Source organism: Halostagnicola alkaliphila (assembly GCF_055379965.1).
On record NZ_AP043826.1, the window covers coordinates 1,563,484 to 1,675,626 of the forward strand.

Consider the following 112,143-nt stretch of genomic DNA (forward strand, 5'->3'; position numbering starts at 1 on the left):
GCCGCGCCGAGTTTGTCCTCGACTTCGGCACCCTCGAACTCCTCGCGGTTCTCGAGATCGCGTTTGAGGTCGTCGACGAGTTCCATCGGTTCCTCGGTCATCTGAAAGCCCAGCCCGGCGTTGATCTCGGTGTCGGTTCGCGGGAAGTACCACAGGTAGCCCGCCGCGCGTTCGGTCGGCTTGAAGACCAGCGCGTCGTCCCACTCGACCGGCTCTTCGACGTGGACGATCTCCCGGTAGGCCGAACAGAACTGCGAGTAGTTGACGTTGGTGTCGAACGTGGACCCCGAGAAGTCGACGTGATCTTGCAGCACGGAAAGCGAGCCCGCGCCGTCGATGACGATGTCGGCCTCGTAGGTTCGGGGCTGGCCCTTGCACATCGCCTTCACGCCGGTCACTCGACCGTCGTCCCCGCCCTGCAAGACGTCCTGAACGACGGTATCGTAGTGAAAGTCCGCACCCGCGTCTTCGGCTCCTTCGATGACTCGTCGGCCGTACTCCCAGCGGTCGATGACGGCCAGTTCGCCCGGAACGGGAATCTCGAGGACGGTGTCCTCCTGTGGAATCTCGAACCGCCCGTGGTCGACGCCGGTGTTCGTAAACGCCGGCTCGAGCTGGGATTTGGGGATGGCGTCGGGGAACGCGTCGGCTCCCTTCAACGCGTCGCCACACGCGATGTGGCCCGCCTCTTCTTCGGTTTTCCGCTCGAGGACGGCGACCTCGTAGCCCTCCTGTGCGACCGTCGCGGCCGCGTAACAACCTGCGGTTCCCGCACCGACGACGACCACGTCGGGCGAGTGCGTCTCGGACGTCGCGGTGGATGCCGACTGTTCCTGCGTACTCATACCTATGAGTGGTTACCCGGGTAAGAAAACGTTTTTCGTGTGATTCGTTGGTTCGAGAGGGTCAGAACCGGACCACAGCGAGGGGGAGGCCTGTTCGGTCGTCTTGAGTAACTGACTCCATTCAGTGACTCCAACACTGTGTCTGAAACCGGTGCGAACAGTTAGGTCGCTTCCGTCAAAATATTGAATAGATGACTGGAACGCTTTGTCATCGGTTCGGTCCCGGGAGACTCCCCTACGCCGACCGGCACGATTTCGGTGGTGGCATTGCGATGGCGGCGACCGGTCTGCTCGCGGTCACGCTCTGGTTCGGGGCGTCGCTGGCGGTTTTGTACAGCGGGGCGTTGACCGCAGTTGCCGGCCAGGATCTCGTCGGATTCGCCATCATCGCGGGGACGTTTTTCGTCCCACTCGCGATCCCAACAGCGCTCGTGGTCGGGACGGTACTCTGGCGGCAAATCGATTCCGAGTCGCCGGATCCGTTACTCGGCGCGATTCTGGGCACCTGCACGTCGATGGTGAGCATGCTCGCCGGCGGGCTAAGCGTCGGGCTCGTGATCGGAGCATACAACGTACTCGGCGGCACCGCAGCGGTCGGCGAATCGATCGTCTTCGCACTCGCACTCACGGTTCCGGCGTTTCAGTTCGCGCTCGTGTTCGCCGGCTGGGTGATCGTTCCGCTGGGCGCGTTCGGCGGGTGGTACCACGAGCGTTCGAAACGCTCCTCCCCCTGACTCATCGACCGACTCCTTCCGTTCTGACATCGAATTAGTTCCCCCGTTCTGAGGCTGAGCGTTCCGAACCCGTTTCGGCGGGATACCTTCGACCGGAAGACGCTATTTCGTCGATAAAACACCGGCCGGCGAGGGGTTATGTCGCCGCGTTTCCAACAGATCCGTAATAAAGAGTTTTAATGTGGTCTTTCGTATCGAGCGATATGACAGAGTACACCGTCGAGTTCGTCGGCACAAACGAGACGATCACCTGCTCGGACAAGGAGACGATCCTCAGCCGCTGTCTCGAGGAGGGCATCGCCCAAGAGTACTCCTGCCGCGTCGGCATGTGTCTGGCCTGCTCTGCGGAAATCGTCGAGGGTGAAGTTACTCAGCCCGCGGCCCGCGGTCTCACCGAAGCCGAAGCCGAGGAGTACGCGCTCACCTGTATGGCGCGTCCGAAATCGGATCTCAAACTCGAGCGCGGGAAGTATCCACCGAGCATCGAAGCCGAGATGGACGCGGACGGGGGAAACGAACCGGCGACCGCTGACGACTAACCGCTCGGGGCGACGATCGATTTTCGACTTCGCTTCGACACCCCTCTCTTGTCGCTGTTCTCCGTCGAAACATCTTCTTTGGAAGCGCGATTTCGTCGTCTTCAGCTCCCTTCAGCTTCGGGAGCGCTCCGAAAGGCGTTACCTCTTCGCCCGCTAACGACGGCCAATGACCATCGTCGGACTCGACGATACGGACTCTCGGGAGCGCGGGATGTGTACCACCTACGTCGCTTCCGAGATTGCGGACAGGCTCCGCGACGAGGGTGACGTCGCGCGGCTCCTATTGGTCCGGCTCAATCCTGCAGTCGAGCACAAGACGCGCGGAAACGCGACGCTCGCGATCCACACCGACTGTGACTCCGAGAGAGCGTTCGATGTCGCTCGCGACTCCCTCGAGTCGCTCGCCGAAACGGCGGACGAGCGCACGAACCCGGGACTCGTCGTCGCCGACCACGGACCGGAGTCGATCCCCGAACCCGTCGGCGCGTTCGCACTCGATGCGATCCGCGATCACCTCGAGATTTCCGAAGCCGAGGCGCTGATCGACGAACGAGGGTATCGATCCTGGGGTGCGGGAAACGGCCGCGGACGGATCGGCGCGCTGGCGGCGATCGGGAGCTGGCACGCGCTCGAAGAATGGACTCACGAACACATTAGCTATCGCGAGCCCGAGCGGTGGGGAACGACCCGCGAAGTCGACCACGAGAGCGTCTTCGCCGCCGCCGAGCGGGGGTATCCCAACGTCTGGGACACCGTCGACCGCGGTGAAAACGAGACGGTTTGCGTTCCGCACACTCCCGGTCCAATTCTCCACGGAATCCGGGGCGACGATTCCGAAACGGTCCGGCGGGTCGCAGATCGGATCGACGCCGAGCCAGTGGCCTCGAGCCAACTGTTCGTCACGAATCAGGGAACCGACTCCCACCTTCGCGATGGGACGATCTCGGCGGCTCGCGACGGCTGGGCATATCGACTCGACGGGGAGGTAGCGACCGCTCCCGAAACGAAACGCGGCGGACACGTCTTCGTCACGCTCGAGGATTCGAACGAGAACCGGCTCGAATGCGCCGCGTTCGAGCCGACCAAACGGTTCCGCGACCGCGTACGTTCGCTTCGCGTCGGCGACCGAATCACGGTCTGTGGCGAGGTCTCGCGCGGAACGCTCAAACTCGAGAAGCTCGCGGTTCGGAATCTCGTCGAAACCGAACGCGTGACGCCGACGTGTCCGGACTGCGGTCGGACAATGAAAAGCGCCGGACGGAATCAGGGGTATCGCTGCCGGGATTGTGGGACCAGTACGGACGAGAAGCCGCTGATTCCGATCGAGCGCGAGCTCGAGGAGGGGTGGTACGAGGTGCCGCCGTGTGCGCGTCGACACATCGCGAAACCGCTGGTTCGGGGCGGATTCGACGCGCCGACGCATCCTGAGCGGTAGCACAACGGTTCGTCTCGTGATGTCGTTGGTGGCGCACTCGTTCGAGCCATCGATTCACTGCTCGCTCGAGGAGACCGTCTCGATGCCGTCCCATCCTCGCTCGTCTACCCCCCGGAGAAGTCTCGAGACCACGGCCAGCAACGGCAACTCGAGGAGCGGGCCGATCACCAACGCCAGCGCGATGAGCGGCTCGTTCGGAAAGGCGACGACGGCGATCGCCAGCGCGGTCGGTGAGTTCCGCGAGAGGATCGTACAGTTGAAACAGGCGAGCTCCCCGTAGGAAAAGTCGAGAACCCGTCCGATCGCGAGCCCGAGGAGGAAGTTGACCGCGTAAAAGACGAGGACGGGGACGGCGAGCACCGCCAGAACGTCGGGCCGCTCGAGGAGCACGTCCCCCTGGGAGGCGAACATCGCCGCGATCGCGAGCGAGAGGAAGACGACTTGCGTCGGGCCGAGGAGTGGTTCAAATCGACTCTCGAGCCACGTATTTTCATTTCGCGCCGCGATGATTCGGCGGACGACCACCGCGAGGATCAGTGGGACGAGCAACACGAGGAGGACGCTCTCGAGAAGGAATCGAAGCTGAAGGTCGACGAGCGTGCCGGCGAAGGCGTACAGATAGACCGGGAGCAAGATCAGCTGAAGCACGAGGTTGTACGGTAGTAACGAGGTTGCGAGCGGGACGTTTCCGTTTGCAAGATCGGTGAAAATCAGATACCAGTCGGTACAGGGAGTCACGAGCAACATGAGCAGCCCGACCCAGAGGGCGGGATGGTCGACCAGAAAGACCGCTCCGAGCGCGACCGCAAGCAGCGGATTCCACAGAAAATTCACGCCGAGGCTCGCGCCGAGCACGCGGCGGTTCCCGAAAGCCCGGCGGAGCTTCGACAGCGGAATCCCGGCGAACGCGGCGAAGAGCATCACGATGAGAAAAGGGAGAAGAAGCGACTCGGCTACCGACGGAACGCCGGATAGCTGACCGGCACCGAGTCCGATCACGATTCCGGCCAGCACCAACCCGGTCTGGTACCGCTCGAAGACGTTCACGGGAGACGCTAACGGATTCGGTTCGTGAAGGGGCTTCGGTTGTGTTCCTCAAGGCGACGAATACATCGTCTCGAGGTGATGGATACATTGCAATTGTACAAGATCCTTCTTCGGAGCCTCTCGGACGAAGTCTCGAGCGTCCAACAGCGCTCGTCGGCTTCATCAACGAATTTGGCCACCGTGCGACGTTGAACAGATCAGGCTACGGTCACACCACGTCGTACCAAAAACTCGCTCGCCCCTTTGATTTCCACCGGACTGCCGATGATCCGACAGTAGTCGTCGCTCTCGGAAAAAACGGTGACGGTGAACTCGTCGATTAACTGCGTCTCGTACTGTCGGAGCACCTCGCGGTGGACGACGATCTGGGTGCTATCACGCAGTTGCGACGGGTTTGACATTCTCGTAGCTTGACAGTGCTTACGACCCGTTTTATGTGTGTCGGAATTCGAACGGTGTGAGTAATGAAACAAGCCGTTTCACTGTCGATAAAACGAACGTACTCCTCATTGGCAGTTTCCGGTCGTTAGCCTAACGTGAGGCGTGATCTATAGGCGGAGCAGGCCGAGTTCCTCGGGGCTTGACCCCGAGGCAGTTCACAGATAAACAAGGCGAGTGCCTAGGGTCGTTCGGAAGAACGAACCTCTCTCGAATCACTTGACCCCGAGGCGGCTCACCGGTAGGGTATCTCATTGCTCTCGAATGCCGCGGAGAGCAACTTGATATCGTTCGTCGCGTCGCATGGAAAGGGTTTTTCGGGACGAACGGTTGCGTTTAGGCAAATGGGGCTCGAGGAGGAGATCGACGAAATCGAAGAAGAGATCGCCAGCACGCCCTACAACAAGTCGACGGAGGCGCACATCGGCCGGTTGAAGTCGAAGCTCGCAGAGAAAAAAGAGAAGCTTCAGAATCAGTCCTCGGCGGGCGGGGGCACCGGCTACGATGTCGAAAAGACGGGCGACGCAACCGTCGCGCTGGTCGGCTTTCCGAGCGTCGGCAAGTCCTCGCTGTTGAACTCGCTGACCAACGCTGACAGCGAGACCGGGTCCTACGAGTTCACGACGCTGGACGTCAATCCCGGGATGTGCAAACATCGCGGGGCGAACATGCAACTGCTCGACGTCCCCGGGTTGATTCAGGGTGCGGCGACGGGCAAGGGCGACGGCAAGCAGGTTCTTTCGGTCGTGCGAAACGCCGATCTTATCCTCTTCGTCCTCTCCGTGTTCGAGATCGAACAGTACGATCGACTCCAGGAGGAACTCTACGACATCAACATCCGCGTCGACCAAACACCGCCCCGGGTGACGGTTCGGCCGAAGATCAAAGACGGGATCAAGATCACCTCGAGTGCGGACCAGGATTTAGACGAGGGAACGATTTCGGACGTCCTCCGCGAACACGGCTACGTCAACGCAGACGTGAACCTCGGCGAGAAGGTCGACATCGATCGACTGATCGACGGCCTGATGGAAAATCGCGAGTACATCCCCTCGATCACCTGCGTGAACAAGGTCGATCTGATCGAACCCGACTACAAGGAGACCGTCGACGAGGAACTTCGCGACCGCGGGCTCGACCCCGAGGAGGAAGTCACGTTCATCAGCGCCGAGGAGGAGAAAGGTCTCGAGGCGCTCAAGGATAGCCTCTGGGAGAACCTGGATCTTATCCGGGTCTACATGGACAAACCGGGCCGGGGCGTCGACTACGAGGAACCGCTCATGCTCGAACGAGGGTCGACCATCGAGGATGCGGTCGACAAACTCGGCGGCGAGATGAAAGAGCGATTCCGGTTCGCCCGCGTGTCGGGTCCGAGCGCGACCCACGACGAACAGCAGGTCGGCGATCAGCACGTGCTCGAGGACGAGGACGTGCTCAAGCTGATTCTTCGGCGGTAATAGTTGGAACCCGCCAATTAGTCTCTGTAGCAGTTTCTCGACCCGATGACGTTCTCAGTGATCGTACCGATCCGAGAGTTATTTCCGCCGATGGTCCGTTCTCCGAGCATGTCTGAGTTCGGAGCCATTTCGCTGTTGCCACCGCTCCTAGCGATACTGTTGGCAATAATAACACGTCGACCGATGCTCTCGTTGTTTCTGGGTATCTGGTCGGGCGCGATAATCTACACAGAGAGTCTCGGCATTGCCCAAACGTTCGACTGGATCGTCGGCGCGATAATCGCCGACGACGGCTTTCACGTCCAGATACTACTCTTTACGCTCTTACTCGGTTCGGGCGTCGCGCTCATCTGGCGACTCGGCGGCGCGACGGCCGTCAGGCAGTGGGCAACCGCACGCCTCGAGACGCAGCGAAACGTCGGCCTGGCGACGTGGGGACTGGGGATGCTCATGTTCTTCGACGACTACGCGAACACGGCCATCGTCGGGAGCACGATGCGTGAGATTTCGGATCAGCTCCGAATCTCGCGCGAGAAACTCTCCTACATCGTCGACTCGACTGCCGCTCCCGTGGCAACGATTGGCCTCTCGAGCTGGGTGGCGTTTCAACTCTCGCTGATCGCGACGGCGTACGAGGACATCGGCGTCGAGGGCGACGCACCGTCGGCGTTCGAGACGTTCGTCGGATCCATCCCGTACAACACCTACGCGCTGTTCGCGATCGTGATGGTCGGAATCATCGTTTACACGGGTCGAGACTACGGTGAGATGCTCACCGCCGAACGCCGTTCGCGGTCGACCGGGAAGGTCAGCCGTGAGGATGCCCAGCCGTTACAGGAGGTCGAGAAGGATCTCGGCGAACCGATCGACGAGAAGCCGATGCTTCGGACGTTCTTCGCGCCGGTCGTCGTCCTCATCGCCGTCACGTTGGCCGGTGCGTTCCAGACCGGTTACGAGGAATGGGTCGCCGAACAGGCAGCAGAAGACGCTCCGACGACGCTTTCGGGGGCTGCGAACGAAACGGGCCTGATACAGGTGCTCGTCGACATCGTCGGTCTTGGCGATTTCGCTGGCGCGCTGGTCTGGGGTTCGTTCGCTATGGTTGCGACGGCGATCGCGATCGGTATCGGGTACGATCTCTTCGACCTCGGAGACAGCGTCGAGACGGTACTCGACGGATTCAGTCTGATGCTCACGGCGGTGACGATCCTCGTCCTCGCCTGGGGGATCAGCGACGTCGCCGAGGCGCTGGGGACCGGTGAGTTCGTCGCTCTCGCCGTCGGAGACTTCCTTCCGATCGAAATCCTCCCGCTCGTGATCCTGTTCGTCGCCGCGTTCGTCGCGTTTACGATGGGGTCGTCGTGGGCGACGATGGGGATCATCACTCCAATAGCCATCTCCGTCGCCTACGAGCTCACCGGAACGTTCGAGCTCATGCCCGTCGTCGTTGGTGCCGTCTTCTCGGGAGCGATCTTCGGCGATCACACCTCGCCGATCTCCGACACGTCGGTGCTCTCCTCGACGTTTACCGGGGCGGACCTGATCGACCACGTTCGGACGCAGTTCTACTATGCGGGAACCGTTATGGCCGTCGTGGTGGTCTGTTATCTCCTGTACGGATTCGGGAGCGTCCCGCCGATCGTCTTCCTTCCGCTCGGGGCCATCCTCCTCGTTGCGCTCGTCTACGGGCTCTCTGAGCTCGACGCGCGCCGGCGGGGGGTCGATCCCGTCACCTCGAGCACACCGGCGGTCGACGACGAATCCGAGTGACTGTTCGACGATCAGATCGGCAAACCGCTCTCAGACGAGTCAACTCGTCGAATAGCCCGCCGCCTTCGCCACGCTTTTAGATTTATCTAACGTACTCCCAGACATGGACGGAACGCTCGATCACGTCATGGCCCGCGTCGCAGACTTAGACGACTCCCTCGAGTGGTACCAGACCCACCTGAACTACGAGGAGAAAGACCGCCACGAGGGCGACGGCTTCACCATCGTCTACCTCGGGCCCGAAGAGATGCACGACGAGGGGGCGATGCTCGAGTTGACCCATAACGAAGGCGAGGACGACCTCGAGGTCGGCGACGCCTGGGGCCACATTGCGGTTCGCGTTCCCGAAGACGAACTCGAATCGTCCTACCAGCAGCTCATGGACGAAGGCGTCGAGGACTACCGCGATCCAGAATCCTGCGACGGGAATTACGCGTTCGTCAAGGATCCCGACGGCCACGAAATCGAGATCGTCAAGCGCGATCACGGTGCGAAGTGGTCGCTCGATCACACCATGATCCGCGTCGAGGACGCCGACGAGGCGATCGGCTTCTGGACCCGAAAATTCGAGTACGAACACGTCGGTCGCTGGGAGTCGGACACCTTCGCGAACTACTTCATGAAACCCGAAGGGGCCGCAGAGGAGGCGATGACCGTCGAACTCACCTACAACTACGACGGCCGGAGCTACGAGATGGGCGACGCGTGGGGCCACCTTTGTGTCGAAGTCGACGACCTCGAGGAAGACTGGGAGCAGTTACAAACTCGAGAGGCCGATGACTATCGAGATCCGGAGAGCAACGACAACATGTACGCGTTCACGAAAGATCAGGACGGTCACGAAATCGAGCTAGTAGAGCGCGACCCGAACGCGGATTCGCTGTTCCCGTTCTAGTTCGCTGTTCCCGTTCTAGAATCGATTATACGCGAACGGGCACAATACCACGCCGCTCACGTTCTGTTGACTTCTTACCGATCCCGTTCGATGACTTCGCCTGGCTTGGTCGTCGTCTCCGGCGACAGCTTGATACCCGGATACAGACTGGTGTTGATCCCGGTTTTGACGCCGTCAGCGAGGACGACGCCGAACTTCCGTCGCTCCGTCGAGACGCGCTTTCCTTTGACGGTGAACTCGACCGGTTCGTCGTCGTGACGGAGGTTCGCGACGGTCGTTCCGGCTCCGAAGTTGACGTTCCGACCGAGGACGCTGTCGCCGACGTACGAAAGGTGTCCGACCGTGGCGCCGGCCATGAGAACGCTGTTTTTCACTTCAACCGAGTGTCCGACGGACGCGCCTTCGTCGATCAGCGTCGCACCGCGAACGTAGGCGTTCGGGCCGACTGACGCACCGGTTCGGATCATCGCGGGTCCCTCGATCACGACCCCCGACTCGACCGTCGCACCTTCCTCGACGACGACGTTTCCGGTGATCTTCGCGTCGTCGCTTATGTCACCCTCGAGTCGCCGGTCCTGTTCGCCGATCTTCCACTCGTTCGCTTCGAGCAGTTCCCACGGCCGGCCGACGTCCATCCAGTGATCCATGACGACCGGCGTCACGTCGTGTTCGTCGATCGTCTTCGCGAGCACGTCCGTAATCTCGTGTTCGCCGCGTTCGCTTTCGGGGACCTCGAGCCATCCCGCGGCCTCCTCGGGGAAGACGTAGGCTCCGGCGTTGGCAAGCGTCGTCGGCGGCTTCGCCGGCTTTTCGACGATGCTTTCGACGGTCTCGCCCGCGGTCTCGAGAACGCCGTAGTTGGACGGATTATCCACGTCGATCGCGCCGATCGACGGCCCCGACTCGAGGAGGTGATCGATCGCGTCGGGATCGTACAGATTGTCTCCGTTGAGGACGGCGAAGGGACCGTCGAGGTGTTCTCGAGCGGTCGAGACGGCGTGGGCCGTCCCGGCGCGCTCTCTTTGAACCGCGTAGTTGATCGGGACGCCCCGTCGGCTATCGCCGAAGTAGTCGACGACCGCGTCGGATTCGTAGCCGACGACGAGCACGAATTCGTCGACGCCGGCGTCGATCGCAGCGTCGACGGTGTGTGCAACGAGCGGGCGATCGGCGACCGGGAGCATCGGCTTTGGGGCGGTCGCGGTGAGCGGACGCATTCGCGTTCCCTCTCCGGCAGCGAGAACCACAGCTTTCATCGAACGATGCTACTACCGGCCGCGAGTTAATGGTGTGGTTCGATCCTCACTGACTGGACCACCGTCGTCGCTGTGGAATACGTTGGTTCGTGAGCGGAGTACCCCGAAAACCGGTTTCCTCAGGAATCGTTCGTCTCTTCGAGTGACCGAGCGGTCCCCTCAGATGTCGATGACTGTGGTGTCTCCTCCGAAGTCGACGACCGAGATCGACTCGTTTCGTTCGCACGGGACGGCGGTTCCGGCGGCTCGAACGCGGAAACGAGCACTTTTGCGATTCGGGTTTCGAGTACCTCCTCGAGCGACCGCGTCGATCGCAACGCGAGAAATGAAAGGACGAGGAGGAGCCCTAGTCCCGCGGTCAATCCAGTCGAGAGCGCGCCGGTTACGACGGCGGCGAGTAGCCACACGGTCACGACGGCAATCCCGACGATACCGAGCATCCGAATCGGTCGCGCACGAACTGCTTCGGACGCGCTCGTACCGAGGGACTCCGTCCTCGAGCCGCTGTAGGCCGTCTCGAGCATGTTCAGTACCCGATCGAGCGCGCGGATAAACGGCCCCACGGTATAGGTCTCGCGGAGATCGATCACGATAACCTCTGGCTCGGGTTCGGCCGTGAGCCACCGGTAGATGTACGACGCTCTCACGTATCGAGCGAGTCGACCGCCAGCGCGCTTTACCGGCTCCAGGAGCGTCCGGAGCACGGATCGACACCACCGGATGAGCCCGACGACGTGCGACTCCTCGAATGCGTTGTTAGTCATGGGTAGGCGAACGGACGGCAACGGCTTCGAGAGCGGTCGTTCCGACGGCGAAGGTGGACAGCCGGGCTCTCGAGAACCCAACCGTTTCGCGACTACCGGCCATCTCGCCGTCGACTATCGACATGACTCCCCCGCGACGATCATACGGGATCAAACCAGACACGTTTACAAAGAGGTTCCCCTCCGCGGGTTCGGTCGAACTGTCGATCGCGAACCAGTGCCGGACAGCGACGAAGCTCCAACGGGCCCAACTCGGCGAAGAGAGTCGCTCGAGGGCTCTTCAGGGAGAGTTCTCAGTAGTGTCGATAAAGTAACGATCGATCACCCAGACACTCAGCGCGATCGAACCGGCGACCGCAAGGACATCGGGATCCGACGAGACGTACAGATTCGGCGTCGGATGCCGATACCACGTTATCGGATAGAGCCAGGCGGCGGCGCTCCCGTCGGCGTACAGCTTGAGGGCATCGACCAAGAGATGCGAAAGCGCACCGGCTGCGAGGAGGCCGTACGCCAGTGCCTGTTGTTTGTCGAAGGCGAGTGCACCGATGCCGGAGAGGATGAGGACGCCTCCGAGCGTGTGAATCGCACCGAATGAAAACGGAGCGCCGAGGATCGCCTCGAGGGTCGACTCCCCGAGGAGGAGCCCGATTCGATTGAGATCCGGGAGGACGGCACCCACCACCGCGACCGCGACCCATCGCTTCGAGAGCCACTCGAGTCGCCAGCTCGCGACCGTAAACAACGCGTAGGCAAAGAGGACGTGCGACAGGAGTTCAGCCACCCGTGTTCACCTCCGAATCTCGTTCGCCAGCCGTGTCTGTCTTCGCGCCGTCCGAGTCCGAGTTCGAGTGCGTTTTCGACCCGCTCGAACTCGGTTCTGGGGCCTTGTCTTCAGTCGGTTCGCCGCTCTTATCCGGTCTGCTCGAGCCGGACGACCGTTCGCCCCTGGGATCGAACCGGAGCTGACGGTAATCGACTCGCCAGTAGCGCAAGAAAAGCCCGGCGGCGAGCAGTCCCCCGAGAGCCGAGACGGCGTACTTGTACAGGGTCGCATCAGGGCTCGGGTCGACGACGACGAACTCTTCGGCGGCCATGGTTCCGTCGTGAGACGCCGTCGGTTCCGTTTCGAGGATGCCGTAGACCTGTACGACGCCGCCCTCCTCTATGTCCTCGTTCGTGTCGACGTTCCGGATCTCGAGTTCGGCGGCGACGTCACCGTCGCCGTCGGTCACGTGGATGGTAATGGCGTCGCCGTCGACCGTTTGCACGTCGCCGAAGAGGAGGACGCGCTCGCCGACGTACTCGCCTTTATTCTCGGCGAGTTGGTCGCCGGTCGGGTGCGGCCACGATTCGTCGTAAGTCGCCCCGTAGTGAACACAAAGTCCGAGGAGTGCGAGCGAAAGGACGAGGCCGAGTGCGAGTCTCCGTCGGCGATCCATTCGTCCGGGAGGAGACGGGGTCGATACTTGGTGGTGTCGGTCGAGCACCTTCGACAGCATCTCAAAAAGCCGCTCGCTCAATTATCTCTCGAACTCAGCCATCCTTCGAACTCACCTATCCCTCGAACTCAGCCCGAACGTGCCTTCTCGTGTTTTCGTCGGTGAAGGACGCGATAGCCGCGTCGAATCCCGCAATCGATTCGAGTCGCCGCGATCCTGGGTTCGACGCGCCCCTCCCGGATCGCCTCGACGACCGACTCGGGGGTGAGTCGGTCCGCGTCGATCATCGTGTACGCCCGACCGGCCTCGATCGGGAGGTGTGCGTCGCTTCCCGCGACTATCGGAACGGCGTGATCCGCCGCCAGATCCTCCACGACCGGGCGCGTCCGGGGGTGCTTACCGTTGATCTCGATGGCATCGAACGCCAGCCCCTCGAGGTCGGCGACCGTGCTGTTTCGGGAGGGATGGCAGACGATGGCTACACAGCCGCGGTCGTGAGCCATCTCGACGACCTCCCACGGAGTGTGCTCGAGCGGGACCGTCTCCGTCGGCGGATTCGGTCCGATGACCAGCATGTGGCCGTGCGTCGTCGAAACTTCGATCCCAGGAATGGTCGTAATCGTCGAATCCGAAAACGCTCTCGAGTAGTCGTGGTTCGTCGTCGCGACCCCGTCGAGACCGCGGCGGTCGACGGCTCGAGCGAGCAACGCGAACCCGTAGGGATCGAACCGATCGCCGAGTCGGCGGCGGCCGTGGAAGAATCGGGTGTGTGCGTGGAGGTCGACGGCGAACATAGTATCGGTTTGGTTCGCAAGTGGTATTGGTCTTAATATTGCCGTCCCGTGCGAGACGGACGGCTATGCGATTATCGGCGGGAGCTCGCCCGGAGTCGGTACTGGTTTTACGAGCCGTTTCGATTGTGCTGGTATGAACGCGGACGACGATATGCACGAAAACGCCGGACAGGACGTAATCGCCGTCGATTCCGACGACACCGAACAGGGTCTGGTCAACCGCCTCGAGGCTCACACGGGCGAGGGAATCCGCCACCGGGCGTTCACCTCGCTCGTCTTCGACCGGGACGATAACGTTCTCCTCGCTCAGCGTGCACCCGACAAACGGCTGTGGGGTACCCACTGGGACGGAACCGTCGCTTCCCACCCCGTCGAGGGCCAGAGCCAGGAGGAAGCGACGAGAGAGCGACTCGAGGCGGAACTCGGAATCAGTCCCGAGCAGTACGACGACCTCCGGGTCACCGACCGGTTCGAATACAAACGGTACTTCGAGAATCAGGGCGTCGAACACGAAGTCTGTGCGGTGCTGAAACTGACGTTAGCGGACAAAACGCTCGACCCGGATGTCGACGAAGTAGCTGGCCTGATGTGGGTTCCGTACGACCGGCTTCACGCGAATCCGGAGTGGTACCGACAACTTCGCCTCTGTCCGTGGTTCGAAATCGCCATGCGCCGAGACACCAATTAGTGGGACAGTTGGTTCGAAGCGGTTTTTCCGGCGAATAGGGCCATCGCGCTGAAGTGCAGTGTTCTCCGTTCAGAACGCTCCGTTGCGGTAGCGTGTCGTTCTCTCCGCGTGATTTTGCCAGCTAGCGCCTTGTTCTAGTAGTGGCGTATCCGTGGTCTAACGCTTCGTAACGCGAACCGTTCATCAGAAAGTCGGCATGAAATGACGCGCTCCTCCCATATGTCATACGTTACCAAATTTTATAACACCCCCGTCCGTATCGTCGTCTGTGGGCCGACGAAATCGGTCCCTGTACCGAAATGAGTTCCTCGCCACCAACAACCGAGACGTTCGAAGTCGATCTCTCCCGAGACGAACAGTGGGTCGTTCACGACGTGGTGGCACGACGTGTCGACGACGCCATCGACGATGACGAGATTCCGCCGACCTGGGCGCTCGAGGTCGTCGAAACGATCGAATCCGATGGGAGAACGTTTACTCGCGAGCAAGCGAACCGCGTTCACGAGATTCTAGCGGACTATATCGAAGCGCCGGAGACACCCCCTTCTGACATTGATCACGGCAGAATCGTCCTCGGGCGTCTCGAGGCCGCCCTTCCGCAACTCGGCGATCGATAGAATCGGTTCAACCGGTCGTTTTTTCACCTGTAAAAAGACGAACCTCCCTACGTCCGTGTCGTCGCCCAGACGGCAGTCACCGCGAGGAGGACGGCCGGCACGAGCGGTAAAATCAACAGCGCGAACCGATAAGCGACGTCCATGGGCCAGAACATGATCGCGAGCGGCGAGATAACAAACGCGTAGACAATCACGCCGACGAGTACCCAGCCCCGTTTCCCGAACTCCCGATCCGCTGCTTCGGGATGGACGGGATCCTCGAGCCACTCTTCGTCCGCCGATTCCTTGCCCGATCCAGCCGGTTCGTCGTCAAAATCGGCGGGATCGTGAACGTATCCGCTGTCGTCGCTCGAGGTCACACCTGCGTGTTTAGAGCGTGCCATCAAAGGGCTCACGGTTCCGGATCCTTCGGGTCTATCTGACCGCTGGCGAGGGGGTTCGACAACCATCGCAAGTACCCCGCAACTCCGTCCTTCTTCGGCGCTCTCACGATCCCATTTCGTGAGTCGATAACTTTGCAGCACAAACTAACTTTGTACTAGAAAGTATTTTGTGCTATGCGGGTGTCGGGTACTGACGAAAGAGAATGGCAACACAGACGACAGCCGACGAACACGAACCGGAGTTTACGGACGCTTCGCGCTCGAGACGGTGGCTCACGCAGGTAAGGGCGTTCGCCGAGCGAAGCCTTCGCGAGGTATCGAACAGCTGGATACTGCTCGGAACGGTCGTAGCGCTCGCCCCCGGTATGCAGTTGCTCTTTAGCATGCAAGGCGGCGATATTCCGGACGCGATGCTCGCGAGTTGGGCGGTTGGTACCGGCGTCTTCGGCGCGGTGTACATCTGCCTGTACGTGTTCGGGTATCAACTGGCGACGGACCTCGAGGATCGGCGGTACGAGGCGTACCGATCCATGCCGATCTCCCCGTCGGCGGATCTCGGCGGACGAATGCTCGCCGGCTTCTGTCTCGCCGCCGTCGCGTTCGGATTGACACTCGTTGCGGGAGTGGTTACGGGTGCCTCTTTCGAACTCCGCGGACCCGAATCGATACCCATTATTCTCGTCGCGTTCGCGCTCACCTGCGTGTTCTGGATGATCGTCGCGCTCCCGTTCATCGCCGCCGCGAAGAACGAACGCGTCGCCGAGTACGCGGTTCCCATGATCGCCGTCGCCGGATACGTCCTGACGGGTCTCAACGGCGTCAACACGGAGATGTCACCGATCGACGGCGAACTGATGAACTACCTCCCGAACACGCTTCCGACGCGATTGTTGGTCTATCACCTCGTCCCCGGCGAGGAGTGGACCGAGATCGGCGCGGCTCCGCCGGCGCTGCCCGCGGGACCCGAATATCTCCTCGTACTTTCCGCCTACGCCGTGATCGCACTCGTCGTCGGAACGGTTCTGCTGAATAAGGTCCTCTACAAACGGGGGTGGTGGCCGTGAGTCAGCCGTCCGTTCTCGCAAGGGGCCTCGAGAAGTCATTCGGCGACGAACGCGTTCTCGAGGGCGTCGACCTCGCCGTCGAGTCGGGCGAACTACTCGCGGTGTTGGGGCCGAACGGCGTCGGCAAGTCCGTGCTGTTTTCCTGTCTCGCGGGGAGTCATGTGCCGTCCGCGGGGACGGTCGAGGTCCTCGGCGAGGATCCGGTAACGCGCTCCGATACGACGAGTTTCCTGTTACAGGATGCACTTTGTGTCGACCGACTCACCGGCCGAGAGAACCTTCGGTTCTACGAGCAACTCCATCCGAAGTTCACCGACGACTGGCGCGAGTACGTCGACGTCCTCGAAATCGAAACCGACCTCGAGAAACCCGTCGAAGACTACTCGGGCGGCATGGTGCGAAAACTCGAGTTGGCCATCGCCTTAAGCATCGACGTCCCGCTGTACCTCCTCGACGAGCCGACGGCGGCGCTCGACCTGTCAATGATCCAGGTCGTCCACGGCCTGATTCGTGAGAAACAGGCCGACGGAAAGACGGTTATCGTCTCGAGTCACCGCCCGATGGACGCCGATATCGCGGACCGAATCGCGTTCGTCGCGGACGGCCGAGTGATGACGACGGGATCGCCCGACGCGCTGTTCGAATCCGTTCCGCGGGTCGTCGAGACGACGCTCTCGAACTCGGAGCAACTCGCCGCCGTCGTCGCCGGGGGCGAGGTGTTTCAGGGGAACGGGACGATTCGCGGTTTTCTCCCGGCCGACGAGCCATCCGACGACCAGCAACCGAAGTCAGAGACGAACGCCGCTCTCGAGACGTACCAGGCACTCGAGGTCGTCGATCCGACGTACACCGACCTCTTTAACTATTACACGAACAGTGCCTCGAGTAACGACGATATCGAATGAGTGACCAAGACGTCGATCCCGAAGCCCTACAGGAGGAGCTCGGACAGATCAAGGAGGCGATGGGCCTGCGAACCGAGTACCCCTACTGGTGGCGCTTTTGGCTCGTCGAGGGGATCGGCGTCGGACTGCTCTTTCCGCTCTTGCAACTCGGACTCAACGACGGCTTCGCGTGGTGGCTCATCGCAACGATAGCCGTTGTCTTCCTCGGTCATCAGATCGTTCTCTGGAACATCCAATCGAACTACGAGCGGCCGACGAGCGGCGTTCCGAGCTGGGACTTCTGGCATTACATCATCTTCGCGGGACTGATTGCGGCGGTAATCGGAACTCGACCGTTTCTCAGCGAGTTCGAGGGCGAGACCCTCACCCTGGGATTAGTTATTGTAGGATCGTTGATGGGTATGGCCTACCTCTACATGGGTCAGCTGCTCGAGGCCCACAACATCAGACGAATCGACCGGTACGCGTTCTACGGCGGCGGCGTGTGGATCCTCGCTCTCGTCGCGACGATTCCGTACGTCTCCCTCGTCGAGAACTGGGAGTTCGCCGTCTTCGGGGTCGGATACGCCCTCTACTGTATCGTCGCGTACGTCACCATCTCACGACGCTATTAGATAATGGAATTCGACAAACTCGTCCACCAGCCGACGCGGCTCCAGATATTCGCGTATCTCTATGCGAACGGAGAGACGAGTTTCACCGACCTGAAAGACGACCTGGAGATCACGGAGGGGAACCTCGCGAGTCACATCGAACGAATGGAAGACGAGGAATGCGTTGCCGTCGAAAAACAGTTCGTCGACCGAAAGCCCCAGACGACCTATCGGCTCACTGAACACGGAACCGAACTGTTCGAAGCACACGTCGAAACGCTCGAGAGTTTGATCAACAGTCTCGAGACGTGAGGTGTCGGTGAGACGCCAGCCTGACGGAGAAGCGATACCCGTGCACCGATCGGGGCCTCCTCGCGATGGGACAGCGTTTTCCCCTCTCGCGGCCGAACACATTTCCATGACTGCAGGAAGCGACGAGCGATCCCAGAGCGACGAATCCGATTCGAGCACCGAACTCGGTATCGCCGTCGTGACGATCACCTCGAACGGGACGATAGAGGAAGACGAAGCTGGCGGTGCAATCGTCGACGCCTTCGAAGCCGACGGGCACCAAATCGCCACGCGGGAACTCATCGCGAACGGCCACGACAACGTCCAGTCGAAAATCTCCCGACTCCTCGACCGGGACGACGTCGACATCATCGTCACCATCGGCGGCACCGGCATCGAACCCGACGACGTGACCGTCGAGGCCGTCGATCCGTTGCTCGAGAAGGAGTTACCGGCCTTCGCCGATCTGTTCCACCTCGTTTCCTACGACGAAATCGGGACGAGCGTGGTCGCCAGCCGGACTCTCGCCGGCGTCAGCGAGCAGATACCTGTATTTTGCTTGCCAAACAATCCAGACGCAACACGGATCGCGACCGAATCGATCATCGTCCCCGAAGCGGATCGACTCACAACGCTGGCGAACGGAAAGGGACGGGAAAAATAGCTTACGGTCCGTTCAGCTATCTTCTCGATCGAGACCGGTGGACGACCGTAACTACCCGTATCTGAATACAAATCCTCAACACAATTGACGGACAGTTTCAAGATATGAGTCCGCCGTCCAAACAGGAAATACGCGACCGCATCTGGGACGATCTCGAGGAGAGCGGTGAAGCCAGATTTCCGTTCCCGCCACACGGGCGTATACCCAACTTCGCCGACGCGAAATTGGCAGCTGAACGGTTAGCTGAACAACCCGAATGGCAACGGGCCGAGACGATCAAGGCCAACCCCGACGCGCCGCAGTTGCCGGTCCGTCGGCGGGCCCTTCGGGAGGGGAAAACCGTCTATATGGCCGTCCCTCGACTCCGCGACGAGAAGTGTTTTCTTCGACTCGATCCCGACGAACTCGAGGATTACGACGACGCGACGACGGTCTCGGGATCGTCGAAACACGGCGACCAGGTCGGCCCCGAAGCCGTCGTGGAGATCGATCTGATCGTTTCCGGAAGCGTTGCGGTCGGAACCGGCGAGCAAAATTCGAGCGCCGGTGTACGAATCGGGAAAGGCGAAGGATACAGCGACCTCGAGTACGCGATACTCCACGAACTCGATCTCGTCGACAGTGAAACGCCGGTCGTCACGACGGTCCACGAACGACAGTGTGTCGACGACGAGATTCCGACCGACGAACACGACGTGCCGATGAACGTGATCGTCACGCCTGACCGGGTGTATCGGCCAGCCGACTCCTTCGACGATCAGGGACCAACCGGTATCGACTGGGAGCTCCTTTCGGACGAGCGTCTCGAGGAGATTCCAGTGTTGAAGCGAATTCGAGACTGAACGGACCGAAGAGTAGGGGGGATTTGAGAAGAACGCCCGGCCAAGTATGATGCAGTCAGGTGGGGTGCATAGACTGCGTTGGGCCGGGCGCTCGCAAACACAGACAACTGCAGGATCCAATGGGTGATCCGTTGAGGATCCACGTCGGGACGTAGTGTCCCGACAGCCATCCGAAGAGCGACGCGGGTCGGTGCAGTGAGCCCGCGTCGGCAAAACGGTGTGGCAATGGTGGGGGAAGGGTGCTGTGGTGGGGTTGCTGGAAGTCACGGGTTCAAGGCGGTGGGTGCCTTTGTGTGGGTGTGCCCGTCGACCTCCACTTCTGGATATTGCCGTATCCTACTTGAACGATGGCGATGGTATTCGCCTCTTATGCCGAATTACCACGCAATTAACCACAGTTCAAAACGCCAATTTCACCGAATAGATCGTTTATAACGGAGATATGCGGATTATACGGGCTGGTTGAGACGTGGCGGTTCAATCGACGAGTTCTTCCGCGATCATTGCCGGATCCATCAGCTCCGGATCCAGCGCGAGGTCGAGTTGTCCACGAATGAATTCCGGAATCGAATCCCGTGCGTAGACGACCGTCCTGAGGTCGTCGTTGAGATCGATCGCGATCGGGACCGTCGTCGACTGACCGACGTCGGTCAGCACGTACAGATCCGTCTCGACGATCCCTGCCTCTTCGAGCTGCGGACGGGTGAGGGGCCCTTCGAGGCGGGTTACGGTGACGCCTTCTTCTTCGAGCGCCTCGGCGAGTCGGTCTTCGTCCGGCCCGGAAACGATTGCATCCATACTACTCGTACTCAATGGTCGCCGGCGGTTTGTGTGTAACGTCGTAAACGACCCGCGAGACGGTTTCGTTTTCGCCGGTAATCCGCGATTGAATCCGCTGAAGGGTTTCCCAATCGATCTCTTGGGCGCGAGCCGTCATCCCGTCGCGGGACTCGACCGATCGAACGGAGACGACCCAACCGTGGACTCGATTGTCGCCTTTGACCCCGGTGGCTTTTCCGATTACTGCCGCCAGAGCCTGCCACGGCTCGTACTCCTCGAGTTCCTCTTCGACGACGTGACAGGATTCGCGAGCGACCTCGAGCTTTTCGTCGGTGACCTCACCGATGACCCGAACGGCGAGTCCGGGACCGGGGAACGGCATCCGTTCGGCGACGAGTTCGTCGAGGTCGAGCGCTCGAGCAACCTCGCGAACTTCGTCCTTGTAGAGGTCCCGAACCGGCTCGACGATGCCGTCGAAATCGACGACATCCGGCAGTCCGCCGACGTTGTGATGGGACTTGATCCCGCCTTCGGATTCGATCCGGTCGGGGTAGATCGTCCCCTGGACGAGGTAGTCCGCGTCGGCCTCGGTTGCCTCGCGTTCGAACTCTCGGATGAACTGCTCGCCGATCACCGACCGCTTTTCCTCGGGGTCGGTGACGCCAGAAAGCGCCTCGAGGAATCGGTCTTTGGCGTCGACGATGCGGAGACTGTCCATGTAGGAGAACGTCTCGCGAATCTGGTCCGTCTCGCCTTTACGCATCAGGCCGGTGTCGACGTAGACGGGCGTCAGCTGGTCGCCGATCGACTCGTAAGCGAGGGCTGCGGCGACCGACGAATCGACGCCGCCCGAGAGGGCGATAACCGCGTTCGCGTCGCCGATTTCGCTTTCGATCTCTTCGACTGCTTCGGGGACGAACGTGTCCGTATCTACCATTAGTAAGTTACCTCTTGTCCGTTCTGCGTGTCCGAATCCGCTTTTGTGTCCGCCTCTGGCTCTTCGTCCGCGTTTCCGTCCGCCGTTTCCGCGAGAATCGATTCGACGAGGCCGAGGAACGGCGGGCTCGTCTCACCGGGACGGGAACTGTACTCCGGATGGAACTGCGTTCCGAAGAAGTAAGGGTGGTCCTCAAGTTCGAGGATCTCCATCCGATTGCCCGCCGTTCCCGAGAACGACAGCGGCTCGTCGGCGAAATCCTCGAAGTACTCGGGATTGACCTCGTAGCGGTGGCGGTGTCGTTCCGTACAGGACGTGCCGCCGTAGATTTCCTCGGCGAGCGTTCCCGGTTCGATCTGTGTTTCGTGCGAACCGAGACGCATCGTGCCGCCCATATCCTCGACCTCGTACTGTTCGGGGAGGATGTCGATGACGGGATGTGGGGTCTCCTCGTCCATTTCCGCCGAATGCGCACCCTCGAAGCCGAGCACGTTACGGGCGTACTCGACGACGGCCATCTGGAAGCCGAGACAGAGACCGAGGAACGGCACGTCGTTCTCGCGAGCGTACCGGACCGCGTTGATCTTGCCCTCGGTGCCCCGCATTCCGAAGCCGCCGGGGACAATGATCCCGTCGACGTCCGCGAACTGTCCGTCGTGACCCTCTGCCATCTCGTCGGCCGCGACCCAGTGGACGTTGACGTCGACGCCGACCTCGAAGCCGGCGTGTTTCAGCGATTCGTGGATCGACATGTAGGCGTCCTCGAGATCGTACTTGCCGACGAGCGCGATGTCGATTTCGCCCGACTTCTCCGTCGTGACGACCTCGCGCCACTCCTTCGTTCGTTCGCCGGAGGGGAGCGCCTCGTCCTCGAGGTCGAACTTCTCGAGGACGAAGTCGTCGAGCCCTTCCTCCTCGACGACGAGTGGGACGTGATAGACGTCCTCGACGTCGGGGTTCGAGAACACGGCGTCGGTCGGAATGTCACAGAACAGCGCGATCTTCTCTTTGGTTTCGGGGTCGAGCTTGTCGTCGCACCGACCGACGATAACGTCGGGTTGGAGTCCGATCGAACGGACTTCCTTGACGCTGTGTTGGGTCGGCTTGGTCTTTTGCTCGCCGTTTTTCGAGTAGGGAACGAGCGTGACGTGGGCGAAGAGGATGTCCTCTTCGTCTTCCTCGTGGGAAAACTGGCGCAGAGCCTCGAGGTAGGGCATCCCCTCGATGTCGCCGACGGTTCCACCGACTTCGACGAGACAGACGTCGCTTCCCTCCGCAGCCTCTCGAATGCGGCGTTTGATATCGTTGGTGATGTGTGGGATTATCTGGACCGTCTTGCCCAGGTAGTCGCCCGCCCGTTCTTTCTCGATGACGTGCTGGTAGGTCTTCCCCGTCGTAATGTTGTGATCGAACGTCATGTCGATGTCGAGGAACCGCTCGTAGTTCCCCAGGTCGAGGTCGACTTCTCCCCCGTCTTTGAGCACGTAGACTTCCCCGTGCTGATAGGGATTCATCGTCCCCGCGTCGACGTTTAGGTATGGATCGATCTTCACCGCGGTGACGTCGAAGCCGGCATTCTTCAGGAGACGGCCGGTGCTGGCGGCCGTGATCCCTTTGCCGAGTCCCGACATCACCCCGCCGGTGACGAAGATGAACTTGTTCCCCAGTGTGGGGTCATAATTAGTGTCCGAGTCCGTCGGCATACCGAGTGTGCGCGCGAGCGGTTGAAAACCATTTCGGGATGGTAGCCGCTCCGCGAATCAGTGTCACTCTCTCGCCGGCGAGTTCGACTGTTAGGATGATGCCTTTGCCCCGGTTGTTCACCCACAATCATGAGATCGTCGCCCACCAACCATGAAGAACTACGTACCCGCCGTTCGACCGTGTCGCTATGACCGATCTTCGAGTCAGTGTCGGCGACCGCGAACTCGAGGCGACCTGGAACGAAGCCGCCCCGAAAACCCGAGAAGCGCTCGAGAGCGAACTACCGATAGAGGGCGAGGCCGTCCGCTGGGGCGACGAACTGTACTTCGACGTTCCGCTCGACGTGCCGCCCGAAAACCAGTCCGAAGCGGTTCCCGTTGGCTCGATCGCCTACTGGCCGACGGGGAGCAAGCTCTGTCTGTTTTGGGGGCCGACGCCCGCGAGCACCGACGGCGAACCGCGGGCGGCCGCGCCCGTCAACGTCGTGGGCCAACTCGAGGACGTGTCGCCACTTTCCGATCTCGAGGGCGGTGCGCGAATCCGGTTCGACCGCCTCGACGGCAAAAACTGAGCCGTGTAGTCAAATCGCCGCTATTTGCCCCAGAACGGGTCCCGCTTGCGCTGATTCTCGAGGTACATGTTCAACGCCTCGAGTTCGTCGCCCGGGATTTCGTCTTTCAACTCCTGTTCTAAGATCTTGGCGTGCTTTTCGGGGACCTCCATCCAGAGTTCGTCGCCTTCCTTGATCTGTCGGCCGACGGTCGGGCCGTCGATGGCGACGGAGACGCGGTTACCCGCGCGGGCTTCGTCGACGTCCTCGCCCTGCTCTTGAATCCCTTTGACCTGTCCGACCCGTTCGGTTTCGTTGCCGTCCCACTTGACCACGAAATTGTTGTTCTGGATCGTACCGGCGTTGACTTCGACGCCGACGACCGCCGGATCGTTCTGTCGGAACGTGTGGTCCGGCAGAATCCGGAACCGCGCCGGTCGAGAGATGTTCTCGAGGATCGTATCCTGTTGGGCTCGCTCGAGTTCCGCGATGTGGTCGTCGTACTCATCGACGAGCTGGTAGATGACCTCGTCAGTGAACAGCTTCACGTCGTCCTGCTCGGCTCGCGTTTTCGCGTCCGCGAGCACGTCGACGTTGAATCCGAGGATCGCCCGCTGTTTCGGATCCTCTGCCGTCGAGGCGATGGAGATGTCCCGCGGTGCGACATCGCCGACCTCCGCGCGGACGATCGGGATCTCGGCCTCGCCGAGCGCGTCGGCCATCGCCTCGAGACTGCCGAGGGTGTCGGCTTTGACGACGACGCCCTGCTCTTCGGTGTCGACGGCGATATCGGCGAGTTCGGCGCGCACCTCGTGGACGACATCGTCGAGATTCCGATCTCGAACGACGCGAACCGGCGCGCCGGCCATCGCGTTCTCGAGTTCCGGAGCTGCGATTTTGATACCCGAAGCGGCCTTGACTTCGTCGACTTTTTCGAACCGACTTTCGGTGCGGATCTCCGCGAGCGGTCGTGGCTGGAGTAACGCGCGGACTTCGGTGACGATCGGCTCGTTCTTTCCGCCGACGACGATCGTATCGTCGGCTCGAATCGTGCCGTCGTACAGCACCATGTCGATGGTCGTCCCGAACCCTTTCTCCTCTTTGACCTCGAGGACGGTCCCGACGCCGGGTCCGGCTACGTCGATTTCCATCTCCTCTTTCATGTACCGCTGGGAGAGCCCCATCATCACGGCCAGCAGGTCGGGGACGCCCTCGCCCGTCATCGCGGAGACGGGGACGACGCCGACGTTTCGCTGGAAGTTCTGGACCCGCCAGTAGAGGTCCGCCGAGAACCCTTCGTCGCTCAACTCGCCGATTATCTCGTAGAGGCTCTCGTCGAGTCTCGAGGCCGCGCGATCCGATTGGGCGTCGTAGGTGTCGTTGATCGGCATGTCCTCGTTCGGGTTCCAGCCCGGAACGGTGTCGATCTTGTTCGCCGCGACGATGAAGGGCGTCTCCGAGCGTTTGAGGATATCGAGCGCCTCGATCGTCTGCGGCTGGAAGCCGTCGTTGACGTCGACGACCAGGATCGCGATATCGGCGAGGGCACCACCGCGCGAGCGAAGCGTGGTAAAGGAGTGGTGTCCCGGCGTATCGATAAAGAGCAATCCGGGCAGATCGAAGTCGTCCGGGTCGACGAGGTCGCCCGCGATCGTCGAGATGATATCGAGGGGCACGGCAGTAGCACCGATGTGCTGCGTGATCGCGCCTGCTTCACCCTCGATAACGGCCGAGCCGCGGATCTTATCGAGGAGGCTTGTCTTTCCGTGATCGACGTGTCCGAGAACGGCGACGATCGGCGTTCTGAGAGATGTGGGGTCGTGTGTGTCCGTGTCCGACATGGTGAACCACCAGAGAAGGTCTTGGGTAAACGGTCCGTAGGACGGTAGTTAAACCCATCGTCACAACTCCGATAGTATGGGTGAGAACGTACCGAACGGAGCGGGATCGGTTGAACGAGACGGACAGTCGTGTATCGAACAATTACAATGCTTTCCAGGACGATTGGAGCGATCGATCCACACCGAGAACGTGGATTAGTCTCACCCCACAATAGTTGCTGAGAGAACAAGTGTTACCAGGAACTGATACAGAGCCTCCATGGTATTTATTATCGACTAGTCTGAACGGTAGGGTATGAGCGATATACTCGCCGAAAACCTCTCGGGCAAGTCCGTCATGGGTTCCGACGGAGTTGAACTGGGAATGCTCTACAACGTCACGATGGATATCAAATCAGGCAAACTTCACGACCTCGTTATCGACCCAGACGAGGAGTTACCGAGCCACGCGGTCGATTTCGACCGCGATGACACCGGCCGGTTTCGCGTGCCCGTCAGCCGCGTCCAGGCTGTGAAAGACTACATTGTCGTCAAGCGCTAACGGTATGTACATTCTCGATTCCTCGGCTTTTATCCACGACTTTCATACGACAGAACAGTCTGCAACTATCCCGCTCGTCCGCGAAGAACTCGAGGACGAGAGCGCCTATCGCTACGACGCGATGGAAGGCTCCGGAATGCACATCCACATTCCGAACGAGGACACCACCGAAAAAGTCGAACGCGCCGCTCGAGAATCGGGCGACTTCGAGACGCTCTCGAGGACTGACATTCGACTCGTCGCGGCGAGTTTCGAACTCGACGGCGTGCTCGTCACCGACGACTACGCCATGCAAAACGTCGCGGAGAAGTTACACGTCGACGTCGAAGTGATCGCTCGAGAGGGGATCGAAGAACAGCGCGATTGGCTCTTCCAGTGTCAGGGCTGCGGTCGGGAGTTCGACGACGAGAAAGACCGCTGTCCGATCTGTGGATCCGGACTCGCGCGGAAAAATCCGAGCTAAGCAACGAGACTGATCTGACAACGCTACTTGTTCTGAACCAGAGCAGGAACGAACGTTCGACGCGGTGGATCGTTCGCGAGTACGAGAAGTATCCTCGACGAGCGACTGGTGCTTGCAACCCAAACCACGCCAGCACAGTCGGCACTCGACGGCCGATCGAACGCTTTCCAGTGAGCAAAAACGGTGCGACGGCAAGAACGGGACGAACAGCAACTCGTTACACAAGAACGACTCGTTACAGCAAAAACGGGACGAACAGCAACGCGTTGTAGCTGCCGTGGACGAGCGCGGGGACGACCAGGTTATCCGTGCGCTCGTATATCGTCCCGAGGACCAACGAGAGCGCGAACACGCCGGCCAGACTCGCGAGCACTTCGCCCGCGCCCGCGGTCGCGTAAGCGCCGATGTGGACGGACGTAAAGACGACACTCGCGACGATAACGGCGCCGTACCGGGAGAACGTGTCGTACAACCGTTTCTGGATGACGTTTCGGTACAGCAGCTCCTCGAGCGGGCCGACGATCAGTACCATCGCCGGGATGATAACCAGGGCGAGTTCGACGTTTTGCTCGACGGCCGCGGAAGTGCTGTGTTCCGCGGAGTCGACGCCAGCGCCGGACATCAGAATCGAAACCGCGATGTTCGCGCCGAAGATGAGTATCAGTCCGAGGATCGTCCACCCGACGGTCCTGAGCGTCGGCATCTTGACGTCGATGTACGACAGGTCGTACCCCCGGAGTACGAGATAGCCGACAGCGACCGTTCCGAGTCCGAGTCCGAACGAAGTGTAGCTGATCGCCTGCCACTGTAGTTCGGTCAGTTCGCCGACCACCGCGAGCACCGGCAGTGCGACGAACAGTATCACGACCTCGATTGCGAGAAGGCCGACGAATCCGAGGGCCCCCATCTCGAGAAAGCGGGCCGTCCGCTGGCTCAACCCCACCGCGGAGATGCCGGCGTAGTCCGCGATTGCGACGGCGAGGGCAGTGGCTCCCGCGAGGAACGAGCCGAAGACGAGCGAAATCGACCAGCCCAGTTCCGGGAGGATCACCGATCCCGGCGTCCCGATCATGATCGCACCGGCCGAGCAAACGACGACGAGAGCGCTGGATCCGACCGCGACGGGGCCACCGATGCGACGCTCGAGGATATCGTGGCGTCTCGCGAGAAACCCGCCGACGGCGAGGACGGCGAAGACGGCACCCGCCCAGATCGCCGGCTCGTCGACTCCCTGACGGATCGGGATCAGCAGACACACCATCGCGAGGGTGGCGACGATCGTTCCGACGGCGGGAACGCCGTCGGCTTCGGCCGTACTCCCGTCGCCATCAGCCTGCGCTGTCCGGCTCATACTTGGATTATTTGGCGGATCTACATAGGGACACCGCATCCGGATGTGGTGTCGTCACCATGGCAGGGCACATTTGTGTCCTCGATCATCGCTCGACGCGGAGCGTCGTCTTCTCGGCGACGGCGTCGGCTTCTTCGAACTCGCCGCCACCGAGCAGGCCGCGAGTCGCGTTCTTCGCCCACTCGACGGCCGGCTGATTGAACGCGTTTACGTCGTACAGTTCGCCGGCGAGCACGCAGGCGGCTTCCATCCCGTACAGCAACCCGCCGAGTTCGCGTTCGTCGACCGTCTCGAGTTCGATTCGGACGTTCGGACGACCGGCAGCGGCCAGGCTAGCCTCGGTCGCCTCGAACTCCGCCTCGAGCAGTTCGCCGAGGGTCGAGTCGCCGAGGTAGGCGAGTTCGTCGACCGCGGTCGAGGGGATCTGACGATCGGACCGCTCTCGAGGCGTGACGAACGTGACGAGCTTGTCTCGCGGCCCGGCTCGATACAATTGGAGCTGAGAGTGCTGGTCGGTGACGCCGAGCGCTCGCACGGGCGTCTGGCCGAGGTCGTCCTTGCCCAGGCTCTCGGCCCACAGTTGGGCGAACCACTCGGCGTAGGTCTCGAGCGACTCCGCGTAGGGCACCATCGCGTTGATTCCGGCACCGCGAACGTCGAGCGCGTAGGATGTCGCCCCGTAGGCGTAGGCGGGACACTCGAACAACGACCCAGAGAGCGTTTCGGATTCGGCTCGAGCACCCTCGAGAAGCGCCTCGAGGTCGTGGCCACAGACTGCAGCGGCGACCATGCCGACGGGCGAGAGCGCGGAGAATCGACCGGGGACGCCGTCGGGTACCTTCAGCTTCGGCAGATCGTGTCGCTCGGCGAGATCGGAGAGGGGGCCGGAATCGCCGGTCGTCACGATCGTCCGTTCGGTCCAGTCGACGCCGGCGTCCTCGAAGGCCTCCCGAACGACGAGGAAGTTCGCCAGCGTCTCCGCCGTGGTTCCGGATTTCGAGACGACGTTGATCGCCGTTTCGGAGAGTGGCAGATCCGCAAGTTGACTCGTCACCCACGCCGGATCGACGTTATCGAGAAAGACCGTCTCGGTGTCGGACTCGAGCGCATCGGCGATCGTCGCCGCGCCGAGCGCACTGCCGCCGATGCCGATCGTTATCAGCGCCTCGGCGTCGGAGACGGGGTCGACTGCCCGCCGAATCTCGTCCGGGTCGGTTCGTCTCGGGAGGTTCAACGCCGCGTAGCCGTGCTCGTGGTTTTCCCTGCCCGTTTCGATTCGCTCGTGGGCTTGCCCGACGCGATCGTCGAGTCGCTCGAGACCACCTCGAGAGATTCCCGGCGAAGCGACCGATGCGAGCGCGTTGCCGATGTCGACGTCCATGCGCGAGAGCGCGAGGGCCGCGCGTAAAGTCGTTCCGTCATCCGATCATTCGAGAGTACACGAACTCGACATCGCTATCCGGACTACCCACGCGAATCAGCAACCCAAGCCATCCACCGACGGGCGGGACTGAAAGGGGCTTTCACCTTCTCACTGGCTAGACCACATTCGTCTCCCAACACGTCGACTACCAGGGAACGAAACCGGGAAACCCCTCGAACTCGAGACCTCGAGTATGAGCGAAAAGACGGCTACGTTCGTCGTCACGCACGCGGAGTCCGAGTCGGCGGTCGTCAGCGATGTCGAGACGGCGCAGGTCCACACCCTGGCGTCGAACCCCGGCCTCGAGGTCGACGACGTCCTCGAGGCGACCGTTGCCCCGGAACCGCCCCTCGAGGTGGCCTGGGAGGTCATCGACGTCGAGGACCGGCGAACCATCGACCTCGTCGATAGCGATCTTAGCCCGACGACACACGAGCGAGAGTTGGCGGCCGACGCCCAACCGGGCGAGGTCGTCCGCGAGGAACGGGCGGGAACCGGCGAGATTCACGTGCTCTCGCTTCCCGGCGAGGACCTCGAGGAAGCGGCCGAAGACGTGCTCGAGGACGACGAAACGGTGGCTCGAGCAGCCCGGCTCGAGGCCGTTCGCGTCGAAGTCCGGCGTGACGAGGACGACGGCGTGTTGAGCGTTCGATACTTACCGAACTGAGTGATCTGCGCCGGAGGGGAATAACCCGTCTGGCGCGAAAGGATCTGCGCCGAAACGAGTTATTCCTGCGGCGACCTACGCTCGACGAGGTCCTTCCTTGCTCTGGACGCGCCAACTTCCCTCGATTCCGCAGGCCTCGCGGACCTCGTATTCGATTTCGGTTTCCTCGTCGATCCTGTCGCCGCCGTCGGTCCGTTCGACGCGGAGGGGGACGTCGAGCGTGTTTCCACAGCAACCGACGCCCACGAACTCCTCCCAGGTGTCGCCTTCTCGAGCCGTTTCCCGCGTCTTTCGCAGAAACGCTCGAAACGACGGCTTTTCGACCTGAAATCGCCCCCAGTCGGAGAGGTCCTCGGGGTAGGAAACGACGACTCGAGTCGCCGATCGCTGTGCGTTCGATTGCGATTCGTTCGCCATATACTGTCGTCGACCGGCCAGTTGGAAAACAGTGCCGCCTGGCCAACTATGGTCCGTATAATGCGGCCAGACGGAGCACAGATAATCGCGCGAACTCGAGCGTGAGCGGAGGAATATCGGACGATTTCGTCACGGAAAACTGGACTTCACGAATTGCGAAGGCTTACTTTCGGCGACGCCCACGTGGCTGGTATATGGGGTATTTCGACGTACCGGAGATCGAGTACACCCGGTACAGTAACCGCCAACTCGCGGCGGTTCCGCTCGCCCTCCTCGCAGTCGCGTTGTTGATCTTGACTGGCGGATACGCGGTGTACGGAACACCCGTCGAACTCGGGATGGACTTCGCCGGAGGGACGGAACTGACCGTCGAGACGAGTGATTCAGAATCGGCGGTCGAGGCGGCGTTCGAGGAGGAACCGGAATCGGTCCAGACGACAGGGGCGACGGACCAGTACATCGTCCAGTTTGCGTCCGAAGATCAGCAAGCGCTCACCGACCAGGCCGAGGAGAACCTGGCACCCGCGGATGGCAACTCCGAAGTCGTCCAGGAGGTCTCCTCGACGTCGGCGAGCTTCGGCGAAGAGGCCCAACAAACCGCGTTAATCGGGGTCGTAGCGGCGTTTGTCGGCATGAGCGTGATCGCGTTCTTGCTCTTTCGGACGTTCGTTCCCTCGATCGCGATCGTCCTCTCTGCGTTCTCGGATCTCGTGATCCCGCTCGCGTTCATGAACCTGGCAAACATCCCGCTCACGCTCGGAACCGTCGCCGGGTTGTTGATGCTGATCGGCTACTCGGTGGACTCCGATATTTTGTTGAACAACCATATCCTCCGGCGCGGCGGTGACTTCTACGAAAGCACTCACCGCGCGATCAGGACCGGCGTGACGATGACGGTAACCTCGATGATGGCCATGCTCGTGATGGCCGTCGCGGCGACGATCATGGGCGTCGAACTGCTCGCGTCCATCGGGATTATCCTGTTCATCGGCCTCGCGGCCGACCTGATGAACACGTACATGTTGAATCTCAGCCTGCTTCGCTGGTACAAATTCAAGGGGGTAAACCGATGAAGCCGGTCAGCTTCTTCAAAGAACACTGGCGAGTGATCATGCTCGTCGTCTTCGTCCTCGGTGCGCTGATCGCACTGTTCGTCCCCGGCGGCGTCATGGACGACGACGGCTACGGTGGCGAAGCCGAGGACGACGAATCGTGGACCGACGATCCGGTGAACATCGAGTACGGACTCGGGCTCGAGGGAGGGACCCGAATTAGCGCTCCCGTCGTCGGCATGACCGCCGAGAACATCGACGCTGGTATCGTCGACGACGAGACCGGCGAGGTCGATGACGAGCGGATCGGCGAAATAGAAGAAGCGCTCTACGGCGACGAGGACCTGGACATCGAGATCGGCGACGCGAACGTTCAGATCCACGACGACGGGACCGTCAGCGCCGAACTGTTCGTCGACGACGTAACCGAAGCGGAATTCGTTCGGGCGCTCGAGAACGCGGGCGTCGATGTCGACGAGGACGACGTCCGCGAGGGCGTCACGCAGGAGACTCGCGACGACATCATCACGACGATCGATCTGCGCATCAACGAAGCCGGACTTTCGGGCGGACAGGTCACCGAGGCGGCGATGGGTGACCAGCACTACGTCGTCACCGAAGTCCCCGAGATGGGTGAAAACGAACTTCGGGAGATCCTCGAGGACCGAGGTATCGTCGAAGTCGTCGCGTACCACCCTGGCGAAGACGGCACGCAGACCAACGAGACGGTGCTCACTGGCGACGATATCTCGGATGTCGACCCACCAACGCAGGACGAGGGGACGGGCTACGAGGTTCCGGTCCAGGTCGAGAGCAACAGCGCACCGGGGTTCCAGGAGGACATGAACGACATGGGCTACGGTGAACCGAACGGGTGGGGTAACTGTCAGGTTTCCGACCCACAGACCGGCCAGATGCACTTCGACGACGACGTCGAGCAACACTGCCTGCTCACGGTCGTCGACGGCGAGCCGGTCGCCGCCCACTCGATGAGCGATACGTTGGGCTCCCAGATGGGAAGCGGCGACTGGGAGACGAGCCCGACGTTCCAAATGGGAGCACAGGAGTACTCGGAAGCGCAGGCACTCTCCGTCAACCTGCAGGCCGGTGAACTTCGCGCGCCGCTCGATCTGGACGAGGGCGACGTCTACTCGCTCCAGCCGGCGCTGGCCGACCAGTTCAAGACCTACTCGCTACTGATCGGACTGCTCGCGATCGTCACCGTCAGCGGCATGGTCTACGTCCGCTACCGCGACCCTCGAGTCGCAGCGCCGATGGTCCTCACCGCGCTCGCGGAGGTCTTCATCCTGCTCGGCTTCGCGGCGCTGATACGAATGCCGCTAGATCTCTCCCACGTCGCCGGCTTCATCGCGGTCGTCGGAACGGGGGTGGACGACCTGATAATCATCGCCGACGAGGTGATGTCCGAAGGCGACGTCAACTCTCAACGGGTCTTCGAGTCGCGATTCCGCAAGGCGTTCTGGATCATCGGGGCCGCCGCCGCGACGACGATCGTCGCGATGTCGCCGCTGGCGGTGCTCAGCCTGGGCGACCTGCGCGGATTCGCGATCATCACGATCCTCGGCGTGCTGATCGGCGTGCTCATCACCCGCCCCGCCTACGGTGACATCCTGCGGCGGCTCCTCACCGACAAGTAACGGCGGAAAACCGATTTATTTGGATTCTCGACACTCGCGTTTTCGGCAGTTGAACCCGCTTAAAACCCGTCGAGACTCGTCTGACTCGCCTCAGCGAGAACGTCCGTACACGTCGACCACGACTCGCGGGCGAACGGTGGCAATTCGCCGGTCTCTTCGACGTAGGACTCGAGGAAGGCTCGAGTCGTGGAGTCGCCCGGATAGCCGCTACCGATCTCGCCGAACTCCGTAGCGAGTTCGGCCACGTGCGCGTCGCGTTCAACCTTCGCGATGATGCTCGCCGCGCCGACGAGGTCGGAGTCGTCGTCCGCGCCGTGTCTGGCGTCGATGGTCGCCTCGAGACTGCAGGCCTCCCCGACGCGTCGAGCGAAGCGATCCGCGTCGGTGTCGCAGGCGTCACAGAGCCCGGTGACGGTCGCGCCTCCGGAGTTGTCTCGGTTCCCGTCCTCGAGTTCGTCACTGCCGAGTTCCCCGAACGCGTCTTCGATCGCGTTCGCGTGTGCGGCGACGGCGAGGCCGTTCATGTTCGTGTCGGGGTCGTCGATCCGCGCCGTCGAAATTTCCGCGACGCCGACGTGGATTCCGTCGGTCTCGCGGAGGGTCGCGGCGAGTTCCTCGCGTCGCCGAACGGAGAGCCGTTTGGAGTCGGCGATTCCGTCGGGTAACCGCCCGGTATTCTCGACACAGACGGTGGCGGCGAACATCGAACCGAACACCGGCCCCTTGCCGGCTTCGTCGACGCCGAACTGGTACATGCACGCCAGTGGACTCGCGACGATCAAAGTCGTTGCTTTCCACGGCTCCGTTGGCTACGTGGTCGGTCGAACCGGGCTGACTTCTCGAGCCAGTCCGCGGGGAAGACGAGTGCAGTCGTCGATGTTCGAGACGCTCCGCGAGGGGGTTGCGGACCCCGAACGTCGATCGAGCGGCGTGATCGAGGAACCCGGCGGAGAGAAAGACTATGAGAGGTGTGACAACCTATTCGGAGCGGTCGTCGCGGAAGAACTCCTCGAGTTCGAACGGCTCGTCCTCGCCCTCGACGCCGGTCACGTCGAGCGCGGTAACCTCGGCGTCGAGCTCGAGCAAACCTGCAAGACTCGGCTCCGTGCGGCCGTCGTCGCTGCTGATGAGTTCCTTGACGTAGAGTCCGCCTTCACCGTGGAGTCGAACCTCGGCCCGCGTCGGCTCTACGAGTTCGCCGTCGATCTCGTAGACGGTTCGCGTTCGGGTGATGTTCGCCCGTCGGTGGTCGACCCGCTGTGGCGTGTACTGCTCGAGGGTCGTCCCGTCGAGTTCCCCGAGTGCGGCTTCGAACGTTGCTTCGTCGACGGGCTCGTCGAACTCGACGTCGGCGCGATACCGTTTGCTCGCGTCGTGTTCTTTGACCCGTTCGACCATCTCGTAGCTCGCGAGGCGGAGGCCGTCGACCTCGACGGCACCCTCGGCCGCTTCGTTGATCTCGCGCTCGAGCGTTTCGGGATCCGGATCGCGGACCCGGGGCTCTTTGACCTCGAGGACGAACGGACGGCCGCCCTCGAGCATGCGGGCGTCGACGTCCTCGCGGCCCGCGCCGTGGAAGGTGCCCTCGTCGCCGTCCATCGCCTCGACGACGTGGGGGCGAACGACCTGCTCGACGCTCGTGTCGTACAGGTAGCCGGAGCCGCCACAATAGTCGCAGGGCTCCTCGCCGTCGTCGCCCAGCTGAATTCCGCTCCCACCACACTCCCGGCAGGGCCACTCGGTCTGGGGGATGTCCCGCTCGAGCTTTCGGTAGCGGCCGTAGACGAACGCGGGGTTGACCTGCAGGTCGACGGCGTGGCTCGTCACCGATTGGGTTCGTGCCGCCGCGTCCACCGCATCTCCATCGTCCCCTCCCCCGAGTAGTTCGAACGGGTCGAAGGCACTCAGGTCGACGATCGCGAGGATATCGGGGCGCTCGAAGCCGACCTCCGCGCCGGTGGTCGCACCGACGCGTCGACCCACTTCGCGGTTGATCTCTCGCTTGAGCGACTCACCGACGTCGGGCTCAAGGCCGGCGTCCTCGCGGAAGAGTTCCTCGTTTTCTTCGATCAGCGGCGGCACGCGGCTTCCGACTTGATAGGTGGCGAAATCGATTCCCTCGAGCGCGTCGACGATCGTTTCGGCGATCGCGTCGAACGAACCGCAGTACCCTTCACAGACCCAGCACTCGAGCGGGTCGACCGTCTCGAAATCGTCGTCGTCGGCGAGCGCGATCGTCGTTCGGAGCGCCCGTCCTCGCTCGGCGTTGGTCAGGCCGAAACTGCGTTCGGCGAACGGACGCCCGAGACAGGAGTCACAGACCGGCCCCGTTGCCAGCAACCTGCGGGCGTCTTCCGTGGGTGTCATATCTGTGGCTCGGGTCGCCGGCGATAACACGCTTTCCCTTCCGTTCGGTCGGTTCGTCGCACGGGCTGCCGGTCCGAAAGACGGCCTCGGGATCGTGTTACTGGGTTTGATATGCGCCCCATCCCATTCCGGGATATGGACGACACTGGAGTCGGGCGACGGAACGTTCTCGCTGTCGCGGGCACTGGCCTCGCCGGCGTCCTCGCGGGGTGTGCTGCACCTCGAGCGGAGCGGACGATGGAGGGGAGCTCCTCCAGCGAGTTCGAATTCGATGGCGATATCGCGGACGAGTCGATCTACACCCAGGTTTACGACGCGATTATCGACTCCGTGGCGCAGATTCGCGCCTTCGGCGTCGAGAGCTCGATCGATGGTGTCGAAGGGCAAGGACAGGGATCCGGCTTTCTCGTCGATCTCGAGCGCAGTGGCGCGTATCTCGTTACCAACGAACACGTCGTCGCCGGCGCGGACGCGATCGAGATACAGTATATCAACGGCGACTGGACGGGCGCCAGAGTCGTCGGTACCGACTACTACAGCGATCTGGCCGTCCTCGAGGTTTCTCACGTTCCAGCGGATGCAGTCCCGCTTTCCCTGAGCGCGCAACTCCCCGTGGTCGGACAGGAGGTACTCGCCCTCGGGGCACCGTTCGGCCTCGAGGGGTCGCTCTCCCAGGGAATCGTCAGCGGCGTCAACCGATCGGTTGATGCCCCCGGCCGCGAGTTTTCGTTCTCGAACGTGGTCCAGACTGATGCGGCCCTCAATCCGGGCAACAGCGGCGGCCCGCTCGTCGATCTCGCCGGCGAAATCGTCGGCGTCGTCAACGCCGGCGGCGGGGAGAATATCGGCTTCGCGATTTCTGCGGCGCTGAGTCGCCGCGTCGTTCCGGCGCTGGCCGAGGACGGCTCGTACGACCACTCGTATCTCGGCATCGGATACGCTCCGGTGACCAGAACGGTCGCCGAAGAGAGCGGCCTCGACGAGGTGGCGGGCGTTATCGTTTCGAGTGTCTCGCCGAATAGCCCGTCCAGCGGCGTTCTCGAGCGTGGCGATGTCATCTCCGAAATCGACGGCGAACCGATTCCCGATCGCCACGCACTGGGGACCTATCTTGCGCTCGAAACCAGTCCCGGTGACGAGATACCGATCGAACTTTGGCGGAACGGGCGAGAGACGACGGAGACGATTACACTCGGATCCCGATAGGATTTCGGAGCCAATTGAACGAGTTACGTTCCCCATGGACAAACCGAAATACGAACTTACTTCGAGTGATCCGGGGTGTGACGGCTCGAGAATCGAGTAATTTGCTCGTACACGTTCGCGATCGGGACAGTAACTTTGGCGGGGAACCGGTCCACAGTCGATCGCTGTTGGGCCCTACTGTTCGAACGGTACCTAGTAGCTCACAGATAACAATAGCCGAATCGCGCTCATATTTACGTAAGGCGTGTACCCCTGTCGCCTGTTACCTATGATCAATGCTATCGATACCCGTCAGTTACAGATGACTGAAGAGTTGACACCGATATTCGAACACGGTACCGTCGAGAACGACGCCGCTCCCGACGGGTGTGCGATAGTTCCGACGGGTGCGACCGACACCGAACTGGCGACGAACTGGATCGCCGCTTACGATGACGAGTTCATCGCCCTCGAGACGATGCGCTAAGGCCATGAGTCTCGGAAGTTCCATTACGGCCATTGGTTTCTGGGTCGGGGCATTGCTACCGCTTTTCTACATCCCGGTGTTTATCGCCGGAGTGGATTCGGTGGGACGATTGCTTCTTCTCGTGGCTTTCATCGCGATCAACGTTCTGGCGCTCTGGGTCGGACACGATTATGGGGGCTCTGGGGAGGACTGAGAATTCGCTTGACGGTCTCCCGCTAACGGTTTTCGATGATCCCGGTCTGGCTCGAGCGTTCTCACGGTCGGAGAGCTCTCCTCTTAATCGAAGATTTAACCAAATCCAGTTACTATTTTACAAAATGTGGCCGAATCCGATTACTTATGAGCGAGCCGACGAGAAACAGCGTGTACAATGCTTTCGGATGTCGTTTCCCGATCCGCTCTGCAGGCCCAAAAACGGGCGATCGTGAAGACGCTGTGCTATCGACTGTTCATGATCCTCATCACGATTACCGTCGCTTGGGCGGTCGTCGGTGACGTTGGTGACGCGGTGAACATCGGCCTTGTGACAAATCTTCTCAAGACGGGTACCTACTACCTCTACGAACGGTTTTGGGACCACATTACGTGGGGAATTACGGCTCCAGCGTGACCGTTAGGTGGATCTCTCGGTGACCTTCGTCTCGCGAACGAGCGAACTCACGAGTTGCTGTCTGTCGCTGGAAGGGTAAACGAAACCGTCGACCCGCCGACCGAGTTGGACTCGGCCCAGATTTCACCGCCGTGGCGTTCGACGATGCGTTTACACAGAGCGAGCCCGATACCGGTTCCGGCGTGTTCCTCGTAGCTGTGGAGTCGGTTGAACACCTCGAAAATCCGTTCGTGATCGTCCGGGTCGATACCGATCCCCTCGTCCCGAATCGAAATCGTCCAGTTCGATCCGTTCCGATCTGCACCCACACGAATGCGCGGTGGTTCCTCACCGCTGTATTCGATCGCGTTCTCGAGTACGTTTTGAAAGACCTGGCGCAGTTGGCTGGTATCCCCCCGAACGCGCGGAAGCGACTCGACGGTGATTTCCGCGTCGGATTCCTCGACTTTCACCCCCAGATCAGCCACCGTCTCTTCGAAGATGTCGTCGAGGTGGACCGGTTCGAGAGGCTCTCCCTTGGTTTCAACCCGGGAATACTCGAGGAGGCCATCGATCATCTCTTTCATGCGTTCGGCCCCGTCGACTGCAAACTCGATGAACGCTTGGCCGTCGTCGTCGAGTTCGTCTTCGTACCGGCGTTCGATCAGCTGGAGATACTTCGAGACCATCCGCAACGGCTCCTGAAGATCGTGGCTCGCCGCGTAGGCGAACTGCTCGAGTCGTTCGTTCGACGCCTCGAGTTTGCGCTCGTACTCTTTGCGCTCGGTGATATCCTGCACGACGACCATTCCCTCGACGACTTCGTCGTCGTCGCGAATCGGGAGCGTTCGGGCGTACAAACACCGACCGTTTGAACTCTCTTCGAACGAGCGTGACTCGTTGTCGAGTGTCGCCCGAAAGTGGGGTTCGATTTCTCCCTCCAGATCGTCCGGATACATCTGACCGACGCTGGTACCGATACTGTCCTCGGGAGAGACGCCGAGCTCGTCGAGCAGTTGCCCGCCGAGTGCAGTGTAGTTCAAGTCGTCGTCGAAGAGTCCGACCGCCCCCTGCGGGAAGTTCTTGACGAGTGTTTTATACCGGCGCTCGGACTCCTCGAGTTCGTTCTCGAGACGTTTTCGCTCCGTAATGTCGGAAATAATGCCCTCGATTTTGCGTTCGTTATCGTTCTCGTCGAAGACGGTGCGTCCGTAATCGCGGACCCAACGTCGTTCACCGGCGGCAGTCTCGATGCGATACGTTTCGGAGAACGTACCCTGTCTCTCTGCGGCGGCCTGGACGCTGTTCCAGAGTTTCTCGCGATCGGCCTCAACCATCACGTCTTCGCCCCACGTGACTGTCCCGTCCTCGAGTGTGCTCGGTTCGTATCCCGAGAGTTCCCGACAGGCGTCGCTGACGAACTTCATCGGCCACTCTCGTTCGTTTCGGCAGCGATAGACCATCCCGGGGACGTTCGCCATCAGCGTCGAGAGTTGCCGCTCGCGTTCGCGGAGTTTTTGTTGTGCTTCTTTGCGCTCCGTAATATCCTGGAGGTACACCGACAACCCAGTTTCGGAGGGATGGACGTGTTCCTCGTACCAGGAATCGTGCGGCGGATAGTACGCTTCGAACGAAACGGGCTCTTGCGTCGACAACGCCTCCCGGTAGTGTTCTTCGAACGCGGTTCCTTTCTTTTCCGGAAAGGTCTCCCAAACGTCCGTCTCGAGTAACTCGTCTTCTTCGAGCCCGAGGATCTCTTCGGCGCGCTCGTTGACGTACGTAAACTCCCATCCTCGATCGAGCGCGAGGAAGCCGTCGGTGATTCGGCCGTAGATCTCCGATAGCTCTGCAGCGAGTTCGTTCGTGCGCTGCTCGAGTTGGCGTTCGCGTTCTTTGAGGTCGGTGACGTCTTCGCCCGTCGTGACGACGCGATCGACACACCCCTCGTCGGTCAGCAGTGGTGACGTACTAACCGACAACCACCGATGATCGCCCTCTTGCTGTTCGACGCGGAGTAGCTGATCGGAAACCGGCTCGCCGGATCTGATAGTTTCGATAGAAGGTTGTTCGTCGATGGAGAGGCGTGTCCCATCCTCCGCGTAGGTCGCTCGGTCCGTCGGCGAAAACGAGTCTACGTCGTCGACTTCGAGCAGTTCCTGTCCTCGGTCGTTCATCCTCGTTATCTCCGCGCTTTCGTCGACGACCATGATGCCGACGGGACTCGTCTCGAGGATTCGGTCGGTGAGATCGCGTTCGCGCTCGAGTTGCTGTTCGCGTTTTCGAAGCCGCCGTTCGGTCCGCTTTCGCTCGGTGATGTCTCGGACGACCCCGACAGTTCCGGTAAACGATTCGTCGTCGAACAGGAGACTCAGTTGGACCTCACAGACGAACGTCTCGCCGGTTGCCGTCCGAGCCGTACACTCGAACATCTCGTTGCATTGGCGACCGGTCGCGAGTCGCTCGCGAATTTCGCGTTCGATCCGTTCGATGTCTTCAGACTCGAGGAGGAGCGATGCGGACGACTCGAGGAGCGTCCCACGTTCGTAGCCGGTCATCTCGCAAATGACGTCGTTGGCGGCGACGAAATTGCCTTCGGGATCCACCTGATAAATTCCGTCTTCGACCGTGTTTACGAGCGTCTGATAGCGCTCGAGTGCTTCGGACTCAGGCATGCTTGACCAGAACGACGTTTCTTTCGCTCCACTCTGTCCACTCATGGGGCGAAACAGGATTGGGAGTTGCATAAATCGTGCCCTGACAGTTGGTTTCGTAGACAGTTATGGGTTCTAACAGGAAACAGCGAGAGTTTCACGGGTCAGGTGACCCGTGGGTAAAGAGACTTCCAACGCATTGCGTCCGCTCGCCTCGTGTTCAGTCTCCTCTATGTATTTCGAACAGGAGTTTCCTCGATGTGCCGTCGAACGAGAACTCGAGATAAGAGCCTTCACGCCAAGCGGGTGATCAAGCGTCGAGAAGCTGGTCGCCGATCGTGTTTCGGAGCACTTCGCTCGTCCCTTCGTAAATCTCGTTAAGTTTCGCGTCCCGATAGAACCGCTCCGCGGGAAAGTCCTTGGTATAGCCGTAGCCGCCGTGGATCTGTATCCCCTCGTTTGCGACCTCGCGGGAGATTTCCGATGCGTAGAGCTTCGCCTGTGCCGAGTGCTTGATGAAATCTTCACCGCGAATCTTTCGGTCGGCGGCCCGGTGCATGAGCAGCTTTGCGGCCTGAATCTTCGTATCCATGTCGGCGAGTTTGTGTTTGATCGACTGGAACTCGCCGATCGGCTGTCCGAACTGCTCGCGCTCGCTCGCGTAGTCGGCGGCTTCCTCCAGCGCCGCTCGAGCGATGCCGACGCCTCGAGCCGCGATCGTAATCCGACCGCCGTTAAGCGTTTTTAGGGCGTGAACGAAGCCGTCGCCCTCCTCGCCGAGGAGGCGATCTTCCGGGATTCGCAGGTCGTCGAATCGAAGCTCTGCAGTCGGACACCCTTTGTCGCCGAGTTTTTCTTCGGTGCCCTCGACATAGAATCCCTCGTCCGCTTCCGGGCGGACGATAAACGACGAGATTCCCTTGTTACCAGCCTCGGGGTCCGTCTTCGCGAAGAGCGTTACCGTATCCGCGACCGACCCGTTCGAAATCCAGAGCTTGCCGCCGTCGATGACGTACTCGTCGCCCTCCTTGTGCGCTGTCGTCTCCATCGACGGAACGTCGCTTCCCGCACCGGCTTCCGACAGCGCGAACGCGCCGATATCGCTTCCCTCGGCCAGTGGCGTGAGATACTCGTTCTTCTGGCGTTCGGATCCGAACTCGTAGATCATGTTGCCGGCGAGCGAAATGTGTGCGGCGACGATCGTTCCTAACCCGCCGGAACCGCGAGCGATCTCCTCGAGACCGATCGCGTAGGAGTGATAGTCGAGTCCTGCGCCACCGTACTCCTCGGGGAAGGGCATTCCCATCAGTCCGAGGTCAGCCATGTCCTCGACCAGTTCGCGCGGGAACTCGTCCTCGTGATCGATCTCGCTCGCGACGGGGACGACCTCCTCGTCGACGAACTCCGAGACCATGTCGCGAATCTGTTGTTGTTCGGCCGAGAGCGCAAAGTCCATGTTCGAACTATTGACCGGTCGCTCCTTTACAGTTATTGTAACTTGAGTTCCGTTTACTCGAGTGGCTAATACTATCAGACAGAACTACGTGAAGATCGGTCGTTCCGTTGGGGCCGTCGCCGGTGGAGACGGCCGCGAATTCGTGACCGACTTCGTATTTACTTCTGTCCGACAGTATAATCGACGACCGAACGCGGACGAGAAACCAGTTCGAAAAGTGATATGGAGGGCGACTCGGTCTCGTTCGCGGCAAAAAACGGCGTCTTCAACCAATTCGTTTCCGGTTTTTTCGGAGCCATTGCAGAGAAATTGACCCTCTTCAGAGGACACATCTGGGACCGCGGTGTTTTTCCGGAAAGCGCTCGAATAGGGTGATAAGTAGATGACCACGGGCCAGCACGAACTTACTACTGATGCCGATCTCGAGTGGTGCTTTGAGGCCGTACATGGGGTCTCACGGACGTTCTCGATCACTATTGATCGACTCGAGGAACCCATGGCAGGACACATCTGTGTCGGCTACCTTCTGTGTCGAATTGCCGACACGATAGAGGACGCAGGGCACATTCCCGCCGAGACACAGACCGAATTGCTCGACTCCTACGATCGCCTGCTCGACCCGGACGACGACCTCGCGGTCGAACGTTTTATGGACGACATCGAGCCGTGGGTTCCCGCGGAGACCGACGACGACTGGGAGGTCGTCGCCGAAACGCCGCGAGTGCTTCGAACGTTCGAATCGCTCGAGGACGAACCGCGCGAGATCATGCGCGAACCGGTCCGGGAACTCGTCAGCGGGATGGCGATGTTTACGAGCCGGTACGCCGACGAGGGCGGTCTCCGCTTGCAGACCGTCGAGGAACTCGAGGAGTACTGCTGGTACGCCGCCGGAACGGTCGGCACCCTCATTACCGGGCTCGTCGCCCGCGGTGCCTCTAAGGACCGCGCCGAAGAGATGCGGTCGAACGCTCGGTCGTTCGCGTTGCTCTTGCAACTCGTCAACATCGCGAAAGACGTCGAAACCGACTACCGCGAGGAGAACAACGTCTACCTTCCAGCCGAGTGGCTCGAGGAAGAGAACGTCCCCGTCGAGGACGTAACCGACGAGGACAACCACGGCGGCGTGACGAACGTTATCCGGCGCGTCACCGGACGCGCTGAAACGTATCTCGACGACGCCCAGCGCTATCTCGAAATCGTTCCCGAACAGCACGGAAACAAGCTCTCGGCGTGGGCGATCCCGTACCTGCTCGCTGTCGGAACCATGCGAGAACTCCGCGAGCGACCCGAGGATGTCGTTCGCGAGGGCGACGTCAAGGTTTCGCGCGCAGAAGTGTACGAACTCTTGCAGACGTTCGAAGAAGACGTCTCCCGGACTGGCGTCGACAGCCTTCGAAGCGAGATGACTGAGAAACCGCTGCATCAGTAGCCAACGCGACGGTTCGACTGTACTAGCTGACTGCTGGAGTGTATCGAGTCCGCTCGTTCGCCGGAATGGTTTCTTTTGAGTGTCGGATACCGTCTGAAACTTCCCGGACACTCCGGACGACGGTTCGATTCGGTTTGTTTCAGTCTTGGAAATAACTCCGCGCTCCCGAGCGACTACTCCGTCTCTCTCGGCGAGACGGAGCTCTCGAGTGAGCCGTCCTCGGCGACGGTAATCGTGACATGTGCGGTATCGGGGCCCCAGCCGCTTTCTTCGAGGCGTTCGGTGATCTCCTCGGCAGTCAACTCGAGTTCGTCGCCGTCGGTCGCAGCCTCGACGGTCCACAAAGTAGCCCGTTTGATCCAGTGTCCCGCAAGACTTCGCTGATCGTCTCCGTCGTCTCCGGCCGGTTCGAGTTCCGGCGTTCGCTCCGTGGCGTCCCCGTTCGCGGCCTCGTCCCTAACGGTCACCACGAGTTCGACCCGCTCGTCGGACTCGTTTCGGACCTCGAGCGGCCGAAACTGCAGTTCGTAGCGCCTCGAGTACTGGTTCCAGGTGTAGCCGCCAGCAAGGAAGATACCGAGGCCGCCGAGGCCAGCGCCGAAGAGTTGGCGTCGGCTGTAATCTGCGGGCATACGCAACGAGTTGCGAAGAATGACAAAAAAGCTACCGATGGACTACTCGTACTCGTAGAAACCGACGCCCGTTTTCTTGCCCAGATCGCCCGCTTCGACCTTCCGCGTGAGGAGATACGCCGGTTTGTACCGGTCGCCGAGTTCCTCGTGGAGCGTCTCGGTCGCGTGCAGGCAGACGTCGAGTCCGATGTGGTCGGCGAGCGTCAGCGGTCCCATCGGCACGTTCGTGCCGAGTTCCATCCCCGCGTCGATGTCCTCCTTCGAGGCGACGCCTTCGTCGAACGCGCGAATCCCTTCGTTGATCCAGGGCATCAGGATTCGATTCGTGACGAACCCCGGTTTGTCGTCGGACTCCCAGGTCGTCTTTCCCAGATCGGCGGCGATGTCGTGTGCCAGGTCGGTCGTCGACTCGTCGGTTTTCTCGCCGACGACGACCTCGACGCCCTCCATGATCGGGACCGGGTTCATGAAGTGCAGGCCGATCACTCGCTCCGGGTGCTCGAGATCCGAAGCGATGGACGTGATCGAGAGCGTGCTCGTGTTCGTTGCGAGCGCGACATCTCCGTCGCAAGCATCCTCGAGATCCGCGAAGATATCCTGCTTGACGGAGAGTTCCTCGAGCGCGGCTTCGACGACGAGATCGCAATCGGCCAGTTCCGCGAGCGCCGTCGTCCCCTCGATACGTCCGCGAATCGTCTCCGGGCGCTCCTCGAGATCGTCTCTCGCGTCGAGGCGCTCGAGGCTGTCGTCGATCGACTCGAACCCGCTTTCGACGAACTCGGATTCGATATCCCGCATGACGACGTCGTAGCCGTGGGTTGCGCCGATCTGTGCGATACCGCTTCCCATGGTTCCCGCGCCGACGACACCGATTCGGTCGATTGTCTCACGGACCATACTCGAACGTCACGAGAAATCGGGGTAAGCCTACCGGTGGTAGCCACTCGCCGGATAGATCGGGAAACGGGGACAACTTTCAAGATGGAACGCTGAGAGGTACGGATAGACCTGGTGTCCCGCGTGAGCAACGACTCCGTCGTCGAGAAAACGACCGATTCACGGATCGAGGAGCGACTGCGCGAGTCGCTCGAGGCCGCCGACATCGATCCCGATCGCGTTTCGGCCAAGGAGTACTCTTACCGGATGTTACTCGACGCCGGACTCGAGGAATCGGTCGCCGAAGAACTCCGACGCCGGTTTTCGTTGGCGTGGTCGTTCGAAACCGACGGCGATCTCGACAAGCGATCGACGGAGGTTCGCGGCCTCGGCGAGGCGGAGCGCGAGTGGGTCGTCGCGAGCACCGACGAGGATTGGCAGACGTTCGAAACCGTCTCACCGCCGTCGGCGTCGGACGAACAAACGGACGATTCAAAACGGCCCTGGCCGCGCCCGACACCGGTAGACCGCGTCACAGGGGTCGGTCCCGAGGACGCAGACCAGTTGGCGACCGCCGGAATCACTTCCGCGGAGTGTCTGGCAACGATCAACGCCACCGCCGTCGCGAACGCGCTCGAGCTAAACGTCTTGTACGTCAGGATGTGGCGACACAACGCTCGAGAACTTCTCGACTAACTGACGGACTCGAGGGTCGAATCGACCTGCGAAATCGAAATGGAGTTCAAGCCGACTCGGATCCGTCTCGCGGGTCAGGGTATGACTGTTTTCCGCCGCTCGAGTTCCGCCCGACCAGCGTCGCGACCGCCAGTCGGTCGCCGTCGTCGTCCAGCCGAATTTCCTCCTCGTAGAACAGTATCGTCAGATCGAGACACGCCCGAAGGAGGTCGTTCGACCGGTGTCGGTACCGGTCGCTCGAGGGGCCGATATCGATCGGATCCGTGCTCCGAAGGTGGTGCTCGTAGATCAGGACGCCGCCGGGAGCGAGCGCGTCTTTCAGGGCCGGCAGCAACTCCAGCGCGGCGAAGAAACTCACCGTGATGACGTCGTAGCGCTCGGGTTCGACGTCGAACTCGGAGAGATCCGCACGAATCCAGTTGACGTCGACCCCGCCAGCGTCGGCGCGTTCTTCGGCGATCTCGAGCGCCCTATCGGAGACGTCGACCGCGTCGACCTCGTAGCCGTTTGCTGCGAGGAAACAGGCGTTTCGTCCGGTTCCGGTGGCGACGTCGAGTGCGCGACCGCCGGGAAGCTCCTCGAGACGCGCGGCGAGCTGGGGAATCGGGTCGTCGGGGAGTTCGAAATCGTCGTCACCGTACTTCTCGTTCCATCGGGTGCGATCGTCCGTCACGAGGGGGCGTTCGAGGCCGCAGCCCTTTGATCCCTCGGAATCGTCCGTCTTCGATACCCGGTTTTGCCGGTCACCTCGAGTCGCGTACTTGCCTGCCCGGCCGTTCGAGGATCGAACCACTAAATCCTTTTGTACACAGCACCTAGCGTCGTATATGAACGGCCGGACCCGTCGTAAATCGCTCGAGTGTGCGGAAGCCATCGAGGTGAGACCATGAGACGCCGCGAGGCGATCGCCGGGGTCGCCAGCGTCGGAACGCTGGTCGGTAGCGTCGGGCTGTTGCGAAACGGACCGCCGACGTTCGGGGAAGGGGGTGAGTCGGAAGCGAACGCCGGTGACGATCCAAACGATGGACCAGTTGAGGTCCAGACGATCGACGCCGGACCGAGCGAGGCCGGCACGCAGGAGCTTCCCGCCGAAGAGCAGGTCTCGGTGATCAATTTCTTCGTCACGTACTGTGGATACTGCAAGCGCCAGATGGAGCCGCTTGCCGAAGCCCGAGAGCAAATCGACGACGACGTGCAGTTTCTTTCGGTGACGACCCAATCGCTGGACAACGCGCTCGACGAGGACGAGCTTCGAGAGTGGTGGGACGAACACGACGGAACCTGGGACGTCGGCTACGGGTCGACGAGAGACTTCCGTCGAGAACACAACGTTCTCGGATTTCCCGTAACGCTCGTCATCGACGAGAACGGCGAGGCGGTATTGAACGAAGGTGCGAGTGTCGTCACGGCGAGTACGATCGTCGGAGCGGTCGAATCGGCTGGCGGAAGCGACTCCGAGTGAATTTGGCCGACCCGCTCCCAACCTCGCCGGCCGACCCGTTCAGTTCCCGCGTTCAGGAGTCTCCGTCACGTTTCGAAGATCTGAGCCACGGTGACGATCGCACCGAACTCCGGTGGCAGCCCGGTCATTCGAACGATCCCTTCGTCTGATTCGTACTCGATAAAGTCGGCATCTCCGGCTTTCGGAAGATGATTGTGCTCGAGCGACACTTCGATCCGATCGCCCCACCCACCGTTCAGAGGGCCTGAACTCTGCTCGGCCTCCATCTTCGCGACCGCATCGGCGAGCTCGTCGACCGGCACCGGCTCGTCCTGTTCGTCGAGGTAGTACAACGCGTACCGTCGACGCGACTCGTTCATAAGCTCGAGAATGGTGTCGGTAGATCCCATATAGTCTCTATGTACTCACACCTCTGTACACACACCTCTATACGCACACGGCCAGGGGATGCAGGTATCTCCGAAGTGACTTTCAGTCGTAGTGATGCCTGAGAACAGGTGACCGATGAGGGGCAATACCCTTCCAGCGCCTCGATCACTGGGAAACGGGTCCAACCGACCGCCCTAGAAAACGGTCGAGATCATGTAGAGATTGCTGACGACCGCGACGAGCCAGGGCAGTGCGAGTCCCGCCGGAACGATCGGTCGATACTCGGCCGTCAGCAGCGGCCGACAGACCACGCCGATACCGATCGCGAACGCCTTCAACGCGATCATGCCGGCCAGACCGTACCCCTCTATCGCGCCGCGAGCGATCGGATTCGATTCGGCGAGTCCGAGGTGTAATCCGACGAACGTCGTCGCGATGTCCCCGACGAGCGAGATGCCGACGAGGACCCACAACAGTCGCTCGAGGTCCGCCGGCGGCATGTTCAGGTGAGGTACTCGAGGATACCCGGCGTCGGAACTCATAGACTCCCGACCGGAGTCGAACCGGTTCGCGTCGGCGTGCGACGACCACGAGGAGCGTGGGGGTGTCCGCACGCGCCAGTTCCACCGAATGGGGTATTGTTATGTGAACCGTAGGAAGACGCCGCGTTCGGAGGGGGAGGTCTTACTCACACTCCACGAACCGGAAACCAGGGCTTACCATCGAATACAAGCGGTTACTGACGAAAATGATATGCTTCCTGAACCGGGCTCCGAGACGCACCCTTGCCTCAGCTTGTTCGGGCACACTTCGCTACCGGGCGCCCGACGTCTCGAGAACGACCCCGTCCAGAGGCACATCACTTCCGGAGACGCCCCCACCGATTGGCGTGTGGCATGATACTGTGTAACCAGCCCACAGAGGCCATCACTCGCCGGAATTGTAAGGATAATTCATCGCGGACAGCGTTTTCACCGTGGAGTTCTCAGTTCACTTACTATGAGTCATCGCTCTCCACAGCCGACCGAGGATCCGCCGAAGAAAGGGATCCTGTTTTGCCCCGAGTGTGGCCACGAAAGCACGATAATGGGGGATTGGATCGTTCACGAAAAGCCCGCCCGGGAAATCTACGAGTGTCCGGACTGTTCGACGACCATCCTGAACCGCCGCCGGTTCGTTCCGGTTCACTGCTGATCGCCCGCAGTCGGTCCCCGCTCAGAGAACCGTGCCGTGTTTCTTGCTCGGAAGGGATTTTTCGACGTCGGCGTAAAATTCGAACCTGTTCTCGAGTTCCTCGCGGAGCGTACTCGGCGGAACGATTTCGTCGATGACGACCTCGCTGGCCATTCGGTGGATGTCGATATCTTCTCGGTACGCTTCCCGAAGCTCCCGTTCGAGGTCCTCGCGCTCATCGGGGTCGTCGACTTCCGAGAGCTTCCGGGCGTAAACCGCGTTGATCGCCGCTTCGGGGCCCATAATCGCGATTTCGCCGGAGGGGAGCCCGATGACGCTTTCGGGATCGTAGGCTGGTCCGCCCATCGCGTAGATCCCCGCGCCGTAGGCTTTCCGGACGACGACCGTCTGTTGTGGAACCGTCGCCGAGGAGGTCGCGTAAATCATCTTCTTGCCCTTCTCGAGGATCGCGTCCTTCTCGACTTGTGAGCCCGCCATGAACCCCGGCGTGTCACAGAGGTACAGCAGTGGAACGTTGAACGCGTCCGCCTTCCAGATAAACTCCGCCGCCTTCTCCGCGGCGTCCGGGAAGATCGCTCCCGCGCGGTGGGCCGGTTGGTTGGCGACGATGCCGATCGGCCGCCCGTCGATTCGAGCGAACGCCGTGAGGATCTCCTCGCCGTAATCGGGGCGCAACTCGAAGAACGAACCCGCGTCGACGAGGCGCTCGATCAGATTAGTCATGTCGTAGCCCTTGTTCGGATGCTGGGGAACGACCGCGTCGATTCCTGCAGGCGAGGACGCCGGCGACTGTCCCTCGACTTGCGGAGGATCCTCGTCGGCGTTGTCCGGCAGATACGTGATCAACTGCGCGACGAGCTCTCGAGCGTGTTCCTCGTCTCGAGCGACCAGGTCGGCCGAGCCAGATTCTCGGGCGTGTACGTTCGGGCCGCCCAGTTCCTGCATGTCGATCTCCTCGCCGGTGACCATCTGTACCATCCGCGGCGAAGCGATGGCCATCGCGGACATGCCCTCGACCATGACGGTGAAATCGGCGAAGACGGGCGTGTACGCCGCGCCGGCGATACACGGACCGTAGAGGACGCATATCTGCGGGACTCGTCCCGAGAGCATCGAGTGATTGTAGTAGTACTTTCCGATCCCCTCGCGGTTCGCGAAGAACCCGGTCTGCTGGTCGATCCGCCCGCCCGAGGAATCCATCAGGTACAACACCGGTTGACCGGTCTTCAGCGCCCGCTGTTGCATCCGGAGAAACTTTTCGACGCCCTTCGCGGCCATGCTCCCCCGTTTGACGGTGTAATCGTTGGCCATGAAATGGACGTCCCGATTTTCGAACGTCGCCGCACCCGTGATGAGCCCGTCCGCGGGCAACCGATCGTTCGATTCCGTTGACCCGTCGGCGTCCGTATCGCCGCCGTCCGCGTCGTCGACCGCCGCTCCGTCGGGGTGCCACTCGTCGAACGCCGCGAACGTGCCGTCTTCGAACAGGAACTCGTTTCCATCCCCGGAAAACCAGAGGTCGAGTCGGTCCCGAACGAACAGTTTGCCCTCCTCGGAAAGCGTTTCCCTGTACTTTTCGGGGCCTCCCTCGAGGATGTCCTCGATTTCTGTCCAGAGCTGCCGTTCGCGTTCGGTCGGCTCGAGGTCGTCCGAGCCTCCGTCGTTTGCCGTGGTAGTCGATCTGGAGTCACCCGCGTGTGGACTGCGTTTTGAACCCGCGTCTTCGTGCCGATTCGACTCCGATTTCGGGGTCGAATCGACCTCCCGAACCGCGGTCGGATCCGTTTCGTCACCGACGTACACCTCGATATCGGCACCGATGTGTTCGGCCAGTGCCGTGGCGATAGCCGACGCTTCCTCGCTACTTGCCCCGTCGGCGATACGAACGTTCATGGCAAATTCTGCGAGAGATAACTAAAAACCGTTTTCCCTTTTCACGAATCGGTTCGGTGTGAAATATAGTGCGACCCCCAAATCAGCGGATGTGTGGTCGAGTCGAGAACCGGTCGAAAGTCGCTCCAAAGATTGACGCTTCGAAGACCGATGACTACAGCGGGCACACCACGAGCGGGGACGACCTGTCGCGGGACGACCCGCGGTTACGAATCGACCCGGAAACGTCGTTCAATGAACAGGGCTCCCGAAGTGAGGGGGAAGACGGCGTGTCGGGAGCGTCGGGAGGGACTTGTCCCCATGGTCACCAACGTGGAGACATGTATCGCGAACGGTAAACCAACAGTATTCTTTCCGTTAAACTATCCAAGTTTTATAACCAGTAAGGACAGGAGCCGATTTTCGAGCGGCACCGCTAGCCGGCTTAGCTCTTGAAACAGGCGGCACGTGCAGGCAAAATCGGTATCCATCTCTTCGTGGTTGGTACGTACACGTATCGCCGCCGTAGCTATCCGTATTCGCCGGAAGACCGCAATCCGTTAGGCCACATGTCGGACAAAAACACAGAGAATGTCGCCCACCGTCTTTCGACGGTTCGCGAGCGCTTGCACGCCGGAATGGACCGCCGGGAATTCATTCGAACACTCGCAAGCGCTGGCTACGCCGTCGGAATGGCACAGCTCCTCGGCGTCGAGGACTTCCTTACGACTGACGACGGCGACGTGCCGATCGTCACTGCGCTGGTCCGAGCAGATCCCGACGACCCCTACTCGCTCGAGGAGCGCACGAGAACGGTTCCGGCCGAGTGGTACGCCGCCGTAGAAAAAGCCTTCGAGGTAAACGACAGTCTCGCCCAGTCGAGACTGATGGGGTATCTCGGCAGTGCGGTCGTTCCCGGCGACTATCGGAGCGCGACGGCGTCGGTTTCGATCGGCGTTACTGGCGATTCCAGTCTGGTCAGGGACGTCCTCGCAACGGTTGCGGACGGGATCGGTCTCGATATCGAGCGGTTCGATGACGACGAAACAATCGATGGCATCGACGATATCGAGGACAGATCAGAGGCCAGGCAAGGCCAACCTCGCCTCGCCAGCGACGTCACCGGCGGAACTGCTCCCGGCGGCGTCGCCTGCGAAACCGCCTCGAGCATGGCGACGCTCGGCCCTGCACTGTACGATCCCGACTCGGAATCCGCGTTCTTCGTCACGGCAGAACACGCGTTCGAAGTCGACGGGGACGTCACCGGAGAACGACTTCGACTCCCGACAGAAACGGAGGAGTCGTTCGATCTAGGGACGGTGCGCTACGATCACCCGGTCGAGGATCTCGTCGCCGTCGAACCGGTCGGCCAACTCGAGCCGATCAATCAGCTCGACACGTCGCCGCCGTTCTCCGTCCGCGGCCAGTACACTCGCTGGGGGCTCGCCGACTTACTCGCCCGGGGAGAGCCCCTCGAGAAGGTTGGGGCCATGACGGGACACACGACCGGCAAAATTCAAGGGATCGATGCGGTGACGTGTTTCACGGACGATTTCTGTCGCCGCGGCCAGATTCGGTGGGGCGGCGAGATGGACCTAATCGACGGCGACAGCGGTTCGGTAAGCTATCATCCCGACCCGCAGGATCCCGAGGAAAGCGTCCTCATTGCCGGCTTCAACAACGCTCGGACGTGGTGGCCCGGACAGAGCTACGTCTGGGGCGTCTCGGCGTACCAGATGACGAACACGCTCGGGTATCACTTCTGACATGAACAGCTACCACGAACGATCGCTTTCCGCACACTCAACACAAATGACCGAATCACGATCCAACCCGCGGTCCGAGGACCGACCCGCTCCGCGACCCGACGATTCCCCTGACTCGCGATCCGAGGACAGTTCTGACTCTGAAAGCGGTTTTCGCGGGCTCCTCACCGTCGGTGCACGCGTTCTCGGGGATGTCATTATCATCACGCTCTGGGTTCTGTTTCTCACCCTCCTCTTTCTCTCGACTGGCTGGCCGAGCTGGGCGTTCTACGCCATCCTCTTGCTCGGCGTCGCCGTCTACGTCTCCGTAACCGCAGCGTGGCTCGGCTCGACCGGGTCGTAACTCGGGTTCGTTGTCGAGTCGATCGGCCGGACGGGAACTCGAACGCGAAAACGAGTCGAAAACTCCCTCGAGAACGTGTTCGAAACGTAGACGGGCGATCCGAGCTGGCCCTGTCGTCGAGATCTGGACGGGTAATATGGTCTACTGTAACGATTTCCCGGCGGTGAGTCGAACCGTGTGAGACGAGTCTCGGTGGAGGAGCGAAGCGAGTCAACCGTTGCAACCGCATGGACGAATCGCGGCCGTACCGACATTGAATTACAGCGGTCCGTATTACTCGAGAGCGGACTCGAGTCGATTGATCAGGTCGTCGTTGCCCACGTGAACCGGCGTTCTGTCGTGGAGAGCGTCCGGTTCGACATCGAGAATGGATCGGTCGCCGGTCGAGGAACTGCCACCCGCCTGTTCGACGATGTAGCCGATAGGGTTTCCTTCGAACTGCAGCCTGAGTTTTCCTTCCGAACGGGACTCCAGACCAGGGTAGGCGAAGACGCCGCCGTAGGTCAGTACCTGATTGACATCGGCGATCATCGCGCCGCCGTAGCGGAGTTTAAGTTCGGTTTCGATCGATCTGGCGTACTCGTGGAAGTCCGCCGGCCAGTCGGGAACGCGGCCGCCGAACCCGTAAACGACCGGTTCGTCCGGAAGCGTCACGTTTTCGCGAACGACCGTGCGTTCCCCACCCGTGAGTTCGTAGTCGGTGACGCCGGTCTCGTCGGCGACGATCATTGTCGTGATGGGACCGTAGAGCACGTAGCCCGCGGCGACGAGATCGCGGCCGGCAGCCGGAAGCGAAGCCTCGTAGACGCCGAAGACGGTCCCCATTGCGTTGTTCGACGAGAGGTTCGACGACCCGTCGAGCGGATCGACGGCGACAGCGACCGCTTGGCTGGACTGGCCGCTATCGTCGGAGGTACTGTCGGATCCGGGTGTCGGACCGCAGTCGAGACACTCCTGTCGTTCCTCGCTCGCGTACTCGCCGACACCTTCGATCGACGCGAGTCGATCGGCGAGCAACTCGTCAGCGTAAACGTCGGCTTCGGCCTGGCTCTCGCCGCTTGGATTTTCTCCCTCGGCTTTCTCGCGTCGACCGACGAGGCCCTGCCGAATTTCGGCCGACGTTCGAGCGATCGTCGAAACGACCTCGTCGACGACGGGCTCGAGCCCGGAGGCGGAGGTGCCGGAATCGGGGTTCATACCGGAATCGGAGATTTCGTCGGTCATTCCTCGAGTGCGGCGTCTGCAGTTGCCTCTTCGTAGATGACCTTCTCGAGGGCATCGAGCAGCTTCGTCGGGTCCTCGCGTTGCCAGACGTTTCGGCCGACCGCCAATCCGGTACAGCCGGCGTTGACGGCGGCTTCGACCGTCGAGAGGAACTCGTAATCGGACGTTTTCGAACCGCCGCTCATGACGACGTTCATGTCGCCCGCGGCTTTGCAGGCGTGTGCCATGGCTTCGGGACTACCGGGATACTTCACCTTCGCGATGTCCGCGCCGACTTCGAGGGCGATACGGGTCGCATAGGATATCGTGCCGGGTTTGGTGTCGTTTTTGAGCCCCTGTCCGCGCGGGTACGACCACATGACGACGGGGAGGTCGTGTTCGCGGGCGCTTTCCTGCGCGTCTCGGAACTCTTCGAACATCTCGACTTCGTGGTTCGAACCGCTGTAGACCGTGAACCCGACCGCGTCGGCACCGAGTTCGGCGGCGTAGTCGACCGAGCAGTTGACCGGCGAGTCGGGTTCGCCCATCCAGAGGTTCGAGGTGCCGTTTAACTTCAACAGGAGATTAACGTCGTCCTCGTAGCTCGGGTAGTACCCCTCTGCGATACCCTTCTGGACCGCCATCGCGGTCACGGCGTCGTGTGTCGCGGTCTCGAAAACGGTGGCGGGGTCGAGCTTCTCCGGTACATCCTCGAAGTCGACCGGACCGTGTTCGAGCCCGTGGTCCATCGCCAGGATCAGTGACTTGCCATCGCGGACGATCGGAGAATCGTCGATCGGTATCATCTAATTGGTGGTCCAACAGGCCGCTATAAATCTCTGATGGTCCTCCCGTTCGAAATTATTCTATTTTGTAGTAAATATGCTCTCAAAGTGCTGATTTTCGCGTTTGAGTGTGGCAGGCAATACGCCGAGTAGCCGCTCTTTCGATACGCGAATATGCGGCAAAAATACACCGTAAATGATATATTAGAGTTCGTGACTTTCGTGGTAGTAAGACAATAACAATCTCTGTCATACCAGTGGTTCCGCGTATGCACAAACCAGTTGTGCGGGGGAAGGGAGCATGAAACGCGTAATCAAATCGGTCCTGTTTCAGCGGTCGAGGCCCACAGTTATCGACGAGTGTCGACGATGCGGAACCACAGTGAGTTCGACCGTTACGGACTGTCCGGAGTGTGATTGCGGTGAAATCGTGAGTTACGAAATTCGGTGAGCTCCGGGCCGACGAGTCCGACAACAGGCTTACTCGAGACAGGTTTGAACCCACCGATAGTGATCCTCGAGTCGCTTCTCTCCCGCGTCGGTCAACGCGTACACGTCGTAGAGCCCCTCCGTACGCGTTTCGAGCAGTCCCGCGTCGACCAGCGCCGACAGCGTCCCGTAGAACGATTTCGGCTCGAGCCGGTCGTCGTAGTGGGTTTCGAGTTCGGATTTGAGCTGCTGGCTGCGAAGCTCTTCGTTGGCAGCGAGCAGGTAGCAGATGTCTCGACGCCGCCCGCTTTGAAGCCACTTCGTCATGGGGTCAGTCGTCGACGGGGGTGCTCGAACGTTACGGTTTCGGGACACCGGACGGATGCGTTTGCTCGGCGGCGGCCTCCTGAGCGGTCAACCGGACAGCAGTCGGCGGCAACCGATTACGATCGACCAGCAGAGCCCGCCGAGGAGCGAAATCGATACCAGCGGACGAGTACCGACCTCGAGGAGTACCATCTCACTGGCGCGGACGACCTCGTGGCTGAAGAGGAACCAGCGACCGTCGGGATCGCCGATGACCACGGTCCCGGTACCGACGGCCAGCGAGAGTAGTACTACACCGCCGATCCCGGCGACGAGGACGACGAACGTCGCGACCGTTCCGGCGAAAAACGTCGACAACAGTTTTGAACCGAATTTCCGACGAGGTAGGGTTTCGCTCGCGCCGTATATGCCGATTCCCTGCCCATCTGGCGAGCGGTCCGGCATCGGACCGACGTGAACGGTCGACGGAAACTGAACGAGGACGGCGGCCATCCAGAGATCTCCGATCGAGCCCGCGGCGTTGGCCGCCAGAACGACGACGAGTATCGTCGACGGATAGACGGTCATCGTCAGGACGCCGAGGACGGAGATAGCCACGAACGGCGCGAGCAAGATCGCGAGCATCTGATTTCGAGTGTAGCCGCCGGCCGAATTCGTGTAGGCGTACGGGACGACAAAGTACGAGACGCCGACGCCGTAGGCGGGGTCCCCGCCGTAGTGGGCCATCACCAGTCCGTGGATCGTCTCGTGGAGTGCGATGACGAGCGCGACCAGAACCCCGAAGACGACGAGCCAGCCGAGCGTCGCGGGTTGGGACGCGATCGGAAGGACGATCGGCTCGAGTGACTCCCCCCGAATCCGCGCGAGAACCTCGGCGAAGAGGTACGCGAACGCGAAAAAGCCGACGCTCGAGACGGCGACCCACTGAACCGCCACAGTTCGTGTGACTCGAAACGTCTCGAGCGGGCGCAGGTGCTCGGCTGAATCGTCGGCGCTCACTGCGAGGTCACGACGGGCACTCCCGAGTGAAGTGACAAAGCGATGTCGATCCAGCGGAAGGAAGTCGATCGCGTCATTTCGGCCGCTGGTCGAGCGATCGCGGTCCGCCTCGGCAGCTCACGCTCCCGCCGATCGCTCGACGAAACCGATAGCCTTCCGTTCGTCGACCGCAGAGACAGCGTATGACCGACGACGAGCGAACGGAAACGAGCGACGCGATCACTGCGACCTACCGCGAAACCGAGACGGAGCGTCTCCTCGAGTTCGCCACCGAGAAACCCAGCGGTGGTCAGACAACGGCGGCAATCGCCCAGAATCGGGAGGGGTACGCCATGTTGAAAGTCCGCCCGACCGCCGACGGCGACGAACTCGAGCGCTACTACGGCTTCGATATGGCGCTTGACCACGTCGGAGAACTGCTCGAGGTCCCGCCACACGAGTTACCGGTTCCGGATGCGGCGGCCGATATGGGGATGTAACTGGTCGGCGGTATCGAATCAGTGAGACGACCACGTCCTCGACAGAACATGTTCGCCCGGAAGAGCGGTTCGTCGCCTCCGAATGCCGGAAAGCGGGACGCATAAGTACACAGAGTCGAATTTCGAGATAACGATACCGTGGCATCTGAGTCCTATCCCTGGCCAATCGGCACGCAACGACGGTTCTCGGCACTGTTAGCAGGGACTGCACTCGGCGTGTACCTACTCTTGATTATCGGTGCCACGACTTCAATTACGAACGCGACGACGGCGTGTTCGACGTGGCCGCTGTGTAGTCCCCCCGTCGATCCGGTGAGCCAGACCGAACTCGCAATCGTCTGGGGCCACCGGCTCGCAGCCGTCGTCGTCGGCGGGCTGGCCGCACTGACCGTCTTCGCTGCCGTGTTCGGATCGGCCTCGAGCCGCGTTACGGCTGCGCTCATCGTCTCGCTGGTTCTGTACGCGATCCAGGTCGGCGTGGGTGCCGTCACGGCGACCGTCGGTCCCGCCGCCCTCGCTCCGGGACTCCACCTCGGACTCGGGATCGCCATCTTCTCGATCGTCATCCTCGCGCTCGCATGGGACCTCGAGTTCACCACGGGAAGCGAGAACGACGAGATCGAATCGCCGCCGGAACCGGACCCGATCGAGACCGAGCCGGCTCCACAACGACCGCTTCCGACCGGCGGACTCGCACGGGCCCGTCTCACCGCCTTCGCGTACTTCAAAATGATGAAGCCGCGGCTGATGTGGCTGCTCTGTCTCGTCGCCGCGGCGGGGATGGCACTCGCCGCCGGCCCGAACCTCGAGACCCCGACGATCGTTGCGACCCTCGGCGGCGGCGTGCTCGCGATCGGTGCGTCCGGGACGTTCAACCACGTCTTAGAGCGCGACATCGATCAAAAGATGTCTCGAACGGCGGATCGCCCGCTCGCCACCGATCTGATTCCGGTCTGGAAAGCGCTGGTCTTCGGTGCGTTCTTGACCGCGGCGTCGTTGGGCGTCTTCCTCACGATCAACGCGCTCGCGGCGGCGCTCGGACTCGCTGCCATCCTCTTTTACAGCGTCGTCTACACGCTGCTTTTGAAACCCAACACGGTCCAGAACACCGTTTGGGGCGGGTTAGCCGGCGCGCTCCCGGCGCTCATCGGCTGGGCCGCCGTCACGAACGAAATCGGGATGCCGGCACTCGCACTGGCCGGCGTCATCTTCCTCTGGACGCCTGCACACTTCTACAACCTCGCGCTCGCCTACCGCGACGACTACGCTCGAGGCGGCTTTCCCATGATGCCCGTGGTCCGGGGCGAGACGGTGACTCGAAAACACATTCTCTACTACATCGCCGCGACCCTCGTCGGAACGGTCGGTCTCGCCTGGATTACAGACCTCGGCGCGTTGTACGCAGCGACCGTCGCGATCTTCGGCGGGATCTTCCTCTGGACCGCGGTCAGGCTCCACTTCGAGCAGACCGAGGCCGCCGCGTTTCGCTCGTTCCACGCGTCGAACGCCTTCCTCGGTGCGGTGCTCGTCGCCGTCCTCGTCGACGCGCTCGTCATCTGAGCCTGTCGGGCCGACTCGGCCCGGTTCGACGTCACGTACGTCGGCGACGAACGATACTCCAATTTGGGTCGCCTCTGTTGAGTCGGCTACGCCGGGTGAAAGTCGGTGAAACTGAAACGCTCATATCGATTCGGTGCTAATGCGTGATACCTGGCCCTCGGCCAGTCGTCTCGCATGAAGATCCTCACCTGTAACGCCGGCTACCTGCTCGGATACCAGAACGTCCTCGGGGGGTACGTCCCTCCGCCGATGACTTCGATGCTCGGCGACAGCGAGGTCGAACGACAGAAACTCGAGCAGCTCGCGTCGGTCATCGACAAGGAGCGTCCGGACGTGGTCTCGCTGCTCGAGGTCGACCAGGGGTCTCACCGGACGGCCACTGACGGCCAGTTTCGGACGCTCGTCGAGTCGCTCCGGGAGCGGGACCTGACCTACACGGGTGCCGCCGCGAACAAGTACGGAGATGGAACGCTCGTCGAGTCGTTGCCGTTCTACAGCCACCTCGGCAACGCGGTGCTCTCACGGTTCGACTCGTCGGTGACGTCACACTACCTCACCGCAGGCCGGAAACGACTCGTCATCGAAGTCGACCTCGGCGAAACGGTGCTGTTTGCGGTCCACCTCTCGTTGGGTGCACGAAGCAGATCGCGCCAGCTCAGCCAACTCGCGGAGCTGGTCGATCGACGGGTAAACGGTCGGAACGTCGTCGTCACCGGCGATTTCAACACGTTCGCCGAGAACGGGGCGCTGGCCGATTTCATCGACCGAACCGGACTCGAGCTTCGAATCCCCGGTGAGACTGTTCCATCGCGGCCGTTCGACGACCTGTTCGTCGACTCGCGCAGTCTCGATCTGTTCTGTTGTTCGCCGACGCTCGACGTACGTCGGTGCGATGTCCTCGACGTCCAACTGTCCGATCATCGACCGATAGTGCTCGAAACCGGCCGCTGAGATCCCTCACTCGAGGCATGGGGGAACACTCTCGAGATGTCCTGCTACTCGAGGGTGCGAGAACGATACCGATAATTCAATACCACTGACGGGAGAGCTATCGAGAGTGACCACGATCGAAGCCGAACCGACCGTCGGACTGCTGGACACGGACTCGTCCGACCGCCGGTTTCAGGAAGCCCTCTCCGACCTGTTCACCGGCGACGGAACGATCTACCTCGTCAGCGGCTACTTTACCTATCAGGGGTATCGCTCGATTCGAGACGAGATCGTTTCGTTTCTCGAGCGCTCTCGGGACAACGAACTGATCGCGATCGTCGGTCCCGCGTCCGATCAGTTCTCGGCGCGGATCGCCCACGACCTCTGGTCGCTCGATGACCGCGATCAAGTACGGCTCTACAAGCAACCGCACGGACTCCACGCGAAGATCTACTTCCGCGACGGCCCGGATCCGCAGTGCATCGTCGGCTCCGGGAACATCACGCAAGTCGCGTTCGAGTACAATATCGAACTCAACGTCGAACTGGCACGACCGAGTACCGACCACCCCGATCTGAAGCCCTTCCTCGAGTGGGTCGAGCGACTCGAGTCGCGGTCGAAGCCGCTGCGCCGGCGCGATCTCTTTAGCCCGGTCCAGATCGGCAGCTCGTTCGTCAACTGGTCGAACAAGGCGCGGTTGCTCCCGATGCGCAACGTCGCGCTCCGGGTCGTTCCGGTACTGATACTCGTCGTGATGCTCGCGGCCGCGTTTCGCTTCGTCTAAATCGCGTCGCTCTCGTCATCCCGTAGACCGAGCAAACGACGTGCGATGGCCGGACGCGGAGCCTGTCGATCGAACAGCGAGACGCGACTCGGAGCCGTGCGAGGTCTTCGGTCACGAACTGATCCGTAAGCGGTGTGGAAATTCATGCCACCAACGATAACAGCAGGCTTTCATCCCGTCAGTGGCTTTTAGGGCTACTATAGAAGAACGACGAGTGCGCGACTCTCCTTTAGCTGAATTGAGACAGCGAGGAACCATCGAGCGCAGAGGGCCTCACTCGTTCGAAGTACGCGCCTCGTCGATCCGATCGAACTGTTCGTCACTCAGTTCGACCTCGACCGCGCCGACGTTCTCCTCGAGTTGGTCCGGCGAGCGCGCGCCGACGATCGGAACGCAGTCGAACGCTGATTGATCCATGAGCCATCGCAGGGAGACCTGCGCCGGCGTGGCGTCGACCTCGTCGGCGACGCTCTCGACGGCCTCGAGCACGTCCCACGCCTGCTCGGTGGCGTAGTAGTCGTCGAACATGTCGTCGAGACTGCCCCGCGATCCGTCGGGGGCGATGACGGATCCGTCCTCAGCTCTGTCGTACTTGCCGGTGAGGAAGCCGCCGCCGAGCGGGGAGTACGGACAGACCGCGAGGTCCTGATCTGCACAGACCTCGAGGTAGTCCGAGACGGTGTCGTACTGAGCCGCGTTGACCATCGGCTGAGTGACGTCAAACCGTCCGAGTCCCTCGACGTCGCTGGTCCACAGCGCCTTCGTGAGCTGCCAGGCGGCCATGCTTGAGGCCCCGAGATAGTTCACCTTCCCCTCGCGCACGAGGTCCGTCAGCGTCTCGAGGGTCTCTCGGATCGGCGTGTCCTCGTCCCAGCGGTGGATGTAGTAGAGGTCGAGATAGTCGGTCCCCAGGCGGTCGAGCGTCCCCTCGATCTGCGCCCGAATGTGTTTGCGTCCGAGGCCGGAATCGTTCGGTCCGGGCTCGCCCCAGCCGTCGAACGGGAAGTAGACCTTCGAGGCGACGACGTAGTCCTCCCGGGAGTGGTTCTCGAGCCACTCGCCGATCCACTCCTCGCTCGTGCCGTTTGGGTCGCCGTAGACGTTCGCCGTGTCGATGAAGTTGATGCCGTTGTCCCTGCAGGCGTCGAGGAGGTCGTGTGCTTCCGAGCGGTCGGTTTCGGTCACGCCGCCGGTTTCCCGTCCGAATCGCCAGGTTCCGTAACACAGTTTCGAGACTGTCGTTCCCGTATTCCCGAGCGTCGTGTACTCCATGGCTCCCGGTATGGCGGCGAGCGCTAAAACGGATTGGGGAGCGGTAATGTGCGGGGACGACCGATTGTCGTTCCGGCCGGCTGGGCGCTGTCGGTAGTTCGCGCTACCGAAACGAGTTTACACGCCGTGGTAGATCACCAACAGCTACCGGAACGACGGCAACACTTCCTCCTCGTAGAACTCGAGGGCTTTCTCCTGTTCGGGCCCGATCTGGTGGACGTAGACGTGGTCGTAACCGGCGTCGATCGCCTGCTCGATGCTGTCGATGTGGGTTTGGGGGTCCGAGTCGGTGACGGTCGATCCTTCGGCGACGTCTTCGCGGTCGACCATCGTCGCCGCCTGCTGGAAGTGCGCCGGCGTTGGCAGTTCTTGCCCGAGTTCGCCGGGGATGAACCCGTTCGGCCAAAGTTCGTGGACGGTGTCGATCGCCTCGTCTTCGCTCTCGGCGTAACAGCAGTGAAGTTGCGTGTACTTCGGCCCCTCGCCGCCGGCGTCTTCGTAGGCCTCGACGACCTCCCCTTTCGGGCCCGAACACCAGAGGCCGTCACCCTCCTCGCCGGCCATTTTCGCAGTCTGCGGGCCGAACGCGGAGACGACGATCTCCGGAATTTCCTCGGGTATCGTGTAGAGTCGAGCGTTCTCCGCCGTGTAGTACTCGCCGTGGTGGCTCGTGTTCTCCCCGTCCCAGAGGTCGCGCATCAGTTCCATCGACTCGGAGAGCATCTCGAGGCGAACGTCGTGTTCGGGCCACTTCTCGCCCGTCACGTGCTCGTTTAAGTTCTCGCCCGTTCCGACGCCGAAGGTGAACCGGCCGTCGGCCATGACGTCCGTCGTCGCGACGGCGTGGGCGACGTTGACCGGGTGAATTCGAATCGTCGGACAGGTGACGCCGACGCCGATCCCGATCTCGTCGGTCTGACTGGCGAGACCGGCGAGAACCGACCAGACGAACGGCGACTCGCCCTGTGCGGAGACCCACGGGTGGAAGTGATCCGAGACGGAGAGGAAGTCGAAACCGACTTCCTCCGCGCGGACGCCGTAGTCGACGAGTTCGTTCGGCCCGTGTTCCTCGCTCGAGAGCGTGAATCCGAGTTCGACCATACCCCAAGGCTATCACGAACGCGCTTCTGATGGTTGGCCCTGCAACGGAAAGGGCGATCCGACGAAATAGGAGTCGGTCGAGCGGTCTCTCGCGGGCAATACTTATATATGAAATCCGACCAGTATGTCTATTATCAAGCGGAATGTCTTGTACAAATCTGGATTCCGATGAGGCTCGCTCCGATCTTTATGAAGCTATGAAAGCGGACCGCTCGTTCGAAGAGAAAGCCCGACGAGCACTCGCTATCGGAGAAGAATACCTGAACGTCGATAATGGTCATCTGGCCAAAATCGACCCGCAGAGCAACTATTGGAAGGCCATCGCGAGCACGGATCCGCCGGATGGGCCCTTTCCCGCGGGACTCGTTGTCGATCTTCAAACGACGTACTGTCGGCGTACGACGACTCAGGAAGACCCTATCGCGTTGCACGACGCCCCGAATCAGGGGTGGAGTGACGACCCCGCATTTGAAACCCACGAACTGCACTGCTATCACGGTACCACGATCAGCATCGACGACGAAACCTACGGGACGGTCTGTTTCGTCTCGGAAACACCCCGCGAAGAGCCGTTCTCGGCCGAAGAAACCACGTTCGCCGAACTCATCTCACGGCTGCTCGAGCACGAACTGAAACACAAGCGAACGGCGGACAAACTCGCACACGTCGAACAGTTCGCAGGCGTTCTCTCGCACGATCTTCGCAACCCTCTCAACGTGGCACAGGGGCGGGTCGAACTCGAACGCGAAACCCGAGATAGTGAACACCTATCAATCGCCTCGGACGGACTCAACCGGATGGACGACCTCATCTCGGACGTACTCACGATGGTACGCCAGGGGAGAGCGATCGAGAAAACGGAGGAGCTGACACTGCAACAGCTAACTACCACGTGTTGGAAGTCGGTCGAAACGCCAGACGCGGAACTCGTCGTCAAGGACGAACTCACCTTTCGCGGGGACACCACTCGCGTCAAGCGGCTATTCGAGAATCTCTTTCGAAACGCGGTCGAACACGGGAGCAGCGATGTCACCGTTCGTGTTGGCCCCCTCGAGGACGGAACGGGATTCTACGTGGAGGACGATGGACCGGGGATTCCACGAGACGCCCGAGAATCGGTGTTCGAAACCGGGTATTCGACTGGTACGGATGGCATCGGACTCGGACTATCGATCGTCTCCGGCGTTGTGATGGCCCACGAATGGCGTATTTCGATATCGGAGGAGAGTGACGGCGGTGCCCGGTTCGATATCGGCGATGTGATCGTAACCGACCAATTGCTCGACTGATTCGAGCGGTTCTGGTCGGAGAGTCGCCGTCGCAGGGCTCGAGCACCGGCGGTCACGAGCAGTCGAATCGAACACCTTACCCGGAGCCGCTTGATATTCCCTCATATGAATGCCGTAGTCGAGGCTGCGGAGCTCCACAAGACGTACGGCGAGACCGTCGCCCTAGCGGAGGTTTCCTTGACGGTCGATGACGGCGAGGTATTCGCTCTCATCGGACCGAACGGGGCCGGGAAGACGACGCTCGTTCGCGCGCTCACCGGAACGACGGTTCCGGACTCGGGAACCGCTACACTGTTAGACGAATCGCCGACGGCCGTCGACCGGAACCGACTCGGCGTCCTTCCCCAGGAGTTCTCGCCGCCGGCGCGACTCACCGCTCGAGAACTGCTCGAGTACTACGCCGGACTCTACGACGAGTCGCACGATCCGGAGACCGTCCTCGCCGACGTAGGGCTGGTCGAGGCCGGTGACACGTGGTACGAGAACCTCTCGGGCGGACAGAAGCGTCGCGTTTGCGTCGGCAGTGCGCTGGTCAACGACCCCGACGTTCTCTTTCTGGACGAACCGACGACCGGAATCGACCCGGCCGGGCGACGGACAGTCTGGCGATTGATCGAAGACCTCGCGGCGGGCGGCACGACGGTCCTCCTGACCACCCACGATATGGCCGAAGCCGAACGGCTCGCCGACAGGGTCGGTCTGCTCGCGGAGGGCTCGCTTATCGCGTCCGGAACGCCGACCGCGCTCGTCGACGAACACGGCGGCTCGAGTCGTCTCACCGTCGAGCCGACCGTAGAAACGGATCTCGAGGAGGTCGCCCAAAGCGGTACGCTCGCCGATCTCGAGTACCCAGTCGAGACTCGAGACGGTTCCCTCGTTTTCGAGGATGTCTCGCCGGCGAATATCGGCTCTCTCGTCGACGTTCTCGAGGACGAAGGGGTCGAGTACACGAGCATCTCGTGGGCCGAACCCGATCTGGAGACGGTCTATCTCGAACTCGCCGAGGACGGGGAACGCGCGCGAACAGGGCGGACGGGTTCGCTCGAGGGAGATGGATCAGTACTCGACGAGCAAGAACCGATACAGGAAGCGAACGCGGAGGGGAGTCGATGAGCCGACTCGGCCGAATCCGCGCACAGACGAGCGCGGGCTGGCGGTCGTTCGTTAGACGCCGAACCGCCGTTTTCTTCACGTTTTTCTTCCCGGTGATCCTGATCGCCATCTTCGGCGCGCTGATCCAGACCGACCCCACCGGCGGCGGACTGTTCGCGGAACCCGCGGCGTACTACGTTCCGGGTTATCTCGCCGTCGTCGTTCTCTTTACGCCGTTCTCGCGGCTCGGGAGCGAAGTCGCTCGCCACCGCGAGGGCAACCGCTTCGAAAAGCTCGCGACGACGCCGGTCACTCGAGGGGAGTGGCTGCTCGGCCAGACGGTCGTCAACGCCGCTATCATCGCGCTTGCCAGCCTGTTGATCCTCGTGCTCGTCGTCGCCCTGACGGGTGCGGAGATCGTGTTCTCCCCGCTGGTCGTGGCCTACATCCTCGTCGGGGTCGTCTGTTTCTGCGGAATCGGGGCCATGCTCGGCAGTTACACCGATTCCCAGGACGGGGCGGTCGCCGCGAGCAACGCTATCGGGCTTCCGCTCCTTTTCCTTTCGGAGACCTTCATCGCACTCGAGCAACTTCCCGGCTGGTTCGAGCCGCTCGTAAACCTCTCGCCGCTGACGTACTTCTCCCGCGGAATCCGTGCGGCGACGTATCCCGACGCGGGAACGCCGGCGGTGTTCGGCGTGGATCCGGCGTTCGCCAATCTCGGAGTTCTCGCGGTGCTCGCCGTCGTCACCTTCGCGCTCGGTGCCAGATCGATCCCGCGAACGGATTGAACGAACCCGCCCAGACTGCGTCCGAGGACTCGAGTCGATCGGTGTGTCTCCTGTTTTGCGTTGCTCCGTCGTTACCGCGCATCGAGAGCCACACCGATCGCCAGCCCGACTCCGATCCACAGCGCGAGATTGTCCGTCATGACGCCGATCGAGACGCCGAGTGCTATCCCGATAGCGATACCCGACCCGGTCGTGTTTCGGATTTTGCTTCCGGTTTTCTCTTCGACCATGTTCGATCTGTACTCCCTCTCACTGAATAAGTGTCTCTCCTTCCGAGAGGTGTCTCCCGTTTTACAACCCGCATCTCGCGCCGAGAAAAGGAAGCGGATAGTCCAAGCTCAGGTCGGTCCTCGAGCGTTAGAAAACGCCCGGAACGAGCATCGACGGGAACTCGTAGTCGTAGATGTGGTTGAGCATGAGGTACGTGACGATCCCGAGTACGAGACTGAGGATCCACGATCCCGCGGCGATGCGCCCGACTCGAGCGTGGGCCGTCTGTCGGAGCTCCGACGGCGTGTGAGTCAGGCCGAGGATCAACGCGTAGAGGACGACCGGAACGGCGACGATCGAGAGGACGATGTGAATCGCGAGCATGAGCAGATAGGCGTTGCGAACCATCGCTCCCCCGACGAACTCTTTCGTTCCGCCGCCGCCGACCCGGATGAGGTAGACGACCAAAAAGAGGAGAATCGTCGCGAATGCGCCGATCATCGCACGGCGGTGTTTCTCGACCGCTCCCGCTCGAATCCAGTACCAGCCGAGAACGAGCAACACCGTCGTTACCGCATTGATAGCCGCGATAGCATGGGTGAAGACGTTAACCTGCGCGTTAGTCAAATCGGGGTAGATCGGCAACTCGAGGACGAAGGTTCCGATAACCAGTGCGTAGCCGATTATTGAGAGGAAGATCGTTATTCCGAGGGGACGCTCTCGGAGCCGTTGTCTTGGATCCGCGATAGCCATAGCTGGTTCTTGGGATAGGTCGGGTATCTGTCTTGCTTTTTCGGAAGCGAAACGAGTCGACTGCCCGAAAGCAACGATACACCGATCAATCGAAAGGAGTGAACGCCAGTCGGAGGCATCGAAAACGAACTGGGAGCGAGACACAGAGGTTCGTCTCAGCTAAGGTGGACGGTTCTGTCGCTTTCGATCGTGATATCGTAGCCGCAGTAGGTAAACGTAACCGTTCCCCCCGGTCGTGGACCACCGTTACTTCGCGGGGCGAAAAGTGCATCGAGCGCCTCGGGATCGATAACAGCGTGTAACGGCTCGTACTCCGGCGGGCACAACTCCGCGGGAGGAACTTCCTCTGCGTTCGCGACCGCCTCGACGACCGCTTGGCTCATTCCTGTTCGAATCGACGTATCGACCGTGTCTCCGCCATTCGCCATCCTGTCAGACATTCCCCAATCCGATGAAATAAAACTGTCCTTCTGTCTTAATTGTTCTCTATAACTGATTTGTTCAATAAACGAAAAACCCGCGAAAACATAAAAATGACCAGCTAATACGGAGGCTAAATCACTTCGAACCCCATTTATATATGATATATGAAATTTTTGTGGGCGGTATGCAGATCAATATATTTATTATTTTATATGTATTGCCGGCTTTCCGGGCTTTGCCTTCTCGGCGAGCTCGCTCGTTTCAGTCGCCTGCGTTACCGTTACGTCTGCCCCGAATTCGTCCTCGAGTAACCACCTCGAGCGCTCGAGAAGGGTGCGTTCGTGCGCGCCGTCGGTTATCGGATCCATCTCTCCTCGCCGTTGCGTGAGGTCGGAGACGAACGTCGAGATTGCATCCTCCTCTCCCTCGATCGCATCGTCGGCCAGCAGGCGTTCGACCACGTCCTCGTTGCGACCCTCGACCGGTGTCGCGGCGACGATTTCACCAGCCCGGTACTTCCAGGGCTCCGCGACGACCAGTTCGATCCGTTCGGGTGCCTCGATCTCCGCGACATCGACGATATCGCGGACGTCCTCGAGCGTGGTTTCGACGAGCCGACGCTCGCGTTGGGCGTCGCTGACGTCGCTTTCGGGTTCCGGCCAGTCGGCTTCGACGACGAGTCCGTCGCCGCGGAGCTTGTTCCACAGTTCCTCACCGAGGTGGGGGGCCATCGGAGCGATCAGCGCCGCGAGCGTCAACAATCCGCGTCGATAGATGTCCTCCTGTGGCGTGTCGTACCCTCGGTATCGACGGAGTAACCGAGCGAGACCCTGAATCTCCGTCACCGCTCGGTGGAACCGGAACCGTTCGTACTCGTCTGTTACCGCGGCGATCGTTCGATCGATTTCCCGATCGACGTACTCGTCGTGAGTCGTCCGTTCGACCCGAGTGGTCGTCTCGTCGATGAACGCCGCGGCCATCCCGTACAGCGACTGCTGGAGGTCGTAGACCCCCCGCACGTCGTTTGCCGTCCACTCGAAGTCCTGTTCGGGGTGGGCCGCCGCGAGCACGAACAGGCGCGTCGTCTCCGCGCCGTACTCCTGCGGAGCGACGACGTTGCCCTTGGAACTCGACATCTTTTCTCCGTCGTAGAGCACCGTTCCCTGGCTAATGAGCCGTTCGACGGGTTCCTGGATCTCGAGCATGTCCATGTCGGCGAGCGCTCGCGTGAAAAACCGGATGTACAGGAGGTGCAAAATGGCGTGTTCGTCGCCGCCGACGTAGAAATCGATCGGCATCCACTGGTCGGCGAGTTCGGCGTCGAACGGCGCGTCGTCGACGTCGGGCGAGAGAAAGCGCAGGAAGTACCACGAGGAGTCGACGAACGTGTCCATCGTGTCCGTTTCCCGTCGCGCGGGTCCACCGCAGTCCGGACACGTCGTCTCGAGGAACGACTCCTGTGCCTCGAGCGGGTTGCCGGTCGTTCGGACGAACTCCGGCAGTTCGACCGGCAACTCGTCGTCCGGAACGAGAACGTGTCCGCAGTCCTCACAGTGGACGACCGGAATCGGCGTCCCCCAGTAGCGCTGGCGTGAAATCAGCCAGTCTCGAAGGCGGTAGGTCACGTCCTCCTCGAATACGTCGTGGTCGTCCGGCAGTCGTTCTCGAACGAGTTCCGTCTCGAGGCCCTCGTACTCGCCGCCGTGGGTGATCGTTCCTTCACCAGTGTAGAGCGTCGATTCGGTGTCGCCTCCCTCGTCGTCCGTTTCCTTGTCGCCGGGGGCGATTACGCTCTCGAGAGCAACGTCTTGTTCCCGTGCGAACTCGTGATCGCGTTCGTTGTGCCCGGGGACGCCCATGATGGCCCCCGTACCGACGTCTTTCAGGACGTAGCTGGCGACGTAGACCGGCAACTTCTCGTCCGTGAGCGGATGGACGGCGGTCAGGTCGGTTTGTACGCCGTCGTATCCGACATCACCGGGTTCGCGTTCGCGAGCGTCCTCGACGTACGCCGCGACCGCGTCGTCGGTCTCTGCGATCGCTCGAGCGAGCTCGTGACCGGGTGAGAGCGCCAGGTACGTCGCTCCGTAGACGGTTTCCGGGCGCGTACTGAATACGTCGACGCTGTCGAACCGATGCTTGCGCTCGGCGTCTCCGTCTCCGCTGTGAGTCCTGTCGGCGATTTCGAACGAGATTCGCTGTCCTTCTTGTCGTCCGATCCAGTTTCGCTGAATCTGTCTGACGCCCTCGGGCCACCCCTCGAGGTCATCCAACCCGTCGTGGAGTTCCTCGGCGTAGTCGGTGATCGTGAAAAACCACTGATCGAGTTCGCGACGGCCGACCGGCGTTTCACACCGCCAGCAGACGCGCGTCGGGTCGTCATGGCCCTCGTGTTCGTCGTCAGGTCCGTACTCGTCGCCTCGAACTTCGACCTGTGCGTCGGCGAGAACGGTCTCGCAGTCGGGACACCAGTTGACCGACGCGGCTTCGTACTCGACGAGTCCTTCCTCGTAGAGGCGCTTGAACAACCACTGGTTCCAGCGGTAGTATTCGGGCTCGCAGGTCGTAATCTCTCGAGACCAGTCGTAACCAAAGCCCATCGACTCGAGTTCCTCGCGCATGCGGCGAATACAGGCTTGCGTCCAGGATTCCGGGTCGCTCGCGCGTTCGTGTGCGGCGTTTTCGGCCGGAAGACCGAACGCGTCCCACCCCATCGGGTGCAACACGTCGTCGCCGTTCATCCGTCGATATCTCGCGTACGCGTCCGTAATGGCGTAATTTCGGACGTGACCCATGTGAAGGGTCCCGGACGTGTACGGAAACATGCCGAGAACGTAGGTCGGATCCGTCGCGTTCTCGGGAAGTTCGTACACGTCGTCGCGCTCCCAGACGTACTGCCAGAACTCCTGTACCTGCGCGTGATCGTAGTGGCTGGTCATTATCGAAGGGTCCGTTGTTTCCACGTGGGCGTGCCTGCTATATCATTGTTCGCCACTCGACGACGCCGTCTTCCCGTTTGGCGTTTCACTCGTCGCCGTCTTCCTTTAGCCCCCTTTCTGGCTCACCGAACGACCGTGACAGGAACGGGAGACCGGCGAACGATCTTCTCTGCAACGTTTCCGACGAACAGCCGCTCCGAGAGCGTCCCGCTGTGGGAGCCGATGACGATCGTATCGAACGCTTCGGCGTCCTCGAGAATCGCACGCACCGGATGGCCAAGTTCGACGTCGGTCCTAATTTCCGCGTCGTGTTCGGCGGCAATCTCTCGAGCGCCGTCTAACACGTTTTCGGCGTGTTCGTTTGCTACCTCCTCGATATCGTCCGAAAGGGCAATTCCCGTCGCCTCTCCCCACATCGCCGACGGAACGCCGACGACGTGTCGAACGGTGATCTCCGCGTTAGGGTGGACCTCGAGGGCGTATTCGAGCGCGTGCGCCGCCATTTCGGAGTCGTCCATCGGCACCAGAACTCGAGAACTCATGCGTCGAACCACGCCCTCGAGGAACGTAAGTCCCTGTTAAGCGACTCCCGGAACCAGCGAGAAAAACGCGTAAGCCAGAATCGTCGACAGCGACGGGCCGATGATCCACATCGAGACGTACTTGATGACGGCTCGAGGATTGAACAGATCGCCGGCGGCGAGGACGTCTTCTGACTCTTCCTCACCGATCGCTGTCGTTTCCTCGTGGTCGTCCTCGACGGTCAGCGCACCCATCGATATCTCGGTGTCCTCCGTCTCGCCTGCGATCGCGTCGCGGGCCGTGATCGGACGGGTGGCTCGCCCCCATCCGATTCCGACTATCGTCATCACGGTCGCCATCACGAGGCTGATCGGGATACCGATGTACGAGAGGGTGGTCGTGATCGACGACGCCGTCAGCATGACGAGCAACGCCGCGAGCAGCGGGATTTCGCTCAGTTCGCCGCCGACGGACTCCATCGTCCGACGGGCGATAGTGAATCCACCGAGGCCGATCGCGAGCGTGGCGATGACGATCGCGATATCCGCATCGAGTCCGCCAGCTCCCCCGACCAGCGGCGCGGCGGCGTTGGGAACGTTACTCGCTCCGGCGCTAAAGGCCATGTAACAGCCGACGATGAGCACGAAGGTCGTGCTGATTACTTCTCGCCGAGTCGTGTTCGGTCCGAACTTCGGTTTCGGAACCGTCTGATCGCGATCGAGGGCGAGCAACGGCCCCTCGGTCTTCTCTATCTGAATCCGCTGATTGAGCTCGGAGTAGACGTACCGCCCGATCACCGCACCGATCCAGAACCCGATGATTGGGGTAACGATCCACCACGTGAGAATCCCCGCGATCGTTTCGTAGTTCAGGGTCCCGGTTGCCAGCCCTAATCCGGCGATCGCACCGACTGTCGTCATCGACGTCGGGACCGGGACGCCGAAGATGTTAGCCACGAGGATTCCCAGCCCGATGAAAAAGAGGACGGCGACGCCCGCCGATAGCGTGAGTTCCGTCGTGATTATTCCTTCGCTGAGCGTGTCCATGACGTTTTGACCGACGGTCCACCCACCGAGGAAGACGAAGAACGTCATGGCCGCCGCAGCGGTTGTCTTCTTGACGATCCCCGCGCCGACGGCCGGCCCCCACGTAATTCCCGTCGACGAGCCACCGATGTTGAACCCCACGAAAATCGAGGCGACGATACCGACTAGCAAAATCCCTTCGACCATACGACAGGCCAGTACGGCCGCCGCTAAAATACGTGTGTAAAACTCCGAGAGTGTTTACTTTCCGTACCGTACGGACTGCTGTAATTCATTTTCGGCACAACCGCGACCAGTCCTGCGGTTGCAACGGTTGACTCGCTTCGCTCCTCCACCGAGACTCGTCTCACACGGTTCGACTCACCGCCGGTAAATCGTTACAGCAGACCGTGTCAGTCGTCGGTATCGCTTTCAGCGCCAGCCGTATCCGGTTCGGCGTTCGGCCCGTCGACCGAGTCTTTCCCTTCTTTGATCGCCTGTGCTTGCTGTTCCATCGCTTCGACGTCCATCTCGGCTTGTTCGTCGATCTCGCCGAGTATCTCCGAGATGTCGTCGAGGCCGATCAGTTCGCGAGTCTCCTCGTCGAAATCGAGGCTCTCGAGTTCCGTGCCGTCTCCTTCGACGTCGCTTCCCGAGAGGTGCTTCCCGTAGCGGCCGACCATCGAGGTCAGTTCCTGTGGCAGAACGAACGTCGTGGACTCGTTCTGCCCGATGTCGGTGAGGGTGTCCATTCCCTTGTCGATGACGGCGCGTTCACCCATCGATTCGGCCGAGCGGGCGCGAAGGACCGTCGAAATCGAGTCACCCTGGGCCTCGAGAATTTGACTCTGTTTTTCACCCTGTGCGCGGATGATGTTCGACTGCTTGTCACCCTCCGCTTTCTCGACCTCGCTGCGGCGTTTCCCCTGGGCCTCGAGGATCATAGCCCGACGTTTCCGCTCTGCGGAGGTCTGTTGCTCCATTGCTCCCTTGACGTCTCGAGAGGGCGTGACCTCGCGGACCTCGACGCTCTCGACTCTGATCCCCCACTCGTCGGTGGGTTCGTCGAGTTCGGTTCGGATCCGCTCGTTGATCCGCTCGCGTTTGCTGAGCGTGTCGTCGAGTTCCATGTCACCCAACACGGCACGAAGCGTCGTTTGGGCGAGGTTCGAAACGGCGTGCTTGTAGTTATCGACCTCGAGGAACGCCCGTTTGGCGTCCATCACTCGGATGTAGACGACGGCGTCTGCGGTCACCGGCGAGTTGTCCCGCGTGATTGCTTCCTGTGTCGGCACGTCGAGCGTCTGCGTTCGCATATCGAACGTATACACCCTGGAGACGAACGGCGGAACGATGTTGAGACCCGGCTCGAGGAGTTTCCGATACTCGCCGAAGACGGTGAGTGCACCCCTGTTGTACGCGTCGACGATTTCGACCATCTGCCAGACGGTGATAATCGCGAGCAACAGGACCAGTCCACCGACGAGGGCGACCCCCGAAACGTCCTCGAGTTGGAGTGGAATAGGCTGGCCGAGCACGAACTGAACGAGTTCGGGAGCGTTCATAGGCTAGTACAGGAGTGGCGAACCAATAACACTTGGCCTGTAATTCCATACCAGAACGGGCAGTGATCCCGATTCATGGGCGGTCGAGGCGGATGCCCTGATCGTCGCCCCTTAGTCTCGAGACGTTGTTTGCGGTCACCCTAGTCGGCGTCTCGGTATTCTTCTCGCCACCACTCTCTCCCTGTCTCCTTCGACGAGATTCTTATCGCTGCTCTGAGCCTTCGGACACGCGCTCATATGGTATGTCCGCTTTCGCACACGCGCTCTCCGCTCGTCGACTGTACCGGGGACTCGATCCGCTCGCCGAGCTGGCGACTCGAGCGCTGATGGGTGCGTTTGCCGGTCGATCGAGTTCAACGAGAAGACTGCTAGCCGATAGGGGCCGCTCGACTGAGGCGGGATCAACCCACGAACGATCGAAGCGAACCGAGTCGAACAACGGGACAGACCGAGCGATGCCAGTAAATACGGTCAAATCGGACCGGCCCAAAAAGTGATCCTCGAGACTCCCCAACGGCGCGTCGCTATTCGTCCGGGGACGCCGACGGCGGTTGGTTGTAGCCCGGCTCGAGGTCGTCGGGATCGATCCCCAGGAGATAGGTGTCAGCCTCGAATACCCCTTCGAGCAGCCAACCGATCGCTTCGTAAAACGGTTCGTCTGCCAGCTGTCGGATATCCGTCGCCAGATCCGGGATCCACCAGCCGTGGACCTTCAGGAACGCTTCCCGGTAGGTATCGGTCTCCTCTCGGGTCAGAATCTCGAGTGCGGCTAACTCGACTGCGGCGTGGTCTGGCTCTTCGCGAAGCTCCGATGACGGATGGATGTCGAGGTCGCGATAGGAGCGTTTGACCGCCGCGAGAGGCTCGCCGAGGTAGTCGTCGGCGTACCAAGATTCGTGGGCTTGCATCTTCGGCCGAGGGCCAACGAACATCCTCGTGTGAATTTTCTTTAGTTCGTGGGCGGCTTCGCCCGGATCCTCGACGTCCGATAGCCACTGCCTGAGAAGGCCAAACCCGTTCTCGATGGCCTGTGGTCTCGCCTCGGCGGGAAATTCTTCCTCGCGAAGCCGTTCGATGGCAGCTTCGTCCGGCGGATCGGCTATCACGCCGGAGATGAAGGCGTACAGATTTGCAAGCTCGTCGGTCGTTTCATCGGTCTGTGTCATGTTGTATACTATCTGTGACTACGCTCGTTCGAAGTAAATCAGTTCGGTTAGATCGAAAACGGGACTAGACGGGAAGCGGCAGCGGCGTGAACTCGGCCGCGAGCAGGTAGCTCATCGACAACGCGATCTTGCCGACGACCACGAGGAGACCAGCGAGGGCGTAGGAGGCCGTCGCTGCGTTCGGCGAGAGCGCATCTCGACGTTGGCCGAGTACCGTGCCGATCGAAAGCAAGACCGGCACGACAATGCCAGTGACGACGGCCAGACCGACGAACAGCCAGGCGTAGGTTCCCAGCAGGTTGGCGACGTCGGGCTCTGCGGCGGGCACCTGCTCGGGTAGCAGGAAGACCGTCGCCGCGAGCGCGGCGAGCGCAGCCACCAGAAGTCCCGAGGAAACCAGCGAGTAGTTCTGAACCGCTCGAGTGATCTCGTTTTCGGTGATCGCTGCGAGACCGACCGACGCGGCCAGACCCGCACCGAGCCCGCTGAAGATCATCACGGGTACGAGGAACGTTTTGTCCCAGAGTGCGACACGCTCGAACGAACCTGATCCGAACGCCATCGCCGAATAGATGAGGACACCAGCCGCGAAGATTGCAAAGACGCCGCCGATCGCGAGCCGAACCGGCTCCGTCGGGCGGGTGTAATCTGCGATCGCATCGAGTTGTCTGAGCACGCCGTTTCGCTCGTCGGCGGTGCCGACGCCGTCGGAGGTGTCCCCGCCCGTTGCGGCTTTGGCGGGGCCACCTTCTGATGAGCCGCCGTCGGTTGCGACGTCAGTGCCGCCGTCAGCGCCAACGCCTCCGGAGTCGCTCTCATCGACGGTTCGTCGGTGCGGTCGCGTTCTGCCGAAAGCGGTCCAGGCGAACATCAGGAACGCTCCCAGCCCCATCCCACCGAGCATATACGCGCCGATGGTCATCCACGAGTCGAAATTCGTCATCGTGAGCGGGATCATCATCGCCCGGAACGGGGTCGCGAGGTGACTCAGCAGGATTGGGCCGCCGAGACCGATGCCGACCAGACCAATGAGGTACCCGAATTTGGCGATCGGGCCGTGCTCGCGGGCATCACGTTGCCACGAAAGGAGGTCAGCGACGTAGCCAGTGAGGTACGCACCGGCGGCCAGCCCGATTAGGGCCGTGTAGACGCCGACTTGCCAGTTCCACTGGGAGTACGGAACGTCGAATGTGATTTCTAGTACCATCGGTGATCACCCGGACATGATTTCGTCGGCGTCGTCGCCGAAGACGACCTTCGCCGCTTCGTCGTCGAACGGCTTCGAGACGCCGTCTTCGCTGAGTTTCTCGGAGAGTTCATCCGGCGTGCCAAACAGCAAGGCGTCGGTCGGACACTCGGAGGAACAAGCCGGTTCCAGTTCTTCTTCTTGACGAGGCTCGCAGGTCGTACATTTGTCCATCAGGCCGTTTCCGCGAGCGCCCAGCGGGCTCGCTTCGTCGGCCTCTGGAACCCCCGCGTCGGGATACTGCGGCGCGCCGAACGGACAGCCGACGCCGCAGTAATGACACCCGATACACATGTCACCGCTGACGCGAACGGAGCCGTTGTCGCGAATGCGGAGCGCGTCGGTCGGACAGACTTCGACGCAGGGCGCTTCGGAGCAGTTGTAACACTGCATCGGTTTGTTCGTCTCGTCTTCGGTCCCGTGGTCGAGTGCGAGAACCTGAATGCGGTCGGTCTCAGGTGGGAGATCCCACGTTCGCTGACACGCGACTTCGCAGGCTCCACAGTCGATACAGGACTCCCAGTTCGGGATAACTCGTGCCGGTCCGTCGTTGGATTCTTGTGTACTCATTTTCGATCACCTATCGCTTGTGTCGGCTCATCCGCTGTTCTTGCCACTTGATCTGTTGATCGGACAGTTCGGGAACTTCATCGTCGTCTGCGACCCGGACACTGCAAAGCGTCGTTTTCGTCTCTTGCATCTGGGTCTCTCTGTCGTAGGCCGGGGCGGTCCCGGCGTTGATCGATTCGCCGATCACCAGTGGCTCCATCCCATCTGGGACGCTGTCCATCATGTTCTCGCCCTCGAGAATACCGCTCCAGTGATATGGCGCGAATGCGTGGTCCTGGGCGACTCGCTCGGTGACTCTCGCCTGCACTACCATCTCGGCGTAGGGCGTCTCGGTGACGATCCATTCGCCCGTTTCGACGCCGAGGTCGTCGGCGACTTCGGGGTGGATCTCGAGGTACATCATCGGCGCACGCGAGGCCGTTCCCTGCGTACTTCGAGTCACTGCACCGGCCCCCTTGTGTTCGACCTGTCGACCCGAGGTGAGTACCAGGTTGTAATCGTCGACGGCGTCGATGTTGTCCTGTTGGACTTTCGCGTTGTCTAGTTCGACGCGCCAGTGGTCTTCGGTTCGGTCGTTACACGGATAGTCCTCGACGAGATCCGGTCGTGGGGTGAGCGCTGGCTCTCGGTGGACCGGTATTTCGTCGGTGAGGTTCCACGCTTTCATCCGAGCACGGCCTCGGCCCCACGGTGCGTCGGGCTGTGGGTTGTCGAACTCCTCGAACGTCTCGAGGTCGACATCGTAGCCGGCTTCGTCCAGTGCGACGGCAGTGTCGTAGACCGACATCTCCTCGTCGAACGCCGCTTCAACCGGGATCGTCGCTTCGCTTGGGTTCTCCGAATCGGGGAGGACTGTGTTGAAAAGCGGATACTGTGGGACGCCTTCGATTTCGTCGTCCCACCAATCGGGTTCGAACGAGTCGCGGAGTTGATCCTCGGGATCGACGTCGGGATCCTCTTCGCCCCACCAGCGGGCCCGGAAGTCCATCCCGCCTTCGGAGGGATGAAGCGAGTCATCGTAGAGAATCGGTGTTCCTGGATGATCATCGTGCCAACACGGCCACGGGAGGCCGTAGTAATCGCCGTCGAGTTCGTCGTACAGTTCGTGATCTTCGTCCAGATCCGCCTGGAGATCTTCAGCGCTGAAGAGCTCCGAGTTCTCTTGGTGGAGCTTCAACCGCTCCGGCGTCTGGCCGACGTATCCGACGGACCGAACGCCCAAGTTGATCTCTCGGAGAACGTCTTCGACCTCGTCGTAGTCGAAGTGCTCGCCGAACCCGAGGTGCTCTGCGAACTCACACAGCAATTTCCAGTCGGCTTTCGAATCGTGACGGGGCTCGATCGCTTTGGATCGCCACTGAAGCTGGCGACCCGTGTTGACGACGCTCCCTGATTCCTCGACATTGGTCGAGGCCGGAAGCATGTAGACATCGGTGTCATCGTCTGCGAGCTCTGCGACCTGATTCGGGAAGACATCGACGTTGACGATGAAGTCGAGTTCGTTGACTGCCTCGCGAACTTTCTTGTACTCGGTGAGCGAGGCGAACCCGTGACCCCAGAAGACGGCTGCTTGCAGGGGATCGGGTTGGTAAATCTCCCACTCGTCATCGAGAACACCTTCGTACCAGCGGGCGACGGTGAATCCTCGCTTCTCCATGAGGTCAGTCGAGTGGAACCGGTCGACCAGTTCGTCATAGGTGATCTCGCCCGGGGTACTGTCGGTTTCGGTCCAGACGTTCGTCCAGTGTTCCCAGGCACTCGGACCGAGTCCGTAATACCCCGGCGTGTTGCCGGCGTCGACACCGAGGTCAGTTGCACCCTGGACGTTGTCGTGGCCCCGGAAAATCGGCGTGCCGCCACCGGATTGGGCGGCGTGCCCGAGCGTGAGGTTCAACATCGCGTACGCGCGGACGTTCCCGGTCGCGTTGTTGTGCTGGGTGCCACCCATCGCCCACTCGACACAGCTTACGTCGGCGTCGGCGAGCTCTTCGGCGAGTGCTTCGATCTCGGATTCGTCGATCCCGCAGATGTCCGAGACGGTCTCGAGGTCGTACTCCGGTAAGAAGTCGTCACGGAACTCCTCCCAGGTCGGCACCATCACGCGGCTCTCGATGAACTCCTCGTCGTGGGCCTCGAGGTTGAAGACGATGTGATAGATGAGCCCGTAGATGAACGCCACGTCGGTTCCCGAGCGGAACTGGTAGAAATCGTCCGCCGCGGCCGCGGTCTTCGTGTATCGCGGTTCGGCGACGATGTGTTTGCCGCCCCGTTCTTGAGCTTCCTGGAAGTATTGCCACGCGACGGGGTGGCTTTCGAGCGGATTGTGACCGATGATCAGGTTGACGTCGACGTTCGCCATGTCGTTCGAGTTGTTCGTCATGGCGCCGACGCCCCAGGTGTTCGCGATCCCTTCGACCGTCGTCGAGTGACAGATTCGCGCCTGGTGGTCGATGTTGTTCGTGCCGTAGAGCGCGGAGAGCTTTCGAATGAGGTATGCAGCCTCGTTGCTGTGTTTCGCCGAGCCGACCCACATCGTTCCGTGTGGCCCGACGTCGTCGCGGATTTCGTTGAGGCGGCCGGTGATCTCCTCGAGAATGGCGTCCCACTCCATCTCGATCCATTCGCCGTCCTCTTGCTTTAGCGGTTTCTTCAGCCGTTGTTCGGAGTTAACCGACTGGGTGAGCGACGCACCTTTCGAACAGAGGCCACCCTGATTGACTGGATTGTCATCCCAGGTTTCCTGCCCAACGACGGCGTCTTCTTCGACGGACATTTTCAGTCCGCAGCCCACCGAGCAGTGCGTACAGACGGTTTTCACCTGTTCGTCCCCCGGATTTGGATCGAGGGCTTCTTCGTCCGCCCCTCCTCGTTGAAGAAGTGTTCTTCCACCTACTGCCGCCGCGAGCGTTCCTCCTGCCCCTGCTTTGAGGAATCCCCGGCGATCTAGATCGATTATAGACCGTGACATACAGTGACAATACCGGCACTATCTATTAAAAGTATTGTATGTCGTTCGGTTTCGGTAGGTGTTAGCGTTCCAACGAACGGCGAATTGTAAATTTACTGTTTTGATGTGCGATATTTAAACCAGATTTTCGTGTGTGGGACCGTGGCATTTAATTCCGCTACCCGTCCAAGTACGACTCGATGAAAACTCGGGACAGGATGCTCCACGTCGATCTTTCTGCGGGGACCGTTCGGGGTCATGAGATCCCCGACCGATGGCTCGAGGACTATATCGGCGGCAAGGGGATCGGAGCCCGATATCTCTACGAAGAACTCGACGCCGGAACGGACCCGCATTCGGCTGCGAACGTCCTGTTGTTCATGCTCGGACCGCTGACCGGCTATACTCCCGGCGAACAACGGTACGCGGCGATTACGAAATCACCACTGACAGGCGCCTTTCTCGACTCCTACGGCGGGGGATCGTTCCCAGGGCGATTGGCCAACTCGCTCGAGGAGTACCTCGGTATCCTCGTCACCGGCGAAGCGGACGAACCCGTCGTCCTCACGGTTGCCGACGGCGAGGCGACGTTAGAACCTCGAGCGGACCTGTGGGGCTTGGATGCCGAATCGACCTGCGATACGTTCCCGGAGTCGGCGGTCGCTTGTATCGGCCCCGCAGGAGAGAACGGAATTCGATACGCGACGATTGCATCCGATGGGGGAGAACACCACGCCGGCCGCGGCGGGGCGGGCACCGTCATGGGAACGAAGAACCTGAAAGCTATCGTCGCACGAAACCCGGAACCCGAGGGGTTAGACGACCTCCAGGACGAGTACAGCGAAGCGTTCGCCGAGACTGATACCGGCCGGTGGCTCGCAGCCAGCGACACGCTCGAGACGGTCGATTTCGCCAACGAGGTCGGCGTCCTTCCGACACGCGGCTGGCAGGAAGGGCAGTTCGAGGGCGCCGAAGAGATCGGTATCGAGCGCGCCCGCGAACAGGCCCACTCTCGAGAGCGACCCGACGATTCGGTCCCTGGCGGGTTCCGCGTCGACAGCGACGAGGGTGAAACCGTTCCGCGCGGAGCGACGCCGATCGTTCTCGGCGCGGGACTCGGTATCGACGACTTCGACGCCATCGCAACACTCGGTGCGATCTGCGACCGGTTCGCGATGGACGTAATAACGGCCGGAAACGCGGTCGCATGGGCGGTGCGAGCGAGCCAGGAGGGGCTGATCGACCGTGACCTCTCGTTCGGCGACGAGGAGACGGCTCGAACGCTTATCGAAGAGATCGCCCACCGATCGACGCCGCTCGGCGATGCCCTCGCGAACGGCGTCGACGGCGCTGTCGATCGCTTCGGCGGCGAGGATCTGATTCCGACCGTGAAAGGAATGGAGCTATCCTCCTACGATCCGCGCAATGCGGAGACGATGGCCCTGGCCTACGCCACGAGCGACAGGGGTGGCTGTCACCGCCGGGCCCGTCCGGTCGAACTCGAGTCGGTTACGAGCGAAAACTGGAGCGTCGAACAGCAGGCGGCCGCCGTCGTCGACGAACAGAATCGTCGGGCGGTCCTCTGGTGTCTGATCGCGGACGATTTCTTGGAGGAGGTATTTCAGGCGAACCTCGGAACCGAATGGCTGTCGGCGGTCGGCTACGATCACGATCTCGAGGATCTCGAACGAGTCGGCGAACGCGTCTGGACGCTCGTTAGACTATTCAACGTCCGAGAGGGGTTTACGCGCGACGACGACGAGTTACCGACGCCGTTGACGAAACCGCTCGAGGACGCCTCGACGGATGGAACTGCTCTCGAGCAGGAGTCGTTCGAAACGTTGCTGGACGAATACTACGCGTTACGCGACTGGGATCAGCTGGGGCGACCGACCAGCGAACTACTCCACCGAGTAGATTTAGAATCGATCGCGACAGACGGCGGCCCGGTTCCACGGACGGACGACTACGACCCGAAAACGGAGGTAATCGAAGATGACTGATAGCATCGACCTTGACGACATCGAAGTCGACGACCCCGAGGAGGACAGCGAGAACGACAGCAATTACGGCGACTGGCTGTGGCGCGGCGAGGGAGATCCGGACGACGAACCGGAACCATCCTGGGTGGGTTCGCCGGAACCCTCCTCGAGCGAGACGACAGCGGGTAAAGACGTTACTGCCAGTGGGGCGAACGGCCCGGAAGCTGCGGTCGACGATGGCCCAGCGGACGCCGACCCAGCGGACGCGAGCGAATCCGGTTCCGGCGACGGGCCGTTGAATACGGGCGACGGCACGGAGACGGTCGGAGATATACTCACGCATACGACTCCGGACAACCAAAGCGACGGAGACGAGGAGACGGAAGAACGTAGCGAGTCGGGGGCGGACGGCGAGTCTGCGGTCGAACCGGATTCGGCGGACGAACCGGAGTCGGGCGGCGAGTCGGCGACCGAACCGGAGTCGGCAGCCGAATCGGAGTCGGCGGACCGACAACCGATACCGGGTGTCCCGAAAACGTCAGAAGGACCGGTTGGCGTCCCCGAATCCCAAGGCGGGGCTGGCGGCGGTTCCTCGGCCCAGACGGATTCGGACCAGAAGCAATCGGGCGGTTCCCAGCGAACCACGAATCACGGTGAGGCGACCGACCCGGACGACATGACGTTAGCGTTGACCTACGAGGCGATCAATCGACTCGAGGATCCGCAGTTCGTCGTCTCGAGCGCCCGTAGCTGGAGCGACTGGCTCGGTATTGTGGGAAAAGTGTCGACGCCGGCTATTCGGAAGTTCCAGCGCGACGAAGGGATCGACCTCGACTTCTTCGGCGGCTCGGAGACCGGTCCGGGCGAGCGACTCGCCGATATCACGCCGGATTCGATGTTCTATGCGGAGCGAATGGTTCTCGTCGGTGCCCCGGGCGATGAACGGATCGCGGAAGCCGCAGATTGGGAGTTTATTCCCCTACAGACTGCGGCGGAGAAGGCGGACTGGGAGATCGAACACGAAAACTGAGTCGACTCTCGTTTCTTCGGTGTGTGAACCGGTCGAACAATGCAATCTGCCGGTCGCTCATCCACTGTGGAGCATTCTCGCTCGGCAATCCGAACAGTAGTCGAAGATACTTTCCTCGGCGTTCGGTGCCATTCCCGAAACGGTGTCCCCGATTCGGTCTTCGATCGCGTCGGCGGTCGCCTCGCTCGTAAACTCCTTTCCGCAACCGGCACACGCGAGCATCGACCCTTCGTACAGTTCGGTCCAAGACGGCTCCTCGCCCGTTCTGTTTTCGGGAAGCAAAGAGAGATCGAGTCCATCGGAGACGCTCATGACATCCTCGACGCAAACATCCTCGCAGAGCCCGCAGTTGACACACCGTTCGTGGTTGAACTCGAGGCCCATATCCGTCCGACGGAGCGCGTCCGTCGGGCAGTAACTCGAGCACGTCGGCGTCAGCGTACAGCCGTCTTCGACCTCGACGACGCCGAAGTCTTTCAACCCACGGATCACTTCCCGCTCGGGGTCGACGTGTTCGGTGATCGCGCGCACGCTCTCGAGCGTCCATCCGTGGCTATCGAACGGCGGATTCTCCCGCTCGGGATCGTCGATCTCACCGGTCGCCTCGTGCTCGCCCGCTGGAATCGGCGACTCCTCGAGGGTGTCCGTCGCGAACTCCGAGAGATCATTGATGAAGGCGGTCGGCTGTCCCGGTTCGGGAGCGAAGAATCCGACCCGTTCGCCGAGACCGAGGTCGCTGGTCGCCTGGTTGAGTCGTTCGACGAGTTCCGCCTTCGGATCGGGTCCGGAGTGCAGACAGCTTCCGCCACAGCCGACGACGGCGACGCCGTCTGCCCCGGCCGCAAGCGCGTGAAGAACGTGCGCTTCGCCGACGGTATCCGCGCAGTTGACTTCGACGGGAAGTATCGGCGGGTATTCGACGGCCGCTCGTCCCGAGGCCGCCATCCGGCCGTACTCGCGAAGCGCTTCCTGTGCTTGTTCCGAGCAGACGAAGGCGACGATCGGAGTGTCGATACCCGGATCCGAGCCGCCGAGAAGGCTACTGACGAAGCCGCCGTCGTCCGAGGAGTAAAGCAACGCCTCGACCTCCCGAGCGATCCGTTCGTTGCCCGGTTCGTCCAGTTTCGTTGCGCCGGTCGGGCAGGCGCTGGTACAGGCCCCGCAGTTCTGACAGCTTCCGAGATCGAAGGAGACTTCGTCCATCGCCGGTCGGTCAACCGCGCCGTGCGGACAGGCGTCGACGCACTCGTCACACCCCTGTTCGCCGGCGTGACCCGACGCGCAGACGTCCATATCCAGATCGAGAAAGTCGAGTCCCTCGAAGCCGCCGAGCAGCCGCTCGATGGCGTTGACCGTCGCCGCGTCGACCTCGCCGGTGTGGAAGCCGCGCTGGCCGCCGACAGTGCCGTCGTCGCCCGCAGGGTAGACGATCTGGTCGAACTCGAGCGTTCGCTCGACGCCTTCCATCTCGATCGCATCGGTCGGACAGACGGTGATCCACTCGCCAATCGGCGCTTCGGGATCGATGTCGACGGGCGTGCTGGTGACCATGCCATCGGGTCCCTCGTGGACGCACTTCATGCACGAAATACAGTCGTCCGTCACCCGCGCCTCGAGCGTCACCTCGAACTCGCTGTAGGAGCCATCGACGTCGGTCACAACTCCGCGCTCGACGGCGACGTTCTCGAGGTCCCCATCCGATGTCTCGAGTTCGTTTCCGTTCGCGATCAGCGTGATGTCTGCGGATTCGGCGAGCGTCTCGGCAACGGCCGCGTCGCCGACGACGGCGATGTCGTGGCCCGCCCGGTGGATACTCGTCTGGGGGAGCTTGTCTCGCTCTCGACGGGCATTTGCGGCGTTGACGAGCCTCGCGGTTTTATCGGTTGCAGCCTCGCGCTCGTGGACCCAGCCGGCGCTCTCTCGTTGGTCGACGAACTCGATATCGGCCGAATGTACCCCATTCTCTTCGGCGACCTGCGTGATTTTCTCCTGCGCTTTTGCTTCCGGACACGTCACGACCATCTCGTCCAAGTCGTACTCCTCGATCACCTGTTCGACCGCGCCGATTTTCTCCCCACAGAGCAGACTCGAACTCGCCGAGACATCGACGTCGTCGATGTTCTCTCGAGCCTCCTCAAGGTCGATGTCGCACGTCCCCGCGCACGAACAAACGAACGCTCCCGTGTTCATTGATTTCACGTTGCGAAAGCGGAGACGTAAACCTGTCGTGATTGATAGTCGCAGAATGTAATTTATTTTGGCACGACCCTGTTCGAAACCCTCTGGTAATACACATCGAGCGTGATCCGTCACGCTTGAGAAAGCGGCCGTGCGAAAGTCGACCGGCTCTGTGAGGTATATCGTCGAATCGATTCCGCCCCGAGTGTGATCTCGAGAGGTAAAGGGTTCTCGGAGGTCTTCTTGTATAGATTTGTCTGGGAGATGACTCGCTCAGAGAACAGCAACTATCTCGCCACGTCGCGATTCGACGAAATTTCACGTCTCGTTGGAATCATTGGGGGTCAAGCGACGGGCGGCAATTGCGCCCCCAACCGTAGCTGTAGCGCCTGCGATAACGCCGAAACCAGGTGTTGTGTCGGCAGAGCTTTCGTTGTCGCGCTTGTCAGCATCTCCTCCATCCGACTCGCCCTCTGTCGAACTCTCGTTGTCGGTATCTGTTTCGTCGTCAACTGGCGAATCCGGCGTGTACTCATCTGACGAGTCGTTGTCATCGGACACTTCGTCATCCACCGGTGGATCCGGCATTTTAGCGACCCCCAACGCGTCGAGTGCCTCCTGTGCTGTGACGATTTCAAGGTCGTGGTCTAATGCGTTTTGAATGGCGAACTCGACTCGTTCGGCGGGGAGCGTATCATACTGGCTGTGCCCGCCGACAATCCCGAGAACGTCCCGATTGGCCACCGTCTCCATGAATTCAGCAACCTCTTCGTCGCTTGCCATGTCTGTCTCAATGTACCGACGAATCATCTCTGTCGGCACCAGTTCGTCAATTGGGTTGTATCCACCGCGTCCAGTTCGATGGTTCGGGACCGACTCGTAATATTCGGGAACGATCCGCTCGACAAGGCCATCGTATCGCCCTATGGGATAAACAAAGCCGGTCGCTGGAATCCCCCATTCGTTGATTCGGGATTTGCTTTCCGAGAGTATCTTGCGGGTGAAATCCTCGGTGTAACGGATGACCGCATCGTCTGATTTGATTTTTTTGCCGACCTTCGATTCGAGATCGATGTAGTCGCCTTTTTCGTTTGTCCCGCTACCGCTGACTGTCCCGGTAGCTATCTCCTCACCGCTGGTGACAAGCGCGATGGGATCACCCGCGTATTGGCCGTGCCTGTTGACGTCGACATAAATTCGGCTATCGGTCGGATCACAGTCCTTTTTCAATGGGATATGCCCGAGCGCTCTGTGCTTGAGCGTGTGCGACATAACCTCCCAGCCGGCATCGTACATCTCCGTAACGTGATCTGGATCCATGAACTCTGTCGATCTGTCCATCAATCCAGGGCAGACGGCTATACACCCTGGCACACCGTATTCTTGATGAACTGGGAACGTCTCTGTATAGTCTTCGAGCGGACTGTCATCGTACGTGAATACGACCATCCCCGAAGTTTCACCCGCAGCTGCCGTAAATGGAAGCGAGGTCCCTGCTACTGTAACCGACCCAGTTGTAAGAACCTCCCTTCGTGTCATCATATGAAACGTATTTATTTCTAATATCATAAACGTCTTCATATATCCTTTAGAATCCATTAGGTATTATCATAGAATATTAGTATAGGCTATTAGGAAGAGCCATTCCTTAGTTATTCCAATTCGGTTTATGGTCCGATCCAAGAGCACCAATAACGAACTTTCCAACCATGTGCGAGAGATCGCATCGAATCGTCTGCTCGAGCACGACGTGGCCGCCTGAAGACACGATTGACCCCTCGAATATCCGGCGCGCCGGCGATGCAAAATAGCTGACAGCGTTTGAAAGTAAGCTATCGAATTTGCAGTAGCAGACGTTCAGACCCGCCTCTCCTGTGGTCTGTACGGTCTAAGCAGGTGTAAGTTCGCTCGGTGAAACCGAGAGACGTGAGCAAGATTTCAACAAAGCCGGTGTGAGATGCCCAAGCGATTAACTGAACGACAGATCGTGCCGATTGCCCCCTGGATATCCTCCCGTCAGGTTATCATCTCCGCGCCCGACGCGGAGAGTTCGACGGTAACGTCTTGGCGCGTCTGCTCGCTGATCTGATCGAGATTCCGGGTGAGCACCTCGAGAATGTCGGCCGGTTCCGGATAGACGAGCGTCGTCCCGTCATTGTCCTCGATCACGAGTTGGGTGTCTCGAAGCGTCACGGTGTCGTTTTCGATACCCGCGACGATCACCGACAGCGCCTCTGCACCGCCGGGGTCCCCTTCGTCGACCTTCGTAATGTACACCGAATCGAGCGAAATGATGTCCTTGAACTCCCGGATTTGCTCGGCGCAGTTGACCATATCTTTCGTAATCGCCGTCTTCTGGTCGTTCCCGTGGGCCCCCGTATGACACTGCTTGCACACCCGTAGTTCCATCTGCATACGGATTCGTTGTGGGCCGACCGCCATGACAATTACGACTCGGTGAACGAATTCGTCGATTACTCGAGGAGCGGTGGTCGACAAGTAGTTTCTACTGAACGAAATGTGCTCGAGCCCCGCCGAAATCGGTACCGGCCGTGAAATCGTCACGGTGGCGCGGTTCGTTCGGTTGGGGCTGTCTCGAGGTGAAGTACTCCCAGAAAATCACTGACGGTAATTATAGTCCCGGGCAGATTCGAACTGCCGTCATAGGCTCTCTTCCGTGACGGAACGAACCGGACACGACCAAAGGCCCATATGATTGGCCACTACACCACGGGACTTCATCAGACGATAGGAAACCCTCGCACAATAGTGTTACTTTTCTCCTTGACGTGAGACCGATATCGTTCCCGCCTCTGCCAATCTGTGGCAACTACGACAGAGGGTAATTACGTTCTCGAGCGTGTGCGCATCTGCTGTGTCCTCGAACTCGCGTACAGGGATACTGTGATGCACGTCAGGGTTTTGCCCAAGCTGATCCGCACAGTCGCCGCAGTGCTGACATTCGTAGCCGTCTCGCTCGAGTGCTAACCGCCGAACGTTCCACCACGATTGCCCATAGGTGATTGGCCCACCGCTCCACTGATGATGATCAGAACCGACGACGTTCTCAGAGAGCCACGTCCCATAGCAATCGAGGGAGCAAAAAAAGCCGTACTCTTGGCTCTCGATCTCTGCTGGTCGCCGCTCTAATCTGCCGTCGCAATTTTTGCAGTGGACCGTTATTCGCTCTCCTTTCGTCGAGTAGTTTTCCGGAAGCAATCCATCTGCATCGGCTACACAATCGGGACAGTACAGCCCGTCTTTGTCGGAAGGGTAGTACGAAAACGTCGCCTCACAAGTTTTACAGGTCCCGGTTCGTTTTGCATCTCGCCAATTCCCATTGTGCTCTCCTGCGTTCGGATTACAATCGTCGCAGTACGACCGACGCGCTTTCGGGTCGTAGAACTCGAGAGAACACCCTTTGCACGTTCGGTTTGGAAGCGGCTCCTCGTGGACTTTCGTATGGTGTTGGCGCATGCCCCGTTCGCTCCCGAGGACCTTCCCGCAGGTCGGACACTCCATATTGGGGTTCGCCTCCTTTTGTAATATAAACAGTCGGCCGCGATCGAGCGGCCGGCTCGAGAAATACAACGCGCCGACAGAAGACGGCTGAAACTGACCGATGTCGAGCGCTACAGGTAGCCTTCTTCAACCAGTCGATCGATTCCTTCGCGGAGGCGCTCCTCGCTCGCGGCGTAGGAGATCCGCGCGTAGCCGGGCGTGCCGAACGCGCTACCGGGAACCGTCGCGACGTGGGCGTCTTCGATCGCCCCTTCACACCACGCTTGATCGTCGTCGTCCACCGGGAGCATCATGTAGAACGCGCCCTCGGGAACCGCCACGTCGACGCCTTCGTCCTCGAGCAATTCCACGACGAGATCCCGTCGTTCTTCGAACGCCTCGGTCATCTCCGCGACAGCTTCGTCGGTGTTCTCGAGCGCCTCGAGGCCGGCGTGCTGGACGAAGTTCACGGCCGAGGAGACCGAATGGCTGTGGAGCTTCCCGGCCTGGTCGATCAGTTCTTCGGGGCCGGCGAAGTAGCCCAGGCGCCAGCCGGTCATCGAGTAGGCCTTCGAGAAGCCGTTTACCGTGATCGTGCGGTCGGCCATTCCCTCGAGCGTGCCCAGGCTGGTCGGCTCGACGCCGTAGGTGATCTCCTTGTAGATTTCGTCGGAGATGACGGTGATGTTGTGCTCGACGGCCAGGTCGCGGACGCCCTCGAGCGCGGCGTCGGAGTAGACGGCACCCGTGGGGTTCGACGGCGAGTTGACGATCAGCAGTTCGGTGTCGTCCGAGACGGCCTCGCCCAGATCGTCGAGCGCGGGCTCGAGTTGGAAGTCGTGTTCGGAGAGGTCGACGCGGGCGAGGTCGCCGCCGGCCATCTTGACCATCGCCTCGTAGGAAACCCAGGCGGGGTCGAGCAGGGCGACCTCGTCACCCTCCTGAATGAGTGCCTGAACGATTTCGTACAGCGCCTGCTTCGCGCCGGGGGTGACGATGATGTTTTCGGGACCGTGATCGAGGCCGTCGTCGGCCAGCTTGTCGGCGATCGATTCTCGAAGCTCGAGGATCCCCGCGGAGGTCGTGTAGCCGGTGTGACCGGCGTCCATCGCATCCTGACCCGCCTGAATGATGTTCTCGGGGGTCGGGAAGTCGGGCTCGCCGACGGAGAGGTCGACGACGTCTGCGCCGTCGGCCTCGAGTTCGGTTGCGAGTGCGGAAATCGCGAGCGTTGCGGACGGTTCAACTCGGCTGACACGGTCGGTGAATTCCAAGGTCATTGTTACTCTGAATCGGTAGCTGAACGCGAATCGGCATCCGACTGCGGATCGGCGTCGGGAAGTTCGGCGACGAGATCGAGCGCGCCGTCGACGGCTTTCGCGGCGTTTTCAATTCGTTCGCGCGCTTCGGCGGCGGACATACCGGGGCCCGTTACGCCGAGTGTAACGGGTGTATCACGCTCGAGGCTGACATCAGACAGTCGCTGGGCGGTCGCGTCGGTGATCACTTGATCGTGGTCGGTGTCGCCGGTGATGACGGCTCCGATGACAACGACGGCGTCGACCGCTTCACGGCGTGCGAGCCGATCGGCCGCCAACGGCGCGTCGTACACTCCCGGAACCTGCACCGTCCGGGCCACCTCCGCGCCTGCGGCGCGTGCGGCCTCCAGCGCCTCTCGTTCCATCTGCTCGGTGATCGGGCGGTTGAACTCCGCGACCACCACTCCGAGCGTGGTCATACGCGAGCGGTAGAGAGGGCGGGTAAAAGAGGTAACGTTCTTCGCGAACGATCGCACGGAACGAAGTCGGCCGAGACCGTCGCGTCGGCTTTCGTCGCCGACCGGTATCGGACTGCCGTCTCGCTGACTCACTCGAAGAGGAGAACACACGGGAGCGTCTCCGGTTCTGCGACCCGCAACATCGTGTAGGAGACTCCCGCCAACCCGCCCAGAAACGACGGGTCGTCGATCTGTGTCTGCTCGTCGGACGTCCGATAGGACCCGATCGCGGCTTTTCGGGCAAGACACTCGTCCAGTGTCGTCGTCGGCGACGGTACGCTGCGCTCGGTGCGTCTCGTGGCTGCGTTGAGAAATTCGATGCGACCGCAGTTCCCATCACTGAGGTCGTCTACCGGTAACAACTCGTCGACGGCCAGCCCGTCGAGAGCCCGCAAAACGTCGCGTTCGAAGAGTTCGTGATCGGCCGACGACTGCATCCCGAGTCGCGAGAGACCGATTCCGCTCCGTCCGTAACTCCACCGATCGGAGAACTCATCGTCGGCCCAGGGTCTTCGATCCTCCCAACCCGAGGCAGTTTCGGAGTAGTGCTGTGTCTCGAACTCGACGGCTTCTATCGCCGCGGACAGATAGGCGTCGTCGCCGGTCACCTCGTACAACCGGACGAGCGAGTACGCGATTCCGCCGGCACCGTGTAAAAATCCGGTCAGCGGCGGACAGTCGTCGATGGTGTTCCACACGCGGAACCCACCTGTCGATTCGGACCGACTGTCGAGCAGATGATCGCCACACTCCGTCGCGATCGAAACGAGTTCGTCAGATTCGTACCGTTCGTCAAGTGCGAGGAGACCGAGGATGGTCCCCGCCGCTCCCCCGGAGACGTCGTACTGACGATCGGGGCCGAAGGCGTCCGTCCGTATCGACTCGGCGGCCCGAACGCCCGTCCGAAGCATCGCTTCGTCCTCGAGCAACGCACCGACGGTCGCGAGTCCGTAGATCACGGATCCGATCCCGGTCACTCCACCGTGTTTCGACATCGACGGGGTGACCCGCGCGGACTGGACCGATCGAAGGGTCGGTGCGATTACGTCGCGCGCGACGGCTGCGTACCGGTTTTCACCGGAGAGTCGGTACAGACTCGCGGCCAGAAGTGCGACCCCGCCGGACCCGACGTGTAGCGTCTCGTCGAACGGGTGGATCGTCAGCCGATCGGTCGTGTCGATCGACTCTACCCACGTCCAATTCAGTTCCTCGCTTCCCCGCGTTGACCCGAGTCGGTGAATCCGATCGAATATCTCCGCTGCTTCGGATCGGAACGAGGCTCCGTCGGTCGACGGATCACCGGAGCGAACCGTTCCTTCGAGAGAAGTTGACGGATCCGGTTTCTCCCCGAGTGTGCCCCGTATCAACTCGAGTTGCGTGTTCATATCCGTAATCGAAGCCGAATCGATCCGATCTCGACTTCGGCTGATACCGGAGACTCCGGCGTCGACGCCCGTCGCGTCACCGTCGAATTCGATCTCTGTTCGGTCGGTTTCGGACGTGAATCGGGGCGGGTCCAGCCGCCGCAGCTCCACGCGCTCGGAATCGTAGAGTTCCCACGGAACGTCGCCCGAAACGGTCCCGTCGCAAAACGGGACCGCCAACTCCTCCATCGCCACGCCGAACCGGAACCCGTCACTGAGCGAAGCCCGCGAACACATCTTTCGCAGAAGGGTCGCGTACACCTGTGTCGGTCGGTACACCAGTCTGTTTTCGACCGCCGAGAATCGATCGAATAGTTCGATCTCGTCGTACAGCGCCCCGGAATCTCGCAATTCGAGCACCGATCTGTACGTCTCTTCGAATCCGGTGGCGACCGCTGTCGCGTGCTCGTCCGGCGGCCGCGCGTGACCGTCTACCCTCGGTACGTTGTCGCTACGGTCGACGACCGGGTGCTCGCGTTCGACAGTCATCACGTCAGTGTTGACGGCTTCGAGTCGGGGCGAACTGACGTGGGTTAGCGTCGCGTCGTCGTCGGAGACACCGATTCCGGCCATCAGTTCGGACGTCTCTCCGCCACCGAGTTCCGCCGCCGAACCGCCGATCTTGTAGGGCAACAACAGACTCAACAGAACGTTGTTCTGCACGAACTGTTGAACGCCGGTCGGCATCGGGGAGCGATCGGGACCGACGTACGGATGGAAGATCGTTTCGGCGTCGACGAGGACGGGGGTAGAGCCCGCGCTGATCAAATTCTCGAGGTGACAGTCGGTGAACTCGAGAAAGTACGCAAGGCAACTAAGAGCGCCGGCACGGCGGTAGTATCGTTCGACATCGCGTTCGGTTCGACAGTCCCGTCGTTCGACCCACCCCATCCACCCGTAGTCGTCGCGACACACGTATGTCGGTTCGACGCCCATCGTGACCGGCAAATATTCGTCGAGGTCGGCGAGGATGTCGTAGAACGTCGCACCGGCCTCGACGCTTCGAGGTTTATACGCGACGGTTACGCCCGACTCGAACTCGACGCGCATTATCGCACGCCCGTCGCCGTGCGTGTCGTCCGCGAGGGAATAAATTTCGACGACGTCGCCGAGATCGCCGTCCTCGGTAAAGCGCTCTGCGAGTAGTTCGCGGTCGGACCGCAGGCGGCGGCTGAACTCCTCGAGGTGTTCGTACCACTGTCTGATCTGGGTCGTGAGCAGTCGAGCGAAGACCGGATACTCCAGACACAGAGACGAGAACGCGCCAGAAAAGAGCGCCTCGAGAAACTGATCGTAGTACGCCGTCGGTCGCTCCGTGAACGCGGAGGGATCCGCGTGAGCCAACTCTCGGTCGTGTGCGGCGACGTACGTTTTGAACTCGACGTACAGTATCCGTGAAAAACGAGTCTCGAACCGAACCCGGAACCACTCCTGCATGATCCCGATCGTTTCACCGGACAGGACCTCGAGAGCGATGTCGTCGAGTTGCTCTCGGGCGTGCTCCGCGATGGCTGCTGAAAGTGCACCGAACGGTTTCTCCCGCTCTTTGCGGACCCATTTTTCCGGATTTGGGATCAAATTCTCCGGAAATTCGTCCGGAGACCGTGACTCGAGCGTCGCTGCGAGTGCGTCTAACCGATCCACCCAGGTCGGTACCGCCTCGCCTTCGGCCAGCGTATCGACGCAGGCCGCCCGCCGTAGATCGTCTCGTGAACAATTAGCGCGTTCGATTCGGCGACGAAACGATTCCTCGTCGGGATACTGCTCGCGCCACGCTTCGACGCGTTCGGTAGCTACAGTGTCGTCGACAGCGTACTCGAAGGTGCCCGGATTCGAGAGCCGTTCGAGAAGCGTTTGAGACTGCGCGGCGATTCGCCGTCGTTCTGTTTCGCTGAATATTTCGCTCATGGTATTTCGGTGGCCACTGAACGATTATTCTGTTACTTTTCTAATTACTGTTTTGATTATATATTGGCGTTCGAGGTAGAAATACCGATCGCCGTCGAGATTTAAAGTACGCTTTGCATCGGATCTGTCGTCTCCTATCGCCGTGTTTGTCGGTGCGCTCTCGCGTGTTTTCGTCGTATTGCACCACATTTGATTCGAGTCGAGAATGAAGGATTGAACGCCACATTTTTCACTATCAGCTACGTACTGTAATCTAATGGATCGGGGAGCCGAAATTGGACTTTTCGCTGCTGCCCTCGGCGTTCCGATCGTCCTCTTGTTCGCGCTTTTGGGTTCGATGTTGGCCGCGGTGTTCGCACTCGCACTCGTCGTGAGTCTCACCGTCTCGTTCGCGGTCGCGGGGCGGCTCGCGGACACGCCTCACGGAGAACCCGAGTCGGCCGACTCCGGCGCGCGTGCCGAGAGGAACGCGCCCGATCCGCTCGAGGCGCTCCAAGACCAGTACGCACGCGGTGAACTCACTGAAGCGGAGTTCGAGCAACGGCTTGAAACTGTCCTCGATACCGAGCCGTCGGGCCCGAGCGATACTGCTGCGATTCGGTCCGACGAAGACACCGACCGAGAGCCTGAATTCGAACGTCCCTGATACTCCCGTCCTAACCGTTTCGGTGCGGTGAGTGTTGCAGACGCCGGCTCCGGTCGTTGTGCTGGATCGAGAGCGCGCCGGTCCCTCAGTAGTGACCCATAATGCCGCGCTCGCGGGTTTTCCCGACGAACCAACCGAAGATGACGTATCCAACGGCGAGATACGCGACGCTACTCGCCACGAGAGCCGTCAATTCGACCGGCGAAAACTCCCAGAGTCTGGCCCCGTCTATCATCGCTCGCGTCAAGAGGTCGCTACCGAAACTCAGCGGCAAGAGAGCCAGCATCGGCCCCTGAACCACTCCCGGAGCCGCGATCAGTCCCACAAAACCGAACTGGAGCAACTGCTGTACGTTCTCGATTCGCTTGTACAGCAAGGAGAGCCCGGCGACGAAGTAGCCGATTCCGACCGCCGGAAGGATCGTGACGACGAGCAGGGGAACGATCGTGACGACGTCGATCGCAAGCGATCGACCGGTGGTCACGAGCATCAGTCCCAGCAATCCGATCGCCAGCCCGGTGCTGACGACGACGTTAAAGATCGTCTTGACTCCCAGCACGCGGCCGATGCCGAACGGAGACATGTACAACTGCTCGAGCGTTCCCCACTGAGCTTCCTGCATGATGCTTCGGGCGACATCGAAGTACGCAGCACTCGCGGCCAGAAACAGGAAGAATCCGATGACGACGGTATCGAGGGCGCTATCGATGCTGTCACCGCCGACAGTTTGTCCGCCGAAAAAGACCATCGCAAACATGATGTAGACGCCGAGAAGCATCAGGACCGTGTTGAGCCAGTAGCGCTTGAGCAGGATGAACTGCTTTTCGAACACCGCAATTAGGAGTCTCTGATGGCTGGTCATTCGACTACACCTCACCGTCGTCGATGATGTGCAAGAAGACCTCTTCGAGGTCCGGCTCGACGGTGTCAACGGATACGAACGTTGTCGTCGACTCCCGAAGAACGTCCATCATCGCGTAGAACTCGTTTCCCCGCACGGCGGTCGTCTCGAAGCGGTGGCGATCCCCGCGGTCGGTCCACCGAGTGGCGCCGAATCGTTCGGTCAGTTCGGTCTGGACGTCGGTCGATAGTTGGCCCCGAACGGTGATGCGAAAGGTCTGGGTGTGAAAGACGTCCAAGAGATTTTCGACAGTGTCGTTGGCGAGTATCTCGCCCTCGTTCAAGATGATAACGCGATCACAGACCGCCTCTATCACTTGCATGTCGTGACTCGAGAGAAGCACCGTCCGACTGTCTCGAGTGACCAGTTGCCGAAGTTCTTGGCGCAACTCCAACGAACTCTCGACGTCGAGCCCGAGCGTTGGCTCGTCGAGAAACACGATCGGAGTCTCCCGGACGAGCGTACACGCCAGCGACGCCTTTTGTTTCATTCCTCGCGAGAGTTCGTTGACGGTGGTGTCGGCTTTCGATTCGAGACCGACCTGAGAGATGACTCGATCCACTCGATCCGGCTCAGCCGGTTCGTCCCCGAGGCGGGCGAAAAATCGGACGTTCTCACGAACTGTCAGTCGCCAGTAGATATTTCGTGCCCCCTCGAGCATCGCCGCCACCGATCGGTACACCGTTTCGGGCGACTCCTCGACGTCGGTTCCACAGAGTCGGGCGACACCGTCACTGGGTCGAACGAGACCCAGAAGCATTTTGATGGTCGTCGTCTTCCCGGCGCCGTTTGGGCCGAGTAGGCCGACGACAGTACCTTCCTCGACCTCGAACGAGACCCCGTCTACCGCGGTGACGGTATCCGAACCGGTTCCGTACGATTTCGTCACCCCGTTGACGGATACGACCGTCTCGGATCGGCCGTGGGAACGGGATTTGTCCTGTGAATATCGATTCGAAACTTCTGCCTCGCCGTTCATATATTAAACTGTCTCTCACCTATGCATTTAACACTTATTAGTAGTGTTAAATACATCTGCTTGTGAGATAGTGGTAAACATAGTGCGGTGTATTCGATGCGATTGACGGGACATTTTGCCAAATTCTGTTATTTCTGAGATTGATAGAATGATTTAAGTTTCTCTCCCTATATTTTCCATCTGGTTATGGCAGTTGTAAACCAAGATGTAGATGCGATCGGTGGATCAGCCAACCTGAAGAGCCAGTTTGATTCGACGTTCGAATCGGATACAGCGTCGAATCCGACCGTCCAACTCACGACGTGGACGACTGTTACCACGACGACTACCACCGGAACGGTCGACTAACGCAATCCCCCGTTTTCGACGACGACCGCAACGACATCCCGGATACTTTCCACCTATACATACAAAAGATTTAATTATTAGTAATATGAATAGTAGACTGGCTATGTCCACAGTTCAGAATACGATTGGCGGTTTCGAAGCAATGAAAGCCGACTTCGATTCGGAGTTCGACATTCGCGAACTCGCTCCGATCCGAGCCGACGATACGATTACGACCACGACGACGGTCACCGTTACGACCACGACGAGCGCGCCGTTTTCCTGTAGCTGCTGAACCGAACCGACCGGTCGAGCGGCTATTTCGTTTTGTCGATCCACCGTTTGAGGACCGACCGCGGTAGCAAAGCGGAACGCGAATCACTAATTCTTAAACGCAGTCGCTGTTAATGACTGCCCGATGACGACGCTACAGTCGCCCGGACCGACGCTCGGGGTCGTCGGCGGCGGCCAACTCGGACGGATGCTCGCCGAAGCGGCAGGCCCGCTCGGCGTGGAGGTTATCGTTCTCGATCCGACGCCTGACTGTCCCGCAGCGCCGCTCGCTCGAGACCAGATCATCGCCGAGTTCGACGACGAGGAGGGGATTCAACAGCTCGCGGAGCGATCGGACGTCCTCACCTTCGAGATCGAACTCGCCGATCAGGAGGTACTCGAGCGCGTGAGCGACGAGTCGGGAACCCCGGTTCACCCGCGACCGGGAACGCTCGAGACGATCCACGACAAACTCGTCCAGAAACGCGAACTCGAGGACGCCGGGATTTCGGTCCCGTCGTTCCGGGCCGTCGAAGATGCCGACGATATCCGCGATTCGATCGACGACTACGGCGCGCCGGTGATGCTCAAGGCCCGAACCGGCGGCTACGACGGACGCGGGAACGTCCCCGTCGAGTCGAAAGCCGACGCGGAAGCGGCTCTCGAGTCGGTCGCCGGCCCCGCGATGGTCGAATCGTTCGTGGACTTCTCTCGGGAGGTTTCGGTCATCGCGGTCAAGGGATACGGCGAGACGGCGACGTTCCCCGTGGGTGAGAACGTTCACGAGGACGAGATTTTGCGAGAGACGCTCGTCCCCGCGCGCACGGATCCCGATACTCGAGAGCGGGCCAAATCGCTCGCGACGGACGTGCTCGAGGTGATGGACGGACGGGGCGTCTACGGAATCGAGCTATTCGAAACTCCCGACGGCGACCTGCTGCTCAACGAAATCGCCCCGCGGCCGCACAACTCCGGCCACTGGTCGATCGAGGGAGCACACAGTTCTCAGTTCGAACAGCACGTTCGAGCCGTGCTCGGCTGGCCGCTCGGATCGACCGACCTTCGTTCCCCGACGGTTTCGACGAACCTGCTCGGCGACGTCGACGAGGAACGCGAAGCGACCTTACGAAACGTCGAGCAAATCCTCGAGACGCCGGCGGCCCACCTCCACTGGTACGGTAAGCGGGAGGTTCGGCCGCTGCGGAAGATGGGGCACGTGACCGTGAGCGCGCAGAAGAAAACTAGCACAGCAGGATTCGAGGACGAGGACGGAGAATCGAGCGAAGAAGCAATCCTCGAGTCCCACCTCGAGACCGCTCGAGCCCTTCGGGACGCGGTGACGTTTCGGACTGACTAACTACCTCGAACGCGGTACCCCACTCAATGGCAGACTCCGTGGAAACCCTCATCGATCGGCTGCACGACGAAGCGGAACAGGACAAACCAACCGAGGAGACGCCGGACGTGGGTATCGTCATGGGAAGCGATTCGGATCTCGAGGTGATGATGACCGGCGGTCGTCGTTCGGGCGCCTACGACGCGCTGGTCGACGAGCTCGGATTCGGCGAGCAAACCGATTACGAGCACGCGCCCGACGAACGCTTTACCTTCGAAACGTACGTCACCTCCGCCCATCGGACGCCCGACCTCATGACCGCGTACGCCGAAACGGCCGAGGAGCGCGGGCTCGAAGTTATCATCGCGGGCGCGGGCGGGAAGTCCGCCGACCTGCCGAATATGACGGCCTCGATCGCGTATCCGCTCCCTGTTATCGGCGTTCCAGTGCAGGAAAAATCCGTCGATAGCGTCATCGGAATGCCAACGGGAGCGCCGCTGGTGGCGGTCGACGCGGGGAAGTCGTTCAATGCTGCACTATCTGCCGCACAGATTCTCGCACGGCAGTACGACGACGTTCGCGAGCGCCTCGTTTCCTATCACGAGTCGCTCCAATCCGAGGTTGGAACGGTCTCTCGAGAACTGCACGACGATGGCGTTGCAGAATATTCGTCCAAGAGCCAATAGGGAACTGTCCTATGAAATTGTAACGTTCTGTTTCGACGACCGGTAATAGCATATTACCAGCAGAAATATCTCGATTCCCGTTTTTGGATGGTTGTTCATTTTTGAAACCCCCACAGCGGCCCGTTTGCTGCTAAATATACCGGAAACCCAAAGAATCAACCCTTATATGCATGCGGTTTGAACCTCCGAACGTTACGGAGATGAATGAATGGATCGCTGTGGGGATGCTGGCGTTCGTGGGATTACTGATTCCGCTCGGCATGATGGCGGTTTCGTATCTCATCCGACCCAGCGTACCCGAAACGAGCAAACGCGCCACCTACGAGAGTGGCGAGGTCCCGACCGGTGGGACGCGCATTCGCTTTAACATCCAGTACTATATGGTCGCACTTCTCTTCCTCGTCTTCGATATCGAAACCGTCCTCCTGTTCCCGTGGGCGGTCGTCTATCTGGATGCCGTCGAATCGGATGCCGTGTCCCTTCTCGAAATACTCGGTCCGATGCTGTTGTTCGTCGCGATACTCCTCGTCGGACTCGCCTGGGCGTGGCGCAGCGGTGCAGTACAGTGGGCACGAAGTCCGTACCAGGTCGAAGCGGAGGCTGATCGACCATGAGCAACGAACCCCGCCAACAAATCTACGACAGTACCGCCCCCTCGACTGATACCCGAGAAGCGCGAATGGGCGAGGGACTCGACAATCGATTCAACTCGAAGCTTCGGGAGGCCTTCGGTGCGTCGCCGTTCATCCTCACGAAGTTCGACCAGTTCATGAACTGGGTTCGAGGAAACTCGATGTTCATGCTACAGTTCGGGATCGCCTGCTGTAGCATCGAGATGATTCACACGTACGCGATCAAACACGACCTCGACCGATTCGGTGCCGGTGTGCCGCGTGCGTCGCCGCGACAGGCCGACGTGATGATCGTCCCGGGGACGATCGTCTCGAAGTTCGGACCGCGAATGAAACGCGTCTACGACCAGATGCCCGAACCGAAGTTCGTCGTCGGGATGGGGTCGTGTACGATTTCCGGCGGCCCCTTCCAGGAAGGCTACAACGTCGTCAAAGGTGCCGAGGAGATCATCCCGGTCGACATCCACGTTCCCGGCTGTCCCCCTCGGCCCGAGGCGCTTGTCTACGGCGTCGCGAAACTTCAGGAGCGGATCAAAAACGGCGAATCCTCTCCCGTCGTCGTCAAGCCGTACGAACTCGAACAGTTTGGCGACTTGCCGAAGGACGAACTCGTCCAGAAACTGGCGGACGACATCGACGAGGAGGATCTCGTCATGCGCTACAATTGGGCTGATTCACCATGAGTACCGAAATCGAACGACGACCGCAGGACGTCGACGTCACCGAAGACGAACTCGAGGCGCTGATCGGCGACCGCGCGATCGGTCGCGACGATCACCTCAATGCGCCCGGATTCGTCGTCAATCCGGACGACGTTCAGGAGGTCCTCTTCGATCTGCGCGACGAGGCGGGGTTCGATCACCTCTCCTGTCTCACCGCACAGCAGTACGAGGATCGATACGAGTCGATCTACCACTTAAAGAAGTACGTCGACCCGACACAGGAGGTTAGCATCGTCGTCCCGACGAGCCTCGACGATCCCGTCAGTCAGTCCGCGGAGCCAGTCTTCCGAACGGCCGACTGGCACGAGCGCGAAGCGTTCGACCTCGTCGGTATCGATTACGAGGGCCACCCGGATCCGCGACGGATCCTCCTTCCGGAGACGTGGCAAGGCCACCCGCTCTCGAAGGAGTACGATCAGACGAAACCCCAACTCGTCACGCTTTCTGAGCACGAAAACCCGATTCAGCCGGATCACGTCGACTCGGAGTCGGACACGATGTTCCTGAACGTCGGTCCACACCACCCGGCGACACACGGTGTGCTCCACATCAAAGCGGTTCTGGACGGCGAAACTGTCCTCGACGTCGATCCCGACGTCGGCTATCTACACCGCTGTGAGGAGCAGATGTGCCAGCAGGGGACCTACCGCCACCAGATCATGCCGTATCCCGACCGCTGGGACTACGTCTCCTCGGGCTTGCTCAACGAGTGGTCCTACGCTCGAGCGGCCGAGGATCTGGCGGACATCGAGGTACCCGAGTACGCACAGGTCATCCGAACGATGGGTGCCGAACTCTGTCGGATCGCCTCGCACATGCTGGCGCTAGGTACGTTCGCGCTGGACGTTTACGGCGACTTTACGGCCGTCTTCCAGTACGCCTTTCGCGACCGAGAAGTCGTTCAGGACATCCTCGAAGACCTCACCGGTCAGCGGCTGATGTTTAACTACTTCCGGCTCGGCGGCGTCGCCTGGGATCTGCCGGAACCCCGCGACGAGTTCATCGCACAAACGCGCGATTTCCTCGACGAACTCCCGGCCAAGGTCGACGAGTACAACAACCTCATCACCTCGAACGAGATTTTCCAGATTCGCTGCGTCGACACGGGAATCCTCGAGCCCGAGGTCGCCAAAGAGTACGGCTGCACGGGGCCCGTCGCTCGCGGCTCCGGCGTCGATATCGACCTTCGGCGAGACGATCCGTACGGCTACTACGAGAACCTCGATTGGGACGTTATCACCGAAGACGGCTGTGACAACTACTCTCGAGTGCTCGTCCGGATGCAGGAAGTCGAAGAATCCGCGAAGATCATCGAGCAGTGTCTCGACTTGCTCGAGGAGTGGCCCGAAGACGAACGGGAGGTCCAGGCGAACGTCCCGCGGACCCTCAAACCGGACGCGGACACGGAAGTTTACCGCGCCGTCGAAGGCGCGAAAGGCGAACTCGGCATCTACATCCGATCGGACGGGACGGACAAGCCCGGCCGGTTCAAGATCCGAAGTCCGTGTTTCCACAACCTCTCGGCGCTCGAGCAGATGGTCCAGGGCGAGTACATCCCTGACCTGATCGCGTCGCTGGGCAGCCTCGACATCGTCCTCGGCGAGGTGGATCGATGAGCCGGGGCGCGACAGCGGAGTCGTTGCAGGTCGCCGGCCCGCTGCAAGTCGGCGAGCCGCTGCTTCCCGAACGGATCAGCGACATCACCGGACTCGGCGAGTTCGGGGTGGCCGGCGAACTAACCGCCGCGTTTCTCGCCGCGTTCCTCGTCGGTAACTTGATGCTCGCGATGACCGGCGTCGCCGGTCCGTGGGCGAAACGAAAGATTACCGCCGCGTTCACGGATCGGATCGCGGTGAACCGTGCTGGTCCAGCCGGACTGTTCATCATCGTTGCAGACGCCGTTCGACTCCTCTCGAAGGAGAACATCATCCCGGAAAACGCCGATCGGCCGGCCTACGACCTCGCGCCGATCGTCGTCGCGTCCTCGGCGATGCTCGGATTCGCGGTGATTCCGATGGGCAGCGGCGTTCAACTCGCGGACCCCGAAGTCGGGCTCGCCTTCGTCTTTGCCGTCGCCGGAATCGCAAGCCTCGGATTGGTGATGGCCGGCTACGCATCGGCGAACAAGTACTCGATGCTCGGCGGACTCCGTGCGGTCGCACAGAACGTCGCGTACGAAATTCCGCTCGTCGTCACCGGGATGTCGGTCGTCATCTTCGCCGGCTCGCTGCAGATGAGTACGATCGTCGACGCCCAGACACAGACGTTACTCGAGTTCGGATTCGTCTCGATCCCGGCCTGGTACGCGCTCGTCAATCCCTTCGCGTTCGTCCTCTTTCTGACGGCGAACTTCGCGGAGGTCGGGCGGAACCCGTTCGACACGCCGGAAGCACCGACCGAGATCGTCGCCGGCTACCAGACCGAGTACTCCTCGGTCTACTTCGTCCTGATCTACCTCGGGGAGTTCTTACACATCTTCCTCGGCGGGGCGATCATCGCGACGATCTTCCTCGGTGGACCAGCCGGTCCCGGCCCTGAACAGTTAGGAATCGTCTGGTTCCTCATCAAGATCTGGGGCGTATTCATGCTGACACAGTGGCTCCGCTCTGCGGTGCCACGGGTCAGAATCGACCAGCTAATCGAAATCGGCTGGAAGGGCCTGTTGGTCCTTTCCTTTGCGAACCTTGTGCTCACCGCGGTAATCGTGGGGCTGATAGCATGATTGGGATACTCAAATCGATGGCAACGACGATGAAGCACGCACTGGATGGCTCTACGTTCACCGTGGAGTACCCCGAGACTGCGCCGGACGTCTCGCCGCGGTTCCGCGGCGTCCACAAGTTTAGCCAGGAACGCTGTATCTGGTGTCGCCAGTGCGAGAACGTCTGTCCGAACGATACGATTCAGATCGTGATGGACGACAAACGCAACGGCGAACAGTACAACCTCCACATCGGACAGTGTATCTACTGTCGACTCTGCGAGGAGGTCTGTCCAGTGGACGCGATCTTGCTCACCCAGAACTTCGAGTTCACGGGTGACACCAAGAACGATCTCGTCTACAACAAAGAACAGCTCAAAGCGGTGCCGTGGTACAAAGACATCGACCCGCTCGAGTCCCGAGAACCCGATCGGGGCGCCTGGATCGGCGAAGGCGAAGGGGAGGTCGATTATCAATGATGGAGGCGATCGCGTTCTCCCTGTTCGCGATCATCACCCTCTCGAGTGCGCTCGGCGTCGTTCTCTTCAAGGATCCGTGGCACTCGGCGCTTATGCTCGGGATTTCCCTGTTGAGCGTCGCGGTGTACTACGTCATGCTCGCCGCGGAATTCATGGCGATGATGCAGGTCCTGGTCTACGTCGGCGGCGTGCTCATCCTCATTACGTTCGCCGTCATGCTGACCCAGCGTGACGCGAGCGAGATCGACGAGCAGGAGGTGACAAAGTCGTGACAACACGACCGGAACTCAGGCTTGGTTCGTTTCTCCTCCCCGGCGTGCTCGCGGTCGCACTGTTCGGAATGATGGCGGCAATCGTGTTGAACACCTCCTTTACCGGATCGATGCAGGGGTTCCCGAACGGGATTTCGATCACGTCCGAGATCGGCTACGCGCTGTTCGATCTCGAGCCGCTGCAATCGACCGAGGGATCGATGGGCAACACCGAGCCGTTCCTCGTTTCGTTCTTCCTGGTTGCGATCGTCTTAGACGCCGCACTCGACGCCGCGCTCGTCCTCGCGAAACGCGAAGACGAGGGCGAACCGGTCGCGGCGCTCTCGAGCCAATCGACTGGTGTAAATGCGGGTCGGCGCGGCAACATCGCCTCGGTTACCGACGATGATGCCGAGTTCCGATCCGGATCGGGATCGACGGACGATGGATCCGTCCAGACCGACGGAGGTGAGGACGCATGATCGGTATCGAACACTACGTCGTGCTCTCGATGGCCCTGTTCTGTATCGGGCTCTTCGGCGTTCTCACCCGGCGGAACGCACTCATGTTCCTGATGTCCGTCGAGTTGATGCTCAACGCGGCGAACATCAATCTGGTCGCGTTCGCGTTCTATCACGGCAACATCACGGGACAAATCTTCGCGTTGTTTACGATAGCGTTGGCCGCCGCGGAGGTGGCCATCGGTCTCGGTATTATCCTGGTACTGTATCGCAACTTCCGTGACGTCGATGTCACGGTCCCGTCGAAGATGAGGTGGTAAGACGATGGAAGGGTTCTTTACATACGCACCGGCGATAGCACTGCTCCCCCTCGCGGCGTTCGTCGTCGCGCTCTGCTTTGGCAACGCGATGCCGAAGAAGGGTGCCATCGCGGGTATCTTCGCGACGGCCGGCTCGCTCGGTCTCTCGCTGTTGATGCTCGCGGCCGTCGCGAGCGGCGAGGTACACCACGAAACGTACTACGAATGGGCGGTCGGCGACACGGCGGGCCACACGGCCGCCGAGGGAATCTCGTTCACGTTCGGGATCCTGATCGATCCGCTCTCGGCGCTGATGCTCGTCATCGTTTCGCTGATCGCATTGCTCGTCCACGTCTTCAGTCTCGGTTACATGAACGCCGAAGGCGAGAAGGGTCTACCGCGGTACTACGCCGAACTCGGGCTCTTTACGTTCAGCATGCTCGCGTTCGTCTTCGCGGACAACCTGCTGATGGCGTTCATGTTCTTCGAGCTCGTCGGGCTCTGTTCGTACCTCCTGATCGGCTTCTGGTTCCGAACGAAGTCCGCGCCCTCGGCCGCGAAGAAGGCGTTTTTGGTCACTCGATTCGGTGACTACTTCTTCCTGGTCGGCGTCGTCGCCATCGGCGCGACGTTCGGGACACTCGCCTTCGCGGGCGACGGGTCGTTCGTCGCGGAAGCCGAGGCCGCCATCGACGGCGGCGAGACGCTGTTCGGCTTCGACGCCGGGACCTGGGTCACGATCACCGGCTTACTCGTGTTAGGCGGCGTGATCGGGAAATCCGCGCAGTTCCCGCTTCAGACCTGGCTTCCCGACGCGATGGAGGGGCCGACGACCGTCTCGGCGCTCATTCACGCGGCGACGATGGTCGCGGCCGGCGTCTACCTCGTCGCGCGAATGTTCGGCTACTACGCACTTAGCCCGGAGGCGCTCGCGATTATCGCCTTCGTCGGCGGCTTTACCGCACTGTTTGCGGCCACGATGGCCGTCGTCAAAGACGACATCAAACAGGTGCTGGCGTACTCGACGATCAGCCAGTACGGGTACATGATGCTCGGCCTCGGCGTCGGCGGCTACGTCGCCGGGGTTTTCCACCTGATGAACCACGCCTTCTTCAAGGCGCTCTTGTTCCTCGGGGCCGGTGCTGTCATCATCTTGATGCACCACGAACAGGACATGTGGAAGATGGGCGGCCTCAAGAGCAAGGCACCCGTCACCTACTACACGTTCCTCGCGGGCGCCCTCGCACTCGCGGGCATCATCCCCTTCTCGGGCTTCTGGTCGAAAGACGAAATCCTCTACGACGCGATTATCCTGGGCCTCGAGAGCAACGTCTTCCTCGCGGCCTACGCGATGGGACTGCTCGCCGTCTTCTTTACCGGATTCTACACCTTCCGGATGGTGTTTCTCACCTTCCACGGCGAGCCGCGATCCGACGAGGCGAAAGACCCGCACGAAATCGGATGGAGCGTCAAGGCACCGCTGGTCGTCCTCGGCGTTCTGTCGCTGGTGGCGGGCGTCGCGAACCTCGCTCCCGTCGGCAAGCTCCTAAACGTGGACATCATGTTCCTCGAGGGGTGGCTCGACGGCGAGTACGGCGGACTCGAGGAGCTGACCTACGGCTTCTACGGGGACATGTTACCGTACGAAACGGGACTGATCGGCGGCGCTGAGGAGACGACCCTGCTCGTGGCCGCCGCGCTCTCGCTCGGACTGGCCTTTAGCGGGGCGGGACTGGCGTGGAAGCTGTACAACGTCCCAGAACCCGCTGAGCACACCCAGCGACTGGGTGGCGCTCGCGATGTACTCCGGAGAAACTACTACCAGGACGAGGTACAGGTCTGGCTCGCGGAGGGCGTTACCCTCCCCCTCGCTCGAGCGGCCGATCGGTTCGATCAGACGGTGATCGACGGCGTCGTCAACGGCGTCTCGAGCGTGAGCCTGTTCGGCAGTAGCTGGCTCAAGCGCATTCAGACGGGAATCGTCACCAATTATGCGGCGCTGTTGGTCGCCGGGTTCATCGGGTTACTGCTCGTCCTCGGCGTGTACGGAGGGTGGTTCGTATGATGATCGAGTTATTAATCGGAGTCGCACTAATCGGTGCACTGGTCACGTTCGTCGCGCCGAATCGCATCGCCGGGAAGCTCGCGTTCGCGATCAGTCTCGTTCCGGCGGTGGTGAGTATCTACTTGCTCACCGCGTTCGACGGAAGCGGGAACGCGTTGCTCGCAGATGGCGGGACGATCGCGTTCGAGTCCTCTGCCGAGTGGATTCAACTCGGCGAGTACACGATTTCGTGGTTCGTCGGGCTGGACGGTATCAGCCTGCCGCTAGTCGTGCTGACGACGGTACTGACCACGCTCGCCATCGTGAGTTCGTGGACGCCGATCGACGAGCGCGAGTCCCAGTTCTACGGACTCTTGTTGTTCATCGAAGCGAACCTGATCGGCGTCTTCGCGGCGCTGGATTTCTTCCTCTGGTTCATCTTCTGGGAGGCGGTCCTCATCCCGATGTACCTACTGATCGGGATCTGGGGTGGCCCGCGCCGGAAGTACGCCGCGATCAAGTTCTTCGTCTACACGAACGTGGCGTCGCTGGTGATGTTCGGTGCGTTCATCGCACTCGTCTTCAGCCTCGACGTGACGACGTTCGCCCTGCCTGAAGTAACCAACGCGATGCTCAACGGCGGCCCGCAGGCCGAAATCTTCGGTCTCGGGGGCACGTCGCTCGCGTCGGCGGTCTTCCTCGCGATGTTCCTCGGATTCGCGGTGAAGGTGCCGATCGTTCCGTTCCACACGTGGCTGCCCGACGCCCACGTCGAAGCGCCGACGCCCGCATCGGTGCTTCTGGCCGGCGTTTTGCTGAAAATGGGGACCTACGCACTGTTGCGATTCAACTTCACGATGTTCCCAGACGAGGTCGTCAGCACGTTCGCGATTCCGATCGCCGTCATCGCCGTCATCAGTGTGATATACGGCGCACTGTTGGCGCTCGCACAGACGGACCTCAAACGCGTCGTCGCGTACTCCTCGGTCTCGTCGATGGGCTACGTGATCCTCGGACTGATCGCGTTCACCCAGTTCGGCGTGGGCGGCGCGACCTTCCAGATGGTCAGCCACGGTCTCATTTCGGGGCTGATGTTCATGGCGGTCGGCGTTATCTACAACGCGACCCACACCCGGATGCTTACGGATATGTCCGGGATGGCGGACAAGATGCCGATCGCCGTCGGCGTACTTATCGCGGGCTCGTTCGCCTACATGGGCCTCCCGCTGATGAGCGGCTTCGCCGCGGAATACTTCATCTTCTTCGGGGCCTTCGGCTCCGAGTTCCTCGAGTACGCGCCGATCTTCACCGCGTTGGCGATGTTCGGCATCGTCGTCGTGGCCGGCTACCTGCTGTTTGCACTCCAGCGAGCGGTCTTCGGGCCGTACCAACTGGAAACCGACTACGACGTCGGCCGGGCTCCGCTTCACGACATCGCGCCGATGTTCGTGTTGCTCGCGATCATCATCGCACTCGGCGTCGCACCGGAGTTGATCTTCGACATGATAACCGACGCAGTTGATCCGATCTTAGAGCACGGAGGTGGGAGCTGATGTTCCCGATCGAACTGTCCGGGTGGGCCGCGTTGGCACCGGTGTACATCCTGGTGCTGACGGCCATGGTGCTTTTCGTCTTCGACAGCATCAACCCGCGAACGACGAACCGCGCGCTCCTCGCCGGGACGACGACGGCGGGCTCGCTCGCCGCACTCGCCGTCGCCGTCTGGTTCCTGTTGGCCGGCGTCGGAACGCCACAGGCCGACGGCGGCTTCGGAGCCATCGACCTCTTCGACGGTCAACTCGTCGTCGATCAGCTCGCGCTGTTTTTCATCGTCGTCGTGACTGTCGTCACGTCGCTCGTGGCGATCGCGAGCTACGACTACATGGAGGGCCACACCTACCAGGCCGAGTACTACACGCTCACCCTGCTGGCCGCGACGGGGATGGCGACGATGGCCGCTTCCAACAGTCTCGTCACGATCTTCATCGCCCTCGAGCTGGCGAGTCTCCCATCCTACGCGCTCGTATCGATCCTCAAGGATAACCGCGGAAGCATCGAGGGCGGGCTCAAGTATTTCCTGATCGGCGCGCTGTCCTCGGCGATCTTCGTCTACGGGATCAGCCTCGTCTACGGCGCGACCGGCTTCATGCAACTCGACGCGATTGCGGACAACCTCGACGCCGACTACGGGCCCCTGCTCGGGCTCGGCATCCTGATGCTGATCGGCGGCTTCGCGTTCAAGACCGCGAGCGTTCCGTTCCACTTCTGGGCGCCCGAAGCCTACGAGGGGGCACCCGCGCCGATCGCGGCGTTCCTCTCCTCGGCCTCGAAGGCCGCCGGCTTCGTGATCGCCTTCCGCGTGTTCACGACCGCGTTCCCACTCGAGCCGACGGCGTCGGTCATCGGCGTCGACTGGACGGTCGCCTTCATCATCCTGGCGATCGTGACGATGACGATCGGGAACTTCGCCGCGGCGACCCAGACCAACGTCAAGCGGATGCTCGCGTACTCCTCTGTCGGCCACGCCGGCTACGCGCTGATCGGGTTGGCCGGGCTCGGAGCCGGCGCGAACGACGTCGTGATGGGTGCGGCGTTGATGCACCTGTTCGTCTACGGCTTCATGAACACCGGCGCGTTCCTGTTCGTCGGCCTGGCCGAACACTGGGGCGTCGGGCGGACCTTCGAAGACTACAACGGACTCGGGACAAAGGCGCCGATCGCCTGCGTCGCGATGACGGTGTTCATGTTCAGCCTTGCCGGAATCCCGCCCTTCGGCGGGTTCTTCAGCAAGTACTTCCTATTCAGTGCCGCAATCGATGCGGGGCTGCTCGTCGTCGCCGCGGCGCTCGTGATCAACAGCGCGCTCTCGCTGTACTACTACTCGCGACTCGTCAAGGCCCTCTGGATCGAGGAGCCGGTCCTCGAGCGCGAGTCGCTCTCGCAGCCGGTCGGGCTCTACGCTGCGATCGTCTTCGCGGCCGTGATGACGGTTGTCGTCCTGCCCGGATTCGGTCCGGTCGCCGACGTCGCCGTCGACGCTGCGGCGGCAGTCGTAGCTTGAAACCCGGTAGCTTTTACCTTCCGGAGTGGCAAGCCGCGATATGGTTTTTCGGCTCGTGCTCGGCTGTGGGACCGTCGGCCAGCCCATCGTTGAGCGACTCGCAGAGCACGACGACCGATTGCTCGTTATCGCAGACGCTGCGAACATCGTCGAAACGCTTCGAGACGAAAGTATTCCGGCACGTCGCGACGATCCGACCGACCGCTCTGTCCTCTCCGCACTCGAGATGCCGGACGAGATTTTCATCGCGAGCGACCGAACCGACATCAACCGGGCCGCGCTCGAGGCGGCCCGCGATCAGTTTCCGGAATCCATGATCGTCGCGTACCTCGGCGGAAACGCGGACCGGACGGATCGAGAGGCGTTCGAGGCCCGTGCGGACAGGGTCGTCGATCCGTCGACGTCGCTGGCCGACGACATCCTCAACAAATCGGCGAGCTCGTCCGCGAAGAACGCGATCGACCTCCGATCGCAGCTGTCGAAAATCGACGGGCGACTCGGCGTCTTCATGCACGATAATCCGGACCCCGACGCCATCGCGAGCGCGGTTGCGCTCGTAAAAATCGCGAAGTTGGTCGGAGTCGATGCCGATGCCTGCTATTTCGGAGAAATTTCCCACCAGGAAAACCGGGCGATGGTGAATCTGCTCGATCTGGATCTGAAGAACTTCGAACGAGACGATCCACTCGGCGCGTACTCCGCGTTCGCGCTCGTCGATCACGCTCGGCCCGGAGTGAACGATCAACTGCCCACGGAACTCCACGTCGATATCGTCATCGATCACCACCCGCCTCGCGGGCCGGTTTCGGCAGAGTTTGTCGACCTGCGCGAAGGTGCCGGCGCGACGAGTACGATTCTCACCGAATACCTCGATCGGTTCGGACTGGACATCGACCCGCGAGTGGCGACAGCATTACTGTACGGCATTCGAATCGACACCAACGACTTCACCCGCGAAGTATCGTCGATGGACTTTCAGGCCGCATCGACGCTGTTGCCGGTCGTGGATACGACGAAAATATCCCAGATAGAAGATCCAACCATCGGCGGCGACACGCTCGAGGTCATCGCTCGGGCCATCAAGAACCGCGAGCAACGGGAGTCGGTCGCCGTCGCTGGCGTCGGTCGGCTCGGCGACCGCGATGCGTTACCGCAGGCGGCGGATCAACTTCTCGCGATGGAAGGAGTGAGCACGACGCTCGTGTTCGGCTTTCAGGACGAGATGGTGTTCCTGTCGGCCAGATCTCGAGCGAGCAACGTCGACCTCGGCGAGACGCTTCGAGACGCGTTCGATCCGATCGGGAGCGCCGGCGGCCACGCCGACATGGCGGGTGCACAACTCGAGATCGGGATTCTCGGCGGTGCCGACGACGAGGACGAAAAGAACTCGATCTTCAGCGTCATCGAAGAGGTGATCACGGATCGATTCTTCGAGGCGATCCGAACGCGGCCGGGGACGCCGGTTGGCGCCTACGACCGGACGAGCGAGTGGTTGTTCCAACCGGACGAGAACGAACAAAGCGACGGCGAGTCGGCCTGAGAGTGGTCTGAATGGTCACGCGTCTGCGGTAGCCAGAACGCCGAGAAGACAGTACTTTTGCGCCCCGACACCGAAGGAAGCGGTATGGACGTTGTCTCGGAGGGGAAACCGCCGGTCAAAGAGTACATGACGCGGGAAGTCGAGACGGTCTCGCCCGACGCGACCGTGTTGGAGGTGGCGTCGCGGATCGCCGAGAGCGACGAACACAGCGGGTTCCCGGTCTGTGAGCGTCGACGCGTCGAGGGATTCGTCAGCGCCCGCGATCTCCTTCTGGCCGACGACGACGAGCCGATTTTCAAGGTGATGACCACCGATCTCCTGGTCGCACACCCCGAGATGAAAGTGACCGACGCCGCTCGAGTGATTCTTCGATCCGGCATCCAGAAGCTTCCGGTGGTCGACGACGCCGGCAACCTCGTCGGCATCATTTCGAACGCCGACGTAATTCGCAGTCAGATCGAACGAGCGACCCCCGAAAAGGTCGGCAAGCTGATGCGGACCTTAGAACAGATTCACGAGATCGAACTCTCCCAGGAACGGCGAACCGTTCCGCTCTACGATCTGATCCCGACGCAGGGCCGAGTTTACGCCGACGAACTCGAGGGACGACGGTACGAACTCGAGCACGGCCTCGCCGAACCGCTCGTCGTCATCGATAATAACGGCACCTTGATGCTGGCCGACGGACATCACCGCGTTCTCGCGGCGGACAGATTGAACATCGACGAAATGGACGCGTACGTCATCGTCGTCGATCAGAATATCGACCTCGGAATGGCGAAGACGGCAGCCAAAGAAGAACTCGAAGGGATCGAGGATATCGATGTCGTCGATTACGCGCGTCATCCGCTCGTCGAGACGACGGAACGACTCCAACCCGACGAGGAGTAACAGGTCGTTCTTCCAGACGGTCAGCGTATCGAACTGCTGCGCAGGGTTATACTCATCGAGCGGGTACGGGGCGTATGTCATCGATCGGCGACCGTGTACTCATCGCAGGTGCGAGCGGAGAGACTGGTCGGGAACTACTCTCGGTGTTTCGTCCAACTGACCTTCGGGTTCGAGCGACGACGCGTTCGTACGCGAACGTCGACGAACTCGAGCGACTCGGCGCCGACGAAGTCGTCGTCGCGGATCTCTTCGAACCGGCGGATGCGGTGGAGGCCGTCAAAAATTGTGATATCGTCTGTTGTGCGGTCGGAACGCCACCGAGCATTCGCCACGTCATCGGCGGCAAACTCGTCGATCGAACGGGCGTTATTAATCTCGTCACCGCGTCGATCGGGGCCGACATTTCCCACTTCGTCTTCCAGAGCGCGATCGGTGTCGGGAGCTCTCGGAGTCGAATGCCTCGTCTCGGTCGGCTGGCTATCCGTGCGACGCTCTCTGCAAAACAGGACGCCGAATCAGCTATTCGCCAATCAGGACTGGGTTACACGATCGTTCGTCCGGGAAAGCTGACGAACGAGCCGCCGCGAAACGACGTTCTCGTCGGCGAGGGCGGAGATACGCTCTACGGAACGATTCCGCGAGGTGACGTCGCCCAGATCATGGCTTCGGCCCCCTTTACGCCGGAGGCACGAAATAGAACGCTCGAGGTCGTCACTCGGGACGGATTGGCCGGAACGCCGAAGAATTTGGTCGAGGTTCCGTGGCAGTTCGATCGGCTCGATACCGAACAGGACGTTCGATTTTGATCGAGCAGGGCGTTCGCTTCTAAGCGAGCAACGTTCACCTCCGATCGGTCAGTTGTCGCGTTCGACGACGAACTCGGTGAACTCGAGAAGTTTCCGCGTCGGCTCCGGATCGAGATCGAGTTCTTCGATGCGCCCTCGCGCGGTCTTCGCGAGCGCGAGTGCGCGCTTGCGGGCGAATTCGACGCTTCCGGCGTCCTCGAGGATCGAAAGCGCTTCGAGAATGTCGGCTTCGGTGTTCGCGTCGGCGACGAGAATTTCCTCGAGTCGCTGAGCGGTCGCCGCGTCGCTCTCGTCGATCGCGTGGAGAACAAGGAGCGTCTTTTTCCCTTCGCGGATGTCGTTGCCGAACTCCTTGCCGAAATCGCCCGCACGTCCCAACGAGTTCTCGACGTCGAGGATGTCGTCTCCGATTTGGAAGGCGACGGCGGTGAGTTCGGCGTATTCGGCCACCGCCTCTTCGATGTCGGCCGGTTGGTCCGCACAGATCGCGGCCAATCGTGCGACGATTCTACCGAGGCAACCGGTTTTACAGGCGCACATCTCGAGGTATTGCTCTCGCGTGATGTCGACTTCGCGTTCGTTGTGCCAGCAGATGTCCATTCCCTGTCCGAGATGCGTTCGGTTGAGTTCGGTCGTGAGCATCTCGTAGGCGGCGAGCTTTCGGTCCGCCGGAAGGTCGG

Annotated in this window: 112 protein-coding genes, 1 tRNA gene and 2 pseudogenes (2 of these 115 cut by a window edge); 59 read left to right on the forward strand and 56 right to left on the reverse strand. The window is 61.0% G+C overall.

Going from position 1 to position 112,143, the window contains the following annotated elements; all coding sequences use genetic code 11:
• Positions 1-845, reverse strand: the 5' portion of a protein-coding gene (locus ACZ5C7_RS12865; RefSeq protein ID WP_464376703.1) for a geranylgeranyl reductase family protein. Its footprint begins 565 nt before the window's first position; the window shows 845 of its 1,410 coding nt (coding positions 1-845); its start codon is at positions 843-845; its stop codon lies off the left edge, out of view.
• A gap of 191 nt (positions 846-1,036) precedes the next feature.
• On the opposite strand from ACZ5C7_RS12865, the gene ACZ5C7_RS12870 reads away from it, so the two are divergent.
• From ACZ5C7_RS12870 to ACZ5C7_RS12880, 3 genes are all read left to right on the forward strand, one after another.
• Positions 1,037-1,579, forward strand: coding sequence for a hypothetical protein (locus tag ACZ5C7_RS12870; protein WP_464376704.1), 543 nt, complete (start codon positions 1,037-1,039; stop codon positions 1,577-1,579).
• Between the two features lie 203 nt (positions 1,580-1,782).
• Positions 1,783-2,118 carry a 2Fe-2S iron-sulfur cluster-binding protein gene (locus ACZ5C7_RS12875; protein WP_464376705.1) on the forward strand — a complete coding sequence of 112 codons (336 nt, stop codon included), beginning with the start codon at positions 1,783-1,785 and terminating at the stop codon, positions 2,116-2,118.
• 166 nt (positions 2,119-2,284) lie between these two features.
• A complete protein-coding gene (locus ACZ5C7_RS12880) occupies positions 2,285-3,553 on the forward strand; it encodes a TiaS agmantine-binding domain-containing protein (RefSeq protein WP_464376706.1) in 1,269 nt (422 codons plus the stop codon).
• A 54-nt stretch (positions 3,554-3,607) separates the two neighbouring features.
• Here ACZ5C7_RS12880 and ACZ5C7_RS12885 read toward each other — a convergent pair whose 3' ends face one another.
• Positions 3,608-4,600: an arsenic resistance protein gene (locus ACZ5C7_RS12885; protein ID WP_464376707.1), complete on the reverse strand. Its 993-nt coding sequence runs from the start codon at positions 4,598-4,600 to the stop codon at positions 3,608-3,610.
• A 197-nt stretch (positions 4,601-4,797) separates the two neighbouring features.
• A complete protein-coding gene (locus ACZ5C7_RS12890; RefSeq protein WP_464376708.1) occupies positions 4,798-5,001 on the reverse strand; it encodes a VNG_1110C family protein in 204 nt (67 codons plus the stop codon).
• Positions 5,002-5,382: 381 nt separating this feature from the next.
• Here ACZ5C7_RS12890 and ACZ5C7_RS12895 point away from each other — a divergent pair, with 381 nt between their 5' ends.
• The 3 genes from ACZ5C7_RS12895 to ACZ5C7_RS12905 all read left to right on the forward strand — a co-directional run bounded on the left by ACZ5C7_RS12895 (position 5,383) and on the right by ACZ5C7_RS12905 (position 9,160).
• Positions 5,383-6,495 carry an OBG GTPase family GTP-binding protein gene (locus tag ACZ5C7_RS12895; RefSeq protein ID WP_464376709.1) on the forward strand — a complete coding sequence of 371 codons (1,113 nt, stop codon included), beginning with the start codon at positions 5,383-5,385 and terminating at the stop codon, positions 6,493-6,495.
• 108 nt (positions 6,496-6,603) lie between these two features.
• Positions 6,604-8,265, forward strand: coding sequence for a Na+/H+ antiporter NhaC family protein (locus tag ACZ5C7_RS12900; protein ID WP_464376710.1), 1,662 nt, complete (start codon positions 6,604-6,606; stop codon positions 8,263-8,265).
• Between the two features lie 103 nt (positions 8,266-8,368).
• Positions 8,369-9,160 carry a VOC family protein gene (locus ACZ5C7_RS12905; protein WP_464376711.1) on the forward strand — a complete coding sequence of 264 codons (792 nt, stop codon included), beginning with the start codon at positions 8,369-8,371 and terminating at the stop codon, positions 9,158-9,160.
• A gap of 74 nt (positions 9,161-9,234) precedes the next feature.
• On the opposite strand, the gene glmU is transcribed toward ACZ5C7_RS12905, so the two are convergent.
• The 6 genes from glmU to ACZ5C7_RS12935 form a co-directional block, all read right to left on the reverse strand.
• Complete coding sequence (gene glmU, locus ACZ5C7_RS12910; protein ID WP_464376712.1) at positions 9,235-10,416, reverse strand: bifunctional sugar-1-phosphate nucleotidylyltransferase/acetyltransferase; 1,182 nt, start codon at positions 10,414-10,416, stop codon at positions 9,235-9,237.
• 119 nt (positions 10,417-10,535) lie between these two features.
• On the reverse strand, positions 10,536-11,180 hold the full coding sequence (locus ACZ5C7_RS12915; RefSeq protein WP_464376713.1) for a hypothetical protein: 645 nt from the start codon (positions 11,178-11,180) through the stop codon (positions 10,536-10,538).
• Complete coding sequence (locus tag ACZ5C7_RS12920) at positions 11,173-11,304, reverse strand: hypothetical protein (RefSeq protein ID WP_464376714.1); 132 nt, start codon at positions 11,302-11,304, stop codon at positions 11,173-11,175. Before ACZ5C7_RS12920 ends, ACZ5C7_RS12915 begins: the two co-directional genes overlap by 8 nt.
• A gap of 156 nt (positions 11,305-11,460) precedes the next feature.
• A complete protein-coding gene (locus ACZ5C7_RS12925; RefSeq protein WP_464376715.1) occupies positions 11,461-11,964 on the reverse strand; it encodes a metal-dependent hydrolase in 504 nt (167 codons plus the stop codon).
• On the reverse strand, positions 11,957-12,622 hold the full coding sequence (locus tag ACZ5C7_RS12930) for a single stranded DNA-binding domain-containing protein (RefSeq protein ID WP_464376716.1): 666 nt from the start codon (positions 12,620-12,622) through the stop codon (positions 11,957-11,959). Before ACZ5C7_RS12930 ends, ACZ5C7_RS12925 begins: the two co-directional genes overlap by 8 nt.
• Before the next feature lie 128 nt (positions 12,623-12,750).
• Positions 12,751-13,416 (reverse strand): PHP-associated domain-containing protein, encoded by a 666-nt coding sequence (locus ACZ5C7_RS12935; protein ID WP_464376717.1) that lies wholly within the window; start codon positions 13,414-13,416, stop codon positions 12,751-12,753.
• Between the two features lie 133 nt (positions 13,417-13,549).
• Here ACZ5C7_RS12935 and ACZ5C7_RS12940 point away from each other — a divergent pair, with 133 nt between their 5' ends.
• Together ACZ5C7_RS12940 and ACZ5C7_RS12945 are read left to right on the forward strand one after the other, a co-directional pair.
• Positions 13,550-14,104, forward strand: a complete 555-nt coding sequence (locus tag ACZ5C7_RS12940) for an NUDIX hydrolase (protein ID WP_464376718.1) — start codon at positions 13,550-13,552, stop codon at positions 14,102-14,104.
• Between the two features lie 299 nt (positions 14,105-14,403).
• A complete protein-coding gene (locus ACZ5C7_RS12945; protein WP_464376719.1) occupies positions 14,404-14,721 on the forward strand; it encodes a DUF7853 family protein in 318 nt (105 codons plus the stop codon).
• A gap of 47 nt (positions 14,722-14,768) precedes the next feature.
• Here ACZ5C7_RS12945 and ACZ5C7_RS12950 read toward each other — a convergent pair whose 3' ends face one another.
• The gene (locus ACZ5C7_RS12950) at positions 14,769-15,080 is read right to left on the reverse strand and encodes a hypothetical protein (RefSeq protein WP_464378446.1); all 312 of its coding nucleotides are present in this window, start codon (positions 15,078-15,080) and stop codon (positions 14,769-14,771) included.
• Between the two features lie 227 nt (positions 15,081-15,307).
• Between ACZ5C7_RS12950 and ACZ5C7_RS12955 the strand changes: the two genes are divergently transcribed.
• The 6 genes from ACZ5C7_RS12955 (at position 15,308) to ACZ5C7_RS12980 (ending at position 19,463) form a co-directional block, all read left to right on the forward strand.
• Entirely contained in the window at positions 15,308-16,168 is an 861-nt protein-coding gene (locus ACZ5C7_RS12955; protein ID WP_464376720.1) for an ABC transporter permease, read from the forward strand.
• On the forward strand, positions 16,165-17,073 hold the full coding sequence (locus ACZ5C7_RS12960) for an ABC transporter ATP-binding protein (RefSeq protein ID WP_464376721.1): 909 nt from the start codon (positions 16,165-16,167) through the stop codon (positions 17,071-17,073). The genes ACZ5C7_RS12955 and ACZ5C7_RS12960 overlap by 4 nt, the downstream gene beginning before the upstream one ends.
• Positions 17,070-17,687, forward strand: coding sequence for a hypothetical protein (locus ACZ5C7_RS12965; RefSeq protein WP_464376722.1), 618 nt, complete (start codon positions 17,070-17,072; stop codon positions 17,685-17,687). The genes ACZ5C7_RS12960 and ACZ5C7_RS12965 overlap by 4 nt, the downstream gene beginning before the upstream one ends.
• 3 nt (positions 17,688-17,690) lie before the next feature.
• Positions 17,691-17,978, forward strand: a complete 288-nt coding sequence (locus ACZ5C7_RS12970; protein ID WP_464376723.1) for a winged helix-turn-helix domain-containing protein — start codon at positions 17,691-17,693, stop codon at positions 17,976-17,978.
• A 106-nt stretch (positions 17,979-18,084) separates the two neighbouring features.
• The gene (locus ACZ5C7_RS12975) at positions 18,085-18,621 is read left to right on the forward strand and encodes a MogA/MoaB family molybdenum cofactor biosynthesis protein (RefSeq protein WP_464376724.1); all 537 of its coding nucleotides are present in this window, start codon (positions 18,085-18,087) and stop codon (positions 18,619-18,621) included.
• Positions 18,622-18,725: 104 nt separating this feature from the next.
• Entirely contained in the window at positions 18,726-19,463 is a 738-nt protein-coding gene (locus ACZ5C7_RS12980) for a 5-formyltetrahydrofolate cyclo-ligase (RefSeq protein WP_464376725.1), read from the forward strand.
• Positions 19,464-19,940: 477 nt separating this feature from the next.
• Here the strand turns inward: ACZ5C7_RS12980 and ACZ5C7_RS12985 are convergent, their stop codons facing one another.
• From ACZ5C7_RS12985 to pyrG, 3 genes are read right to left on the reverse strand one after another with little or no spacing between them, the layout of a single operon-like run.
• Positions 19,941-20,261 (reverse strand): DUF7126 family protein, encoded by a 321-nt coding sequence (locus tag ACZ5C7_RS12985; RefSeq protein ID WP_464376726.1) that lies wholly within the window; start codon positions 20,259-20,261, stop codon positions 19,941-19,943.
• 1 nt (position 20,262) lies between these two features.
• The gene (guaA, locus tag ACZ5C7_RS12990; protein ID WP_464376727.1) at positions 20,263-21,180 is read right to left on the reverse strand and encodes a glutamine-hydrolyzing GMP synthase; all 918 of its coding nucleotides are present in this window, start codon (positions 21,178-21,180) and stop codon (positions 20,263-20,265) included.
• Positions 21,180-22,883 (reverse strand): glutamine hydrolyzing CTP synthase, encoded by a 1,704-nt coding sequence (gene pyrG, locus ACZ5C7_RS12995; RefSeq protein WP_464376728.1) that lies wholly within the window; start codon positions 22,881-22,883, stop codon positions 21,180-21,182. Before pyrG ends, guaA begins: the two co-directional genes overlap by 1 nt.
• Positions 22,884-23,071: 188 nt before the next feature.
• Between pyrG and ACZ5C7_RS13000 the strand changes: the two genes are divergently transcribed.
• Positions 23,072-23,455 carry a cyclophilin-like family protein gene (locus ACZ5C7_RS13000; protein WP_464376729.1) on the forward strand — a complete coding sequence of 128 codons (384 nt, stop codon included), beginning with the start codon at positions 23,072-23,074 and terminating at the stop codon, positions 23,453-23,455.
• Between the two features lie 20 nt (positions 23,456-23,475).
• Here ACZ5C7_RS13000 and infB read toward each other — a convergent pair whose 3' ends face one another.
• A complete protein-coding gene (infB, locus tag ACZ5C7_RS13005) occupies positions 23,476-25,275 on the reverse strand; it encodes a translation initiation factor IF-2 (protein WP_464376730.1) in 1,800 nt (599 codons plus the stop codon).
• Between the two features lie 295 nt (positions 25,276-25,570).
• Here infB and ACZ5C7_RS13010 point away from each other — a divergent pair, with 295 nt between their 5' ends.
• Together ACZ5C7_RS13010 and ACZ5C7_RS13015 are read left to right on the forward strand one after the other, a co-directional pair.
• A complete protein-coding gene (locus ACZ5C7_RS13010; protein WP_283834325.1) occupies positions 25,571-25,816 on the forward strand; it encodes a PRC-barrel domain-containing protein in 246 nt (81 codons plus the stop codon).
• Positions 25,817-25,820: 4 nt separating this feature from the next.
• The gene (locus ACZ5C7_RS13015; RefSeq protein WP_464376731.1) at positions 25,821-26,279 is read left to right on the forward strand and encodes an NOB1 family endonuclease; all 459 of its coding nucleotides are present in this window, start codon (positions 25,821-25,823) and stop codon (positions 26,277-26,279) included.
• A gap of 235 nt (positions 26,280-26,514) precedes the next feature.
• On the opposite strand, the gene ACZ5C7_RS13020 is transcribed toward ACZ5C7_RS13015, so the two are convergent.
• Together ACZ5C7_RS13020 and ACZ5C7_RS13025 are read right to left on the reverse strand one after the other, a co-directional pair.
• Positions 26,515-27,630, reverse strand: coding sequence for a lysostaphin resistance A-like protein (locus ACZ5C7_RS13020; RefSeq protein WP_464376732.1), 1,116 nt, complete (start codon positions 27,628-27,630; stop codon positions 26,515-26,517).
• Positions 27,631-27,715: 85 nt separating this feature from the next.
• Positions 27,716-29,011, reverse strand: a complete 1,296-nt coding sequence (locus ACZ5C7_RS13025; protein WP_464376733.1) for a glucose-6-phosphate isomerase — start codon at positions 29,009-29,011, stop codon at positions 27,716-27,718.
• A gap of 235 nt (positions 29,012-29,246) precedes the next feature.
• Between ACZ5C7_RS13025 and ACZ5C7_RS13030 the strand changes: the two genes are divergently transcribed.
• Complete coding sequence (locus tag ACZ5C7_RS13030) at positions 29,247-29,720, forward strand: DUF5812 family protein (RefSeq protein WP_464376734.1); 474 nt, start codon at positions 29,247-29,249, stop codon at positions 29,718-29,720.
• Positions 29,721-29,795: 75 nt separating this feature from the next.
• On the opposite strand, the gene ACZ5C7_RS13035 is transcribed toward ACZ5C7_RS13030, so the two are convergent.
• Positions 29,796-30,137, reverse strand: coding sequence for a hypothetical protein (locus ACZ5C7_RS13035; RefSeq protein WP_464376735.1), 342 nt, complete (start codon positions 30,135-30,137; stop codon positions 29,796-29,798).
• 194 nt (positions 30,138-30,331) lie between these two features.
• Here ACZ5C7_RS13035 and secF point away from each other — a divergent pair, with 194 nt between their 5' ends.
• Positions 30,332-31,210 (forward strand): protein translocase subunit SecF, encoded by an 879-nt coding sequence (secF, locus tag ACZ5C7_RS13040; RefSeq protein ID WP_464376736.1) that lies wholly within the window; start codon positions 30,332-30,334, stop codon positions 31,208-31,210.
• Positions 31,207-32,847, forward strand: coding sequence for a preprotein translocase subunit SecD (locus ACZ5C7_RS13045; RefSeq protein WP_464376737.1), 1,641 nt, complete (start codon positions 31,207-31,209; stop codon positions 32,845-32,847). Before secF ends, ACZ5C7_RS13045 begins: the two co-directional genes overlap by 4 nt.
• A gap of 59 nt (positions 32,848-32,906) precedes the next feature.
• On the opposite strand, the gene rnhB is transcribed toward ACZ5C7_RS13045, so the two are convergent.
• Both rnhB and ACZ5C7_RS13055 read right to left on the reverse strand, forming a co-directional pair.
• Positions 32,907-33,602: a ribonuclease HII gene (gene rnhB / locus ACZ5C7_RS13050; protein ID WP_464376738.1), complete on the reverse strand. Its 696-nt coding sequence runs from the start codon at positions 33,600-33,602 to the stop codon at positions 32,907-32,909.
• A 223-nt stretch (positions 33,603-33,825) separates the two neighbouring features.
• Positions 33,826-35,214 (reverse strand): tRNA pseudouridine(54/55) synthase Pus10, encoded by a 1,389-nt coding sequence (locus ACZ5C7_RS13055; RefSeq protein ID WP_464376739.1) that lies wholly within the window; start codon positions 35,212-35,214, stop codon positions 33,826-33,828.
• Between the two features lie 135 nt (positions 35,215-35,349).
• Here ACZ5C7_RS13055 and ACZ5C7_RS13060 point away from each other — a divergent pair, with 135 nt between their 5' ends.
• From ACZ5C7_RS13060 to ACZ5C7_RS13075, 4 genes are all read left to right on the forward strand, one after another.
• The gene (locus ACZ5C7_RS13060; RefSeq protein ID WP_464376740.1) at positions 35,350-36,420 is read left to right on the forward strand and encodes a S1C family serine protease; all 1,071 of its coding nucleotides are present in this window, start codon (positions 35,350-35,352) and stop codon (positions 36,418-36,420) included.
• Positions 36,421-36,688: 268 nt separating this feature from the next.
• A complete protein-coding gene (locus ACZ5C7_RS13065) occupies positions 36,689-36,886 on the forward strand; it encodes a DUF7511 domain-containing protein (protein WP_464376741.1) in 198 nt (65 codons plus the stop codon).
• 4 nt (positions 36,887-36,890) lie between these two features.
• Positions 36,891-37,079 (forward strand): DUF8028 family protein, encoded by a 189-nt coding sequence (locus tag ACZ5C7_RS13070; RefSeq protein ID WP_464376742.1) that lies wholly within the window; start codon positions 36,891-36,893, stop codon positions 37,077-37,079.
• A 177-nt stretch (positions 37,080-37,256) separates the two neighbouring features.
• Complete coding sequence (locus ACZ5C7_RS13075) at positions 37,257-37,496, forward strand: DUF2061 domain-containing protein (RefSeq protein ID WP_464376743.1); 240 nt, start codon at positions 37,257-37,259, stop codon at positions 37,494-37,496.
• A 47-nt stretch (positions 37,497-37,543) separates the two neighbouring features.
• On the opposite strand, the gene ACZ5C7_RS13080 is transcribed toward ACZ5C7_RS13075, so the two are convergent.
• The 3 genes and pseudogenes from ACZ5C7_RS13080 to ACZ5C7_RS13090 all read right to left on the reverse strand — a co-directional run bounded on the left by ACZ5C7_RS13080 (position 37,544) and on the right by ACZ5C7_RS13090 (position 41,582).
• Positions 37,544-39,019, reverse strand: coding sequence for a sensor histidine kinase (locus tag ACZ5C7_RS13080; protein ID WP_464378447.1), 1,476 nt, complete (start codon positions 39,017-39,019; stop codon positions 37,544-37,546).
• Positions 38,999-40,219 (reverse strand): annotated as a pseudogene (locus tag ACZ5C7_RS13085) (PAS domain S-box protein); the annotation flags it as partial. The gene ACZ5C7_RS13080 and the pseudogene ACZ5C7_RS13085, both read right to left, overlap by 21 nt.
• 217 nt (positions 40,220-40,436) lie before the next feature.
• Complete coding sequence (locus tag ACZ5C7_RS13090) at positions 40,437-41,582, reverse strand: acyl-CoA dehydrogenase (protein WP_464376744.1); 1,146 nt, start codon at positions 41,580-41,582, stop codon at positions 40,437-40,439.
• A gap of 382 nt (positions 41,583-41,964) precedes the next feature.
• On the opposite strand from ACZ5C7_RS13090, the gene ACZ5C7_RS13095 reads away from it, so the two are divergent.
• The gene (locus ACZ5C7_RS13095) at positions 41,965-43,011 is read left to right on the forward strand and encodes a phytoene/squalene synthase family protein (RefSeq protein ID WP_464376745.1); all 1,047 of its coding nucleotides are present in this window, start codon (positions 41,965-41,967) and stop codon (positions 43,009-43,011) included.
• Positions 43,012-43,184: 173 nt separating this feature from the next.
• Here the strand turns inward: ACZ5C7_RS13095 and ACZ5C7_RS13100 are convergent, their stop codons facing one another.
• The gene (locus tag ACZ5C7_RS13100) at positions 43,185-43,643 is read right to left on the reverse strand and encodes a hypothetical protein (RefSeq protein ID WP_464376746.1); all 459 of its coding nucleotides are present in this window, start codon (positions 43,641-43,643) and stop codon (positions 43,185-43,187) included.
• Positions 43,644-43,685: 42 nt separating this feature from the next.
• Entirely contained in the window at positions 43,686-44,540 is an 855-nt protein-coding gene (locus ACZ5C7_RS13105) for a 3-hydroxyacyl-CoA dehydrogenase family protein (RefSeq protein WP_464376747.1), read from the reverse strand.
• A 165-nt stretch (positions 44,541-44,705) separates the two neighbouring features.
• Between ACZ5C7_RS13105 and ACZ5C7_RS13110 the strand changes: the two are divergent.
• Positions 44,706-45,215 (forward strand): annotated as a pseudogene (locus ACZ5C7_RS13110) (hypothetical protein); the annotation flags it as partial.
• A 46-nt stretch (positions 45,216-45,261) separates the two neighbouring features.
• Here the strand turns inward: ACZ5C7_RS13110 and ACZ5C7_RS13115 are convergent.
• Positions 45,262-45,888: a class I SAM-dependent methyltransferase gene (locus tag ACZ5C7_RS13115; protein ID WP_464376748.1), complete on the reverse strand. Its 627-nt coding sequence runs from the start codon at positions 45,886-45,888 to the stop codon at positions 45,262-45,264.
• Positions 45,889-46,101: 213 nt separating this feature from the next.
• On the opposite strand from ACZ5C7_RS13115, the gene ACZ5C7_RS13120 reads away from it, so the two are divergent.
• On the forward strand, positions 46,102-46,677 hold the full coding sequence (locus tag ACZ5C7_RS13120; RefSeq protein ID WP_464376749.1) for a TlpA family protein disulfide reductase: 576 nt from the start codon (positions 46,102-46,104) through the stop codon (positions 46,675-46,677).
• 65 nt (positions 46,678-46,742) lie between these two features.
• Here the strand turns inward: ACZ5C7_RS13120 and ACZ5C7_RS13125 are convergent, their stop codons facing one another.
• Together ACZ5C7_RS13125 and ACZ5C7_RS13130 are read right to left on the reverse strand one after the other, a co-directional pair.
• Positions 46,743-47,066 (reverse strand): DUF7344 domain-containing protein, encoded by a 324-nt coding sequence (locus tag ACZ5C7_RS13125; RefSeq protein WP_464376750.1) that lies wholly within the window; start codon positions 47,064-47,066, stop codon positions 46,743-46,745.
• A gap of 174 nt (positions 47,067-47,240) precedes the next feature.
• On the reverse strand, positions 47,241-47,588 hold the full coding sequence (locus ACZ5C7_RS13130) for a DUF5658 family protein (RefSeq protein WP_464376751.1): 348 nt from the start codon (positions 47,586-47,588) through the stop codon (positions 47,241-47,243).
• A 457-nt stretch (positions 47,589-48,045) separates the two neighbouring features.
• On the opposite strand from ACZ5C7_RS13130, the gene ACZ5C7_RS13135 reads away from it, so the two are divergent.
• Complete coding sequence (locus ACZ5C7_RS13135) at positions 48,046-48,240, forward strand: DUF8106 domain-containing protein (RefSeq protein ID WP_464376752.1); 195 nt, start codon at positions 48,046-48,048, stop codon at positions 48,238-48,240.
• A 21-nt stretch (positions 48,241-48,261) separates the two neighbouring features.
• On the opposite strand, the gene ACZ5C7_RS13140 is transcribed toward ACZ5C7_RS13135, so the two are convergent.
• The gene (locus ACZ5C7_RS13140) at positions 48,262-50,133 is read right to left on the reverse strand and encodes an acyl-CoA carboxylase subunit beta (protein WP_464376753.1); all 1,872 of its coding nucleotides are present in this window, start codon (positions 50,131-50,133) and stop codon (positions 48,262-48,264) included.
• A 548-nt stretch (positions 50,134-50,681) separates the two neighbouring features.
• Between ACZ5C7_RS13140 and ACZ5C7_RS13145 the strand changes: the two genes are divergently transcribed.
• Complete coding sequence (locus ACZ5C7_RS13145) at positions 50,682-51,878, forward strand: hypothetical protein (protein ID WP_464376754.1); 1,197 nt, start codon at positions 50,682-50,684, stop codon at positions 51,876-51,878.
• A gap of 46 nt (positions 51,879-51,924) precedes the next feature.
• On the forward strand, positions 51,925-52,221 hold the full coding sequence (locus ACZ5C7_RS13150) for a hypothetical protein (RefSeq protein WP_464376755.1): 297 nt from the start codon (positions 51,925-51,927) through the stop codon (positions 52,219-52,221).
• 273 nt (positions 52,222-52,494) lie between these two features.
• Here the strand turns inward: ACZ5C7_RS13150 and ACZ5C7_RS13155 are convergent, their stop codons facing one another.
• From ACZ5C7_RS13155 to ACZ5C7_RS13170, 4 genes are all read right to left on the reverse strand, one after another.
• On the reverse strand, positions 52,495-53,418 hold the full coding sequence (locus ACZ5C7_RS13155) for a class 1 fructose-bisphosphatase (RefSeq protein WP_464378448.1): 924 nt from the start codon (positions 53,416-53,418) through the stop codon (positions 52,495-52,497).
• A 23-nt stretch (positions 53,419-53,441) separates the two neighbouring features.
• A complete protein-coding gene (locus tag ACZ5C7_RS13160; protein WP_464376756.1) occupies positions 53,442-54,230 on the reverse strand; it encodes a class I fructose-bisphosphate aldolase in 789 nt (262 codons plus the stop codon).
• 459 nt (positions 54,231-54,689) lie between these two features.
• Positions 54,690-54,965: a PadR family transcriptional regulator gene (locus ACZ5C7_RS13165; RefSeq protein WP_464376757.1), complete on the reverse strand. Its 276-nt coding sequence runs from the start codon at positions 54,963-54,965 to the stop codon at positions 54,690-54,692.
• An 87-nt stretch (positions 54,966-55,052) separates the two neighbouring features.
• Positions 55,053-55,964, reverse strand: a complete 912-nt coding sequence (locus ACZ5C7_RS13170) for a DUF3267 domain-containing protein (protein ID WP_464376758.1) — start codon at positions 55,962-55,964, stop codon at positions 55,053-55,055.
• 42 nt (positions 55,965-56,006) lie between these two features.
• Between ACZ5C7_RS13170 and ACZ5C7_RS13175 the strand changes: the two genes are divergently transcribed.
• The 5 genes from ACZ5C7_RS13175 to ACZ5C7_RS13195 all read left to right on the forward strand — a co-directional run bounded on the left by ACZ5C7_RS13175 (position 56,007) and on the right by ACZ5C7_RS13195 (position 59,717).
• On the forward strand, positions 56,007-56,150 hold the full coding sequence (locus tag ACZ5C7_RS13175; protein WP_464376759.1) for a hypothetical protein: 144 nt from the start codon (positions 56,007-56,009) through the stop codon (positions 56,148-56,150).
• Positions 56,147-56,443 (forward strand): DUF7111 family protein, encoded by a 297-nt coding sequence (locus ACZ5C7_RS13180; protein WP_464376760.1) that lies wholly within the window; start codon positions 56,147-56,149, stop codon positions 56,441-56,443. The genes ACZ5C7_RS13175 and ACZ5C7_RS13180 overlap by 4 nt, the downstream gene beginning before the upstream one ends.
• 138 nt (positions 56,444-56,581) lie before the next feature.
• A complete protein-coding gene (locus ACZ5C7_RS13185; RefSeq protein WP_464376761.1) occupies positions 56,582-58,003 on the forward strand; it encodes a heme o synthase in 1,422 nt (473 codons plus the stop codon).
• Positions 58,004-58,177: 174 nt separating this feature from the next.
• On the forward strand, positions 58,178-58,954 hold the full coding sequence (locus ACZ5C7_RS13190; protein ID WP_464376762.1) for an endonuclease/exonuclease/phosphatase family protein: 777 nt from the start codon (positions 58,178-58,180) through the stop codon (positions 58,952-58,954).
• Between the two features lie 106 nt (positions 58,955-59,060).
• Positions 59,061-59,717: a phospholipase D family protein gene (locus tag ACZ5C7_RS13195; protein WP_464376763.1), complete on the forward strand. Its 657-nt coding sequence runs from the start codon at positions 59,061-59,063 to the stop codon at positions 59,715-59,717.
• Between the two features lie 273 nt (positions 59,718-59,990).
• On the opposite strand, the gene ACZ5C7_RS13200 is transcribed toward ACZ5C7_RS13195, so the two are convergent.
• Both ACZ5C7_RS13200 and ACZ5C7_RS13205 read right to left on the reverse strand, forming a co-directional pair.
• Positions 59,991-60,989 carry an aldo/keto reductase gene (locus tag ACZ5C7_RS13200; protein ID WP_464376764.1) on the reverse strand — a complete coding sequence of 333 codons (999 nt, stop codon included), beginning with the start codon at positions 60,987-60,989 and terminating at the stop codon, positions 59,991-59,993.
• 144 nt (positions 60,990-61,133) lie between these two features.
• Positions 61,134-62,090 (reverse strand): TIGR03557 family F420-dependent LLM class oxidoreductase, encoded by a 957-nt coding sequence (locus ACZ5C7_RS13205; RefSeq protein WP_464376765.1) that lies wholly within the window; start codon positions 62,088-62,090, stop codon positions 61,134-61,136.
• A gap of 197 nt (positions 62,091-62,287) precedes the next feature.
• On the opposite strand from ACZ5C7_RS13205, the gene ACZ5C7_RS13210 reads away from it, so the two are divergent.
• The 3 genes from ACZ5C7_RS13210 to ACZ5C7_RS13220 all read left to right on the forward strand — a co-directional run bounded on the left by ACZ5C7_RS13210 (position 62,288) and on the right by ACZ5C7_RS13220 (position 65,262).
• Positions 62,288-63,379, forward strand: coding sequence for a GAF domain-containing sensor histidine kinase (locus tag ACZ5C7_RS13210; RefSeq protein ID WP_464376766.1), 1,092 nt, complete (start codon positions 62,288-62,290; stop codon positions 63,377-63,379).
• Positions 63,380-63,484: 105 nt separating this feature from the next.
• The gene (locus ACZ5C7_RS13215; RefSeq protein WP_464376767.1) at positions 63,485-64,492 is read left to right on the forward strand and encodes an ABC transporter ATP-binding protein; all 1,008 of its coding nucleotides are present in this window, start codon (positions 63,485-63,487) and stop codon (positions 64,490-64,492) included.
• Entirely contained in the window at positions 64,489-65,262 is a 774-nt protein-coding gene (locus ACZ5C7_RS13220) for an ABC transporter permease (RefSeq protein WP_464376768.1), read from the forward strand. Before ACZ5C7_RS13215 ends, ACZ5C7_RS13220 begins: the two co-directional genes overlap by 4 nt.
• Positions 65,263-65,333: 71 nt before the next feature.
• Here the strand turns inward: ACZ5C7_RS13220 and ACZ5C7_RS13225 are convergent, their stop codons facing one another.
• The 11 genes from ACZ5C7_RS13225 to ACZ5C7_RS13275 form a co-directional block, all read right to left on the reverse strand.
• Positions 65,334-65,492, reverse strand: a complete 159-nt coding sequence (locus ACZ5C7_RS13225; RefSeq protein WP_464376769.1) for a hypothetical protein — start codon at positions 65,490-65,492, stop codon at positions 65,334-65,336.
• A 127-nt stretch (positions 65,493-65,619) separates the two neighbouring features.
• Positions 65,620-66,225 carry a DUF420 domain-containing protein gene (locus tag ACZ5C7_RS13230; RefSeq protein ID WP_464376770.1) on the reverse strand — a complete coding sequence of 202 codons (606 nt, stop codon included), beginning with the start codon at positions 66,223-66,225 and terminating at the stop codon, positions 65,620-65,622.
• Positions 66,226-66,380: 155 nt separating this feature from the next.
• Positions 66,381-66,653, reverse strand: a complete 273-nt coding sequence (locus tag ACZ5C7_RS13235) for a HalOD1 output domain-containing protein (protein ID WP_464376771.1) — start codon at positions 66,651-66,653, stop codon at positions 66,381-66,383.
• Between the two features lie 198 nt (positions 66,654-66,851).
• A complete protein-coding gene (gene leuS, locus ACZ5C7_RS13240; protein WP_464376772.1) occupies positions 66,852-69,587 on the reverse strand; it encodes a leucine--tRNA ligase in 2,736 nt (911 codons plus the stop codon).
• A 122-nt stretch (positions 69,588-69,709) separates the two neighbouring features.
• Positions 69,710-70,129, reverse strand: a complete 420-nt coding sequence (locus ACZ5C7_RS13245; RefSeq protein ID WP_464376773.1) for a universal stress protein — start codon at positions 70,127-70,129, stop codon at positions 69,710-69,712.
• A gap of 36 nt (positions 70,130-70,165) precedes the next feature.
• The gene (locus tag ACZ5C7_RS13250) at positions 70,166-71,341 is read right to left on the reverse strand and encodes an anion permease (protein ID WP_464376774.1); all 1,176 of its coding nucleotides are present in this window, start codon (positions 71,339-71,341) and stop codon (positions 70,166-70,168) included.
• A gap of 206 nt (positions 71,342-71,547) precedes the next feature.
• A complete protein-coding gene (locus ACZ5C7_RS13255) occupies positions 71,548-72,699 on the reverse strand; it encodes an SPFH domain-containing protein (protein ID WP_464376775.1) in 1,152 nt (383 codons plus the stop codon).
• A 524-nt stretch (positions 72,700-73,223) separates the two neighbouring features.
• Positions 73,224-73,865, reverse strand: a complete 642-nt coding sequence (locus tag ACZ5C7_RS13260) for a TorD/DmsD family molecular chaperone (RefSeq protein WP_464376776.1) — start codon at positions 73,863-73,865, stop codon at positions 73,224-73,226.
• A gap of 64 nt (positions 73,866-73,929) precedes the next feature.
• Positions 73,930-75,072, reverse strand: a complete 1,143-nt coding sequence (locus ACZ5C7_RS13265) for a dehydrogenase (protein WP_464376777.1) — start codon at positions 75,070-75,072, stop codon at positions 73,930-73,932.
• Between the two features lie 6 nt (positions 75,073-75,078).
• Positions 75,079-75,681: a 4Fe-4S dicluster domain-containing protein gene (locus tag ACZ5C7_RS13270; RefSeq protein ID WP_464376778.1), complete on the reverse strand. Its 603-nt coding sequence runs from the start codon at positions 75,679-75,681 to the stop codon at positions 75,079-75,081.
• 10 nt (positions 75,682-75,691) lie between these two features.
• Positions 75,692-78,649 (reverse strand): molybdopterin-dependent oxidoreductase, encoded by a 2,958-nt coding sequence (locus ACZ5C7_RS13275; protein WP_464376779.1) that lies wholly within the window; start codon positions 78,647-78,649, stop codon positions 75,692-75,694.
• 179 nt (positions 78,650-78,828) lie between these two features.
• Between ACZ5C7_RS13275 and ACZ5C7_RS13280 the strand changes: the two genes are divergently transcribed.
• Together ACZ5C7_RS13280 and ACZ5C7_RS13285 are read left to right on the forward strand one after the other, a co-directional pair.
• The gene (locus ACZ5C7_RS13280; RefSeq protein WP_464376780.1) at positions 78,829-80,631 is read left to right on the forward strand and encodes an aldehyde ferredoxin oxidoreductase family protein; all 1,803 of its coding nucleotides are present in this window, start codon (positions 78,829-78,831) and stop codon (positions 80,629-80,631) included.
• Positions 80,624-81,640: a DUF7124 domain-containing protein gene (locus tag ACZ5C7_RS13285; protein ID WP_464376781.1), complete on the forward strand. Its 1,017-nt coding sequence runs from the start codon at positions 80,624-80,626 to the stop codon at positions 81,638-81,640. The genes ACZ5C7_RS13280 and ACZ5C7_RS13285 overlap by 8 nt, the downstream gene beginning before the upstream one ends.
• Before the next feature lie 57 nt (positions 81,641-81,697).
• On the opposite strand, the gene ACZ5C7_RS13290 is transcribed toward ACZ5C7_RS13285, so the two are convergent.
• The 8 genes from ACZ5C7_RS13290 to ACZ5C7_RS13325 form a co-directional block, all read right to left on the reverse strand.
• Complete coding sequence (locus tag ACZ5C7_RS13290) at positions 81,698-83,830, reverse strand: hydrogenase iron-sulfur subunit (RefSeq protein ID WP_464376782.1); 2,133 nt, start codon at positions 83,828-83,830, stop codon at positions 81,698-81,700.
• Between the two features lie 306 nt (positions 83,831-84,136).
• Entirely contained in the window at positions 84,137-85,417 is a 1,281-nt protein-coding gene (locus ACZ5C7_RS13295; RefSeq protein WP_464376783.1) for a polysaccharide deacetylase family protein, read from the reverse strand.
• Positions 85,418-85,834: 417 nt separating this feature from the next.
• Positions 85,835-86,233 (reverse strand): hypothetical protein, encoded by a 399-nt coding sequence (locus ACZ5C7_RS13300; RefSeq protein WP_464376784.1) that lies wholly within the window; start codon positions 86,231-86,233, stop codon positions 85,835-85,837.
• A gap of 220 nt (positions 86,234-86,453) precedes the next feature.
• Positions 86,454-86,556: transfer RNA gene (locus ACZ5C7_RS13305), tRNA-Gln, on the reverse strand.
• Between the two features lie 34 nt (positions 86,557-86,590).
• Positions 86,591-87,340 (reverse strand): HNH endonuclease, encoded by a 750-nt coding sequence (locus ACZ5C7_RS13310; protein ID WP_464376785.1) that lies wholly within the window; start codon positions 87,338-87,340, stop codon positions 86,591-86,593.
• 110 nt (positions 87,341-87,450) lie between these two features.
• Positions 87,451-88,599, reverse strand: a complete 1,149-nt coding sequence (locus tag ACZ5C7_RS13315; protein WP_464376786.1) for a pyridoxal phosphate-dependent aminotransferase — start codon at positions 88,597-88,599, stop codon at positions 87,451-87,453.
• Positions 88,600-88,601: 2 nt separating this feature from the next.
• On the reverse strand, positions 88,602-89,057 hold the full coding sequence (ribH, locus tag ACZ5C7_RS13320) for a 6,7-dimethyl-8-ribityllumazine synthase (protein WP_464376787.1): 456 nt from the start codon (positions 89,055-89,057) through the stop codon (positions 88,602-88,604).
• Between the two features lie 128 nt (positions 89,058-89,185).
• The gene (locus ACZ5C7_RS13325; protein ID WP_464376788.1) at positions 89,186-92,428 is read right to left on the reverse strand and encodes a type 2 lanthipeptide synthetase LanM family protein; all 3,243 of its coding nucleotides are present in this window, start codon (positions 92,426-92,428) and stop codon (positions 89,186-89,188) included.
• A gap of 256 nt (positions 92,429-92,684) precedes the next feature.
• On the opposite strand from ACZ5C7_RS13325, the gene ACZ5C7_RS13330 reads away from it, so the two are divergent.
• Complete coding sequence (locus tag ACZ5C7_RS13330) at positions 92,685-93,074, forward strand: SHOCT domain-containing protein (RefSeq protein WP_464376789.1); 390 nt, start codon at positions 92,685-92,687, stop codon at positions 93,072-93,074.
• An 85-nt stretch (positions 93,075-93,159) separates the two neighbouring features.
• Here the strand turns inward: ACZ5C7_RS13330 and ACZ5C7_RS13335 are convergent, their stop codons facing one another.
• Both ACZ5C7_RS13335 and ACZ5C7_RS13340 read right to left on the reverse strand, forming a co-directional pair.
• On the reverse strand, positions 93,160-93,936 hold the full coding sequence (locus ACZ5C7_RS13335; protein ID WP_464376790.1) for an ABC transporter: 777 nt from the start codon (positions 93,934-93,936) through the stop codon (positions 93,160-93,162).
• Positions 93,937-93,940: 4 nt separating this feature from the next.
• On the reverse strand, positions 93,941-94,954 hold the full coding sequence (locus tag ACZ5C7_RS13340) for an ABC transporter ATP-binding protein (RefSeq protein WP_464376791.1): 1,014 nt from the start codon (positions 94,952-94,954) through the stop codon (positions 93,941-93,943).
• Between the two features lie 186 nt (positions 94,955-95,140).
• On the opposite strand from ACZ5C7_RS13340, the gene ACZ5C7_RS13345 reads away from it, so the two are divergent.
• The 18 genes from ACZ5C7_RS13345 to ACZ5C7_RS13430 all read left to right on the forward strand — a co-directional run bounded on the left by ACZ5C7_RS13345 (position 95,141) and on the right by ACZ5C7_RS13430 (position 111,463).
• A complete protein-coding gene (locus tag ACZ5C7_RS13345) occupies positions 95,141-95,302 on the forward strand; it encodes a hypothetical protein (RefSeq protein WP_464376792.1) in 162 nt (53 codons plus the stop codon).
• Between the two features lie 103 nt (positions 95,303-95,405).
• On the forward strand, positions 95,406-95,576 hold the full coding sequence (locus tag ACZ5C7_RS13350) for a hypothetical protein (protein ID WP_464376793.1): 171 nt from the start codon (positions 95,406-95,408) through the stop codon (positions 95,574-95,576).
• Positions 95,577-95,699: 123 nt separating this feature from the next.
• A complete protein-coding gene (locus tag ACZ5C7_RS13355; RefSeq protein WP_464376794.1) occupies positions 95,700-96,911 on the forward strand; it encodes a 5-(carboxyamino)imidazole ribonucleotide synthase in 1,212 nt (403 codons plus the stop codon).
• 26 nt (positions 96,912-96,937) lie between these two features.
• Positions 96,938-97,576, forward strand: coding sequence for an AIR carboxylase family protein (locus ACZ5C7_RS13360; RefSeq protein WP_464376795.1), 639 nt, complete (start codon positions 96,938-96,940; stop codon positions 97,574-97,576).
• 200 nt (positions 97,577-97,776) lie between these two features.
• Entirely contained in the window at positions 97,777-98,190 is a 414-nt protein-coding gene (locus ACZ5C7_RS13365; RefSeq protein WP_464378449.1) for an NADH-quinone oxidoreductase subunit A, read from the forward strand.
• Positions 98,187-98,891: an NADH-quinone oxidoreductase subunit B gene (locus ACZ5C7_RS13370; RefSeq protein ID WP_283834264.1), complete on the forward strand. Its 705-nt coding sequence runs from the start codon at positions 98,187-98,189 to the stop codon at positions 98,889-98,891. Before ACZ5C7_RS13365 ends, ACZ5C7_RS13370 begins: the two co-directional genes overlap by 4 nt.
• Complete coding sequence (locus tag ACZ5C7_RS13375) at positions 98,888-100,546, forward strand: NADH-quinone oxidoreductase subunit D (RefSeq protein ID WP_464376796.1); 1,659 nt, start codon at positions 98,888-98,890, stop codon at positions 100,544-100,546. The genes ACZ5C7_RS13370 and ACZ5C7_RS13375 overlap by 4 nt, the downstream gene beginning before the upstream one ends.
• A complete protein-coding gene (locus tag ACZ5C7_RS13380; RefSeq protein ID WP_464376797.1) occupies positions 100,543-101,652 on the forward strand; it encodes a complex I subunit 1/NuoH family protein in 1,110 nt (369 codons plus the stop codon). The genes ACZ5C7_RS13375 and ACZ5C7_RS13380 overlap by 4 nt, the downstream gene beginning before the upstream one ends.
• Positions 101,649-102,110: a NuoI/complex I 23 kDa subunit family protein gene (locus ACZ5C7_RS13385; RefSeq protein WP_049952191.1), complete on the forward strand. Its 462-nt coding sequence runs from the start codon at positions 101,649-101,651 to the stop codon at positions 102,108-102,110. The genes ACZ5C7_RS13380 and ACZ5C7_RS13385 overlap by 4 nt, the downstream gene beginning before the upstream one ends.
• Positions 102,107-102,382 carry an NADH-quinone oxidoreductase subunit J gene (locus tag ACZ5C7_RS13390; protein WP_464376798.1) on the forward strand — a complete coding sequence of 92 codons (276 nt, stop codon included), beginning with the start codon at positions 102,107-102,109 and terminating at the stop codon, positions 102,380-102,382. The genes ACZ5C7_RS13385 and ACZ5C7_RS13390 overlap by 4 nt, the downstream gene beginning before the upstream one ends.
• On the forward strand, positions 102,379-102,843 hold the full coding sequence (locus tag ACZ5C7_RS13395; protein WP_464376799.1) for a hypothetical protein: 465 nt from the start codon (positions 102,379-102,381) through the stop codon (positions 102,841-102,843). The genes ACZ5C7_RS13390 and ACZ5C7_RS13395 overlap by 4 nt, the downstream gene beginning before the upstream one ends.
• The gene (nuoK, locus tag ACZ5C7_RS13400) at positions 102,840-103,142 is read left to right on the forward strand and encodes an NADH-quinone oxidoreductase subunit NuoK (protein ID WP_464376800.1); all 303 of its coding nucleotides are present in this window, start codon (positions 102,840-102,842) and stop codon (positions 103,140-103,142) included. Before ACZ5C7_RS13395 ends, nuoK begins: the two co-directional genes overlap by 4 nt.
• A 4-nt stretch (positions 103,143-103,146) precedes the next feature.
• Positions 103,147-105,186 carry an NADH-quinone oxidoreductase subunit L gene (gene nuoL, locus ACZ5C7_RS13405; protein WP_464376801.1) on the forward strand — a complete coding sequence of 680 codons (2,040 nt, stop codon included), beginning with the start codon at positions 103,147-103,149 and terminating at the stop codon, positions 105,184-105,186.
• The gene (locus ACZ5C7_RS13410) at positions 105,183-106,718 is read left to right on the forward strand and encodes a complex I subunit 4 family protein (RefSeq protein WP_464376802.1); all 1,536 of its coding nucleotides are present in this window, start codon (positions 105,183-105,185) and stop codon (positions 106,716-106,718) included. Before nuoL ends, ACZ5C7_RS13410 begins: the two co-directional genes overlap by 4 nt.
• Entirely contained in the window at positions 106,718-108,226 is a 1,509-nt protein-coding gene (locus ACZ5C7_RS13415) for an NADH-quinone oxidoreductase subunit N (protein WP_464376803.1), read from the forward strand. The genes ACZ5C7_RS13410 and ACZ5C7_RS13415 overlap by 1 nt, the downstream gene beginning before the upstream one ends.
• Positions 108,227-108,266: 40 nt before the next feature.
• Positions 108,267-109,766 (forward strand): DHH family phosphoesterase, encoded by a 1,500-nt coding sequence (locus ACZ5C7_RS13420; protein ID WP_464376804.1) that lies wholly within the window; start codon positions 108,267-108,269, stop codon positions 109,764-109,766.
• An 84-nt stretch (positions 109,767-109,850) separates the two neighbouring features.
• Positions 109,851-110,657 carry a CBS domain-containing protein gene (locus tag ACZ5C7_RS13425; RefSeq protein WP_464376805.1) on the forward strand — a complete coding sequence of 269 codons (807 nt, stop codon included), beginning with the start codon at positions 109,851-109,853 and terminating at the stop codon, positions 110,655-110,657.
• 74 nt (positions 110,658-110,731) lie between these two features.
• Complete coding sequence (locus ACZ5C7_RS13430) at positions 110,732-111,463, forward strand: NAD(P)-binding oxidoreductase (RefSeq protein ID WP_464376806.1); 732 nt, start codon at positions 110,732-110,734, stop codon at positions 111,461-111,463.
• A 48-nt stretch (positions 111,464-111,511) separates the two neighbouring features.
• Here ACZ5C7_RS13430 and ACZ5C7_RS13435 read toward each other — a convergent pair whose 3' ends face one another.
• A protein-coding gene (locus ACZ5C7_RS13435; RefSeq protein ID WP_464376807.1) for a polyprenyl synthetase family protein crosses the window boundary here: on the reverse strand, positions 111,512-112,143 show its 3' portion. It continues 433 nt past the right edge of the window; only the last 632 of its 1,065 coding nucleotides appear in the window; its start codon lies off the right edge, out of view — the gene reads right to left on this strand; the stop codon is at positions 111,512-111,514.

Coding starts and splice junctions, on each gene's coding strand:
- ACZ5C7_RS13225 (WP_464376769.1), bottom strand. CDS start 65,492: ATGGTCGAAGAGAAAACCGGAAGCAAAATCCGAAACACGACCGGGTCG.
- ACZ5C7_RS13000 (WP_464376729.1), top strand. CDS start 23,072: ATGACCGATCTTCGAGTCAGTGTCGGCGACCGCGAACTCGAGGCGACC.
- ACZ5C7_RS13410 (WP_464376802.1), top strand. CDS start 105,183: ATGATGATCGAGTTATTAATCGGAGTCGCACTAATCGGTGCACTGGTC.
- ACZ5C7_RS13140 (WP_464376753.1), bottom strand. CDS start 50,133: ATGAACGTTCGTATCGCCGACGGGGCAAGTAGCGAGGAAGCGTCGGCT.
- ACZ5C7_RS13010 (WP_283834325.1), top strand. CDS start 25,571: ATGAGCGATATACTCGCCGAAAACCTCTCGGGCAAGTCCGTCATGGGT.
- ACZ5C7_RS13055 (WP_464376739.1), bottom strand. CDS start 35,214: ATGACACCCACGGAAGACGCCCGCAGGTTGCTGGCAACGGGGCCGGTC.
- ACZ5C7_RS12965 (WP_464376722.1), top strand. CDS start 17,070: ATGAGTGACCAAGACGTCGATCCCGAAGCCCTACAGGAGGAGCTCGGA.
- rnhB (WP_464376738.1), bottom strand. CDS start 33,602: ATGTACCAGTTCGGCGTCGACGAAGCCGGCAAGGGGCCGGTGTTCGGT.
- ACZ5C7_RS12895 (WP_464376709.1), top strand. CDS start 5,383: ATGGGGCTCGAGGAGGAGATCGACGAAATCGAAGAAGAGATCGCCAGC.
- ribH (WP_464376787.1), bottom strand. CDS start 89,057: ATGACCACGCTCGGAGTGGTGGTCGCGGAGTTCAACCGCCCGATCACC.
- nuoK (WP_464376800.1), top strand. CDS start 102,840: ATGATCGGTATCGAACACTACGTCGTGCTCTCGATGGCCCTGTTCTGT.
- ACZ5C7_RS13215 (WP_464376767.1), top strand. CDS start 63,485: ATGAATGCCGTAGTCGAGGCTGCGGAGCTCCACAAGACGTACGGCGAG.
- ACZ5C7_RS12975 (WP_464376724.1), top strand. CDS start 18,085: ATGACTGCAGGAAGCGACGAGCGATCCCAGAGCGACGAATCCGATTCG.
- glmU (WP_464376712.1), bottom strand. CDS start 10,416: ATGAAAGCTGTGGTTCTCGCTGCCGGAGAGGGAACGCGAATGCGTCCG.
- ACZ5C7_RS13275 (WP_464376779.1), bottom strand. CDS start 78,649: ATGTCACGGTCTATAATCGATCTAGATCGCCGGGGATTCCTCAAAGCA.
- ACZ5C7_RS13355 (WP_464376794.1), top strand. CDS start 95,700: ATGACGACGCTACAGTCGCCCGGACCGACGCTCGGGGTCGTCGGCGGC.
- ACZ5C7_RS12985 (WP_464376726.1), bottom strand. CDS start 20,261: ATGGATGCAATCGTTTCCGGGCCGGACGAAGACCGACTCGCCGAGGCG.
- ACZ5C7_RS13130 (WP_464376751.1), bottom strand. CDS start 47,588: ATGAGTTCCGACGCCGGGTATCCTCGAGTACCTCACCTGAACATGCCG.
- ACZ5C7_RS13090 (WP_464376744.1), bottom strand. CDS start 41,582: ATGGACTTTGCGCTCTCGGCCGAACAACAACAGATTCGCGACATGGTC.
- ACZ5C7_RS13210 (WP_464376766.1), top strand. CDS start 62,288: ATGAAAGCGGACCGCTCGTTCGAAGAGAAAGCCCGACGAGCACTCGCT.
- ACZ5C7_RS13300 (WP_464376784.1), bottom strand. CDS start 86,233: ATGCAGATGGAACTACGGGTGTGCAAGCAGTGTCATACGGGGGCCCAC.
- ACZ5C7_RS13370 (WP_283834264.1), top strand. CDS start 98,187: ATGAGCAACGAACCCCGCCAACAAATCTACGACAGTACCGCCCCCTCG.
- ACZ5C7_RS13020 (WP_464376732.1), bottom strand. CDS start 27,630: ATGAGCCGGACAGCGCAGGCTGATGGCGACGGGAGTACGGCCGAAGCC.
- ACZ5C7_RS12945 (WP_464376719.1), top strand. CDS start 14,404: ATGAGTTCCTCGCCACCAACAACCGAGACGTTCGAAGTCGATCTCTCC.
- leuS (WP_464376772.1), bottom strand. CDS start 69,587: ATGACCAGCCACTACGATCACGCGCAGGTACAGGAGTTCTGGCAGTAC.
- ACZ5C7_RS13120 (WP_464376749.1), top strand. CDS start 46,102: ATGAGACGCCGCGAGGCGATCGCCGGGGTCGCCAGCGTCGGAACGCTG.
- ACZ5C7_RS13415 (WP_464376803.1), top strand. CDS start 106,718: ATGTTCCCGATCGAACTGTCCGGGTGGGCCGCGTTGGCACCGGTGTAC.
- ACZ5C7_RS13295 (WP_464376783.1), bottom strand. CDS start 85,417: ATGGATTCTAAAGGATATATGAAGACGTTTATGATATTAGAAATAAAT.
- ACZ5C7_RS12930 (WP_464376716.1), bottom strand. CDS start 12,622: ATGGATCGCCGACGGAGACTCGCACTCGGCCTCGTCCTTTCGCTCGCA.
- ACZ5C7_RS13165 (WP_464376757.1), bottom strand. CDS start 54,965: ATGACGAAGTGGCTTCAAAGCGGGCGGCGTCGAGACATCTGCTACCTG.
- ACZ5C7_RS13380 (WP_464376797.1), top strand. CDS start 100,543: ATGAGCCGGGGCGCGACAGCGGAGTCGTTGCAGGTCGCCGGCCCGCTG.
- ACZ5C7_RS13015 (WP_464376731.1), top strand. CDS start 25,821: ATGTACATTCTCGATTCCTCGGCTTTTATCCACGACTTTCATACGACA.
- ACZ5C7_RS12890 (WP_464376708.1), bottom strand. CDS start 5,001: ATGTCAAACCCGTCGCAACTGCGTGATAGCACCCAGATCGTCGTCCAC.
- ACZ5C7_RS13260 (WP_464376776.1), bottom strand. CDS start 73,865: ATGACACAGACCGATGAAACGACCGACGAGCTTGCAAATCTGTACGCC.
- ACZ5C7_RS13230 (WP_464376770.1), bottom strand. CDS start 66,225: ATGGCTATCGCGGATCCAAGACAACGGCTCCGAGAGCGTCCCCTCGGA.
- ACZ5C7_RS13290 (WP_464376782.1), bottom strand. CDS start 83,830: ATGAACACGGGAGCGTTCGTTTGTTCGTGCGCGGGGACGTGCGACATC.
- ACZ5C7_RS13095 (WP_464376745.1), top strand. CDS start 41,965: ATGACCACGGGCCAGCACGAACTTACTACTGATGCCGATCTCGAGTGG.
- ACZ5C7_RS13180 (WP_464376760.1), top strand. CDS start 56,147: ATGACCGACGACGAGCGAACGGAAACGAGCGACGCGATCACTGCGACC.
- ACZ5C7_RS13045 (WP_464376737.1), top strand. CDS start 31,207: ATGAAGCCGGTCAGCTTCTTCAAAGAACACTGGCGAGTGATCATGCTC.
- ACZ5C7_RS13125 (WP_464376750.1), bottom strand. CDS start 47,066: ATGGGATCTACCGACACCATTCTCGAGCTTATGAACGAGTCGCGTCGA.
- ACZ5C7_RS13390 (WP_464376798.1), top strand. CDS start 102,107: ATGATGGAGGCGATCGCGTTCTCCCTGTTCGCGATCATCACCCTCTCG.
- ACZ5C7_RS12880 (WP_464376706.1), top strand. CDS start 2,285: ATGACCATCGTCGGACTCGACGATACGGACTCTCGGGAGCGCGGGATG.
- ACZ5C7_RS13145 (WP_464376754.1), top strand. CDS start 50,682: ATGTCGGACAAAAACACAGAGAATGTCGCCCACCGTCTTTCGACGGTT.
- ACZ5C7_RS13250 (WP_464376774.1), bottom strand. CDS start 71,341: ATGGTCGAAGGGATTTTGCTAGTCGGTATCGTCGCCTCGATTTTCGTG.
- ACZ5C7_RS13375 (WP_464376796.1), top strand. CDS start 98,888: ATGAGTACCGAAATCGAACGACGACCGCAGGACGTCGACGTCACCGAA.
- ACZ5C7_RS13060 (WP_464376740.1), top strand. CDS start 35,350: ATGGACGACACTGGAGTCGGGCGACGGAACGTTCTCGCTGTCGCGGGC.
- ACZ5C7_RS13065 (WP_464376741.1), top strand. CDS start 36,689: ATGATCAATGCTATCGATACCCGTCAGTTACAGATGACTGAAGAGTTG.
- ACZ5C7_RS13340 (WP_464376791.1), bottom strand. CDS start 94,954: ATGAACGGCGAGGCAGAAGTTTCGAATCGATATTCACAGGACAAATCC.
- ACZ5C7_RS13030 (WP_464376734.1), top strand. CDS start 29,247: ATGAGCGAAAAGACGGCTACGTTCGTCGTCACGCACGCGGAGTCCGAG.
- ACZ5C7_RS13190 (WP_464376762.1), top strand. CDS start 58,178: ATGAAGATCCTCACCTGTAACGCCGGCTACCTGCTCGGATACCAGAAC.
- ACZ5C7_RS13200 (WP_464376764.1), bottom strand. CDS start 60,989: ATGGAGTACACGACGCTCGGGAATACGGGAACGACAGTCTCGAAACTG.
- ACZ5C7_RS13135 (WP_464376752.1), top strand. CDS start 48,046: ATGAGTCATCGCTCTCCACAGCCGACCGAGGATCCGCCGAAGAAAGGG.
- secF (WP_464376736.1), top strand. CDS start 30,332: ATGGGGTATTTCGACGTACCGGAGATCGAGTACACCCGGTACAGTAAC.
- ACZ5C7_RS13425 (WP_464376805.1), top strand. CDS start 109,851: ATGGACGTTGTCTCGGAGGGGAAACCGCCGGTCAAAGAGTACATGACG.
- ACZ5C7_RS13335 (WP_464376790.1), bottom strand. CDS start 93,936: ATGACCAGCCATCAGAGACTCCTAATTGCGGTGTTCGAAAAGCAGTTC.
- pyrG (WP_464376728.1), bottom strand. CDS start 22,883: ATGCCGACGGACTCGGACACTAATTATGACCCCACACTGGGGAACAAG.
- ACZ5C7_RS12900 (WP_464376710.1), top strand. CDS start 6,604: ATGTCTGAGTTCGGAGCCATTTCGCTGTTGCCACCGCTCCTAGCGATA.
- ACZ5C7_RS12870 (WP_464376704.1), top strand. CDS start 1,037: ATGACTGGAACGCTTTGTCATCGGTTCGGTCCCGGGAGACTCCCCTAC.
- guaA (WP_464376727.1), bottom strand. CDS start 21,180: ATGGTAGATACGGACACGTTCGTCCCCGAAGCAGTCGAAGAGATCGAA.
- ACZ5C7_RS13315 (WP_464376786.1), bottom strand. CDS start 88,599: ATGACCTTGGAATTCACCGACCGTGTCAGCCGAGTTGAACCGTCCGCA.
- ACZ5C7_RS13385 (WP_049952191.1), top strand. CDS start 101,649: ATGATTGGGATACTCAAATCGATGGCAACGACGATGAAGCACGCACTG.
- ACZ5C7_RS13330 (WP_464376789.1), top strand. CDS start 92,685: ATGGATCGGGGAGCCGAAATTGGACTTTTCGCTGCTGCCCTCGGCGTT.
- ACZ5C7_RS13025 (WP_464376733.1), bottom strand. CDS start 29,011: ATGGACGTCGACATCGGCAACGCGCTCGCATCGGTCGCTTCGCCGGGA.
- ACZ5C7_RS13150 (WP_464376755.1), top strand. CDS start 51,925: ATGACCGAATCACGATCCAACCCGCGGTCCGAGGACCGACCCGCTCCG.
- ACZ5C7_RS12905 (WP_464376711.1), top strand. CDS start 8,369: ATGGACGGAACGCTCGATCACGTCATGGCCCGCGTCGCAGACTTAGAC.
- ACZ5C7_RS13325 (WP_464376788.1), bottom strand. CDS start 92,428: ATGAGCGAAATATTCAGCGAAACAGAACGACGGCGAATCGCCGCGCAG.
- ACZ5C7_RS13255 (WP_464376775.1), bottom strand. CDS start 72,699: ATGAACGCTCCCGAACTCGTTCAGTTCGTGCTCGGCCAGCCTATTCCA.
- ACZ5C7_RS13075 (WP_464376743.1), top strand. CDS start 37,257: ATGCTTTCGGATGTCGTTTCCCGATCCGCTCTGCAGGCCCAAAAACGG.
- nuoL (WP_464376801.1), top strand. CDS start 103,147: ATGGAAGGGTTCTTTACATACGCACCGGCGATAGCACTGCTCCCCCTC.
- ACZ5C7_RS13035 (WP_464376735.1), bottom strand. CDS start 30,137: ATGGCGAACGAATCGCAATCGAACGCACAGCGATCGGCGACTCGAGTC.
- ACZ5C7_RS13280 (WP_464376780.1), top strand. CDS start 78,829: ATGAAAACTCGGGACAGGATGCTCCACGTCGATCTTTCTGCGGGGACC.
- ACZ5C7_RS13350 (WP_464376793.1), top strand. CDS start 95,406: ATGTCCACAGTTCAGAATACGATTGGCGGTTTCGAAGCAATGAAAGCC.
- ACZ5C7_RS13160 (WP_464376756.1), bottom strand. CDS start 54,230: ATGATACCGATCGACGATTCTCCGATCGTCCGCGATGGCAAGTCACTG.
- ACZ5C7_RS12940 (WP_464376718.1), top strand. CDS start 13,550: ATGAACGCGGACGACGATATGCACGAAAACGCCGGACAGGACGTAATC.
- ACZ5C7_RS12980 (WP_464376725.1), top strand. CDS start 18,726: ATGAGTCCGCCGTCCAAACAGGAAATACGCGACCGCATCTGGGACGAT.
- ACZ5C7_RS13220 (WP_464376768.1), top strand. CDS start 64,489: ATGAGCCGACTCGGCCGAATCCGCGCACAGACGAGCGCGGGCTGGCGG.
- ACZ5C7_RS12955 (WP_464376720.1), top strand. CDS start 15,308: ATGGCAACACAGACGACAGCCGACGAACACGAACCGGAGTTTACGGAC.
- ACZ5C7_RS12875 (WP_464376705.1), top strand. CDS start 1,783: ATGACAGAGTACACCGTCGAGTTCGTCGGCACAAACGAGACGATCACC.
- ACZ5C7_RS13235 (WP_464376771.1), bottom strand. CDS start 66,653: ATGGCGAATGGCGGAGACACGGTCGATACGTCGATTCGAACAGGAATG.
- ACZ5C7_RS13100 (WP_464376746.1), bottom strand. CDS start 43,643: ATGCCCGCAGATTACAGCCGACGCCAACTCTTCGGCGCTGGCCTCGGC.
- ACZ5C7_RS12970 (WP_464376723.1), top strand. CDS start 17,691: ATGGAATTCGACAAACTCGTCCACCAGCCGACGCGGCTCCAGATATTC.
- ACZ5C7_RS13105 (WP_464376747.1), bottom strand. CDS start 44,540: ATGGTCCGTGAGACAATCGACCGAATCGGTGTCGTCGGCGCGGGAACC.
- ACZ5C7_RS13365 (WP_464378449.1), top strand. CDS start 97,777: ATGAATGAATGGATCGCTGTGGGGATGCTGGCGTTCGTGGGATTACTG.
- ACZ5C7_RS13155 (WP_464378448.1), bottom strand. CDS start 53,418: ATGAACCCCGATTCCGGCACCTCCGCCTCCGGGCTCGAGCCCGTCGTC.
- ACZ5C7_RS13360 (WP_464376795.1), top strand. CDS start 96,938: ATGGCAGACTCCGTGGAAACCCTCATCGATCGGCTGCACGACGAAGCG.
- ACZ5C7_RS12920 (WP_464376714.1), bottom strand. CDS start 11,304: ATGTCGATAGTCGACGGCGAGATGGCCGGTAGTCGCGAAACGGTTGGG.
- ACZ5C7_RS13345 (WP_464376792.1), top strand. CDS start 95,141: ATGGCAGTTGTAAACCAAGATGTAGATGCGATCGGTGGATCAGCCAAC.
- ACZ5C7_RS13430 (WP_464376806.1), top strand. CDS start 110,732: ATGTCATCGATCGGCGACCGTGTACTCATCGCAGGTGCGAGCGGAGAG.
- infB (WP_464376730.1), bottom strand. CDS start 25,275: ATGTCGGACACGGACACACACGACCCCACATCTCTCAGAACGCCGATC.
- ACZ5C7_RS13285 (WP_464376781.1), top strand. CDS start 80,624: ATGACTGATAGCATCGACCTTGACGACATCGAAGTCGACGACCCCGAG.
- ACZ5C7_RS13270 (WP_464376778.1), bottom strand. CDS start 75,681: ATGAGTACACAAGAATCCAACGACGGACCGGCACGAGTTATCCCGAAC.
- ACZ5C7_RS13420 (WP_464376804.1), top strand. CDS start 108,267: ATGGTTTTTCGGCTCGTGCTCGGCTGTGGGACCGTCGGCCAGCCCATC.
- ACZ5C7_RS13175 (WP_464376759.1), top strand. CDS start 56,007: ATGTCGATCCAGCGGAAGGAAGTCGATCGCGTCATTTCGGCCGCTGGT.
- ACZ5C7_RS13310 (WP_464376785.1), bottom strand. CDS start 87,340: ATGGAGTGTCCGACCTGCGGGAAGGTCCTCGGGAGCGAACGGGGCATG.
- ACZ5C7_RS13265 (WP_464376777.1), bottom strand. CDS start 75,072: ATGGTACTAGAAATCACATTCGACGTTCCGTACTCCCAGTGGAACTGG.
- ACZ5C7_RS13245 (WP_464376773.1), bottom strand. CDS start 70,129: ATGAGTTCTCGAGTTCTGGTGCCGATGGACGACTCCGAAATGGCGGCG.
- ACZ5C7_RS13205 (WP_464376765.1), bottom strand. CDS start 62,090: ATGGTCGAACTCGGATTCACGCTCTCGAGCGAGGAACACGGGCCGAAC.
- ACZ5C7_RS13070 (WP_464376742.1), top strand. CDS start 36,891: ATGAGTCTCGGAAGTTCCATTACGGCCATTGGTTTCTGGGTCGGGGCA.
- ACZ5C7_RS12915 (WP_464376713.1), bottom strand. CDS start 11,180: ATGACTAACAACGCATTCGAGGAGTCGCACGTCGTCGGGCTCATCCGG.
- ACZ5C7_RS12935 (WP_464376717.1), bottom strand. CDS start 13,416: ATGTTCGCCGTCGACCTCCACGCACACACCCGATTCTTCCACGGCCGC.